Origin of the sequence: Neorhizobium petrolearium, assembly GCF_029854435.1 — a bacterium.
Taxonomy (GTDB): Bacteria; Pseudomonadota; Alphaproteobacteria; order Rhizobiales; family Rhizobiaceae; genus Neorhizobium; species Neorhizobium petrolearium.
In genome coordinates this window covers 3,779,857-3,895,199 of the sequence record NZ_CP123000.1, presented here as the reverse complement: position 1 = coordinate 3,895,199, position 115,343 = coordinate 3,779,857, and the positions used below count along the sequence as shown (strand labels likewise).

Here is a 115,343-nt window from a genome sequence, read left to right as displayed (position 1 = left end):
TGCCCTCGACGAGATCACCCGCGACCGGCTGAACGAGGAATTGCTGCGCGTCTGGCAGGAGACGGGAACGACGATCCTGTTCGTCACCCATTCCATTCCGGAAGCCGCCTTTCTCGGCCAGAACGTCCTGATGCTTCAGGCGCATCCGGGCCGGGTCAAGGAGTTCATGAAGGTGGAACTGCCCTTCCCGCGTTCGCTCGCAGCGCGCGACACGGTGGAGTTCATCAAGGTCACCGCACATCTACGTGGCCTCCTGGAGGAATGCCTATGAGCCAGGTCGTCTCATCCCGGGTCGATACGGAGCGCAAGATCGCGCTTCTCGACGCCACGGCTGGCGTGTTCGCCAGGCACATGCCGGCGATTTCCGCAGCCATGGGCCTCATCGTTCTCTGGCAGTTGGTTGTCTGGTTCTTCAAGATCCCGACCTTCATGGCACCGAGCCCGATCGATGTCGCCTACGCTTTCCAGCAGAATGCCGGAATTCTCTGGACGAACATGTTGCCGACACTGCTCGAAGCGGTGCTCGGCTTCTTCTTCGGCAATCTCGTCGCGATCCTACTGGCGATCTGGTTCGTACACAGCTCGATGGCGGAAAAGGCCTTCTATCCGATCGCGGTCTTCATCAAGGCGATCCCGATCATCGCGCTGGCGCCCATCCTCGTGTTGATCTTCGGCAACGGACTTGCGCCGAAAATCATCATCGCCGGGCTGATCTGCTTCTTCCCGACGCTCGTCAACATGGTGCAGGGCCTGAAATCCGCAAGCCCGGCCATGCTCGACCTGATGCGAGTGCTTTCGGCCAGCAACAGCGAAATCCTCTGGAAAGTGCGGCTGCCGAGTTCCATGCCGTTCCTGTTTGCGGCTCTGAAGATCGCCGCGACCAGCAGCGTCATGGGAGCGATCGTCGCCGAATGGATCGGCTCCAGCTTCGGGCTTGGGGCGGTCATCATCGAGGCCACCTATAATTTCCGCTCACCGCTGCTCTACGCGACCGTCGTGATCGCCGCGGCCCTTGCGGTCGTCCTCTTCTTCATCGTCTCGGTGATCGAGGCCCGGATGATCCGCTGGAAGCCGGCCGGCTCGCATTAAACCCGACCGTCCTCTGATCCGGTTCCCTGGGAGTTTGAACCAATGCAACAGACAATTCTTCAGGCGGCGCGCGACGTCGCAGTGGTCGACCGTTCCGATGTGGTGGTCGTCGGCGGGGGACCCGCGGGCATTTCCGCGGCGGCTTCCGCAGCCCGCAACGGCGCCAAGGTGACGCTGCTCGAACGCTACCCCTATGTCGGCGGACTTGCCGCCGGCGGCATGGTGCTGGTGCTTGACGATATGATCAACGGACTTGAGGTCACCGTGCAGGGCATCTGCATGGAGATGATCGAGCGGATGAAGAAATGGGACCTCTGCGTCACGCCGACCGGTCGCGATCGCGAACTCGACATCCGCGAGACACCGGAAGCCTGGCGACGCTGGGCGCGTTGGGGCCTCTTCGACTTCCACACCCAGTCCATGCCGCACCCGATCTGCTTTTCCGCCGCCTTCGACCCGGACGGCTTCAAGCGCGCCTCCTATGATGTGCTGACGGAAGCCGGCGTAAAGCTTCGAACCCATAGCTGGTTCTCGTCCGCGATCATGGAAGGCAAGACCATCAAGGGCGTCATTTGCCAGACCAAGTCGGGCATGGAAGCGATCCTCGGCGATATCGTCATCGACACGACCGGCGACCTCGACGTCGCGGCGTCGGCCGGCGCCTCGCATGTGGAATCAAACTTCATCCTGACGACCGTCTCCCGTTGGGGCGGCGTCGATACGGATGCCGCCGAGCGCTTCGAATTCGAGGAACCGGAAGCGTTCAAGACGATCGATCACGAGGCCAAGCGCCTGATCGGTGGTTGCTGGTCCTTCTGGTGGCTGAAGACCCCGCTGCCGGGCATTGTCTGGCTCAACTGCCCGCATATGCCGAACCTCTCCGGCCTCAAGACAGAGGACCTGACCAAGGCGGAACTCGAAGGCCGCGCCCGCATCGGACGGCTGCTCGATTTCGCTCGCGAAAAGATGCCGGGATTCGAGAAGGCCTATGTGGTGGATTTCGCGCCGCAGACAGGTGTGCGCCAGACGAGGCTGCTTGAGGGCGAATATGTCGTGACGAAGGATGACGTCATGAACCGCGTTCATTTTGCCGACACAGTCTGCCGTGGCCGTGACTATTATACGCCTTACCGGTCGATGCTGCCGCGTGAAGTCGATCAGCTCATCGTCGCCGGGCGTCACTATTCGGCAACCCCGCAGGCACAAAAATCGAGTCGCGAAATCCCGCCCTGCATGGCTATGGGCGAGGCCGCCGGCGTCGCCGCCGCCGTGGCTCTCAATGCCGGAACCACCGTTCGGAAAGCCGACATTCGCGCGATCCAGAAACAGATGCGGGCGCAGGGTGCCGATCCCGGCGACATCCCGTCCGAAAATGCAACATTCCTGGAGGCTGCGGAATGAACTCTCTCCCACTCGACGGCATCCGCGTGATCGATTTCACGCAGGTCATGCTCGGTCCCTGCTGCACGCAGACGCTGGCCGATTACGGCGCCGAGGTCATCAAGATAGAGAAGGCCAAGATCGGCGACCTGTCGCGCTGGTCGCTCGGTTCGGACCCGGATGGCCTCAACAATCCGGTCTTCTGCTCGCTAAACCGCAACAAGAAGAGCCTGGCTCTGGACCTTAAACTCAAGGAAGCGCGCGATGCCGTGCTTGCCTTGATCGCCGACGCGGACGTTGTCGTCAACAACTTCCGTCCCGGCGTCATGGAACGGATGGGCTTCGGCTACGATGATCTGAAGAAGATCAACAAGCGGCTGATCTATGCGGTCGGTACCGGCTTCGGACTAACCGGCCCCTACCAGCACAAGGGCGGACAGGATATCCTCGCCCAGGCGCTCTCGGGAGTGATGCGGCGCAAGTCCGACAGCAGCCATCCGACCTCCATCTATGCGACGCCGCTTGCCGACTACTCCGCCGGCATGCATCTCGTCCAGGGCATCCTGCTTGCACTCCTGCACAGGGAAAAGACCGGCGAAGGGCAGCAGGTGGCCGTCAGCCTCTATAATTCCATGCTGGCGATGCAGATGCAGGAAGGTGCGGCGCACATGATGCGCAAAAAGGATCTCAACTGGGGCGCCTTTCCGCTGACCGGCGTGTTCGACACCACGGATGGCGCGATCGTCATGGTCGGCGCTTTCAAGCAGAACCCGCTTCAGGACATCTGCAACGCGCTCGATATCGAGGACCTGTCCCAGCAGCCGCGGTACAGGGATTTCGACGCTCAGATGGAGCATCGACCGGAACTGCAGGCGATCTTCCGCGAGAATTTCGCGAAGAACAGCAACGCCCATTGGCTGAAGCGGCTGGAGGAGGTGGATATTCTGTGCGCCCCCGTCCGCAACCTTGCCGAGGCATTGGAGGATGAACAGACGATCATCAACAAGATGATCCTGGAGGCCGGTGAAACGGCGGCCGGTCCCATCCGCCTGATCGGCTCGCCGATCGACATGTCGGCGGCACCGGTTTCGGTTCGCATCCCGCCGCCAGGTCTCGGCCAGCACAATGACGAGATTCTCGCATCGCTTGAAGCCGAGCGTGGAGACGCGGCATGACAGTCGGATTTTCCGTCGAGAACCGGGTGGCGCGCGTTACTCTTGATCGTCCGGAGCGGATGAATGCCGTGGATGCGGCGACCGAGCAGGAGCTCGAAGCCATCTGGACCGAGATCGAAGCTCGCGACGACATCTCTTGCGTGGTGCTGACCGGCAGTGGCAGCAAGGCCTTCTGCACAGGAGCCGACCTTAAAGGCAGTGGCACGAAGACCGGCCTCGAATACTGGGCAGAAAGCCGGGTGAACGGATTCGGCGGCCTCGCCTTCCGCAGGTCGCTCGACGTGCCGGTGATCGCCCGCGTCAACGGGTATGCGCTCGGAGGCGGCTTCGAGATGGTGCTAGGCTGTGACATCGTGATCGCGGCGGATACGGCGAAATTCGGTCTGCCGGAAGCTCGTGTCGGGCGCATGCCGCTCGACGGGGGGATGGTGTTGCTGCAGCGGAAAATCGCCCATAACCAGGCTATGGCGGTGATGCTGACCGGTCGACAGTTCACCGCAGCAGAGATGCATGGGTTCGGCATCGTCAACGAGATCGCCCCGTACGAAGAACTCGACGCAGCCGTGGACCGGTGGGTGAACGAGATCGTCGCCTGCGCTCCGCTTTCCCTCAAGGCGATCAAGCAGACGGTGAACCGTACCGGCCACCTTAGTCCTGCCGACGCGCAGGGATTGCGCACCCCGGCACTCGTCCGCGCGCTCCAGAGCGAGGATGCCATGGAAGGTGTGGCGGCTTTCCGCGAGAAACGCGCTCCAGTTTGGCGAGGCCGATGAGCATGGTATGAATTTCGGGATATTGGGGGACATTCATGCACGCCAGCATCCTGAAATATTTCATCGAAGTCGCACGCTCCGGCTCCATCCGGAAGGCGTCCGAGGAGTTGCACGTGGCGACCTCGGCGGTGAGCCGGCAGATCCGCAAGCTTGAAGACGAACTCGGCACTCCATTGTTCGAGCGCTTTTCAGATGGTCTGCGCCTGACCGCCGCGGGTAAGGTGGTCCTGAAGCATGCCAAGGAAACCATGCAGCACTACGAGATCATGAAATCCGATCTCGGCGATTTGCAGGGGAAGCGCACGGGCCGGGTGCATATCGCCTGTCTCGATAGCCTCACGGTGCAGTTCCTGCCGGAATTCGTGGTGGGTTTCCATCAGAAGAACCCGGCCGTCGACTTCCGCATCCGGGCGGACAATTTCAACAACATCTTTCATTTCGTTGCCGATGGCGATTGCGATATCGGCGTTACCTTTGATCTGGCGCGACCGCACGACATCAAGCTCGTATACGGTGTACGCATGCCGCTGATGGCAATCGTTGCGCGTCACCATCCACTCGCCCGGCAAAAGAGCGTGACATTGCAGGAATGTGCGCAATTCAAGTTGCTGCTGCAGCTCGATAACGAGGTGATGAGTTCTATGATTGCCGTGGAACTTGCCGCGCTGGACCGCGTCGGGCGTACCTTCGTTGCGACGAACAACCAGATGATGCTGAAGCCGCTGATCCTGTCGGGTGCAGGCGTCGCCTTCTTCACGCCCCTTGGCCTGTTGAAGGAACTGAATGCAGGTGAAGTGGTGGCGCTCCCGATCGCCGGCTCCCGGCTGCAGAATATGGAGGTCGGCATTGTGGCACCTCGACAGAGGCAGCTCACCCACGCCACGGAGGCGGTAATAGAGGCCATGAGCACCGATCTCGAAAAATTTGCGGAACAGATCACGGAGGTTATCAGACAGTGACGGCGGAAGGGACCTACCGCGTCATCGTCGAGAGAGACCGCTGCCGCAAGCTTGTTGCGACGACGCGTGCCTATTGCGAAAGCTGGCCGATACATTCGGCTCCAACCCGGACCTGACGCTCTCGGGATCGCGAAGCGCTGCTCTTATGCAGCCTGATTGCAAAGTAGCCTACCGGATTGCCGTCTTCGACGCACTCATAACCAGTGGGTGATCCTTGGCCGTCGTACGGCTCTTGTCCCAGCCACCGGGAGAGCCGAGTGCCGCGATCCCGGGTCCGAAATAATCGCGATTGACCGGAATGAACCTCTTCTGCGCCTCCGTCGCTTCTTCGTCGTAAGCGATGGCATCCACCGGACAGATCGACAGACAGAGACCGCAGTTGATGCATTCGTCGGGGTGGATGTAAAACATCCGCCCCCCCTCATAGATGCAGTCGACGGGACAGGCTGCGGTACAGGCGCCGTCCTTCACGTCGATGCAGGGTTCGGTAATGATGTAGGCCATCGCAGTCTCGATCCTGCCGGGAATTTTCCGAAATATCTCAAACGTTTGTGTTGCCGAAAAGTGCTATCTTTCGTTTGCTCCGTTCGAATTTTGGCAACAGGCGAGGCTGTGAACCGGCCCCGACCGGTCATCTCATCTCGTATGGGAAGCCGCGACGATGCGCATGCATTGGAAGGTGCCAGTCTTGTCCCAGGCAATTTCTCATCCATGGGCGTCTATTGACAGCCGAGAGCCTCCAAGATATCAAGTTATAAACTAATATCTCAGATATGGATTTGATATGTCGGATACGGTCGAGTTCCCGTCGCTACCTCTCTCCGATCTCGTTACACCCCTTGAGTTGCCGCCAGGCGGCAACATGACCAACCGGATTCATGCTCTGCTGCGCAAGCTTATCGTTGAGGTGAAGCTTCTGCCGGGGCGCGCGCTTTCTGAAAAAGAGGTCGCGACATTCCTGAATGTCAGCAAGACACCTGTGCGGGAAGCCATTATTCGGCTTGCGGAGGAAGGGTTCGTCATCGTCGTGCCGCAGGGAGGCACATACATCGCCCCGATCGACGTGCAGCGCTACATGGAGGCCTGCTTCATCCGCTTCAAGCTGGAGGAAGGCGCCGTCATCGAGGCAACCAAGCGGCATTCTTTTGAAGACATCGCGCGTTTGAAAACCTGCCTGGTTCAGCAGCGCGCTGCCGCAAAGGACGAGCAATTCACCGATTTCTTTTTGCTGGACGAGGAATTCCACCGAACGATCTTCGCAGCGGCCCGCCTTCCCGGCGCATGGAGCGTGGTCAATCAGGCCAAGGGCGAGATGGACCGGATGCGCCATCTCAAGCGCGTATTCGCGGTTCGTCGCACTGAAAAAGTGATCGAGGAGCACGAGAAGATTGTCGCTGGCATCGAGTCTGGCGACATCGAGCAGGCGCGGGAGGCTGTTGTCTGTCATCTCGGATCGCTCGAATCCAAGATCGCCGAACTGTCCAAGAACCCGAAGATCTGGGCTTACATCGAACAGGTCAATACGCGCGTCACCAAGAAGCGGGTCGCAAGAGGCTCCAAAACGATCGCTTGACCATCCAAGGCTTTTGAGGAGGGGCCTTTTATGTCTGCAGTCCAGATCAGTGACGTCATCAAACGGTACGGCGCCTTCGAGGTCGTCCACGGTATCAGCCTGGCGATCCAGCCTGAAGAGTTCGTCGTGCTCGTCGGGCCTTCCGGGTGCGGCAAGTCCACGACGCTGCGCATGGTGGCGGGGCTGGAAGACATCTCCGAAGGCACGATCTCGATCGGTGGCCGGGAGGTCAACAAGATCGCGCCGAAGGATCGCGACGTTGCGATGGTGTTCCAGAACTATGCGCTTTACCCCCACCTCAGCGTTGCGGAGAATATTGCTTTCGGGCTGCGTGTGAGAGGAGAGCGCCGTGAGGTGATCAGCCAGGCGGTTTCGGAAGCGGCGCAGATCCTGGGCCTGACCGACTACCTTTCTCGCAAACCAGCCGATTTGTCAGGAGGCCAGCGTCAGCGCGTCGCCATGGGGCGAGCGATTGTCCGCAAGCCGAAGGTCTTTCTGTTCGATGAGCCGCTTTCCAACCTCGATGCCAAGCTGCGCACCTACATGCGTGCCGAGATCAAGCAACTCCATCGGCGGATGAAGGCAACCAGCATCTACGTGACGCACGACCAGGTGGAAGCGATGACGCTCGCCGATCGCATCGTCATCATGAATTTCGGCAACATCGAGCAGGTGGGGTCGCCGATGGAGGTCTTTCTCGAGCCGGCGAACACCTTCGTCGCGGGCTTTATCGGATCTCCGCCGATGAACCTGCTCGATGCCTACATCGCCAAGCGGGGTGGCGCGGTGAGGGCCGTGCTTGCCGGCCAGTCCGGGCAAAGTCTTGCCGTTCCCGATGCCTTCGCGTCTGCCGCAACGGATGGACAGCCGATCAAGCTTGGGATCCGCCCCGAAATCATGTCGGTCAGAACAGACAGCGCTCCCGACGTGCTCGAATGTGCGATCGAATTGGTCGAGCCGCTTGGGGCCGAAGCCCTCCTCCATGGGAAGGCAGGCGGCCAGTCGTTCATCGCAAAGGAGGAAACCCTCTATTCCAATCACCAGCTGAACTCCGTTTCCCGGCTGGGTGTCGATAGTACCCGCATTCACATCTTCGACGCTGCGACCGGTCGCACGCTAAAAACCGAAGTGTGAGGGCAGATCATGAAGCAGAAATTTCGTGACGCCCTACGCACCCACGCAGAGGATCTGCAGCGGGATTGGCAGCTCTATCTGCTGCTGGCCCCGATGATCATCTGGTTCGCGCTGTTTCTCTACAAACCCATGTACGGCCTTCTGATCGCCTTCAAGGATTTTTCGATCTTCCGCGGCATCGAGCGTAGTCCCTGGGTCGGATTTGCCCATTTCGAGGTTCTGTTCCAGAACGACATGTTCATCAGGGCATTCTGGAACACAATCACCATCAGCGGGCTCGGGCTTATATTCGCCTTCCCTGTACCGATCATTCTCGCCCTGATGTTCAATGAGGTGCAAAACGCCGTCGCCAGGCGCTGGGCGCAGACGATCGTCTATCTGCCGCACTTCATCTCAGTCGTGATCGTCGCCGGCATTGTCATCAACTTCCTGTCGCCGTCCACAGGGGTCGTCAATCTGCTTCTGACCCGCCTCGGTTTCGAACCCATCTACTTCCTGATGAAGCCTGAATGGTTCCGGCCCGTGTTCGTCAGTTCATCCGTATGGAAGGAAGCAGGCTTTGAATCGATCGTCTATCTCGCCGCGATCGCCGGTGTCAGCCCGACCCTTTATGAATCAGCGCGAGTAGATGGCGCTTCGCGTTGGCAGATGATGTGGCGCATCACCCTTCCTTGCATTCTTCCCACGATCATCATCATGCTGATCATCCGCATCGGCAATCTGGTCGAGGTCGGCTTCGAATATATCATTCTGCTTTACCGACCGCCGACCTATGAGACTTCCGACGTCGTCTCAACCTTCATTTACCGGACCGGTCTGCAGGGGACTCAATACGATCTGGCGACAGCAGCCGGGCTGTTCAATGCAGTGATTGCCTTCGTCCTCGTCTATTCGGCAAACCGCATCAGCCGAAAAGTCTCTTCAACGTCACTTTGGTGAGGGCCTGAGATGAGCAGTTTCAATCTCTATTCCCGTGGCGACAGGATATTCGGCTGGGCCAACGCCATTCTTCTCGGTCTGTTTGTCCTGTCGACGCTTTATCCTTTCATCTACATCATCTCGGCGTCACTCTCGTCCGGCGCCGCCGTCACCGCGGGCCGCGTCACGCTCTGGCCGGTGGACATGACTCTTGCGGCATACGACCGCGTCCTATCCGACCGCATGTTCTGGATCGCTTACGGCAATACATTCATCTACACCTTCGGCGGCACGCTGATGAGCCTGGCGATCATGATACCCGGCGCCTACGCGTTATCACGCAAGCGACTGCGCGGCCGCACCTTTTTCAATCTTGCGATCGCCTTTACGCTCTGGTTCAACGCCGGGATGATCCCATTCTTCCTCAATATGCGGGATCTGGGTCTTCTCGACAGCCGGTTCGGCATCATCATCGGCTTTGCGGCCAATGCCTTCAACGTGATCCTGCTGCGCAACTTCTTCGAGGCCGTGCCGAAGTCGTTCGAGGAAGCGGCCAAGATGGACGGCGCCAGCGAATTTCAGCTGCTGTGGAAGGTCTTTATCCCGCTTTCCAAGCCTGCGATCGTAACCGTGGCGCTCTTCTGCATCGTCTCACGCTGGAACGGCTACTTCTGGGCCATGGTGCTTCTGCGCGGTGAGGAGAAGATTCCGCTGCAGGTTTATCTGAAGCGCGTGATCGTCGATCTCAACTCGAACGACGAGTTCGCCTCCAGCCTGCTGACGGCGCAGTATTCGTTCGAGACGGTGACCTCAGCCATCATGGTCGCCTCCATCATTCCCGTTCTCATCATCTATCCCTACGCGCAGAGATATTTCACGAAGGGAATTTTGCTGGGCGGGGTCAAAGAGTGACGACAAAGGGAGGAACTACCGATGAGTGCATTTCATAAAGGAATATCTGTCTTGGCGCTGGCCGCGGCCATGATGACGGCATCGCCGGGCTGGTCTCAGGAGACAACCAAGATCACCGACGACCCATTGGAGCTGACGATCCATTTCCATTTCCGTGACAAATACGTCTATTCGGAAAAGTGGCCGGTCGAGCAGAAGGCGGCCGAACTCACCAACGTCCACGTCCGTAACGTTGCATCGCTGGCGACCACCAGCAGCCGCGACGCCTTCAACCTCCTCATCGCTTCCGGCAACCTTCCCGATATCGTTGGCGGAGATGCCAGCGGCGGTCTGAAGGAAGATTTTATCCGATACGGCCTGGAGGGCGCATTCATTCCGTTGGACGATCTGATCGAGGAGCATGCGCCCCACTTGAAGGCCTTCTTCGACGGTCACCCGGAGATCCGTCGTGCGATCTCCGGTCCGGACGGCAATATCTATTTCATCCCTTATGTTCCGGACGGGAAATTCTCCAGAGGCTGGTTCATCCGCCAGGATTGGCTCGACAAGCTCGGGCTGAAGCAACCCGAAACGCCGGAAGAAGTCCACGAGGTCCTGAAAGCCTTCAGGGACAAGGATCCGAACGGAAATGGCGTCAAGGATGAGGTGCCGTATTTCGCCCGGGAAGAGGTGGATGCAGTCCGCTTGATCAACCTGTGGGACGCGCGCGTGTCAGGATCGGAACGCTACGGCGATTTCGCGGTCTATGACGGTCAGCTCCGTCATCCGTGGGCCGAGGAAAACTACAAGACAGGCATTGCCCATGTCGCGCAGTGGTACAAGGAAGGCCTTATCGACAAGGAGATCTTCACGCGTGGTGCGCGCTCCAGAGAATATCTCCTTGGCAACAATCTGGGTGGCATGACGCATGACTGGTTCGCCAGCACATCGACCTACAATGATGCGTTGTCCGGCAAGATCGAGGGATTTGCGCTTCGGCCGATGCTCCCGCCAAAGACAGTGAGCGGCCAGAGGTTCGAAGATGCCCGTCGGTTGCAGGTGCAACCCGCCGGCTGGGCCATCTCCGCGACCAATGAGCATCCCGTGGAAACCATCAAATATTTCGACTTCTGGTTCTCGGAGCAGGGCCGGATTCTTTCCAACTACGGTGTCGAAGGCCTGACTTACGAAATGGTCGACGGAAAACCGCAGTTCAAGAAGGAGATCCTGGGCAACAAGGATCCCGTCAACGCGCAGCTCTGGGCGGTGGGCGCCCAGATCCCGCGGGGGTACTGGCAGACCTACGACTACGAGCGGCAATGGACCAACAAGATCGCACTCCAAGGCATCTCCATGTATGAGCAGTGCAACTGCCTGAAACAGGAATTTCTCGGCGTCTCTCTGAATACCGAAGAGAAGGCAGTCTATGACCGTTATTGGCCGAGCCTGCTCACCTACATGACCGAAATGCAGCAGACCTGGGTGCTTGGCGCTCAGGACATCAATGCCACCTGGGATGTCTACAAGAAGCGACTTGCCGAGCTTGGCTACGACAAGGTCATAGCCATGATGCAATCGGCCTATGACCGCCAATATGGTGCCGCCCGCTAAATCCTGCGTCGTTCTGGATGGCGGCGTGCATCGTCGCCATCCACCACCAGATTTTCCCACAGGAGTTCGAGCCGAATGCGTCACTCTGCGCCGGCGATTGTCAAGCAAACTCATCTCGATGAACCCCGCCCTGGTTCGTTGACCATAGATTATGTGCCAAGCGAGCAAAGACCAGCGCGGGAGAACCCGCCGCGTTTTTCCTGGTTACCCGACATCGATGATGGCGCCAGATATGTGCTTCGGATCTCGACAGATCCTGTCTTTACCGACAGCAAGACGCAGACTTACGAGAACCTGGCGTGGAATTTCTTCACGCCGAACGAGGTTCTTCCGGCGGGCCGTTATTACTGGTCCTATGCGCTCTGGGACCCGGTGTCCCGGGCATGCAGTTCGAACTGGAGCATTGTACGCAGCTTCGAAATCAATGACGCTCTACCGCGGGCGCCGCTTCCCGATCGGAAGACCCGGCATGGCGCAGCCGGCACCGGTCATCCCCGGCTCTGGCTCAATCCAGACAAGCTCAAGTCCTTTGCGTCTGCGGTTGCCGATGATCCAAATCATTGCGGTTGGTCGGATTTCCTCTCCAAGTCGGTCGAACCGTGGATCGAACGTCCCATCATCGCCGAACCTCAACCCTATCCCGACAATGTGCGCGTCGCCTCCCTTTGGCGGCAGATGTACATCGATTGCCAGGAGGTCATCTATGCTATCCGGCATCTCGCGATAGCGGGGCGGGTTCTTGGAAGAAGCGACCTGCTCGACGCTTCACGTGCCTGGCTGCTTGCTGTTGCCGCCTGGGATCCGCAAGGTCCGACCTCGCGCGCCTACAATGATGAAGCCGCCTTCCGCATCGTGGTGGCTCTCGCCTGGGGCTATGATTGGCTTTACGACCACTTGAGCGAAGAGGAGCGCTCCACAGTCCGGGCAGTTCTCCTGCGTCGGACGCGGGAGGTTGCCGATCATGTCATCGCCCATGCACGCATCCATGTCTTTCCCTATGACAGCCACGCGGTGCGGTCACTGTCAGCGGTCCTCACGCCGGCCTGCATTGCGCTTCAGGGCGAGAGCGACGAGGCGACGGAGTGGCTGGACTACACCGTCGAGTTCCTGGCGACGCTCTATTCGCCTTGGGCGGGTACGGAAGGCGGATGGGCGGAAGGCCCGCACTACTGGATGACGGGCATGGCCTATCTCATCGAGGCCGCCAATCTCATCCGATCCCATCTGGGGTTTGATCTCTATCAGCGTCCCTTCTTCCAGAACACCGGCAGCTTTCCGCTTTACACCAAAGCCCCCGGCACCCGACGCGCCGGTTTCGGCGATGATTCCACTCTCGGTGACCTGCCGGGATTGAAGGTGGGCTACAACGTCCGCCAGTTCGCCGGTGTAACCGGCAATGGCCACTATCAATGGTATTTCGAGCGCATCAAGGCTGATGCGGCCGGCACCGAGATGGCCTTTTATAACTATGGGTGGTGGGACCTGAACTTCGACGATCTGGTCTACCGCCATGACTTTCCGGAGGTTCAGGCAATTTCGCCTGAAGATCTGCCGGCGGTCGCCTGCTTCAGCGACATCGGATGGGTGGCGGTGCAGAGGCATATGGAAGATCCCGACCGGCACCTGCAATTCGTCTTCAAGTCCAGCCCCTATGGATCGCTTAGCCACAGCCACGGTGATCAGAACGCATTTCTGCTCTACGCCTATGGCGAGGATCTTGCGATCCAGTCAGGGTACTATGTCGCGTTTGGCTCCAGCATGCATCGTGACTGGCGCCGGCAGACGCGGTCGAAGAATGCGGTACTGATCGGCGGCAAGGGCCAATATGCGGACAAGGACAAGGCGCTTGCCCGTCGGGCCGCAGGCCGGATCGTCGAGACTGAAGAAAAACCTGGATATCTTCGCATCCTCGGCGATGCGACGGCGGCTTATCAGCTCGTCAATCCACTGGTTCAGAAGGTTGAGCGGGAAGTTCACTTCGTCAACGATTCCTATTTCGTCATTGTCGATCAGGTCGAATGCCTGGAGGCGCAGGAGCTTCAATGGCTGTGCCACATCATGGGCGCGCCGCAGGTGGGGCGTTCGAGTTTTCGGTATAAGGGCCAGAAGGCCGGTTTCTACGGCCAGTTCGTCTTTTCATCCGCCGGCGCGCCTCAGATCGTCGCAGTCGAGGGTTTCCCCGACATCGATCCCGCGGAACTGGAAGGACTGGAGCGGCATCATCATGTCCGCGCCACAGCCCCGGCATCGACGAGCCATAGCCTTGTGACGCTTTTGGTCCCCTACAGTTTGAAGGAACCGAAGCGGATCTTCAGCTTCATCGACGATCAAGGCTTCTCCACTGACATCTATTTCACCGACGTCGATGATCAGCGCTTCAAGCTGACCCTTCCCAAAAAATTCTAGTTCCAGGAATTCCAGCCAAAGAGGTTCATGATGAAACGTTTCGCCAACAAGACGGTCATTGTTGCCGGTGCGGGGCGCGATATCGGCCGCGCCTGTGCTTTGCGGCTCGCGCAGGAAGGTGCGAATGTCGTGCTAACGTATAATGGTGCCGAGGAAGGTGCCAGAAGCGCTGTTTCCGAAATCGAGCAATTCGGCCAGGCTGCGATCGCAGTCCGTGCGGATCTGACGCGGAAAGAAGAGGTCGAAAGCGCCATCACGACAACTGCGGACAGGTTTGGAGATATCCATGCGCTCGTGCATGTCGCGGGGGGCATGGTGGCGCGAAAAACCATGGCAGACATGGATGAGGCGTTTTGGGGTCAGGTCATGGATGTCAATCTGACTTCGCTTTTCCTGACCACCAAGGCTGTGCTTCCCAGGTTGGCAAAGGGCGGCGCGATCGTCACCTTCTCCTCGCAGGCGGGAAGAGATGGTGGTGGACCGGGCGCTATCGCCTACGCCACATCCAAGGGAGCCGTAATGACCTTCACCCGAGCGCTCGCCAAGGAGGTTGGACCGGTCGTTCGGGTCAATGCCGTCTGCCCCGGCATGATCGCCACCACCTTTCACGACACCTTTACAAAACCGGACGTGCGCGAGCGCGTCGCCGCTGCCGCCCTGATGAAACGGGAAGGGACCAGCGAGGATGTTGCCGCCCTTGTCGCCTTCCTTGCCTCGGACGATGCAGCGTACATTACCGGCGCCTGCTACGACATCAATGGTGGCGTGCTCTATTCCTGAGGCATAATATGTCCGTTTTTCTTCCGCGGGCAGGGCGTATCGCCATAGTCGGTACGTCACTTGTGCAGCAGAATCACATTGGCGATCACTCCTTCATCGGCACTTCGGCGCGCGGCTGGATGAGCTGGGCGGAGGTGCTGTCACATGGCCGGCTGGCTTGCCCTGTCCATCACGATCCTGCAATCGTCCCGGGTTGGGAACCTTCCAATCGTGCTGGTGGCAGCCGGTTCTTTGCCGGCCTCAATTTCGGTGTTTCCGGACAGAAAGCGATCGAGATCGAGCGGCGCCTGCCACGGTTGCTGGCGTCCGATTTCGATCTCATCATCGTCGACGCGGGTACCAACGATATGATGGTGGAGACAAGGCAGACGATCGCCGACACCCGGGACCGGATCGTCAAGGCCTTGCTGAACGCGGGCAAGACGGTGATCCTGCTGCCAATCCTGGCGAGGGGCACGCAGAAATGGCCGGCAGGCGGCCCGGAGCGTGCCAAGGCCCATTGGATCAATCAGCACAGCCGCGATTTTGCGGCCAGGCACGCCAATTGTCACGTCTTCGACTGGAACGACGCCTGGGTGGACCCGGAGAGCAGATTCGGCGAGCCGCGAGATGGTTACTCCAATGATGGAACGCATTTTTCCGTCCGTGGAGGTTTTGCGGTCGGAAGCCTTCTGGCCGGTTATCTTGATCATATCCTTCCCAATGCACCTGATCGCGTGTTGTCGCAGGACGACTGTTACGACGCGGCAGACAATCCGCTGGGTAATCTTGCTTCCGAACTCTCTGCCTCGACTTCGTCTGAGGCGGGAGAGACGAGCCATCGGTTGGGTGGTGAACTGTCCCATCCCGGTGCGGGCGTTTGGATCGAGGCCATATGTGACATGGAAGTACCCTCACACGGGGGCATCGTGGGTGTCTCCCTCAGGCTGCGCGATGCTGCCGAGGAGGGGCTTGAAAGCATTGCGCTTGCGCCCTTCCGGTCCGAAGACGGGTCGCCTTTTCCGTTCCCGTCACAATCCTGGCGAGGGACGCTCAGGACGCCTCCATTGAAGTTGAAGCCGGGGAACAAGGTTCCCGAACTTCATCTCGACGTGATCTTGAACACGCAAGCCGAACCGCTGCGGCTCGATGTGGCGAAAATCGAGGTCCGTCCCGTTCCCAGTCCGGTACGAGCATGACGCCGATACCTGCAAAGACCGAAGGTCCGGTCCTGATGGTGAGAAGGAGCTATTGAATGCGCATTGCCGAAATCCATCTCACGCCCGTGGCCATCCCGGACAAGCCGCTGCTGAACTGCAAGGGTGTTCACCAGCCTTATGCCCTGCGGACAATCATCGAAGTGATCTGCGATGATGGCACAACCGGCCTCGGCGAAAGTTACGGGAGCATCAAGGCGCTGGAAGGATTGCGGCGCGCCGCACCCGCGTTGAGAGGACTTGATCCGTTTCACCTTCACGAGTTGAAATCCCGTGTGGCCGCTGCCCTGCCGGAGGGGGGCGGTATCAATGCCAGGACGGCGGTCGCCGACCACAAGCTGACGGATGTGGTGACATCGGCCTTTGAAGTTCCCTGCATGGACATACAAGGCAAGATGCTTGGCAGATCTGTGGGCGACTTGCTCGGCGGTGCGGTGCGCGAAACCGTGCCATTCAGCGCGTATCTGTTCTTCAAGTTCGGCGCTCATATCGGCCAGGACAAAGACGAGTGGGGAGAGGTGCTCACACCCGATCAGATGGTCCGCGAAGCGAAGAAAATGGTCGCCGACCATGGCTTCAAGTCCCTTAAAGTCAAGGGCGGTGTTCTTCACCCGGATCTCGAAATCGAAACCATGTTCAAGCTGAGAGAGGCATTTCCTCACCATCCGCTGAGGATTGACCCGAATGGCGGCTGGACCGTCGAGACCGCTATCTATGTCGCGCGCAGGCTGGAAGGCGTTCTGGAATATCTCGAAGACCCCGTTGCCGGCATGGATGCCATGGCACAGGTCGCCGCCGCGACGTCAATTCCGCTCGCCACCAACATGGTTGTCCTGGAATTCGATCAGATTGCCGAAGCCTTTACAAAGCGGGCAGTCAAGGTCGTCCTTTCCGACCATCATTATTGGGGCGGGATGCGTGCATCCACCCATCTTGGCAAGGTCTGCGAAGTGCTGGATATGGGCATCTCCATGCATTCCAACTCGCATCTTGGCATAACGTTGGCCGCTATGGTTCACGTCGCGTCGGCCACACCCAATCTCGGCTATGACTGCGATACGCATTATCCCTGGGTCGGCGCGGATGTAGTTGAAGGGGCGCCCTTCGTGTTTCGTGACGGTGCACTGGCTGTGCCTCGCGGGCCAGGGCTGGGCGTGACCCTGGATCGCATCCGGCTGGCGGAATTGGCTGCCCTTTACGAAGTGGCAGGCGTCAGGGAGCGTGACGATACGCTTTATATGAAGCAGTTCGACCCCGGTTATGAGCGTCGCGTTCCGCGCTGGTAGAGAGCCGCCGCGCGCCCCGTTAGCCGCTTTCGCCTTCGACCAGAGCCATCGGCCAGAGCTTTCTGCGCACGGCCTGAGGATAGAGTCCGGCATAGGCGGGCATAGTGGACAGGAGGCTTTCGGCGAGCGCGATGCCGAGCTCCCTGAGCGATAGGTCGAAGCCCGTCAGGCGTGGAGACAGAAACCGCGCCTGGGGGCTTTGCCGGCCGATAACGGCGATGTCGCGCCCCGGTTTCAGACCGACCTCGTCGAGGCCGCGATAGAGCCCTGCGACAAGGGTCTCGTTGACCAGGATAATGGCCGTCGGCGGATCGCTGCTTGCTTTGATACTGCGTGCGACCGCATAACCGCCGGCCTCGTTCGGATTGGTGCGAAAGATATGTTCTTCGGAAAGCGTAAGGCCGTGCCGTGCCAGCGCTTCCCGGCAGCGTTCCACGAACACGTATCCGAGATTGAGATCACCGTGCGGCCAGACGAAGCCGATCTTGCGGTGGCCGGCCTTCACGAGACGCTCGACCGACATTTCCGCCATGCCTTCGAAATCCAGGTCAATCCATGGTTGATCCACGTCGGTGAGGCTGCGCCCCAGCGTGATGAAGGGAATCTTGTGACGCGCCAGGAACTCGAAACGCGCGTCGTGGCGCCGTGTCGCCGAGAGGATGATACCGTCGGCAAAACCCCGGGCGACCATCCGTTTCAAATAATCGTCCGGATCCTCTTCGGATGAACACAAGAGAGCGACGAGATCGAGCTTGTGGCGGGCCAGCACCGTCTGCACACCGTCGAAGACACTCATAAAGAAGATATCGCCCTGGCCGGTGATTTCCGGCCCGGTCTGCATCATGAAACCAATCACTCCGGTCGCGCCCTTGCGCAGTGCGCGGCCTGACTGGTTGGCGACATAGCCGAGCTGTTCGGCCGCCTCCAGCACGCGCCGGCGCGTTTCCTCGTTCACGTCCGGCTTGCCGTTAAGCGCGCGGGAGACCGTGCCGATCGAAATGTCGAGATGTTCTGCCAGCCGGCGAATGCCCTTCATGATCCCGTCCTATCAGACCGTAATCGTTTTCGGAAATCCTATTGACAAAGACCATAGCCTGTAAATAGGATCGTAAACGTTTACGGAGCCCGATGGAGGAGCATCGGCACCGTCGGCAAGGAGGGTATCGTGACATTGAAGGCAGTCCTATGCGGATGCGGAGCCATGGCACATGGCTGGATGCGGGCGTTGAAGACAACGCCCGGCCTGGCAGAGGCCATCACGATCGTCGGGTTGGTCGATCTCGATCGATCGGCCGCCCGTTCGCTTGCGGAGGCTTTCGACCTGACGGACGCGGTTGTCGGGACCGATCTTGATCGGGTGCTGGAAGAGACCAGGGCCGATCTTCTGTTCGATGTGGTCGTGCCGGTTGCCCGCAAGGCGGTCGTTGCCGCTGGGCTGAAACATGGTTGCCACGTCTTGAGCGAGAAGCCGATGGCGACTTCGCTGGAAGAGGCGAGGGAACTGATTGCGCTGGCCGAGACAGCCGGTCGGATACATGCGGTGGTGCAGAACCGCCGTTTCATATCCGGCATCCGCCGCATGCGCCGCTTCGTCGAGAGCGGTGCCATCGGCGAGTTGACCGGCGTTCATTGCGACTTCTTCATAGCCCCGCATTTCGGTGGGTTTCGAGAGCAGATGGAGAACGTGCTGCTGCTCGATATGGCGATCCACACCTTTGACGCCGCCCGCTTCGTCAGCGGCAAACGGCCGCTCTCGGTTTATTGCCTTGAAACCAATCCGGCCGGCTCCTGGTATGCCCACGGGGCTTCGGCGAACGCGATCTTCAAGTTTTCCGACGATGTCGCCTTTACCTATCGCGGCTCCTGGTGCGCCGAGGGCCGCCGCACGAGTTGGGAAAGTGCCTGGCGGCTGGTCGGCTCGAAAGGCATGCTGACCTGGGACGGCGAGGAGGCCTTCGAGGCGACAGTCGCCGGCACGGGAGAAGGGCTTCTGCGTGGCCACCGGGCGATCGATGTGCCGCCGCCACCGCGCGAGGAGGAAACGCACGGCCATGCAAGCGTGATCGCCGATTTCCTCAACGCGATCCGGTCCGGCCATCCGCCCGAAACGGCGGGTTTCGACAATATCAAGAGTCTGGCCATGGTGTTCGGCGCCATCGAAAGCGCGCGAACCGGCCAGCCTGTCGCCATTCAAGTGTGAGGACCAGGAACAGTGAGCAATCCGGCCAAATCCATCCGTATCGGCACCATGATCCGTGGCACCCAGGGGCACGCCGCAGAGCGCATCGCCCAGATTGCCGATATGGGTTTCGAGAGTTTCCAGCCGTTCTTCTGGCAGACGACGAACGGTCAAAACCTTGCGGAACTTGGCAAGCGCTGCCGCGAGGCCATCGGTGATCGCGACATCACCATTCCGGCGATCGGCATGTTCGGCAATCCGCTGGAAGAGACCGATGTCGACCTCCAGACGCTCCAGGGCTGGAAGGACTGTATCGACAATGCCCATCACTTCGGTGCGACTTGTATTGCAGGCTTCACTGGCCGATTGCGAGGCCGACCGATCCCCGAGAGCCTGCTGCGCTATCGTGAGATCTGGAGCGAGCTTGCGAAGCGCGCTGCGGACAAAGGCGTCAGGATCGCCTTCGAGAATTGCGCCATGGACGGCAACTGGCAGTCTGGCGACTGGAACATCGCCCACAATCCGGATGCCTGGGAGCTGATCTTCAACGAGACGCCGGACGACAATATCGGCCTCGAATGGGAGCCGTGCCACCAGATGGTCTATCTGATCGACCCCCTGCCGCAGATCCGCAAATGGGCATCGAAGATCTTTCACGTGCATGGCAAGGACGCGACGATCCGCCGGGGCGTCATTCGCGAGCACGGAATTTTCGGCAAGCATCCGTTCGTTTTCATGCGCACGCCCGGTTTCGGGGACACGAACTGGACAGACGTCATTTCCGAACTGCGGCTCGCAGGCTGGTCGGGTTCGATCGACATCGAGGGATGGCATGACCCCGTTTATCGCGACGAGCTCGAAATGACCGGTCAGGTGCACGCGCTGAATTATCTGAAGTCCTGCCGGGGCGGCGATTTCGTTACGGATCCGGTTTGATGCAGCCGCTCGCCGCGTGCGGCCTGGAGGAGGTCGCATCGGGAGCACAACCTGAAGGAGGAGAGCATGGGTATTCGCAATTTGGCTTTGGCCGGCGCGCTCGCGGTCGCCAGCATGTCGGCATTCTATACCTCGGCCCACGCCGAGGACGTGAAGATCACCGTCTGGTCGCTTGACCGCGACATTCAGCCGGCTCCGAACCTCATCAAGGATTTCAACAATCTCAAGAGTGGCATCACGGTCGAATATCGCCAGATCCAGTTCGACGATGTGGTAAGCGAGGCAATGCGTGCCTATTCGACCGGGCAGGCGCCCGACATCATCGCCGTCGATAATCCGGAACATGCACTGTTTTCGTCGCGTGGCGCATTCGTCGACCTGACCGACATGATTGCGCAGTCGAGCGTCGTCAAACCGGAGAACTACTATCCCGGTCCCTTGAAATCGGTGATGTGGAAGGACCGTTACTTCGGTATCCCGAAGGCGACGAATACAATTGCGCTCTACTACAACAAGGACATGTTCCGGGCGAAGGGACTCGATCCGGACAAGCCGCCGCAGACATGGGACGAATTGGTCGAGACCGCCCGCAAGCTGACCGATCCGGCCAAGAACGTCTATGGCATCACCTTCTCGGCGAAGGCCAACGAGGAGGGGACCTTCCAGTTCCTGCCCTGGGCGCAGATGGGCGGCGGCGGTTATGACAAGATCAATGCGCCGGGCGCAGTCAAGGCGCTGGAAATCTGGAAGACGATTATCGACGAGAAGCTTGCCTCGCGCGACACGCTCACCCGCAGCCAATGGGATTCCACCGGAACCTTCAATTCCGGCAATGCGGCGATGGCGATTTCCGGCCCATGGGAGCTGGATCGCATGGTGAAGGAGGCGAAATTCGACTGGGGCGTGGCATTGCTGCCGCTGCCCGAGCCGGGTGCCAAGCGCTCATCCGCCATGGGCGATTTCAACTGGGCGATCTTCGCCAACACCAAACACCCGAAGGAAGCCTTCAAGGTGCTGGAATATTTCGTCTCGCAGGACAACCGGATGTTCAAGGATTTCGGCCAACTGCCGGCCCGCTCTGACCTTGCTATTCCGCCCACCGGGCAGCCGCTCAAGGACGCTGGATTGAAGGTCTTTCAGGAGCAGCTGAAATATGCCCAACCCCGCGGGCCGCATCCGGCCTGGCCGAAAATCTCGAAAGCGATCCAGGATGCCATCCAAGCGGCTTTGACCGGCCAGATGAGCGCTCAGGAGGCGCTCGATCAGGCGGACCAGAAGATCAAGGCTGTGCTTGGTTGAACCATGGGAGCGGGCCCCTGACAGACGGCTCTTAACCTTTCCTCCCGGCCGGGGTCGCGACGGTTTTGCCGCGCGGCTCCGGACCGGAAGATGGATGCCTATCCGGAGGTGTCATGAGAAGATTCCTGCTTTCCATCAGCGACGGGCGCGGCTTCGACATCGGCCTCGTCTCCGTGCCGCTCGCCTTCCTGTTCGCGATGGCCGGCCTGCCGCTCATCTACAATATTGTGATGAGTTTTCAGGAAGTGGACATGTTCAGCCTCGGGACTTTCGCGCGGCCGTTCGTAGGATTCAAGAACTATGTCACGCTGTTCTCGCTGCCGGAAACCTGGCCGATCCTCGGGAATACGGCTGTTTTCGTGATCGCTTCGATTGCCGGGCAATTCACCATCGGTTTTGGATTGGCGCTTTTCTTCTGGACCGGCTTTCCCGGTTCTTCCTGGCTGCGCGGGTTGTTTCTCGTCTCCTGGGTCATGCCGGGTCTGGTCGTCGGCGCCATCTGGAACTGGATTCTCTCGGGCGATTTCGGCGTGCTGAATTACATTCTCCGAGAGTCGGGGCTCATTTCCGGCAATATCTTCTGGCGCTCCGATCCCGATTTCTCGCTCTGGGCCGTGGTCATCGCCAATATCTGGCTCGGCATCTCCTTCAACATGATCCTGCTCTCGGTTGGCCTTTCGGCCATTCCTCAGGACCTTTACGAAGCAGCCGAGCTGGATGGCGCCAATGTCATCCAGCGGTTCTATACGATCACCCTGCCGATGATGCGTTCCACGATCGGAGCGATCATCTCGCTCGGCCTGATCTTCACCTTGCAGCAGTTCGACCTTTTCGCCGCGATCACCGCCGGCGGGCCGAACAATTCCTCGAATGTGGTGCAATACTGGGCCTGGGACCTGTCCTTCCGCCAATATGATTTCGCGCAAGGGGCAACGGTCTCCGTCATCATGATCGTCTTCGTGATGATTGCGTCGGTCGTCTATGTCCGCTCGACACGGCATGAGGTGCGCGGATGAACCTTGCCTTGCGCGACAAGCTCATGCTGGCGATCGCAGTCCTGCTCGCGGCGGTCTATCTTTTCCCGCTCTATTGGATGTATGTCACGGCCATCAAGACGGGATCGGCGATGTTCGCCTCTCCGCCTGCCTTCTGGCCCAGCGATCCGCAATGGGGCATCTACGGCTCCGTCTGGGAGAGCCGCAATGTCGGTCGCTATCTCTGGAACTCGCTCGTCATCGCTTCCGGCGCGGTCTCGCTGATCGGCATACTCGGCACGGGCTGCGCCTATGTGCTTGCGCGTTACCGGAATGTCTGGGTGGATATCGGCCTGTTCCTCATCCTCATGCTTCAGGTGCTGCCGGCCTCGCTGATGATCACGCCGATCTTCGTCGGCTTCTCCCAACTCGGCCTGCTGGACTATCCGCGCACCGCCGTCATCCTGGCGATCGCGGCAAAAAGCATGCCCTTCTTCGTCGTACTGGTCAGGGCGACCTTCATGAGCGTGCCGATGGAACTGGAAGAGGCCGCACTAGTGGACGGCAATTCCCGCCTCGGCGCCTTTTTCAACATCGTGCTGCCGCTCGCCCGAAACGGCATTCTTGTCAGCGCCATTCTGATCTTCATGCAGGCCTTCGGCGAGTTCGTCTATTCGAAGTCGATGATCCAGGCGATCGAATACCAGCCGGCAAGCGTCGGGCTCAATTCCTTCATGGGACCGAACACCAACGAATGGAACAATATCATGGCCTATGCCGCGATGTACGTGACGCCCATCCTCGCCATCTTCGTTCTCTTGCAACGCCGGATCGTGTCCGGCCTGACCTCGGGAGCTCTCAAATGACCGCGAACCAGATCGAACTTTCCGGGGTGAACAAGTATTACGGCGCCTATCATGCGCTGAGGAACATCGACCTGAAGATCCGCAAGGGTTCTTTCGTGGCGCTCGTCGGTCCTTCCGGCTGCGGCAAGTCCACGCTGCTGCGTTCGCTCGCCGGGCTGGAATCGATTTCCGAGGGAGAGCTAGTCATTGCGGGCGCCCGGATGAACGGCGTTCCGCCTCGTAAGCGAGACCTTGCCATGGTCTTCCAGTCTTACGCGCTCTACCCGCACATGACGGTCGAGGAGAACCTCACCTACAGCCTGCGAATGCGCGGTGTCGGCAAGGCCGAAGCCAGGCGCAAGGCGGAGGAAGTCGCGGCCACCACGGGCCTTTCAAACCTTCTCGGTCGTTACCCGCGCGAATTGTCCGGCGGTCAGCGACAGCGCGTAGCGATGAGCCGGGCGATCATCCGCAATCCCAAGGCCTTTCTGTTCGACGAGCCACTTTCCAACCTCGATGCGGCGCTCCGCGTCCATATGCGCAAGGAAATCCGGGCGCTGCATGACCGGCTGGGTGCCACGTCCGTTTACGTCACCCATGACCAGATCGAGGCGATGACCATGGCCGACCATGTGGTGGTCATGCGCCAGGGCGTCATCGAACAGCAGGGCGCGCCGCTCGAACTCTATGACCGGCCGGCAAACCAATTCGTGGCGGGGTTTATCGGCTCGCCGGCCATGAATTTTGTGCCATGCATAGCCGGAGCGGACGGACGATCGCTGGTGCTTGATTTGGGAACTCCTCAGACAGTGATCGCGCCCAAGGCCGTCGCGGCCGGTCGGGTGCTGATCATGGGGATTCGCCCGGAGCATATCGAGCTTTCCAGCGAGGCCGACGCGACGCTCCGGCTGCCGGTTGGGGCCGTCGAAAGCACCGGTGCTGCAACCTATGTCACGACCGCGACGCTGCCGGAACTGGTCATCGTGCTGAACAGTCGCATTCAGATACGTCCGGGGGAGACGGTTCCACTCCGTCTCGACCAATCCCACCTGCACCTTTTCGATAAAGAGACGCAGCTGCGTTTGCCCTAACCTCAGATTCCAACAATCCGAGGGGAGAAGCGGCCAGCAATGCGAGCGAGATCATATACCGCTGTGCGTATCAACGGCGATATCCCAGCGCCCGGCTGATCTCGTCAGCGATGCTACGCACCATCAGGAGGAGGGTCTCGCGCCGCTCGACATAACGGATCGTCGGCATGCCGAGATTGAGGGCAGCAACGACAGCACCATGGGCGTCGAAGACGGGGGCGGCAAGGCCGGTCGAGCCGGTGATGAACTCCTGGTCGTTCAGTGCGTAGCCATCGCGCCGTATCTTGACGAGCATCTCCCGGATACGATCAACATCGGTTACCGTATATCGCGTGTAAGAGAGGAGCTGGACCCGGGCCAGATAGTGCTCCAGTGCCTCCTTCGGCGCATGGGCGAGAAGCATGCGGCCCGTGGCCGTGCAGTAAGCCGTGATTGCCGCATCCAGGTTCACATCGTAACGCACCCGGTGACGGCTTACGCATTTGGCGAGGCGGCGCATGTCGCAATGGGCGTTCATGGTTGCGAGCAATACCGTTTCACCGGATTCATCACGCAGCCGTTCCATGAACGGCCGTGCCGTCACCACCAACGGCTCTTCATGTCGGCGGAAGGGAAATCCATGCCGGCTCGCTTCGACCAGCATGTAACGCCCGGCGGCATCCTGGACAAAGTGCCCGCGGGCCGCCAGCGTCTGAACGAGGCCATGTGCGCTGCTTTTCGGAAATCCAAGATCGCGGACGATCTGTGCCAGCGGCACCGCTTCCCGCTGCGAGGCCATATATTCGAGCAGATCCAAAACCCGGCCGGCGCTTTTCACTTCGAAGTTCATGTATGTGAACAAAACCCCCGTTGATGGCTATTCGGTTGGCTCATAACAATTCTGCCCAGAAAGCGGCCACTCACATTTTCACGTGCTGTGGCGAAAGGATGAACGATCTCATGAACGCGCCAAATAAGCAAAACGATGCCTCAGAACCATGGCTGTGGCCCGATAGGGTCTGGCAGCAAAAGGTTCAGAAAGTGCGGGCGGGGCGTTCCCTGAAACCGGCGAAATGGAAGGATGGCGCGCGCATGGCGGTGGCGTTGTCTTTCGATTCCGATCACGAGACAATGGAATTGCGCAACGGGGGACTTTCCTTCGGCAGGATGAGCCAAGGCCAGTATGGCGCCCGTTCCGGCATGCCGCGCATTCTGCGCCTGCTCGAGAAATATTCCATTCCGGCCTCCTTTTTCATGCCGGCCGTCTCCGCGATGATCAACGCCGAGGAGGTGAGAACGGTGGTTTCCGCTGGGCACGAGCTCGGCATGCATAGCTGGATCCACGAATTCAATTCCCGCCTGGATGAAGCGACGGAACGGAATCTTGCACTGCGTGCCGCTGACGTGCTGGAGCGGCTCTCTGGCGCGCGTCCGGTCGGCATGCGCACCGCCTCCTGGGATTTCAGCCCCTACACGCTGAAGATCGCCCGCCAGATGGGGCTTCTCTACGATTCCTCCCTTATGGCGGACGACGAGCCTTACGAGCTTATCGAGGACGGCGAGCCGACGGGCGTCGTCGAAATTCCCGTCGAGTGGATCCGCGACGACGCCCCTTATGTAGCGATGGACCGCATGACCGGCGCTCGGCCCTATGGCGGCCCCTCAATGGTCTTCGACATCTTCAGCCGGGAACTGGAAGCCGCCTGGGATGAGGGAGGGCTGTTCCAACTCACCATGCATCCGCACCATGTCGGCCACCGCTCGCGCATCTTCATTCTCGAAGAAATCATCCGACTTGCCAAATCGAAGGGCGATGTCTGGTTCTGCACCCATGCGGAACTGGCACGCTATTGCGCCGATGAAGCCGGCCTCAAGACCGCCGAAAAAGCCGCGTGAGCAGATTTTAAATGAAGCAACAACATCTAAGAGGGTAAGGAACATGTCTGCCAGAATCGCATCCATAGCCGCAGTGCTCTTGGCGTTCACCGCCTCGACCGCGCTTGCTCAAACCAAGGACACGCTGACCATCGATCTTCCGGGCGATGCCGCGACGCTTGATCCGCATCTGCAGTGGAATACGGACAGCTATACCATCTATCGCAACATCTTCGACAACCTCCTGACCCGCGATGCCTCAGGCGAGATCGTGCCGCAGATCGCGAAATCCTGGAAATATCTCGACGACAAGACGATCGAGTTTCAGATCCGCGATGACGTCACCTTCCAGGACGGCAGCAAGCTGACCGCCGAGGATGTCGCCTTTTCGATCAACCGTATCATCGATCCAAAGCTGAAGAGCCCGCAGCTCTCGCAGTTCGACCAGATCGAAAAGGCGGAAGCTACAAGCCCGACGACCGTGAAAATGACGACCAAGTCGCCTTATCCGGCGCTGCTTGCCCAGCTCGTCAAGCTCTCGATCGTGCCAAAAGCCTATGTCGAGAAGGTCGGTGACCAGGAATTCAATCTGAAGCCGCTTGGCTCCGGCCCTTACAAGATGGTCAACTGGCAGAAGGGCATTCAGACCGAGTTGCAGGCCTATGACAATTACTGGCGCGCAAAGCCCCCGTTCGAGAACGTGGTCTTCCGCGCCGTTCCGGATGTCTCGACGCGCATCGCGGACCTGAAGACCGGCAAGGCGGACCTCATCCGCGATGTGCCCCCGGATCAGACGGCGAGTGTCGACGGAGATTCGAACTCTCAGGTCCTTTCGGTTCCCACCGAGCGTGTCGGCTATATGTTCATCAATGCCGAGGCCGGCCCGACGAAAGATGTTCGTGTCCGCCAGGCGATCGCCTACGCGATCGACCGTGATGCGCTGATCCAGTCGCTGCTCGAAGGTTACGGTGCGCTGGTCAATATCGTCGGGGCCAAGCCGGTGTTCGGTTACACCGACAAGGTTCAGGGTTACTCTTACGATCCGGAAAAGGCGAAGGAACTGATCAAGGCTGCCGGCGCCGAAGGCGCCAAGGTCGAGTTCCTGACATCGCCTGCTTACAATCGCGCCATGGTCGAAGCGATCCAGCAGATGGTCAACGAGGTCGGCCTCAATGTGGAAATCTCGTCCAGCGACCAGGCGACCTTCCTCAAGCGCCGCCAGGGCGATCCCGCCAATGCGGGCGGCCTTGCGCTCGGAGCCTGGTCCTGCGCCTGCCAGGATGCGGACGGTATCATCTTCCCGCTCTTCCGAAGCGGCAGCATCTGGGCAAAGTACAAGAACGAGACGTATGATGCCCTGGTCGATAAAGCCCGTACGATCCTTGATGAGGACGAGCGGCTGAAGCTCTACGAGCAGGCTTACGAGATCCTCCGTGAGGATGTTCCGGGCATGGGGCTTTATCAGGCGTACGCGCTCTACGGCGCAAGCAAGAAGCTGAAATGGCAGCCGACGGCCAATGAGTCCATGTTTGTCATGGACATGGGCTGGCAGCAGTAAAAAACGGATATCGGGATCATGTTGAGATACGCCGTCGAGCGTTTGGTACAGGCAATCATTGCGATCTTCGGCGTTCTCACCATCGTGTTTGTCATCATGCATCTTTCGGGCGATCCAACCCTGCTGCTCGTGCCGCAGGACGCATCGGCCGAAATGATCGCCGAACTGCGCCATCAGCTCGGCTTCGACCGGCCGATCTGGGTGCAGTATCTCGAATATCTTGGAGATCTCGCCCATCTCGATTTCGGCATTTCCGTCGTGCAGCGTGTGCCGGCGATCGACATCGTCGCCTCGCGCATACCCTACACCGTGATGCTGGCGACCGGCGCTATGGTCGTGGCGATCGGCATCGGCATTCCGGCCGGCATCCTGATGGCAACGAAGCGCGGCGGCTGGCTCGAACGCCTGCTGACCGCCATCGTCGTTACTGGCCAGAGCGTGCCGACGTTCCTTTCCGGCATCGTGCTGATCTTCATTTTTGGCGTGACGCTCCGCTGGCTGCCGACTTCGGGCTCTGGCGACTTCGCTTCGCTGATCATGCCGTCGCTGGCGCTCGGCGCAATCTCGATGTCGACCTTCGCCCGCATGACGCGGATTTCCATCATCGATGAACTCGGCAAGGATTATGTGCGGGCGGGACGGGCCCGCGGCCTTTCGCTTGGCTCGGTGGTTGTTCGCCACGTGTTGCGCAACGCATCGATACCGGTGATCACTATCGCCGCGCTGGAAATCGGCAACCTGCTCGCCGGCGCGGTCATCATCGAGACGGTCTTTGCCTGGCCAGGCATTGGTCAACTCGCGATCCAGTCCATCCAGGCGCGCGACTTCCTTGTCGTCCAGGTCATCGTGCTTCTGATTTCTTTTGTCTATGTGCTGACCAGCGTGCTTGCGGATTTCGTCTACGCGCTTGTCGATCCGCGCATCCGTCTGGTCCGGTGAGGAGGATTTCATGAGCACCGCCGTTCTCGTCCTTCGCCAGCGCCTTCGCCGGGTTCCCATCTCGGTCGTCATCGTCTCGATCATCTTCCTGGTGATCGTGCTGCTCGCAATTCTCGCGCCCTGGGTTGCACCCGCCGACCCCGCCAAGCAGAATCTGCTTGCCCGCCTGAAGCCGCCGGGTTTCGAACTGCGTGGCGTGACCTACTGGCTCGGCACCGACGATCTTGGCCGCGACCTGCTCTCGCGCACCATTTATGGTGGGGGTGTGTCGCTCTCCGTCGCCGTGCTTTCCGTCGTCGTTTCGACGCTCGTCGGGGTGACGCTCGGCATGGTCGCCGGCTGGTTCCGTGGTAAGATCGAGATCGTCATCATGCGCCTGGTCGACATCATGATGTCGATCCCGGCTATCCTGCTTGCGGTGCTGACCGTCGCGGTCCTCGGTCCCGGTTTCCTGAAGCTCGTCCTGGTGCTCGGGCTGACCCGCTGGCCGCGCTACACCCGCGTCGCCTATGCCCAGACACTTCAGATCGCCAACCTGCCGTTCATCAAGGCATCCGAACTCGCCGGCGCCGGTGCTGCTCGCATCCTCTTCCACCACATCCTGCCCAACATTGCCGGCCCGGTGCTGATCGTCGCGACCGCCGAATTCGGCCTGATGATCCTGATGGAAGCCGGCCTTTCTTTCCTCGGCCTCGGTATCCAGCCGCCGGCCTCGAGCTGGGGTTCGATCATGAGCGTCGGCCGCCAGTATCTCGAAAGAGCCTGGTGGATCGTCGCCTTCCCGGGCGTATGTCTCTTCCTGCTTGTCTTTTCCGTCAATGTGCTGGGCGACTGGTTGCGTGACCAGATCGATCCACGTTCCCGTTCGCGCTGAGGTTTCTCAAATGGAATTTGAAAACAAGACCATGGTCATCACCGGCGCCGCCGGCATTTTCGGCCGCTGGATTGCCGCCCATTTCGCAAGGGAAGGCGCGAGGCTCTGCCTCAGCGACATCCGCATGGACGCGCTGGAAAGGATGGTGGCGGAACTCGGCCTCGACCGTTCGAAGGTGCTTCTGCATGCGACCGAACTGACCAGTGACGCATCCATGCTGGAATTGGTCGATCTCGTGCGACGTGAATGGCAAGCGCCGGACATTCTTGTCAACAACGCCGGCATCTATACCCGCTTCAGCCTGCTCGACATGGAATTCTCCGACTGGGATCGCGTTTTCGGCGTCAACCTGCGCGCGCCTTTCGTGCTGTCGCGCGAGATGGCCAAGCTGATGATTTCGGAAGGCAAAAAGGGCTCGATTATCAACATCTCGTCTGGCGCGGCGCGTAAGATGAATCAGAATTCCGTGCCTTATTGCACCTCCAAGACGGCGATCGAGCGGCTGTCGAAAGGTTTCGCTATGGAGCTCGCCGAATACGGTATCCGCGTCAACGTCGTCGAACCGGGCTTCGCGCCGGGCAGCGAAGTGAGCGAGCTTTCCGATGAATACGTCACAAACATGCTGAAGAACATCCCACTCGGTCGCTCCAGCGGGCCTGAGGATGCGCCGGGTGCGATCGCCTATCTCTGCTCTGACAAGGCCTCTTTCATTACCGGTGCCGTGCTCTCCGTCGACGGCGGCAATTCGATCGGCAATTACAAGCGCCCCGAGCGCTACACCGCGAAGGCTTGAGATTGATGAATGCCGCCGCAAACCCGCTGCTTGCCGTCGACCGGCTCACCATTGATATCGGTGGCGCCAAGGTTGTCGACGACGTGTCGTTCACCGTCGCGCCTGGCAAGGTCATGGCGCTGGTAGGCGAGTCGGGCTGCGGCAAGTCTTTGACTTCCCATGCCATGCTCGGCCTGCTGCCATCGGCGGCGCGGCGTACCGGTGGCCGGATCATGCTCGAAAATACCGATCTTGCCGCCTTGTCCGAACGGCAGTTCCGCAAGGCGCGCGGCAAGGATATCTCGATCATCTTCCAGGAACCGAGCGCCTCGCTCGATCCGCTGACGACGGTGGGTGAGCAGATCGCCGAGGCCTATCGCGTCCATCACGGCGTCTCGAAGACCGAGGCTTTCGTGAAGGCGCGGCAGATGCTGGTGGATGTCGGCATCCCCGATCCCGACCGGCGTCTGCACCAATATCCCTTCGAGCTCTCCGGCGGCATGTGCCAGCGCATCATGATCTCGATCGCACTGATCAACGGCCCGCGCCTGCTGGTCGCCGACGAGCCGACGACAGCGCTCGACGTGACGATCCAGGCGCAGATTCTCGATCTGATGAAGAAGCTGGTCGCCGAACGCGGCACGGCAATTGTGCTGATCACGCACGACATGGGCGTGGTCGCCGACATCGCCGATGAAGTTGCGGTCATGTATGCCGGCCGCATCGCCGAGATTGCGCCGGTGCATGCCCTTTTTCGCGCGCCGAAACACCCGTATACGGCCCTGCTTCTGGCCAGCGTGCCGAAACTCGACGACGCGCCGAAGGCGGACCTTGCGACCATCGAGGGAATGGTGCCGAGCCCAAGTGAATTCGGCATCGGCTGTCGTTTTGCCGATCGCTGTCCGCTCTCTACCGACAAGTGTCGCTTGGAACAACCATCGCTGATCGATTGCAACGATGGGCATCGTTCCGCCTGCTGGCATATCGACCGAATGGCCGAAATCCGCGAGGTGGCGGCATGAGCGAGACGAAGAACGTTCTCGAAATCCGCGACGTCGCGGTGCATTTTTGCGGCCGCGGTGGGCTGCTTGGCCAGTCCGGGCCGGTCGTGAAGGCCGTCAATGGCGTGGATCTAGACATTCCTCGCGGCGAGACGGTGGCACTGGTCGGCGAATCCGGCTGCGGTAAGTCCACGCTTTCCAACACGATCGTCGGTCTGCAGGCGCCGGCGTCCGGCAGCGTGAGGATCAGCGGCGAGGAAGTGGTCGGAGCCGACAAGAGAAAGCTCAATGACATTCGCCGCAAGGTGCAGATGATCTTCCAGGATCCGGCGTTGTCGCTCGATCCGCGTTCGACGGTGGGGGCGACGATAGCCGAGCCCCTGATCGTGCGTGGTATCGCCAAGGGTAAGGTACTGAAAGCACGCGTCGCGACGCTTCTGCAGCAGGTGGGCCTCCGACCGGAACACGCGGACCGTTATCCGCACCAGTTCTCGGGCGGCCAGCGTCAGCGGATCGTCATTGCCCGGGCGCTCGCACTCGAACCAGACCTCGTCATCTGCGACGAGCCCGTCTCCGCGCTCGACGTTTCGGTGCGTGCGCAGATCCTCAATCTGCTTGTAGCGTTGCAGAAGCGCACCGGTGTTTCCTACCTTTTCGTTTCACACGATCTCGGCGTGGTTCGCCACATCTGCGACCGCGTCGTGGTGATGTATCTCGGCCGCTTCGTGGAGATGGCGGACCGGGATACATTCTTTTCCAATCCAAAGCACCCTTACACGAAGGCGCTGATGTCGGCCGTTCCGGAAGCCGATCCCGTCGTCCAGCGGTCCAAGGAGCGGCTGATCCTCGGCGGCGAACTGCCAAGCCCCGCCAACATTCCCGCCGGCTGCGCCTTCCATACGCGCTGCCCGCTGGCGACCGAAATCTGCTCGAAGGAGCGACCTGAGTTGACACCGCGCCCGGACGGTGCTCGCGTCGCCTGCCATCACGCCTAACCGCCACTGCCCATAGGGAATGCCATGACCGATGCCCCGACGAACGAAACGCTCCGACTGGCCGGCCTCAGTGCCGAGGCGGAGATACGCATCGACGGCTGGGGCATCCCGCATCTCAAGGCGGCAAACGAGAACGACCTGTTCTTCGTGCAGGGTTTCAACGCTGCACGCGACCGGCTCTGGCAGCTCGATCTGTGGCGCAAGCGCGGGCTCGGGCTGCTTGCCGCGGATTTCGGCCCCGGTTACCTGGCGCAGGACCATGCGGCCCGGCACTTCCTCTACCGCGGCGACATGGCACCGGAATGGACCTCCTATGCGCCGGATACGGAGACGATCTGCAACGCGTTCGTTGCCGGCATCAATGCCTATACCGCGCTTTGTGAGGCCGAACCCGCCCGCCTGCCGCCGGAATTCGCTGTCTTCGGCACTAGGCCGGCCTACTGGCAACCCTCAGATGTTGTGCGCATCCGCAGCCACGCACTGACCCGCAACGGCCTTTCGGAAATCCTGCGCGCCAACATCATGGCGCTTGCCGATGCCGAAACCGATCTTCTCCGCTACGAGATCGATCCGCCGGTTGAGTTGAAGCCTGCCGAGGGCATTGTGCTCGCCGACATTCCACTCGAAGCGACCCGCCTCTTCAAGCTCGCCACCGCGCCGGTAACCTTCGACAAGGTTCGGCTTGCCGCGACCCTCGACGACGTCTGGAAATGGACCGAGGTAACCGATCTCGGCGACGTCATCCAACGCGTCACGGAAGAGGGCTCCAACAACTGGGCCGTTCACGGTTCGCGCACGGACACCGGCCGGCCGATCCTGGCGAGCGATCCGCACCGGGCGCATGCTGTGCCGTCGCTGCGTTATCTCGTGCATCTCCAAGCGCCCGGCCTCAATGCCATCGGCACCGGCGAGCCGACCGCGCCCGGCATTTCGCTTGGCCACAACGAGAAGGTCGCCTTCGGACTCACAATCTTCGGCGCCGACCAGGAAGACGTTTATGTCTACGAGACAAAGGACGGCGATCCGGATTCCTACCGTTATGGCAGCGGTTGGGAGAAGATCAACCGAATCGAGGAGCGCTTCGGGGTCAAGGGCTTCTCCGACCAAGCGTTGACATTGTCCTTCACCCGCCACGGACCGCTCCTGTACGAGAACCCGAAGAAGAAACTGGCGATCGCCATGCGTTCCGTGTGGCTGTCGCCGGGCTCGGCCGCCTATCTCGGCAGCCTGGCCTACATGCGCAGTACATCAGTGAAGGCGTTCTCCGAAACGCTCGGCCACTGGGGTACGCCATCGGTCAACCATGTCAGCGCCGACGTGGACGGCAATATCGGATGGTTCACGGCCGGTTTCACACCGGTACGACATAACTGGCAAGGCCTGCTGCCGGTGCCGGGCCACGGATCCCATGAGTGGGACGGTTTCCTGCCGGCCGACCAGTTGCCACGGAGATATAATCCCGCCGAAGGCTTCGTCGCTTCCGCCAATGAAATGAACCTTCCCTCCGACCGCGACCCGAACGCTCCTTCGATCGGCCATGAATGGGCGGAGATCAGTCGCGCCCAGCGCATCAAGTCCGTGCTCGCCGCCGATCTGAAACATACGTTGAAAGGCTCGATGGCGCTGCAGACGGATACGTATTCCCGTCCCGCCGCAACGATCTGCAGCCTGCTGGAAAAGGTTGCCGTCCGGCATCCACTCGATGGCACGCAGCGAATGGCGCTCGCTCTCGTCAAGGGCTGGGATCACCGGCTGGAAGCGACGAGCGCTCCGGCCGCACTTTTCGAAGTGTGGTGGATGAAACATCTCCGTCCAGCGCTGTTGTCGAAATTCGCACCGAACCAGACCGTGCGCCAACTGCTTTTGCCGGGCGATGTCGACCGCATGCTCTCTCTGCTGACCGAGCCCGGCAGGCATTGGGACGAAGCCGAACGCGACGCCATGCTGCTTTCGACACTCTCGGCGGGCTTTGACGATTGCGAAAAGCGGCTCGGTTCCAGCCCTGCCGCCTGGCAATGGGGTGATCTGCACAAGGCGACTTTCGAGCACGCCACCAGCCGCATCACGACTGGAGGCATCGCAAATTGGAACGTTGGCCCGCTGCCGCTAGGTGGCAGCCGTTCGACACCCATGAATGCGGGTTACCGGATGAGCGATTTCGGCGTCACTGCGGGTGCTTCCGTGCGGCTCGTGATGGATGTCGGCGATTGGGACAACAGCGTGTGTATCAATGCGCCCGGGCAGTCCGGAGATCCTCGTTCACCGCATTATGGCGATCTCGCCGAAATCTGGTCAAAGGGTGGCTATGTGCCGCTGGTCTACAGTGAAGCTCGCATCGCTCGGGAGATTGTCCGACGCATCACCCTTCTGCCTGGCTGAGTGCGATGCAGGGATTTCAAAACCGTTGACAATCCGGACATCCAGGGCGGAAAATATTTCGCTCTGCGCGATAAGGCGTAGGGACGGAATGAAAGTCGCCTCGATCATGCAGCTTACGGTTTTTTCCGACTACGGGATGCGGTTGATGATGATGGCGGCCGCTCATCAGGACAGGCTCATCACGATCGAGGAAGCCGCCAGGGTTTACGGCATCTCCCGCGCCCACCTGATGAAAGTGGCCCAATTGCTGGTCAAGAAGGGGTTTCTCAAGGCTGTACGCGGCCGCACCGGCGGCCTCATGCTCGGGCAGCCGCCCGAAGCCATCCGCATTGGCGATATCGTACGGGCCACAGAACCGGATTTCGCGGTCGTTGAATGCTTTAAACCCGACAACAGGTGCCGGATTACCCGCTCCTGCCGCCTGCAGGGAATCCTGGGAGAGGCGGTTATGGCATTTATAGATGTTCTGGATCGCCATACGTTGCAGGATCTCATGCTCAACCCCGAAGATTTCGGCACCCCGAACGCTGCCTGAACTGACAGGGAAGCCGGCGAGCCAAAATTTCAATCGCAAAAAGATGCATCCCTTATAGTTGATTTAGCTCAAAGAGTATTTTCCCGAGTCCCCTAAAGCTCTGCTCGTAATTCACAGAAGACCGAGCAGATGCCACAGAGATCACGTTTTTCGCTGCGCCCTTCGATCCTGTTTGCCTGGTTTGCGGCCTTCTTCGTTGCATTCATGATTGCAACGCAAGGCCATGCTGCCGGGCAGCTCTCTACTTTTCTCGACAAGGTCCAGCCGGGAGATCTTTTTCAGGGCGCAGATCGTTTCGGACCGATTGCCGGAGACCCGCCGATCGTTCCGGTTCTCCGTGGCGACGAGCTGCTTGGCTACGCCTATCTCAATTCCGATTTCACCAGTTCCGTCGGTTATTCCGGCAAGCCCATCCGCATCGTTGTCGGCATTGATCCGAAGGGCGTCATACGGGGCTTCAAGCTGGTCGATCACAAGGAACCCATCGTTCTTATCGGCATACCGGAGAAGAAAGTGGTCGCATCGATGAATGCGATCATCGGAAAGGATATGGGACGCGTTGCGGCGGGAGCGGAACGACCGCCGCAGGTCGATATCGTCAGCGGTGCGACCGTCACCGTCCTTGTCATGGGCGACAGCGTGGTGCGGTCCGCAGTCCAGCTCATCCGCAGCAATCGGCTGAATGCAGGTAGCGGCGAGACGGTTGCGACGGTGACCGAAATCAGAAAGGTCGATCCATCCAGGACTGCCGTGAGTGACTGGCAGACGCTCATCGGCGACGGCTCGATCCGCAGCCTTCGGCTGACAGTCGGGGAAGTGTCGGATGCGTTTCGACAGGCGGGCCAGCCGATCGCCGCGGAGAAGGCTGAAACCCAGAATCCCGAAGACAGATTCATCGATCTTTTCATGGCGCCTGTCAGCGTCCCGGCGATCGGCAGAACGCTTCTGGGAGAGGAGGGTTACCAGCGTCTGACAGCCAGGCTTAAGCCCGGACAGTCCGCCCTCATCGTGGCTGGTGATGGAGCCTATTCCTTCAAGGGCTCGGGCTATGTTCGCGGCGGCATTTTCGATCGGGTCGAACTGCTGCAGAACGGCCAGGGCCTCCGCTTCCGTGATCGCGACCATACGAGGCTGCCGGCATTTACCGCACCTGACGCGCCACACCTTCGCGAGATCGCTCTGTTCATTGTGCCAAGCGAGTTTGCATTCGATGTCACGGAGCCCTGGGAGTTGCAACTGCTCGTGCAACGCAGTGCTGGCGGTCGTGAGAAGGCTATCCTTCCCTATAACCTCGGCTATTCTCTCCCCCCTGCCTTCATGACGGTCGAGAGCCGCCCGGCTGTACCACCGGTGCCTGTCGCGACTGACGAAAAAGCAATCACGGCCGCGTCAACTGATCCGCTGCAGGAGGGCCAGCCCCTGTGGATCAGCATCTGGCAGATGAACCGCATGTCGATCGGCATCACGGTCGTAGCCGTGCTCGTGCTGACTGCGATCTTCTTTTTTCAGGATTGGCTGGTCCGCCGTCCCAAACTTTTCGCCTGGGTCCGCAACGGCTATCTCATCTTCACGCTGGTCTGGCTCGGCTGGTATGCCAATGCCCAGCTATCGGTCGTCAATGTCCTGACATTCGCCAATGCCCTCGTCGCCGGCTTCAACTGGGAATTCTTCCTCGCGGCACCGCTCATCTTCATCTTGTGGGCGTCGGTGGCAGCTGCACTGCTTTTCTGGGGACGCGGGCCGTTTTGCGGCTGGCTGTGCCCGTTCGGCGCGCTTCAGGAACTGACCAACAAACTGGCCCAACGGCTGAAGGTGCCGCAGCTCAAGCTGCCCTGGGGGCTGCACGAGAGGCTCTGGCCGGTCAAATACATTATCTTTCTCGGACTGTTCGGCCTTTCCTTCTATTCGATGGCGCTCGCTGAGACAGTCGCAGAGGTCGAGCCTTTCAAGACGGCGATCATCCTGAAATTCGCCCGCCAGTGGCCCTTCGTCCTCTTCGCCGTGACATTGCTCGTCGCCGGCCTTTTCATCGAGCGTTTTTACTGCCGCTACCTCTGCCCGCTCGGCGCAGCTCTCGCCATACCCGGTCGCATCCGCATGTTCGAATGGCTGAAACGCTGGCCGGAATGCGGCTCGCCCTGTCATCGCTGCGCCAAGGAATGTCCCGTGCAGGCCATTCATCCGGAAGGGCAGATCAACGTCAACGAGTGCATCTACTGCATGCACTGCCAGGAACTCTACCAGGACGACCAGCGCTGTCCGCACATGATCGAGGTGCGGAAAAAGCGCGAGAAATTCCTGCGGCTGTCTTCCCCCGCTTCCCGCGGCGAAACGCCACCCAAAACCCAGGTCACCTACAAGGGTGCACCAATCACCAGCTCTGACGCCGTATCGGATCAGCCGGCGTGAAGGACCAACCAAGGAGAGACGAACAATGTCTGACGAACACAACCCACCGCGCCTGAACAGGCGGCAGATACTGGGGACGACCGCCATGGCCGCAGTCGCAGGCGCGACCGGGGTCGGTGGTGCGCTCACGCTTTCCGGCGCGGCTGCGACGCCGGCGCTCGCGCAGAAGGTGGGCGACCAGCCATACGAGGTGAAGCCGGGCGAGCTGGACGAATACTACGTATTCTTCTCCAGCGGGCAAACGGGCGAAGTCCGTATCGTCGGCCTGCCCTCCATGCGCGAGCTGATGCGCGTTCCGGTTTTCAACCGGTGCAGCGCGACTGGCTGGGGCCAGACCAATGAAAGCCGCAAGATCCTGACCGAAGGTCTGCTCCCGGAAAGCGTCGAGTTCCTGGAGGATAAAGGTGGCATCTATCTCAACGGCGACCTCCATCATCCCCACCCGTCCTTCACGGAAGGCTCCTATGACGGGCGTTATCTCTTCGCCAACGACAAGGCGAATACCCGCGTTGCGCGCATTCGCCTCGATGTCATGAAGTGCGACAAGATCATCCAGCTTCCCAATCAGCACACCGTCCATGGGCTGCGTGTCCAGAAATATCCGAAGACCGGCTATGTCTTTGCCAACGGAGAGGATCGTGCGCCTATCCCGAACGACGGCAAGATCCTCGACGATACCAAGCAGTACCATGCGATCTTCACCGCTATCGACGGCGAGACCATGAAAATCGCCTGGCAGGTCATGGTGGATGGCAACCTCGACAACGTCGATGCCGACTACCAGGGCAAATATTGCTTCGCCACCTGCTACAACTCCGAGGAAGGCGTCAACCTCGAACAGATGATGTCAAAGGAGCAGGACTGGGTCGTCGTGTTCGACCTGAAGCGGATCGAGGAAGCCGTTGCCAAGGGTGACTACAAGGAAATGAACGGCGTGCCTGTCGTCGACGGCCGCCATGGCTCTCGCTTCACGCGCTATATTCCGGTCTCCAACAGTCCGCACGGCATCAACACGGCACCGGATGGCATTCATGTGGTCGCCAACGGCAAGCTGTCGCCGACCGTGACGGTCTTCGACGTTCGCAAGTTCGATGACCTCTTCGCCGACAAGATCAAGCCGCGCGATACCGTCGTCGCCGAACCGGAACTGGGCCTCGGCCCGTTGCACACGGCCTATGATGGCAAGGGCAATGCCTATACGACGCTCTTTCTCGACAGCCAGATATGCAAATGGAACATCGAGGATGCCAAACGTGCCTTTAAGGGCGAGAAGGTCGATCCGATTCGCCAGAAGCTCGACGTCCAGTATCAGCCAGGCCACAACCACACCTCCATGGGCCAGACCAAGGATGCCGATGGCAAGTGGCTGATCTCGCTTAACAAGTTCTCCAAGGATCGCTACCTCAACGTCGGTCCGCTGAAGCCGGAAAACGACCAGCTGATCGACATTTCCGGTGATCAAATGGTGCTCGTGCATGACAATCCGACATTCGCGGAACCGCATGACGCCACGATTGTCCACGCTTCGAAGATCAACCCCATCAGCATCTGGAAGCGCGACGACCCCTTCTTTGCCGACGCCGTCAAGCAGGCGAAAGCCGACGGTATCGATCTGCTCGTCGATTCCGAGGTCATCCGGGATGGCAACAAGGTGCGTGTCTACATGACCTCCGCCGCCCCCGCCTTCGGCCTGGAAAGCTTCACGGTCAAGGAAGGGGACGAGGTCACGGTCTACGTCACGAATATCGACGAGATCGAGGACCTGACCCACGGCTTTGCCCTCGTCAACTATGGCATCAACATGGAAATCGGGCCGCAGGCGACTTCCTCGGTGACGTTCAAGGCCAGCAAGCCGGGCGTCTACTGGTACTATTGCTCGTGGTTCTGCCATGCCATGCACATGGAGATGAAGGGCCGCATGTTGGTCGAGCCCAAGACGGCATGATGCGGCGGAGATCAACAATTGCGACAATCGGGATGGCGGCCTTCTGGGCCGCCCTTCCAGCCGTGGCGCTTGCGGAAAATCACATCGTCGGGCCGGGCGAGGGAGTGTCGTTGCAGGCGGTCATCGATGCAGTTGCCCCAGGCGATCTCATCGCCTTGGAACCGGGTATCTATCCAGCGCCTATCGTTATCGACAAGCCCCTTACGATCTCCGGCAAAAAGGGAGCAAGCGTTGTCGGCAACGGCAGGGGCAGTGTGATCACGATCAATGCGGCGGGCGTCACTATACGCAATCTCGCTATCAGCGGCTCCGGCCACGATCTGACAGCACTCGATTCGGGAGTGCTGGCGACGGAGGCGGCGACCGGCGCAGTGATCGAGGGCAATGTGATGACCGGCAATCTTTTCGGCATCTATCTGCACGGCGCGGCCAATTCCGTCGCGCAACGGAATACGATTGTCGGACTGCAGGGCGAGCGCCTCAGCGAGGCCGGCAACGGCGTTTCCGTCTGGAACGCGCCCGGCGCGCAGGTGCTGGACAACGTGATCAGCTACGGACGGGACGGCATCGCCACCATGGCGAGCAAGCGCAATGTCTTCAGCCGCAACCGCTTCAGCGATCTGCGCTTCGGCATCCATTACATGTACACGAACGACAGCGAGATCAGCGACAATATCTCCACCGGCAATTCCGTCGGTTACGCGATCATGTTTTCCAACCGCCTGAAAATCACCGGCAATGTCTCGGACGGCGACCGCGACCACGGTCTGCTGCTCAACTATGCCAACAGCTCGGTCATCACCGGCAATTCCGTCTTCGGCCGCCTGCAGCCGGCGAGCCGCTGGTTGCTCGGGGGAAACCGGAACGCCGATCCCGACATGCCCAAGACCGAAGACACGACATCGATGGACCGGAATCCCGTGGGATTACGACCAGGCCCGGAAAAATGCGTGTTTATCTACAACGCCAACAAGAACCGCTTCACCGACAACCTCTTCGAGGGATGTGCGATCGGCATTCATTTCACTGCGGGCTCCGAAGCGAATGCTATCAGCGGGAACGCCTTCATCAACAATCGCAACCAGGTCAAATATGTCGGTACGCGCTATATGGACTGGTCGAAGGACGGGCGGGGCAACTACTGGAGCGACAATCCGGCCTTCGATCTCGATGGCGACGGTATTGCGGACAATCCCTACCGGCCAAACGACCTGATCGACAAGGTTCTGTGGACGGCGCCGCAGGCCAAGCTTTTGACGACCAGCCCTGCAGTTCAGGTCATCCGCTGGGCACAAGCGCAATTCCCTGCCTTGCTGCCGGGCGGCGTGGTCGACAGCCATCCTCTGATGAGGCCGATCATCGGAAAGAGACAAATCCAATGACAGCAACGGTCGAACTCACGGGCGCCTCCAAGCGCTATGGCAAAATCGAGGCCACGAAGGATATGTCCTTCGCGCTGAAGGCCGGAGAGACCATTGCCCTGGTCGGGCATAACGGTGCGGGCAAGACCACGCTGATCAAGCTGATGCTTGGCCTGATCCGCCCGACCACGGGCTCTGTCAAGGTTCTAGGCGAAGACCCGGCGACAGGCGACTTCGCGGTCCGCCAACGGCTAGGCTATCTGCCGGAGAGCGTTTCCTTCCATATGACGCTGACAGGACGCGAGACGCTTGCCTTTTATGCCAGGTTGAAGCGCGTGGCGGTTTCCCACATGGATATGCTCTTTGAACGTGTTGGGCTGGCGCCCGAAGCCGCAAACCGACCGGTGCGCACCTATTCGAAAGGCATGCGTCAGCGACTAGGTCTCGCCCAGGCGCTCCTCGGCGAGCCGCGCATCCTGCTGCTCGACGAGCCGACCAGCGGGCTGGACCCGGCGCTGCGGCGGAATTTCTACGACCTGATAACCGAGTTGCGCGGTGGCGGGACGACGGTGCTCCTCTCATCGCATGCCCTGACCGAGCTCGAAGATCGGGCAGACCGCGTCATCATCGTCAATCGTGGCGCCAAGATCGCGGACGGAACCCTGGATGAATTGCGCAAGCTCGCGCGTCTGCCGACCCGCATCAGCGTCCGGCTTGCGAACGGAGGAGGCAGCCTTGAAGGGGCAAGCTGGAGCAGAACGGCCGAAGGACGTCTCGAAGCCAATGTCGCGCCGGAGGACAAGATCGCGCTGCTGCGCGAAGTCACGGGCGATCCCTCCATGCTGGCTGATTTGGCTATCACCGAGCCTACGCTCGACGATCTCTACGCACATTTCCTGAACGGGCAGAAGACGCAATGACCAACATCCTCATCGTCGCCCGCAAGGAAATCCAGGAGGGCCTTCGCAATCGCTGGGTCCTGGCCACCACGCTACTCCTGGCGGCCCTCGCGCTTACGCTTTCGTTCCTCGGAAGTGCGCCGACCGGTAATGTCGGTGTCAACCGGCTGGATGTCGTCATCGTCAGCCTGTCGAGCCTCACCATCTTTCTCATCCCGCTGATTGCGCTCCTGATCTCACATGATGCGATCGTCGGCGAAGCGGAGCGCGGGACCATGCTGCTGTTGCTGAGTTATCCACTCGGCCGGAGCGAGGTGATGCTCGGCAAGTTTCTCGGACATGTGTCCATTCTCGCTTTCGCGACGCTCTTCGGTTACGGCGCATCCGCGCTGGGACTTGCTCTGACCAGTACGGGGATCGACATCGAAAGCTGGGAATCCTTCGCCTCGATGGTGGCATCCTCGGTACTGCTGGGCGCGGTCTTTATCGCCATCGGTTATCTGGTCAGCACGCAGGCAAGCGAACGCAGCACGGCGGGCGGGATCGCCATCGGCATCTGGCTGTTTTTCGTCCTGATCTATGACATGGCCCTGCTCGGCGCGCTAGTCGCCGGGCAAGGTCAGGCCTTGCCCTCGGGGCTCCTCGACCTGCTTCTGGTCGCCAATCCGACTGACGCCTATCGCCTGCTCAATCTTAGCTCCGGAGGCGCGAGCGCTCTTTCGGGCATGGGAGGGATTGTAGGCCATACCCGGCTTTCCACGCCTGTTCTGGTCGGTGCTCTGGGGCTGTGGACCGTCCTCCCGCTCGCCGTCGCCAACTTTATCTTCGCCAGGAGGGAAGTATGAGATTGATCCTAGCCGCAGCGGCAGTCGCTGCATCTTTCCTTCTTGTCGGCTGCAAGGAGGAAAGCACCATTGTCCCGCCTCCGTTTGCCCTGACGGAAGAGGCGATGGGCCGTTATTGCGGCATGAACGTGCTCGAACATCCAGGCCCAAAAGGGCAGATCATCCTGCAGCAAATACCTGAGGCGATCTGGTTCTCGTCCGCACGCGATGCTCTCGCCTTCACCATGTTGCCGGAAGAACCGAAGGACATCGCCGCGATCTATGTGTCCGACATGGGCAAGGCACCGAACTGGGATCAGCCGGGAGCGGAAAACTGGGTCGACGCGCGCAGGGCATTCTTCGTCATCAACAGTTCTGCGCGCGGCGGAATGGGTGTCGATGAGGCCGTGCCCTTCTCCAATGAGAACGATGCGCACGCGTTCGCCTCGAAGAATGGTGGGCGCGTGGTTGGTTTCGCCGAAGTGCCGAAGGCCTATATCCTCGGAGCCGGCGCGGAACTACCCGCAGCGGATTCCTCCCAAACAAACGACAACGGTGGGGGCCATGATCATGGCTGAGACTTTCACACGCCGCCGTGCAATCTGTATTCTTGCCGCTGCTGCGGGGCTTCCGCTCATCCCATCTGCCGGACTTGCGGCGCAGACGATGGAACCTGTCGGCTGGAAAGGCCAAGCCCTTGGAGCTCCGGCGACGCTGATTCTGAACCACGACGATCCCGTGCTGGCCAGGCAGTTGGTCAATCGCGTCATTGCCGAAGTCTCCCGGCTGGAAGCGATATTCAGCCTGTACAGAAGCGATTCCGTTCTGGCGGAGCTGAACAGGTTCGGCGCAATCGCTGCCCCCCCTTCAGACATGATTATGTTGCTGGAAAGGTCCCGCGCCATTTGGGAAGCAAGCGACGGTGCCTTCGATCCGACGATACAACCGCTCTGGGCCCTCTATGCGAAGCATTTCTCCAGGGCTGATGCCGATCCTGCCGGACCGAAAAACGACGAACTCCGGACTGCCCTTTCTCGTGTCGGTTTTGATGGCGTTCGCTTCAACCGGGATCGCGTCGCTTTCGCTCGATCACACATGGCCCTCAGCTTCAATGGCATTGCGCAGGGTTACATTACCGACGGCATCGTTCAGATGCTTCGCGATGCCGGGGTCACGAGCAGCCTTGTCAGCATGGGGGAAAATCGTGCCATCGGCGCCGCGTCCGATGGTCGACCCTGGCGTATCGGCCTCGCTGAAATGGAAGCCGGTGAAACCCCGAATACGGTCATCGATATCATCGACAAGGCGGTTTCCACTTCGAGTTCATCAGGATTCCATTTCGACCGTTCGGGCCGCTTCGGACATATCCTGGACCCAATCCGTGGCTGCGTTCCGGAGCGTTACCGGCGCATGAGCGTGATTGCTCCGGATGCGACGACGGCCGATGCGCTCTCCACCGCATTTAGCCTGATGGAACCGGCAAGAATTCGGCATTTCCTTGAAGCGCGCCCGGATATCGCCGTAGATATGGTCGCAGCCTCCGGCGAGCATGTTCGTATCGGCTAACTCGAAATCAGTATGGCAAATCCGAACCGTCGTTGGCGATGGCGTTCATGGCCGAGCTTCGTGCAGATACCCCTCAAACCATTTGATGTTACGAACCATTTAGTACAAAATCCCTGACCTCTAGCGAGGAGCAATCGGCGGCGGCCGATGCCCTCATGAAACGTTCTGCGGAACTGGAGGAAGGGAGGAGTACATGAAGACCTCGATAGCGACCGTATCGATCAGCGGGGAGCTGCCTGAAAAGCTTGAGGCCATTGCAAAAGCCGGCTTCGATGGCGTGGAAATCTTCGAAAACGATTTCCTGGCCTTCGACGGCAGTCCGGTGGATGTCGGCAGGATGGCGCGCGACTACGGCCTTGAGATTACACTATTCCAGCCCTTTCGCGACTTCGAGTGCATGCCGCCTTCCCACCGGCAACGAACCTTCGACCGTGCCGAGCGCAAGTTCGATGTCATGCAGCAGCTTGGCACCGACCTGCTGCTTGTTTGCTCGAATGTCTCGCCAGTCTCGCTCGGCGGGATCGACCGGGCGGCGGCGGATTTCCACGAGCTCGGCGAGCGGGCTGCTAGGCGCGGCCTGAAAGTCGGCTACGAAGCGCTCGCCTGGGGGCGCCATATCAACGACCATCGCGACGCCTGGGAGGTCGTGCGGCGCGCCGATCATCCGAACATCGGCCTCATCCTCGACAGTTTCCATACGCTGTCGCGCAAGATCGACATCAATTCCATCCGTTCCATCCCGAAGGACAAGATTTTCATTGTCCAGCTCGCCGATGCGCCGCTGATTGACATGGACTTGCTCTACTGGAGCCGGCATTTCCGCAATATGCCGGGCGAGGGGGACTTACCCGTAACGGAGTTTGCAACAGCGATCGCCGAAACCGGTTATGACGGCTACTTCTCACTGGAAATCTTCAACGACCAGTTTCGCGGCGGTTCGACCCGCTCGATCGCGGCGGACGGCCACCGTTCGCTGATCTATCTCGGCGATCAGGTGCGAAGGAGCCCGAATGTGTCTGGCCTGACCCTTCCCGCCATGCCGGATCGGGCAAAGGTGAAGGGTGTCGGCTTCGTGGAATTCTCTGCCGATGAAAAGGAGGCCGCGGATCTTGTTGCCATCCTCCATACGCTCGGCTTCCGCAAAGCGGCTGTCCACAGAACAAAGAAGGTCAGCCTGTTCAGCCAGGGCGATATCCGGCTGCTCGTCAATACGGACGAGAAAGGGTTTGCCAACGCGTCCTTCGCCGTGCACGGGACCTCCGCCTATGCGATGGCACTCCTCGTCGACGACGCCAAGGCCGCGCTCGCGCGTGCCGTGACACTCGATGCCGAACCCTTCAACCAGCCGGTCGGGCTGGGTGAGGTGGAGATACCGGCAATCCGCGGCGTCGGCGGCGGGCTGATCTATCTGATCGATAACAAAAGTGAGCTCGGGCGCTTTTCCGAAATCGATTTCCTGCCCGTTGAAGAAGGTATGGAGATTACCCCGGCCCATCTCCTGCGCATAGATCATATCGCCCAGACGGTGGCCTATGACGAAATGCTGACCTGGCTTCTGTTCTATACTTCGATCTTCGACGCCCATAAGACGCCGATGGTGGATATCATCGATCCGGCCGGCGTGGTGCGCAGCCAGGTGGTTGAGAATGCCTCAGGGGCACTGAGGGTCACGCTGAATGGTGCGGAGAACCGCCGCACTCTGGCAGGCCACTTCATTGCGGAAAAGTTCGGTTCGGGCATCCAGCACCTCGCCTTCGAGACCGACGACATCTTCGCGACCGCCGCAGCGCTCCGGAAGAACGGGTTCCGGCCGCTCTCCATCTCGCCCAACTATTATGGTGATGTCGAAGCCCGATTTGGTCTCGACCCGGAGCTGACAGAGCGGCTGAAGGCGGACAACATCCTCTATGACCGTGACGAACACGGAGAATATTTCCAGCTCTACAGCGGCACCTATGGCGAAGGCTTCTTCTTCGAGATCGTCGAACGGCGTGGCTATCGTGGCTATGGCGCCCCGAATGCCATCTTCCGTATCGCCGCGCTCAAGAAACAGATGCGGCCGGAGGGCTTGCCGAGAACTTAGCGTTTGCCTGCGTGCGCTCCATGTTCGGATCTGGCGGTCTATGTGCGGTTCGGCATATTTCTCTTCAATATTGGCTGCGACTGAACAGGATGTTTCCTATTCCGCGGCTTCGTTTGGCTTGAGGACGCCACGGCGAATCTGATCTTCCTCGATCGATTCAAAGAGGGCGCGGAAATTGCCCTCTCCGAAGCCTTCATCGCCTTTACGCTGGATGAACTCGAAGAAGATCGGGCCGATGACGGTCCTAGAGAAGATCTGCAGCAGGATCTTCGTCATACTGCCGTCGAGCACGCCTTCGCCGTCAATCAGGATGCCGTGTTTTTTCATACGGTCGATCGGCTCGTCATGGCCGTGCACGCGCTCTCTCGACATTTCGTAATAGGTGTCGGGTGGACCGGGCATGAATTTCAGCCCGTTATCGGCGAGCCTGTCGGTCGCCTCGTAGATGCTCTCCGTCCCGACCGCGATGTGTTGAATGCCTTCCCCCTTGTACTTCTTCAGATATTCTTCGATTTGGCTGGTGTCGTCCTTGGATTCGTTCAAGGGGATACGGATCTTGCCGCAGGGCGAGGTGATTGCCCGGCTCATCAGGCCGGTGATGCGACCGTCGATATTGAAGAAGTGGATCTGCTTGAAATTGAAGAGCTCGCGGTAGAAATCCCACCACTTGTCCATATTGCCGCGATAGACGTTGTGGGTCAGATGATCGAGGTAATAGAAGCCGACGCCCTCGGGTTTTGGATTGCGTTCGCCGAGCCATTCGAATTCCGCGTCGTAGGCTGAACCTTTCTCACCATAGGTCTCGACGAAATAGAGAAGCGATCCGCCGATACCAACAATGGCCGGCACATCGAGCGTCTTGTCTTTGTCCTCATAGGGTTTCGCGCCCCTGGCGACCGCATGATTGAAAGCGTGTTTGGCATCGACGACACGCCAGGCCATGCTCGGCGCGCAGGGGCCATGTTCATCGACGAAACGCATGGCATGGCTGCCCGGCTCGGCATTGATGACGTAATTGATGTCGCCCTGGCGCCAGACGGTGATGTTCTTCGTCCTGTGCCGCGCCACCGGCTTATAGCCCATGCGGGAAAACAGTTCTTCCAGCTTCTGCGGCTCCGGATGGGCGAATTCGACAAATTCAAAACCGTCGGTCCCAGCCGGATTGTCGGTGGTGATCTCGGAAACCGGTGCGTCGTGCGGGAAAGGACCCATGGTAAACTCCTCCTGTCAGTCACCTTTCATGATGATGCAGGTCACGTGCATTGTGCTTGCAATATGGGCTGTATTCCGCTCGAATGATGCATGATGTGTGCGAGATTAGTGAAGTGGGTGCACGATGGATGCTCTGGACGGATATGATCTAAAAATCTTGAGCCATCTGCAGAACGACGGACGGCTGACCAATAACGAGCTCTCCGAGCTCATCGCCTTGTCTCCCTCGCAATGTTCACGCCGGCGGGCACGGCTGGAAAGTGAAGGGTTCATTCAGACCTACCGGGCACATCTCAACCGGCAGAAGCTCGGTCTCGACCTGCTCGTGGTCATCGCCGTGACGCTGGCCACGCATAACCGCGATAATGCCAAGCGCTTCGCGCGCCTCGTCGAGGACCTGCCGGAAGTGCTGGAATGTTTCTCGCTCACCGGTGAGATGGATTATCATCTGAAGGTGGTGACACGCGATCTCGCGGGCCTGTCCCATTTCGTCAATGACGTGTTGCTGCCGCATGAAAGCGTGCAACATGTCAAGACATCAATCGTTCTCAATGTCCTGAAGGATTTCGGCGGGATTCCGATTCAAAAGCCCGCCAAGAGCTGAGGCTCAGAGGCCATCAGGTTCCGGAAGCTTCTTGCCCCTGGCGGGCTTGCGCATGACGCGTTCCACGGCCGCGAGACCCTCGTCAAGCGCCCGGACACCGCCGTCACCGAACTCTGCCTCCAGCTCTGCCTGATACCGGCGGGCGAGTTCGATCAGCTCCCGGTAAGCCTGTAGCCCGGCAGCAGTGAGTTCCAGATGCTCGAGCCGCCGGTCGGCTTCGTCCTGCGTTCGTCTTAGCCAGCGACGCTGTTCCAGCTCAAACACGGCGCGGCTTACCTTCGTCTTGTGCATGCTCGAATGGATGCCGACAGCCTTCGATGTCATGCGGCCGGAACTGCCGAGGGCTGCGAGCGTGCGCCATTCCGGCCGTGTCATGCCATACTTTGCCTTGTAATGCGCGGCGAAGCGCAGGCCGACAAATTCGGCGGCGCGATTGAGACGGTAGGGCAGAAATTGTTCGAGAGCAAAGTGGTCCATGGCGTTGATGGTTACAAAATAGATGGTTACATTTGTAACCATATCGTCATCATGGGAGGAAGCAAGCCATGCTGGACAAGATCGATCCGAAAGCCGTAAAGGCCTCTGTCAAAACGCAAGCGCTCGCCTACATGCCGGGCTTCGGCAATGATTTCGAGACCGAGAGCCTCCCGGGAGCATTGCCGCAGGGCCAGAACAGCCCGCAGCAGTGCAATTACGGCCTCTATGCCGAGCAGCTTTCCGGCTCGCCTTTCACCGCGCCGCGCGGCACCAATGAGCGTTCGTGGCTCTATCGTATTCGTCCCAGCGTGCGGCACACGGGCCGCTTCACGAAAATCGACTATCCATTCTGGAAGACTGCGCCGCATATCGGCGAGCACTCGCTGGCGCTTGGGCAGCTTCGCTGGAGCCCGCTGCCGGCTCCAAAGGAGGAATTGAATTTCCTGCAGGGTATCCGCACCATGACGACGGCGGGCGATGCGCTGACCCAGGCGGGCATGGCGGCTCATGTTTACACGTTTAATGCCGACATGGTGGACGACTATTTCTTCAATGCCGATGGCGAGATGCTGGTTGTGCCGGAGACAGGATCGATCCGCGTGTTCACCGAGCTCGGCAAAATGGACCTGGAGCCATCCGAAATCTGCATCGTCCCGCGCGGAACCATGTTCAAGGTCACCCGGCTCGGCGAGGAAGACGTCTGGCGCGGTTATATCTGCGAGAACTACGGCGCCAAATTCACGATGCCGGACCGCGGTCCGATCGGTGCCAACTGCCTCGCCAATCCGCGCGACTTCAAGACACCGGTAGCCACCTATGAAGACAAGGAAACGCCATGCCGTGTGCACGTGAAGTGGTGCGGCTCTTTTCATGTGACCGAGATCGGCCATTCACCGCTCGACGTCGTCGCATGGCACGGTAACTATGCGCCTTACAAATATGATCTGCGCACCTTCTCGCCGGTCGGTGCGATCCTGTTTGACCATCCCGATCCGTCGATTTTCACTGTGCTGACGGCACCGTCGGGCGAAGAGGGAACGGCGAATGTGGATTTCGTGATCTTTCCGCCACGCTGGCTGGTGGCAGAACACACGTTCCGGCCGCCCTGGTATCATCGCAACATCATGAGCGAGTTCATGGGGCTGATCTACGGCCGCTATGACGCCAAGGAAGAGGGATTCGTGCCGGGAGGCATGAGCCTGCACAACATGATGCTGCCGCACGGCCCCGATTTCACGGGTTTCGAGAAAGCGTCGAATGGCGAACTGAAACCGGTCAAGCTCGAGAACACCATGGCCTTCATGTTCGAGACGCGGTTCCCGCAGCAGATCACCAGGTTCGCCGCGGAGCTCGAAACGCTGCAGGACAATTATATCGATTGCTGGACCGGCCTCGAACGCAGGTTTGACGGCACGCCAGGCATCAAGTGAAATAATACGAGGGCACGTCTACTCAATTAAACAGTCTGGGCGTTGTTTTCTTCGGCAGGCGCCACACATTCTGACATGTTGCCTTGAGGAGCAGGGCGAATAAGAGGGGGACATATGAAGCTTGCGACGTTGAAGGATTCCACGCGCGACGGTCGGCTGGTCGTGGTGTCGAAAGACCTGACCCGGTGCTCGGAGGTAGGGCACATCGCCCGGTCGCTGCAGGCGGCACTGGACGACTGGGCGCATGCGGGGCCGCGGCTTGCCCGTGTCGCGGAAGGGATTGAAACCGGTTCGCAGCCGACCCTCCGTTTTCATGAGCACGACGCCACGTCGCCGTTACCGCGTGCTTATCAATGGGCAGATGGTTCCGCTTACGTCAACCATGTCGAGCTTGTCCGCAGGGCGCGTAACGCGGAGATGCCGGAGAGTTTCTGGACCGATCCGCTGATGTATCAGGGTGGTTCCGATGCCTTCCTCGGCCCGCGCGATCCGATCCTTCTCGGCGACGAAGCCTGGGGCTGCGACATGGAGGGTGAGGTGGCTGTCATCGTTGACGACGTGCCGATGGGCGCGTCGGCGGATGAGGCCCGCGATGCAATTCGGCTCGTTATGCTGGTCAACGACGTATCGTTAAGGGGACTGATCCCGGCTGAACTTGCCAAGGGTTTCGGCTTCTTCCAGTCAAAACCCTCTTCGGCGTTTTCACCGGTCGCCGTCTCTCCGGATGAGCTTGGCGATGCCTGGGATGGCGGCAAACTGCATCTGCCGTTGCGTGTCGATCTGAACGGCAAGCCGTTCGGCCGGGCCAATGCCGGTATCGACATGACCTTCGATTTCCCGCAACTCATCGCCCATGCGGCTAAGACCAGGCCCCTTGCTGCCGGCACGATTATCGGTTCCGGTACGGTTTCCAACAAGCTTGACGGCGGGCCGGGCAAGCCGGTGGCCGACGGCGGCACGGGTTATTCCTGCATCGCCGAAATCCGCACGATCGAGACTATCAATCTCGGCGTGCCGAAGACGCCCTTCCTGCATTTCGGGGATACTGTGCGGATCGAGATGAAGGACGAGAAGGGGCATTCCATCTTTGGCGCGATCGAGCAGGCCGTGACGAAATACGAGAAGACGGGATGAGCGACACGGTGCTCTACGATTACTGGCGCTCTTCTGCCAGTTATCGGCTGCGGATCGCGCTCAACATGCTCGCCGAGACATTCCGCTCCGTTCCGGTCGATCTGCTTGCCAAAGCACACAGGTCGCAGGAGCATCTGCAGCGCAATCCGCAGGGCCTTGTCCCAGTGCTGGAGATTGACGGCCACATCTTTACCCAATCGCTGGCCATAATCGAATATCTCGACGAGACGCGCGGCGGGGCCTTCCTGCCAGGCGATCCCGTCGGTCGGCAGAGGGTGAGGGCACTCTCCTACATCATCGCAATCGAAATCCATCCGGTCTGCAATCTCAACGTCACCGGCCATGTCCTGTCGTTGACCGGTGGCGGTGATGAAGCACGGATCGCCTGGATGCAAAAATTCATTGGAGAGGGATTGGCCGCTTTCGAAAAATCTCTGGATTTGCCTTCGACCGGCAGGTTCTGTCACGGCGACCGTCCGACCATGGCGGATATCTGTCTTGTGCCACAGGTCTATAATGCACGGCGCTGGAATGTAGATCTCACCGGATACCCGAGACTTTTGGCCATCGCTGATTGCTGCGCCGAGCTGAAATCGTTCGCAAATGCGCATCCGGACAAGGTGGCACGTTAGAAGCTGACTTTTCTCGTTCGGATCGATATCCGCCTGCTGCTTCTTGTCGGATCGGCCGGAGGGCCTCGTCGCTGGCGACAGATTCGCCGATCAGTTCCCGACAGACACCGGGTGGTGGCCGCCATATCACGGGCTCATTAGCTCATCCGCTCCCCGTAACGATGCCGCGCGGGCCCTCGATGCTGGCCTCCGCCGCGGTTCCGCGATCCACTGGTACACTACGGCAGGCCATTGACAGGACCTTCGGGTTCTGTATTCTCTTATAAAGTCTTATATATCATAATAGTGGAACATAAAAACGGGAGACCTCAATGAAACTGAAACTGGCGTTCCTGGTTGCGACTGCCTTGATCGCAGCCCCCTCGCTGTTGATGGCTCAGGAAAAGGGCGGCGTGATCAACGTCGCGACAATCGGCGAGCCGCCAACTCTTGATCCGATGGTATCGACCGCCGACCTCGTCGGCATCGTCACGCAGCATATCTTCGAGACCCTCTATACTTTCGACAAGAGCTGGAAGGTGACGCCGCTTCTCGCCGAAAGCCTCCCGGAGATCAGCGCGGACGGCAAGACCTATACGATCAAGCTGCGTACAGGCATCAAGTTCCATGACAGCAGCGACATGACGTCGGAAGATGTGGTTGCTTCGCTCAGTCGCTGGACGAAGCTTGCTTCGCGGGGCAAGCAAGTCGCCGGTTTCATCGAATCCGTCGCTGCTGCCGATGCCGCGACGGTCACTATAAAACTGAAGCAGCCCTATGCACCGCTTCTTTCTCTCCTCGCCTTCAACAATTCCGCGGCCATCATCATTCCGGCTGAAAAGCAGGATGAACCGATGAAAGAGTTCATCGGTACGGGACCCTATATGCTGAAGGAGCGCAAGGCGGACCAGTATATCCAGCTCGCCCGTTTTGATGGCTATAAGCCCCGTTCCGGCGAGAGCGACGGTTATGGCGGCGCCCGTCATCAGTATCTCGATGAAATTCGTTTCGTGCCGGTTCCGGATCCGAACACGCGCGTCGAGGCGGCTGTTTCGGGCCAGTACGACTACGTCGACTCCATTCCGGTCGAATCCTTTGACAAGATCAAGAATTCCCAGCCATCCGAGCCGATCATGCTGAAGCCGTTCGGCTTCCCGGTCTTCGTTTTCAACACCAAGGAAGGCCTCTCCTCGAACCTCGCGATCAGGAAGGCTGTCGAAAAGGCCCTGAGCATGGAAGACATGCTGGCTGCAGCTTTCGGCAGCAAGGATTTCTACAACGCGGACGGAGCCTTCTATCCGAAGAGCTTTGTCTGGAACACCGAGGTCGGGACCGAAGGCAATTACAATCTCGGCGATCCCGAGGGGGCTGCGGCGGACCTGAAGGCAGCCGGCTACAAGGGTGAACCGTTGCGGATCCTCACCAGCCGCCAATACGAGTTCCATTACAAGATGGCCCAGGTGGCGGCAGAATACCTGAAGCTCGCCGGCGTTAACGTGGACATGCAGGTGGTCGACTGGGCGACGCTGACCCAGCGTCGTGCGGACGCCAAGCTTTGGGATATCTACATCACCCACAGCCCCTTCCTGCCCGAGCCGGCCCTGATGGGCGTGCTGTCGACCAGTTCGCCCGGCTGGTGGGATACGCCTGCCCGCAAGGCCGCAGTTGATCCCTTCACGTCCGAAGCTGATCCGGCGAAGCGCGTCGAGCTCTGGGCAAATGTCCAGAAGACGATCTATGATGAACTGCCATTGTTGAAGATCGGCGATTTCAACGCCGTCTCCGCGAAATCGAAGAAGCTCGAAGGCGTCGATCCGGCTCCCTGGCCGTATTTCTGGAACGCCTCGATCACGAAGTAAGCACGAGAAATGCGGATGCCAGGCTGCAGGCCGGCATCCGCTCTCGGCCTTGTCCCGTGCGGACACAGGAACCCGTTTGCATGATACGTTACATCCTTCAGCGCCTCGCGGGCATGATCGTCGTGATGTTCCTGGTCGTCACGATCGTTTTCGTGATCGTGCGCGTGACGCCCGGAGACCCGGCCGCCGTGATGCTCGGTCCCGACGCGACGGCGCAGGACATCGCCGAGCTCAGGACCCGTCTCGGGCTCGACCAGTCGATCGGTGTTCAATACATCTACTATATAGGCCAGCTTCTGCGCGGCGATCTCGGTCAGTCGATCTTTCTCAATATGCCGGTCGGTTCGGCTCTTCTCGATCGCGCCGAGCCCACCTTTTTCCTGACAATCTTCTCGCTGGCGATCGCGAGCATCATAGCCCTGCCGATCGGCATCTATTCCGCCTACAGGCGTGGCTCCTTCGTCGATCAGGCAGCGACCACGATCGCCATGCTGGCCGCAAGCATTCCGAGTTTCTGGCTGGGCCTCATCCTGATGCAGTTCTTCGCGGTCAGGCTGAGCCTGTTTCCCGTTTCGGGATACGGGGGTCCGGGTTCCTCCTTTCTGGAACGGATGTACCATTTGACGCTGCCGGCTTTCGCGCTCGGTCTCGTCTCCTCGGCGCTCATCCTGCGCTTCACGCGTGCCTCGATGCTCGACGTGCTGGGTGACGACTATATCCGCACGGCGCGCGCCAAGGGTCTGGTCGAACGGCGCGTCGTGATGAAACACGCCCTGAAGAACGCACTGATCCCGATCCTGACCGTCGTCGGCCTGACGGCGGCGGTCCTGATTTCCGGCGCGGTCGTCACCGAAACCGTCTTCGGCCTGCCGGGCGTCGGCAATCTCGTCGTCTCGGCGGTCTTGCGCCGCGACTATCCCGTGATCCAGGGCGCACTGCTGGTGATTGCCGGCCTCTATGTCCTGATCAATTTCGCGATCGACATGCTCTATCTTCTGGTCGATCCCAGAGTACGTTACTGATGGGGGTGCGCACCTGATGGCCGATATCGCAACCACCACTCCCAAGCCGGCTGTCAGCGAGCGAGGCAAATTCCTCCGCCGGCTCCTGAGGCGCAAGACCGTCGCTGCCGGCGTGATCGTGCTGATCATCTTCGTCCTGCTTGCGATCCTGGCACCCTGGATTGCGCCTTATTCGCCCTCGAAGCTCTCGATCGTCAACCGGCTGAAGCCGCCGAGCGAAATCTTCTGGTTCGGCACGGATGAATTCGGGCGCGACGTCTTTTCACGCACCATCTATGCCGGGCGGTTGTCTCTGTTGGTCGGGGCTGCCGTGGTGGCGCTGTCGGCGCTGATCGGCGTGACGCTCGGCCTGCTTGCCGGCTTCTTCCAGAAGCTCGACACGCCGATCGCCCGGCTGATCGATGCGATGATGGCATTTCCGGATATCCTGCTCGCGATTGCGCTCGTTGCGGCCCTCGGTCCGTCGCTGGTCACGGTCATCGTGGCACTCGCCATCGTCTATTCACCGCGGCTTGCCCGGATCGTCCGCGCCTCGACGCTGGTGATCCGCGAACTGCCTTACGTGGAAGCGGCGAAGGCGCTCGGCATTTCGACCTTCCACATCATGACGCGGCATGTGCTTCGCAATCTCATGTCGCCGATCCTGGTGCAGGGCACGTTCCTCTTCGCCAGCGCCATGCTGGCCGAAGCCGGGCTTTCCTTCCTCGGGCTCGGCGTCAGCCCTGAAATTCCAACCTGGGGAACGATGATCGCCGCCGGCCGCCAGTATATCGGCCAGGCCGACTGGATGACCTATTTCCCCGGCTTTGCAATCATTCTTTCCGTGCTGTCGCTGCAAATGGTCGGCGACGGGCTGCGCGACATGCTCGATCCAAGACTTCGAAAGGACCTTTAGAATGACCGGTGAAAAAGCGGGCAAGCCGCTCCTCCTCACCAATGTGAAGCCGATGGCCTTTGGCGGCGATACATCCGCCGCCGTCACGGATATCCTCGTTGGCGCCGATGGCAGGATTTCGGCGATCGGCTCGTCGCTTGCGGCGCCTGTCGATGCGGAGCGTGTCGACGGCAAGGGCGCGTGGATTTCTCCCGGCTGGGTCGACCTGCACGTCCACATCTGGCACGGCGGCACGGATATATCGATCCGTCCGTCGGAATGCGGCGCCGAACGTGGTGTGACCACGCTTGTCGATGCGGGCTCGGCAGGCGAGGCCAATTTCCACGGCTTTCGCGAATACATCATCGAGCCGTCGAAGGAACGCATCAAGGCTTTCCTGAACCTCGGCTCGATCGGGCTCGTCGCCTGCAACCGCGTGCCGGAACTGCGCGACATCAAGGATATCGACCTCGACCGCATCCTCGAATGCTACGCGGAAAACAGCGAGCATATCGTCGGCATCAAGGTGCGCGCGAGCCATGTCATCACCGGGTCCTGGGGTGTTACCCCCGTCAAGCTCGGCAAGAAGATCGCCAAGATCCTCAAACTGCCGATGATGGTGCATGTGGGCGAGCCGCCAGCGCTTTATGACGAGGTTCTGGAAATCCTCGGGCCCGGCGACGTCGTCACTCACTGCTTCAACGGCAAGGCCGGTTCGAGCATCATGGAAGACGAGGACCTCTTCAACCTTGCCGAACGCTGCGCCTCCGAAGGCATCCGCCTCGACATCGGCCATGGCGGCGCGTCCTTCTCGTTCAAGGTGGCGGAAGCGGCCATCCAGCGCGGCTTGCTGCCGTTCTCGATCTCGACCGACCTGCATGGGCATTCGATGAATTTCCCGGTCTGGGATCTGGCAACGACCATGTCCAAGCTGCTGTCGGTCGGCATGCCGTTCGACAAGGTCGTTGAAGCGGTCACCCATCACCCGGCTTCGGTCATCAAGCTCTCGATGGAAAAGCGGCTGTCGGTCGGCGAACGCGCCGATTTCACCATTTTCGATCTCATCGATGCCGATCTCGAAGCGACCGATTCCAACGGCGACGTCTCGCGCCTGCAGAAACTGTTCGAGCCGCGCTACGCGGTCATCGGATCGGAAGCCACCGTCGCCAGCCGCTATATCCCGCGGGCCCGCAAGCTCGTCCGCCACAGCCACGGTTATTCGTGGCGGTGAGCCGACATTCCTGGAATTGCATGACAGGAGTTTACGTGAATACGTCTCCAGCAAAGGCCACTCCGGTGGCAGAAACGCCTTATGGGCGGTTGGCGGCACTCGGCATCAAACTGCCGCCGCCGCCGCCGCCGATTGCCAATTTCGTGACGCATGTACGCGAAGGCAATATTCTCTACCTTTCCGGTCAGGGGCCGCGGGAGATGGACGGTTATCTCCATGCCGGAAAGGTCGGCGGCGATGTCGATGTGGAGCAGGCCTATCAACACGCGCGACTGACGGGCATCAATCTGCTTGCCGTGATGCAGGACGCGCTCGGCGACCTTTCGCAGGTGAAGCGGGTCGTGAAACTGCTCGGCATGGTCAATGCCGTTCCGGATTTCGAGGATCATCCGCGGGTCATCAACGGATGCTCGGACCTCTTCATCGAGGTCTTCGGCGAGGCGGGCCAGCATGCTCGCTCGGCCGTCGGCTTTGGTTCTCTTCCCGGCAATATCACCGTCGAGATCGAAGCGATCGTTGCTCTGCGCGATTGAGGGGAGGACAGAACTCAGTGGTTGCGCCAGCCCATCAGCTTTTCGATCTTCTCGGCGGAGGCGCGCACCTGTTCCGTATAGTGGTTTTCGTCGGAAAAGACCTTTTGTTCCGGAAGTACGATGGAAATGGTGGCGACGCACTGGCCCTCGCGATCTACGACGGGCGAAGCAATGCAGGCAACGGCATAGTCCGATTCCGCAACCTGAATGGACAGGCGCTCCTGAAACGCCTTGCCTGCCGAGTCGGACAGGGTGCGGGCATTAATCTCGGCGCGACCGGTCGGAGAGGTTCGGGCGCAACGCTTGAAGAGTTCGATCCGCTCCTCGTCCGGCAGGTGGCCGACAAGCAGCCGGCCGGAGGCAGTCCAGTTGAGCGGTACACGCGTGCCGACGCGCGAAGCGACCTGGAAATGGCTCGGGCCGTCCGCCATGGCGAGCACCAGCATATAGTCGCCGTCGCGGCCGCAGAGCTGCACGGTTTCACCCGCCTGCCTGCAGAGGTCGTGCATCTCGTGGGTGGCGACGCTCATGAAATCCAGCGACCGGGCATAGGCAAGACCGTAGTGGTAAAGCCGAGCGCCGAGCCAGATCGACCCGTCGGGATTGCGGGCCAGCATGTTCTTTTCGACCAGGTCATCGATGATCACGTAGACGGTGGAAAGCGGTGCCTTGACCGCCTTGGCGATCGCATAGGCGCCCGCCGGCGCACCGGTTTCGTAGAGATAATCGATCACCTGCAGCGCACGGTCGATGCCGCTCACGCGCGAGCGGCGCGCGCCCTTGGCTTCCGTTTCCCGGGTGGAAGCGGCGTCTTCGGAGAGTGCTGCAGATGAAGTCCTGGTGTCCAATTCAATGTTCCTTGCGGCCCCTCGTGTGATTTCGAGAGGCTATTACATTACTATGGCATAACTGTCGATGGCAATCCGCAGCCGGCCATCACTTTGGAGAGATGAGAATGTCCGATGATATCCGCACCCAGATCGGCCTCCGCCCGGTCATCAATGTATCCGGCACGATGACCAGCCTCGGGGCCTCGATCGTCGTTCCGGAGGCGATCGAAGCCATGGCGGCGATCCTGCCGCAGTTCGTGGAGATCAACGACCTGCAGCGCAAGGCAAGCGCCGTCATCGCACGGCTGACGGGGGGCGAAGCGGGGTTCGTGACGGCCTCCTGCTCTTCCGGTATCAGCCTCGCAGTCGCCGGAGCCATGACCGGCAACAACCTGCTGGCGATCGAGAAACTGCCGGACGCGGCGCCGGAGAAAAACGAGGTCATCGTCCAGATGGGCCATGTGGTGAGCTACGGTGCGCCGGTGGACCAGGCGATCCGGCTTGCCGGCGGCAAGGTGGTGCTGATCGGCCAGGCGACCTCGACGCATCGCTACCACATGGAAAATGCGATCACCGACAAGACGGCGGCCGCCGTCTATGTGGTCTCGCATCACGTCGTCGACTATGGGCTGCTGAACCTCATCGAGTTCGTCGAGATCGCTCATGCGAAGGGCGTTCCGGTCATCGTCGATGCGGCCTCCGAATACGACCTGAAGCTCTTCCTGGCGCAGGGTGCGGATATCGTGCTCTATTCCGGCCACAAGTTCCTCGGCGGCCCGACCTCGGGCATCGTCGCCGGTAAAAAGGAGCTGGTGCGCAGCGCCTTCCTGCAGAACATGGGCATCGGCCGCGGCATGAAAGTCGGCAAGGAGAGCGTCTACGGCGTCATGGCGGCTCTGGAAGCCTGGGAGAAACGGGATCATGCGGGTATCCGCGAGCGCGAAACGGGCTATCTGAACCTCTGGAAAAAGACACTCGACGGGCGTCCGGGCGTGACTGCACTGATCGAGCCCGACCCGACCAACAATCCGCTCGACCGCATGCGGGTGATCATCTCACCGCCGGAAGCGCATATCACCGCTTGGGATCTTGCAAGCGCGCTTGGACGCGGCGAACCGCCGATCATCGTCCGCGACCACGAGGTGGAACATCACTATTTCTACCTCGATCCGTGCAATCTGCATCCGGGCCAGGAAACGATCGTTGCGAACAGGCTTGCGGAAGAACTCGACAAGGCACGCGCCTCCAACGAGATCATCGCCACGCCCATCGAGGAACGCAGCCGGCACCGGTTTGATGGAATGCTGCGCTGGCCGGACTGAGCCGAACAAGACCACAGGAAGGGAACGATCATGGCCACCTCGCAAGCGCAAGCCGTCCAGTCCGATCAACCGGTTCTGTCAGTCCAGAACCTGACCACGTCGTTCAACGTGGACGGCGAATGGAAGCCGGTGGTCCGCAACGTTTCCTTCTCCGTTGCGCCGGGCGAGACGGTGGCGATCGTCGGTGAGAGCGGCTCGGGAAAGAGCGTCACTTCGCTCTCCATCATGCGCCTCCTGCAGGAAGGGACGAGCCGTATCGAGGGCAAGATCATGCTCGGCGGGCGCGACCTGCTGTCGCTTCCTGAACACGAGATGCGCAAGGTGCGCGGCAATGACGTCTCGATGATCTTCCAGGAGCCGATGACGAGCCTCAACCCGCTCTTCACCATCGGCGATCAGATTTCCGAGGCGCTGCTCTGCCACAAGGACATGTCGGCGGCAGAGGCGAAAGCCGAAACCATCCGGCTTCTGGAAAAGGTGCGCATCCCGTCGGCTGCCTCGCGTTTTGATGAGTATCCGCATCGTTTCTCCGGCGGCATGCGCCAGCGCGTGATGATCGCCATGGCTCTGGCGTCCAGGCCGAAGCTCCTGATCGCCGACGAGCCAACCACCGCGCTCGACGTGACGATCCAGGGCCAGATCCTCGACCTCATCAAGATGCTGCAGGATGAGGAGGGCACGTCCGTCCTGTTCATCACCCATGACATGGGCGTGGTTGCCGAAATTGCTGACCGAACAGTCGTCATGTATCGCGGCGAGCAGGTCGAGACGGGCGCGACCGCGGACATCTTTCATCGCGGCAAGCATCCCTATACCCGCGCGCTGCTCTCCGCCGTGCCGGTGTTGGGTTCGATGGAAAAGTACCAGCGGCCGCTGCGTTTCCCGGTCGTCAATGCCGCAACCGGAGAGTCCGATGTGCCGGTCGAAGTGCCGGATACAGTCGCGAAGGGCAAGCCGATCCTTGAGGTAAAGGGGTTGACCAAGCGTTTCGATATTCATTCCGGCCTGTTTGGGCGGTTGAGCGGCCGCGTGCATGCCGTGGAGAACGTTTCTTTCGATCTCTTCGCCGGCGAGACGCTATCTCTGGTGGGCGAATCCGGCTGCGGCAAATCGACAACCGGCCGAGCAATCATGCGGCTCATCGAGCCGGACGCAGGTTCGGTCACCGTCGAGTGCCGTGACCTGCTCGCGCTCGACAGACGGGAAATGCGCGAGATGCGCAAATCCGTGCAGATGATCTTCCAGGACCCGTTCGCCTCGCTCAATCCGCGCATGACCGTTGGCCAGGCCATCGCCGAACCCTATCTCGAACACCAGATGGGGACTTCGAAGGAAGCCAAAGAGGTCGTCGCTGACATGCTCGGCAAGGTGGGGCTGACACCGGACATGGCAAGCCGCTACCCGCACGAATTTTCGGGTGGCCAGCGGCAGCGCATCTGCATCGCCCGTGCGTTGGCGCTTCAACCGAAGGTGATTGTCGCCGACGAAAGTGTTTCGGCGCTCGATGTGTCGATCAAGGCGCAGGTCATCAACCTGATGCTCGACCTGCAGCAGAGCCTCAACCTCGCCTTCCTGTTCATCTCCCACGACATGGCGGTCGTGGAACGCGTGAGCCACCGCGTTGCAGTCATGTATCTCGGTGAAATCGTCGAAATCGGCCCACGCGTCTCCGTTTTCGGCAATCCGCAGCACGATTATACGAAGAAGCTCATGGCCGCTGTTCCCGTGCCGGATCCCGACCGCCGGCGAGAGAAACGCATGGGCGCCAGCGATGAGTTGAAGAGCCCAATCCGGCCGGTCGATTACCTGACGAAGACGCGCGAATATCGCGCCGTGTCACCAGGCCACCTCGTTGCGGTCTGACGCGGCAGACGGTTCATCTTCTCAGGATGCTTTCGCTGGTCCCTGTAAAGCAGGTGTCCCCGAAAGCATCGCACTATTTGGGTCAGTCTGGCGAGGCCGCCCCCATCGTCGAGCGGCGTTTGATAAGTTCACCGGAAATCCTGCGGATGGTCGGTAGCTTGCCGGGCACGCATGAGCCGTCTTCGAGCATGGTTACCGTGACATCGACAAGCGTGTCGATCGGCTGGCGGAATGTCGTCAGGCTGTAATGTGGCCAGCCTGCCATGGCGATGTCGTCGAAGCCGGCAACAGCGATATCCTCCGGCACGCGTACGCCATTTTCCTGAAGCGCGTCGATACCGCCGACCGCGAGAATATCGTTGGCAAAAAAGATCGCGTCAGTGTCTCCACGGGCCAGAATATCGAGCGCCGCGTTTCGCCCTGCATAATAGCTGTACTCGCCGCCATCGATCAGCGCAGACAGCGTCATGCCGTGCTCGGCGATGCGGGTGATAAAGGCGCTCTGACGCTCGCGGTTGGTGGTGGTGTGCGAAAGGCCCGCCACATAAGCGATACGGCGGCGCCCGATCTCGTGGAAATGATCGGCGATCGTCCTCGCGCCCTCGATATTGTCGCAGATCACGCAACTCAGTTCCGCATCTTCCGCGACGCGGTTGATCAGGATTGCCGCCCGATCCTCCGTCGCCCAACGCAGAGTCGGGCCGGACAGGATCGTCGCGGAAATGATAATGACCGCATCGACGTTGTAGCGTCTCAGCGCCGAAAGCTGCTCCTCCAGGTCGGCGCCCTTGGTGATGTTGAACATCAGACTCTGCAAGCCGACGCGTTGCAGCCCGCGTGAAAGTCTCTCGATAAGCGCCGGATAGAAAGGGTTCTGCATGTCCGAGATGACGATGCCGACGATGTTCGTCCGGCTCTTCGAGAGCATGCTGGCGATGGCATTGGGATGATAACCGACGTCTTCGGCATGGCGCAGGATTTTCGCCCGGAGTTGCGGTGCAATGCTCGCCCCGGGTGTGAAGGCGCGCGAAATGGCCGACTGGCTGACGCCGATCATCCGAGCGAGCTCGCGTGCCGTCATCGGCTTGCGCCGCACCTTTTCGCTGGTCGTATTATTCAATGCCGCACTCCCTGGCACCGTTGCAACCGCTGCGAGATTCTCCCTATCGCTTAATCAGCCTTCCTTCAATACGACGAATTGGAGCAGAAGCCAATCTTGCATACGTATGCAATGCGCGCTACTTTTGCGACGGCGGGGGAAGGAGACCTGTCGGCAAGCTGATTGGTGGAGGTGCGGATGCCCACGGCATTGCACGGCCTGCGGGTCGTCGATTTCTCGGATAGCCTGGCAGGACAGTATTGTGCACGCCTGCTAGCGGATTTCGGGGCGGACGTCACGCTGATCGAGCCTGTGGAAGGCTCTCCCATTCGCCGCATGCAGCCATTTTCGGTGACTGAGCCCAATCTGTCCTTGCATTTCTGGCACCTCAACGCCGGCAAGTGTTCCATCGTCGTCGACCGGGCGAATGCAGTACGGCTTGACACGATGCTGGCTGCGGCGGACGTTGCGATTTTGCCGGAGGATTTCGATCCGCAGCGCGTGGAGCGGCTGAATCCCGGCTGTATCGTAGCATCGGTCAGTGCCTTCGGGCGGGATGGACCGCTGGAGGATTGGCGCGGGCCGGAGATCGTCCTTCAGGCGCTGTCCGGCATGATGAACAACAACGGCGCCTATGGACGCGAACCGCTCTATGGTGTCGGAAACCGCGCCTCTTACGCGGCAGGGTTGGCGACCTGCATCGGCATTCTCGTCGCCTTGCACGAGCGCCATTCCAGCAATCTCGGTCAGGTCGTCTCGGTGGATGCGGCGGAGACTGCTGCAGCCATGTGCTTCCCTTATGTGATGCGGCACATCTACAACGGCTCCATCCACACGCGGCGGGATCAGACGATCCCCGCGGGCCAGGTGAAATGTCGCGACGGCTGGGTCTGCATCTGGATCTACAATCATCGCTGGCATGCGGTCTGCACGGCGCTCGACCTGCCGCATCTGGAAAACGATCCGCGCTTTGCCGAACCGGCTGTGCGCCGGGCGAATTGGGAAACCCTTTACGAGATCATTCAGGAAAAGGTTACGGATCAGTGCGCCGAGGAACTGGTGGAGCGGCTCCAGAAGGCGCAGGTCATCGCCGCGAAGGCTTACCAGCCGTCCGAGCAGTTGCAGAACGGCCATCTCAACGATCGGAATTACTGGGAAAAGGCAGACGGACGGCTGATCCTCGGCACGCCTTACCGGATGAGCGTTACGCCGCGTAAAGTCACATCCGGCGCACCGGCTCTCGGCGAGGCGAACGGTGAAATCGCCTGGACGCCCCCGGAACGGGTACCAGGTCGGCAATCGTCCCCGAGGCTGCCGCTTGAAGGCCTGAGGGTCATCGAGATCACGACGGCCTGGGCCGGTCCCATGGCTGGTCGGGTGCTTGCCTATTTCGGCGCGCAGTCGATCCATGTGGAATCGCCGAACCGCGTGAATTCCTGGCGGCTCAACAAGGAGAAACCCACTCCGATCAACTTTCCCGATGGTGAAGCGGGTTCCCGCCCCTTCGACCGCTCCTTCCTCTTCAACTCGCAGAACGTCAACAAGCTCTCGTGCATCCTGAACCTGAAGACGGAGGAGGGGCGCAAGACGCTTCGCCGTCTCGTGGCTGTCGCCGATGTATTGATCTGCAATTTCCGGCCGGGCACGCTCGCCAAGCTCGGACTCGACTATGAGAGCCTGGCCGCGATCAAATCCGATATCATTGTCGCGGAATTGCCGGCCTTCGGAGGCAGAGGACCGATGTCGCGCTATGCGGCGCTCGGGCCAACGATGGAAATGGCGACCGGCATGTCGGCAATGATGGGCTATCCTGGCTGCCAGCCGGAAAACAGCGGCCCTTCCTATCTCGATCCGATCGGCGGCTTCAACGCCGCCGCCGCGATCCTGATGGCGCTTTATCATCGCGACCGGACAGGTGAGGGCCAGTATGTCGAGGTGCCGCAGGTGGAGGCGGCCATGCAGTTCATCGGCGCTGAGCTTCTACTTGCTGCTGAAACCGGAGACGACCCGCCGGCGGATGGGAACCGGGTTCTGCACATGGCGCCGCATGACGCCTTCCCTGCGCGAGGCGAGGATCAATGGGTGGTCATTGCCGCGGAGGACCACAAACAGTGGGTCGCCCTTTGCGCGGCCATGGGTCGGCCCGAGCTTGCCTCCGATCCGCGCTTCTCCGATCTTGCCGCTCGCAAGCGTAACGAGGCGGAGTTGACCTCCATCATCTGCGAATGGACAGCGACCCGGGACAAGCATGCGGTCGCAAGGCTCCTGCAATATGCCGGCGTGGCGGCCGCTCCTGTCGCAAACGCAGCCGATGTGGCGGCGAGCACCTATCTTGCCTATCGCGGGTTCTTCACCGAACTCGATCATCCCGATGCAGGGCGACATCGCCATCCCGGCCTGCCCATTCATTTGAGCCGTACGCCCGGAAGCCAGCGCCGCGCCGCGCCACAATTCGGTGGCCATAATCAGCATGTGCTTCGGCACATATTGGCCTTTTCAGCCTCCGACATCGATCGCATTTCGAAGAGCGATGCGATGGCGGCCGTGCCTTTTCCGGACGGTTGAAGCATGAATTCATCTCCCGTCTTTCCACGAGAACTGGCCGTTAACATCCGGCTCGACGACGATCCGCGCTACAAAGGGTCGATCCATGACGACGCGGTGGCAAGATCACGCGGCTACAAGGCAGCACTGGTTCCGGGCGCCTTCGTTTACGGCCATATCAGCCGCCTCGCGCTTCACGCCTGGGGCAAGGATTGGACGGTCCGCGGCGGCATGGGCGTGCGCTTCCGCCGGCCGGTCCATAACGGCGACCATCTGGTGATGCGCGCAGGTCCTCTTCAAGATGAAGGCAGTATATGCCGGGCGGAAGTTTCGGTTATGAACGAGGATGGTGACGAGGTTGCTGCCGGCTGGATCGGATTGCCGGAGGACTCACCGGACCTGCCGGACATGTCAAGGCTTGCCGCTATTGCAAGGCCCGAGATTCCTCCGCCGGTTGAGGCGGGGGATCTCAGCCGGGGCATGCCTCTCACCACGGCCAATCGAATCCTGACGGATGTTGATTTCAAGGCTTCCCTGCGTGCCTTCGGTGAGGCCGATCCTTTCTACGAGCGGGAGGCGGTCGTCCATTCGGGATGCCTGATGCGGCTTGCCATGGGCGATACGAACAACAGCTTCAGATTTCCCACTCCGGTGGTCCTGACGGGGATCGAGACGCAGCATTTCGCTCAGGCGAGGCCGGGGCAGCGGCTTGCCGTCGTCGGTGCGGTCGCAGGAGCCTATCTCCGCAAAGGCAAGCATTATCTCGAAAGCGAGGAATTCATGCTTGCGGATGGAAAACTCGTCGCACGGTTTCTCCGAACCCAGATCTATGCCTTTGAGCAGGTGTCTTCCTGATCATCATCAGGCCCGCCATTCATTCCGCTTTTTTGCAGATGTCGCTTGCATACGGATGCAATTTGCGCAATGCTGTCAATATGGAGGAATGTGACGGCGACAGGCCGATCACGGTGATCGATGCGGTCGGGAGGGCCGCGCGAGACTTCAGCACAGCATGTCATGCATCGAACTGTTTGCCGGGCGTTGCCGGGACAGTGCCAAAGGACTTTTCAACCCGCGCTCATGCGCGGGCGGTTTTGCTTTTTCATTGAGGATGCGCAGTGGCTACGCCGACGACCATTAAATCCATAGAAGCTCTCCAGGTGATGTGGGAGCCGAACGAGCCGCCGGGTCGCCGCAGCGCGATCGTTCGGGTGACGACGATCGACGGGATCGTCGGATATGGCGAGGCTTCGCCGATGATGGGCGGCGAGCATTCGCTCGGTGTGGTGCGGGACTTCGCGCCATCCCTGATCGGTGCGGATGCGCTGGACCAGGCGGTGCTGTATGACAGGCTTTTGCATAGATACGTGAAGCTCGGGCCGGAAGGCGCCGTGACCGGGGCGCTTGCTGCGCTTGACATCGCGCTCTGGGACATCAAGGGAAAGTATTTCAACCAGCCGATCTTCAAACTGCTCGGTGGCGGATGGCGCACCGAGGTGCCGTTCTACGCTTCGATCGGGGGCAATGCCGGGCGCACCGTCGATGAAGTCCTGCGTGTTGTCGAGGCACGCTGGAGGAAAGAGACGCCGGCCGCCATCAAGATCCGCTGGGATGGCGACCGTACCCGGCAGGACTATGACATCCCGGGCGATATCGCAAAGGCGAAAGCGGTTCGAAAGCTCGTCGGCGACGATTTCCCGCTCGCCTTTGATGCCAACAACCAATATTCGGTCGGCGGTGCGATCCGGGTCGGGCGGGCCTTGGAGGAGCTCGGCTATATCTGGTTCGAAGAGCCGGTGCAGCACTATAACGTTCGTGCGATGGGGGAGGTCGCCCAGCGACTCGACATCACCGTTTCGGCGGCGGAGCAGACTTACACTACCCAAGCGCTCGTCGACATGATCAATGCCGGGGTCCGCATGGTGCAGCCGGATATCGTCAAGATGGGCGGCATTACCGGGCTCATGCAATGCGCCGCGATATGCCATGCGCACGGGGTCGAACTGGTGCCGCATCAGACGCAGCCGACCATCGCGCACACCGCGAATCTGCATGTGCTCGCGACCATCATGCACCTTACCAAGCCCGCCGAGTTTGCCGATCCCTCGACCCGCATGCATGTGGCTTTCGAGAATCCGCCGATACCGTCCGATGGCAAGTTTACGGTTCCGAATGGGCCGGGTCTTGGCCTGGTGGTCCGCGATGCTGAATTGAAGATGCGGCGAAGCTGATAGACTCAAACTTGTCTTTGGGAGGAGATGATGAGCTTGAACAGAAGGGAATTTCTTGAACTGGCTGCCGCGGCAACGGCATTGAGCACAATGGGCGTCCGCGCAGCCAATGCCCAGGACACCGACGTCATCCGCATCGGGATTGCCGCAGGCGGGCCGCGTACCAGTGATCCGAACTTCACGACGCAAGGGTCCGATAATTGGGCGACGGAGCAGATGTACGAACAGCTCGTCCGTCCGGAAGACGGCGATTTCGCCACCTCGCCCGACAAATATGTGCCGACGCTCGCGACCGAATGGACATCTTCCCCGGACGCCAAAACCTGGAATTTCAAGCTTCGTCAGGGCGTGCAGTTCCACAAGGGGTATGGCGAGATGACGTCCGATGACGTCGTCTTTTCCTACAAGCGTGCAATTGCCGACGGCACCAACAGAACCATCATGTCGAACGTCGCGGACGTGGTCGCCAAGGGACCTTACGAGGTCGAAATCACGCTGAAGACACCGGACGTGAACCTGCTCGGCACCACGATCTTTTCCAACAATACTGTGATCGTTTCGAAGAAGGCCTTCGACAAGATCGGCGCTGAGAAGTTCATGACGGATGCGGTCGGCACCGGTCCCTACGAGCTCACCCGCTTTGACAGCGAATGGGGCGAGGCGATGAAGCGCCATGAGGGTTATTGGGGCAACAAGGCAAAGATTGCCAATGTCGAATGCGTCTTCATCGCCGACACCACGGCCCGCACATTGGCGCTGCTCTCCGGCAACGTGGATATGATCGAGGCCGTGCGTGCACCGGGCTGGGTGGATTCGATGCTGCAGCGTGACCCCACCCTGCAGTTCGACATGACGCAGCCGGGTTCGTTCAATACCCTGCATATCAATCTCAAGCGCAAGCCTTTTGACAACCTGAAGGTCCGTCAGGCGGTCATGTATGCGATCGACCGGCATGCGGTCGCCGAGGCGCTGAAGCCGATGGGTGGCTTCATGGCCGGCCTGCAGCCGGATTTCTTCCCCGCCGGCTCCAAGACCGAGGATCTGCCGCCGGAACTGCAATACAAATACGATCCGGAAAAGGCCAAGGCCCTGTTGGCGGAAGCAGGTTTTCCGGACGGGTTCGATTTCGACAGCAATTGCAGCCAACGCGAGGACTATTCCTCGACCATGCTCATCGTACAGGAGCAGTTGCGCGCCGTCGGTCTGCGCATGAACCTCAAGATCGGCGACCACACGGCCTATCACGCAGACAATCGCAGCGACAAGAACACGCTCGCGATGCATTCTTCGAGCTATCCGCCGATCCCGACGCAGCTTTATTTCCAGCAGCTTTCGTCGAAATCGGAAGTAAAGCCGGACGGCAAGGGTGGCGGCGCCTACAGCCATTACGGCGTGGCGATGCCGGGTATCGACGATCTGCTCAACCAGGCCCTGCAGGCGACCGATTACAAGATCTATGTGGATCTCTGCAAAAAGATCGAGCTGCAGGTGCTCCGCGATCTGCCGCTGATCGGTCTGTCGACGCTGTCCTTCACCGTGGCGCGCAACAAACGCGTTGATCTCGGTTACCCCGTGAAGAGCGGCTATGCCCGCTGGCGCTTCCATCGCGCGACCAAAACGGCGTGATATAATCCTCCCAGCGCCTGCTATCCCTGTTGAGCGATCTTCGGGGATAGCCTTTTCCAGAAGGGTGCGTTCTCCTCTCGAAAAGCAACTCCGACCTCATCCGGTCGCGGGCCCACGAAGACCGGTGATGCTTGTGCCTCGCCGGTCTTCGGACATTTCCTGTTGATTTTATCAGGCCGGAACCGCTTGAGATGCCGTCGGCCGAGGGATCGGAAACGGCTTTGCAAAATGACAGGCCGTGAGCTGACCCGGCGCCACCTCGCGCAAGGGTGGCCGCTCGATGCCGCAGATATCCTGACGGATCGGACAACGGGTATGAAAACTGCACCCTGACGGGACGCGCTTGGGGCTCGGGACGTCTCCCTCCAAAATGATCCGCTTTCCCTTGCGGTCGGGATCTGGCTCCGGGGCCGCCGACAGAAGCGCCTGCGTATAAGGATGCTGAGGCATGCCGTAGATCTGCTTCTTCGGTCCGATCTCGACAATGCGGCCGAGATACATGACCGCAACCCGATCGGCGATATGGCGCACCACGGCGAGGTCATGGGCGATGAACAGGAACGAAAAGCCTTTCTGCTTCTGCAAGTCCTGCATCAGGTTGATGATCTGCGCCTGCACGGAAACGTCGAGCGCGGAAACGGGTTCGTCGGCCACGATGAAGCTCGGATCGACGGCGATGGCGCGGGCGATGCCGATGCGCTGGCGTTGGCCGCCGGAGAACTGGCGCGGATGCCTGTCCATGAAGCTTGGCGAAAGTCCGACCTGGGTCATGAGGTCGGCGACGCGTTCGCGCCGCTGGCGGCCCGAGCGGACCAAGCCAAACACGTCGAGAGGTTCGGCGATGATCTGCGCGATCGTACGGCGAGGACTGAGCGAGCCGTAAGGGTCCTGGAAGATCATCTGCAGGTGGCGGCGCATGTCTCGCATGCGCGCGGCGGGCAGGTTCGTCAGTTCGGTATTCTCGAAATAGACCTTGCCCGCGGTGGCATCGATCAACCGCAACAAGAGCCGCCCCAGCGTGGATTTGCCACAGCCGGATTCGCCCACGAGTGCCAGCGTCTCGCCGCGATTGATCTCGAAAGAGCAGCCGTCGACGGCGCGCACCTCGTCGGCCTGTTTCGCAAGGCTGAGCCGCATGCCGGAGCCGAATGTCTTGCCGAGGTCGTTGATGCGAATGATGGGATCGGTCATTGCAGGGCCGCCTCCTTCTTCTTGGCATCCGCCTGGCTGGCCGTCACCCAGCATGCCGCCCGCTGATCAGGCCCGAAAGAGAACATGGGCGGCATTTCGTTCGCGCATTTTTCGATGCGCAGCGAGCAGCGTTCATAGAAAGGACAGCCCTTTTTGACCGATCCGGCCAGCGGCACCGATCCAGGGATCTGGTAGAGGCGGTCGCGGTCGTCATCGAGCCGCGGAATCGATTGCAGAAGTCCCCGCGTATAAGGGTGCTGCGGTGTGCGGAAGATCGAGCGGATGTCTGCTTCCTCTACAACACGGCCGGCATACATGACGACGACGCGCTCGCAAACGTCCGCGATGACGCCGAGATCGTGTGAAATCAGCAGAATGGCGGTGTTCAGCGTACGGCGCAGCTTATGCATCAGGTCGAGGACCTGGGCCTGGATTGTGACGTCGAGGGCCGTTGTCGGCTCGTCCGCGATCAGCAGTTTCGGGTTGCAGGCGAGCGCCATGGCGATCATGACGCGCTGGCGCATGCCGCCCGAGAACTGATGCGGATAGGAGTCGAGCCGGCCTGCCGGGTCGGGAATGCCGACGAGGCGGAGCATCTCGATGACGCGCGCGCGCCCTTCCTCGCCCGTCATTGCCTCATGCAGTTTGATCGCCTCGCCGATCTGGTCCCCGATCGTCATGACGGGATTGAGCGAACTCATCGGCTCCTGAAAGATCATGGCGATGTCGCGGCCCCGGATATCGGGCATTTTCGAGCGCGGCAGCTCGAGCAGGTTCACGCCGTTGAACTCGATACGTCCCTGCACGATGCGCCCGGGCGGTTCGGAAATCAGCCGCAGGATAGAGAGCGAGGTGATCGACTTGCCGGAACCGGACTCACCGACGATCCCCACCGCCCCGCCGGCGGGGATCTCGAAGCTTACGCCATCGACGACCCGGATCGGATTGGCTTTCGGTCCGAACTCGACAGCGAGGTTATCTACTCTCAGAAGCGGTACCGTCATTCCGATATCTCCGGATCGAGTACGTCTCGCACCGCGTCACCCAGGAGGTTGAAGGAAAGGACAACACAGGTGATGGCGAAGCCGGCCCCGATGATCGGCCAGGGCGAACCGAAGAGATTGTTGAGGCCATCGCGGATGATGTTGCCCCAGCTCGGGTTCGGCGGCTGCGTGCCGATGCCGAGGAAGCTCAGCGACGCTTCGAGGCGGATGGCCGAGGCGACCCAGAGCGTCATCAGCACGACGATCGGGGCGGCGATATTGGGGATCACGTGGCGGAAGATGATGACCGGCGTGCGCACGCCGACTGCGATGGCCGCCTCCACATAGGGCTCCTGCTTGACCGCAAGCGTTGAGGCGCGCGCCACGCGGGCAAAGCCCGGAACGAAAGCGACGGTGATTACGGCGATGACATTCCAGAAGCCTCCGCCCAGCACCGCCGCGATCATGATGGCGAGCAGCAATTCGGGGAAGGCGAGGAGGAGGTCGATCAGGCGGGAAATGATGCGGTCTATGACTCCGCCGAAATACCCGGCAACCACGCCAAGCACCGTACCGCAGATCGCCGCCAGCACCGGCGAGATGAGGCCGAAGATCAGTGAGTTCCGCGAGCCGTAGATCATCCTCGACAGGACGTCGCGCCCGAACTGGTCGGTGCCGAGCCAATTGTCGGCGGAAGGCAGCCGGTTGATCTTGAGGATGCTCTGGGCCAGCGGGTCATAAGGTGCGAGAAGCGGCGCGAAAACCGCGACGAACACGAAGACCACGACGACCGCAAACGCGAACATCGTCGATGTGCGCGAGAAGAGCTCGTAGCCAAGCCGGCTCAGCGCCCTCGGTTCCGGTGCTAGGGAAGGGGACGGCAGTTCGGAATGTTCTGTACTGACGGCCATTACTGCACCCGAATTCTGGGATCGACGACGATATAGACGAGGTCCATCATGAGGTTGATGAGCACGACGAACATCGCGAAAATCACGACGCCGCCCTGGATGACTGCATAATCGCGTTCCGAGATGGCGCTGATGAGCAGCTTGCCGATGCCCGGGCGATTGAACACCAGTTCGATTGCCACCGATCCCGACAAAGTGGCGAGCGTGCTGAGGCCGATCCCGGTGGTGAGCGGCAGCAGGGCATTGCGCAGCCCGTGCCGGTAGATGACCCTTGGTTCCCTTGCACCCTTGGCCCGCGCCGTGCGGATGTAATCCTTGCCGAAGACTTCCAGCAGGGACGTTCGCGTGAGCCGTCCGATGAAGGCCGCCTTGACCAATGCCAGCGTGACGGCCGGCAGGAAGACGTGATGCATCCGGTCGAGAAAACCCTCCCCGCCGCCATTGATGGGAAAAAGCCCGAGGTTCAGCGAGAAGGTGATGAGAAGCAGGGCTCCCAGGTAAAAATCCGGCACTGCATAGCCGAGCAGTGAGAAGCCGCGCACCGCACTGTCGGCGGCCTTGTTACGATGGGTCGCCGCCAGCACGCCGAGCGGAATACCAAAACCGACGCCCAGTATCATGGCGACGATAGTCAATTCGATCGTGTAGGGCAGGTTATAGCCGATCAGTCGCAGCACCGATTGATTGTTCATTAGCGACGTGCCGAAATCGAGCGTCAGCATGCCCCAGATGAAGTCGATGTATTGCTGCCAGAGAGGCGCGTTCAGGCCCATCCGCTCGCGGAAAATTTCGAGCTGTTCCGGCGTCGCCATATCTCCTAGCGCTGCGATCGCCGGATCGCCCGGCAGAATGCGCATGGCGATGAAGACGAGGGTCAGAACCAGCAGGACTGTGGGAACGGCATCCGCCAATCTCAACAGAAGATATCGCGCCATGGTGTTTTCCTCCTCCCTGGTCGCGGTGTCCGTTTTGCCTCCTCGCAGCACGGGCAGGCTATACTTGCGCAATCACCTGCCTACTGCCAGCCTCTCTCCTGCAAGGACGTCAAATAAGGCTCGTTGGCGAGGTTCGGCTGCAATCCCGGCGATAAGAAATTTCGTCCGTCGCGCTCAAAGCTGACGAAATACTGCAGGTGATACTTCGAGCGTGTGTAGTCGCCCGGGATGGTCGCGACGAAGCTATCCTCCCGTCGCCTCATCGGCAGAGATATCCAGCGCTCGGCCTGATTGACGTGCCGGCAGTGGAGGAGGGGCTCACCATCGGTCTCTCCGGCGAAGCGGACCACGAAATCCTCGCCCGGCTTGAAGGTCGGGGCACCATGCACGGAGGACGCGCTTGATGAGACGGGTTGGCGTGCTTCCAGCGCCGCGATCGTGGCTGCCACCGCTGGTTCGGCCCTGACGCTTTCATAAAAGCCGCCGCCACGGAGCGATTCCAGATCGGCCAGTTCCGCACGCATTTCCGGCAGTCGCGAATGCCACGAGCCACGCAGCCAGGATTGTGGGCCATAGGTGAGGTCATCCATGTAGAGATCACGGGAAATGTCGGCGATCTTCTCCCATGCCATCAGCGAGCGGTTTGCATGGTCGATGACACGATCCATCAGCGTCGTGACCTTGGTTGCGACGAAGAGCTCGGCCCAGCATGCCGCCCGGAAGCGTTCAGCGAAGAAGCGTGCCAGCCCGGCGCAGATCTGGATGTCGACGATCATCCGCTGCACGGCTATGTTGCCGAAGCTTTTGGTGCCGGTCGCCTTGAGGACTGCGCTCTCGCAGCCATGCGCCATCTCGTCCAGCCAGTCGGCGACATCGAGCGGGGTATAGCGGTGCGATGCCTTTCCGTTGAGCAGCAGTTCAATGTATTCACGCGCATTGGCAAAGAGGGCAGGATCGAAGGTCGGAGCGTTACCGAAGCGGACCGGTCCCTCCATATCGGAACCATAGGCTCTCCGTCCCGAGCCGTCGATCAGGGCGAGGTTGGTGTAGACCTCCGGCCAATAGTGGTTGTTGGATGCGGACGGGCCATGCGCCAGTGTGACCAGCGGCAGGACCCGGCTTGCCCAGGACAGCCCCTTTTCGCATGCCTCTGCTGTATCGCCGCAGGTCTTGGTGAGATAGCGCATCCAGCTTTCGCGTGGCGCATCCGGGTTATAAAGCAACCGCCCCCAGACGCGGTACTGATAGTCGTATTTCTGCCAGTCGTAACGGGTGGCAAGGCCCTGTTTCTGGTAGTTGAAGCGCCCGCCCGGAATGCCGGTTCCCATACGCCCCTTGAAGCCCAAAGGTTCACACCATTCGACTCCGTCGGAGCCGGCAAACATGGAACTGCGCCCGTAGCCTGCGGCAAACTCGGGATCTCCCCAGAGAAGCACACGCTGCGTGCCTGGCCAGATGCGGTAGATGACCTTATAGTCCTTGTCCGCGGTCAAGAGATCGCCATAGGAATACCGCAGGAACTTTCGCGAGCCCTCGCTCAACTGCTCTCGCTCGCTCCGGGCGACTTCCGGCGGATATTCCTTGTCGCGAATGGCCGACTGGTGATAGGGCGGGCCCATGTGCTCAGCCAGATATTTCGGCGAGGCCGCGATCGGCATGCCGCTGGCGCGGGCGATTCCGATCATCCTGTGGTCGAGGCCCTTGCCGTGCATGTCGATTTCGATCGGACGGCCGGCAGCGGCAACGCCGGCGAAAGCTTCTTCCCAGAAGCCGTATTCGCCCTCGGCGATGCCGCCCTCCACATGGACCCGGAAGGTAAGCCCGGTAATTTCGGGCACTTCCTTCAGGAGCGTCGTGATAGCCTCGCGACAATAGGGGGCGAGATTGTCTTTGGTTATGCCCGTGACGGTGTAATTGGCGCGCGGCACGTCATCGAAGTCGTATCGCTGGGTCCAGAGCGCAAGCTGGAATTCGAGCCCTCGCTTGGCAGCTTCCCGGCCGATGAACTTCAGCATTTCCAGATTCAGCTCGCGCTCGTCGTCCGGCAGTTCCTCGACCCTCACGTCATGGGCGGGGAGGTTAAGCAGATAAGGATAGGGGAAATAGAAATAGACGTCGGTAATCCATGGATTGTGGTAGGGGTAGTTGTAACCAAAACCGAGCGCGAGTGAAAAACGATTGAAGCGGTTGGCTGCAAGCATCGACAGGTATTCGCGCCATTGCTGACGGTCGTAGAACCAGATCTTGTCTTCCTGCTCACTGCAGAACAGCCGGCTCATGCTTCGCACGCGGGCAGATGGTTGCTCGACAAGCGGGAAAGTGCCTTCGAATAAATCCTGGCCTGGAGCGAAACGCACCCGATCGGCTAGTTCCGTCAGCGCGAAGACCAATCCGCGCGTATCGGAACCCCAGGCGGTGATGATGTCGCCCTGCCGGACGAGCACGAAGCTTTCCGGCGCTTCAGGGAGTTCCACAGGCAGTTCTCGAGTGTCGGGCAGGCCGGCTCCGAAGACATTGATAACGATACCGGACTGCGCCGTATCGGCGATCCTGGCCTCCACGTTCCGGCGCGCAAGCGCGTTTTGCAGTTCGGCCGCGGCCCAGCGAACCGGCGGGGCGGTATCCGTCCTCGGGAGAACAATGGTGACCGAAGCCGATGCAGTCATAACGTCATTCCTCTAAAAACAGGCTCGAATTCACCGCTTTCTCGGAGCGCTCTTGGGTGAGGCGTCGAGGCTCGCCGTCTTTCGGCGGATGAATTCATGAAATCGGGCATGGCGCAGCCAGCCGGGACTGTGCCCGGCGGGCCTGTTTCGTTTGGCGATCGGCTTTGCCGGTCAGCTGATCTTCGCCTTGGTCAGCCGCCAGTGGGCGTAGCCCGACTTGAGTTCGTAGCCGAGATCGACATTGGCAGCCCGGACGACCAGATAGCCGTTGTCGCTGATCGGCAGGAGCGGCATGTCGGTCAGGAACTTGACCTCGATGTCCTGGACCAGCTTGACGCGTTTCTCCAGATCAGGCTCCTCCATCGCCTTCTTCAGCATGTCGTCGATGCCGGGGATGGCGACGCCATAGTGGCTGAAATTGGGACCGCCGGAACCATCTGATTTGACTTCGGCAGCGGCACTCAATTGCTCGATGATCGCCTGCGTAGGGACAGGCGGATAGGCCGCCGAGCGCTGGAAGATCGTGTTGGTGCCTTTCTGCTGATCGGCGTGGAAGGCGGTGTGGTCCTTGATGTTCAGCTTCATGTCGATCCCGCCGGCGCGAAGCTGTTCCTGGACGATCAGCATTACCGAGGAATAATCCTCGCGCTGCGAGGTGTCGGCGTTGAACGAGAACCCGTTCGGATGACCGGCCTCGGTCAGCAGTGCCTTCGCCTTCTCCGGATCGTAGTCATAACGAACCTCTGCAGGGATGGTCTCCGTTGTGAACCCTCCCAGATAGGCAGGCGGATTCAGGCCATAGGTCCGCTGACTGACCGGAGCCATGGCGTTGGCGATCTCGTCGCGATTGATCAGATGGGCGATTGCCCGCCGGACACGGATGTCGTCGAAGGGCTTCACTGTCAGGTTGAACGAGATGGTGAAGAAGCTTCCCGGGGAGGCGACGTCGAAATGCAGGTTCGCATTTCGTTGCTGAATCGAGGGCACCCAGCCCGGCGCACGAACGCCTTCGATCATGTGAACGTCACCCGAAAGCAGCGCCAGCGTCCTAGCCGTGGTATCCGCGATATAGCGGACCTGGAGATTGGGGGTGACGGGCGCCCCGCCGAAATAGTCCTTGTTGGCGGTGAGCTTCACGCCCTGCGAGGGATCGCTTTCGACACTCGCGAGCTGGTAAGGTCCGGTGCCGATCGGGTCCTTTTCGAAGGCGGCTGCCCCTTTTTCCTCAAGTGCCTTGCGTGAAATGATGCTGGACGAATAGTGGCTGAGCGGCCCCATGATGAACAGCGGATCGGGCTGGTTCAGCGTGAATATGACCGTGTTGAGACCGTCCACTTTCACGTCGGCGATATTGTCAAACAGGACGCGATTGCCGCCCAGAGCCTTGTCGTTGCGCAGGCGATCGAAGGTGTATTTCACGTCGTCCGACGTGAGGTCGCCATAGCCTTTGTGGAACTTCACGCCCTGGCGAAGCTGGAACGTCCATGTCTTCGCATCCGGTGTCATCGACCAGCTGGTTGCAAGGCTCGGCTGAACTTCGGCGACACTACCCGGAAAATGCCCGAGCGGCACTTCCACAAGCTTGTCGAAGATATGGATGATGGCCCATTCGTCGGCACCCTGGATCGATTTGGCCGGATCGATAGTGCGGACGCCGCGGGCGGCAAAGGCCAGCCGCAACGTATCTGTTGCTCCCTGTGCGAGAGCGTTCGGACCAAGGCTGGTCGCGATGCCTGCGCCGGCAATGGTTGCGGCCGTGCGGCTCATGAACATGCGTCGAGATATTGCCATGCCACTCCTCCCCTGGGCTGTACCGGCTCCGTGTCGCCTCCACGGCACAAGACGGTTGACGAACAACTCGCGCTGATGGTAGCGCTACCATAAACAGATCGTCAAGCGCTGGAAGTCGATTTTTTGAATTGGGGAGGCGAACGCTGTGGTTGGACGAGGGCGTAAATGGATTACCTGCGGCAACGTGGATATCATCGTGGCGTGCTGCAGACGCACGCGGCGGCGCCTTCCCGCCGTGATGCGAACAGGTGGCCATTTCATGGAGCCTTGAATGTCTAAACGCCGTACGGACGGTAGACCCACGATAGCCGATGTTGCCCAGCGTGCCGGGGTAGGGGCGATTACCGTATCCCGCGCTTTGCGGGACCCTTCCCTGGTGTCGGACATGCTGCGCGAGAAGATCGATACTGCCGTCCGCGAACTCGGGTATGTTCCCAATCTCGCTGCCCGGACCCTGGCATCCACCCGCAGCGACGTGGTGGGCGTCCTCGTGCCCTCGCTGACGCAGCATATTTTCGCCGATGTCTTGCGCGGCATCTATGACGGGATCGGCCAGACCAGGCTGCATATCCAGGTCGGCAACACGCGCTATGATCTCGACGAGGAGGATCGGCTGCTTGCCGAACTTTTGCGACACAAGCCGGCCGGCCTGATCGTTTCAGGGATCGACCAGAGCGCTGCCGGCCGCCGGATGCTGGAAAAGGCGAATTGCCCGGTCATCCAGATCATGGATCTCTCCGACAATCCGGTGAACAAGATCATCGGCTTTTCCCATCACGACGCCGGCAAGGCGATGACGCAACATCTGATCGAAGCCGGATATCGCCGCATCGGATTCCTGAGCGGCTGGATGAACAGCCGTTCCAAGGGGCGGTTGTCGGGATATGTCGAAGCTTTGGAGGAGGCGGGGCTATATGATCCGCAACTGGTCAACCCTGCCGGTGATCTCGAAGCACTGGCCTTGCGCGGCAGTTGGGACAGGCATCAGTATTCAACGCCCGCCATGGGGCGGCAGCTGCTCGCGGATCTCTGGAAAGCGGCGCCGGATATGGATGCCGTCTTCTGCAACAATGACGTTCTGGCGCTGGGCGCTCTCTTCGAATGCCAGGCCCGGGGCGTGGCAGTCCCCCGCGAATTCGGCATAGCAGGATTCAATGATGAGGATTTCATGGAGGCGGCTTCTCCCTCCCTGTCGAGTGTCCGGACCCATCGTTGGAAGGTCGGACATGACGCCGTTATCGCCTTGCGTCGGCAGTTGGACGGCGAGCCGGACGATGAACGGATTGTCGATGTCGGCTTCGACGTCATGAAGCGTGCGAGCACCGATCGCACGGGAAAGTCCGCGCAACCAAGGGATGCTGCGGCTGAATGAGGAAGTCGGCAAACTGAGGGAGGAAAGAATGGCTGAAGAACCCTGGTACAGGACAACGAAGCGTTGGGGGCAGACCAATCTGGTGGAGATCGACCCGGACCGCTACGATGCCGCCTGGTGGCGCGCGCATTGGCGCAAGACACGTATCCAGGGGGTCATCGTCAATTCCGGTGGGATCGTTGCCTACTATCCTTCCCGCTTTCCGTTGCATCACAGGGCTCATACACTGGGCGAGCGTGATCTCTATGGAGAAATCGTCAAGGAGGCCCGGGAGGAGGGGCTTAAGGTTATCGCCCGGATGGACTCCAATCGGGTTGCCGAGGATTTCTATCGTGCTCATCCGGATTGGATCTGCGTTGACGCGACCGGCAAACCCTATCGGCAGGCGGACAAGTACATTACCTGCGTCAACTCTCCCTATTATTCGGAATATCTGCCGGAGATCATGCGTGAGCTCATCGAGCGCAGTCATCCAGACGGGTTTGCCGACAACAGCTGGGCAGGTATTCCGCGCAAGAAGATCTGTTATTGCCGGCACTGTGCCGATCAATTCCGGGGATATTCCGGAGTCGATCTACCCTCCGGCCATGACTGGTCCGACGAGCGTTACCGACGCTGGATCCGCTGGAGCTACAAGCGCCGGACAGACCTCTGGGAATTCAACAATTCCGTTACCATGCAGGCAGGCGGCGAGCATTGCCGTTGGATGGGCATGATCAGCGGAGACGTGCTCAACAATGGTAACCGGTTCATCGACCTCAAATCCATACTGGAGCGCACCGAAATCGTCATGCTCGATCATCAGCGCCGCAATGCCGTCGACGGCTTTGCCGACAATACGGAAGCAGGCAAGCGGCTGCACGAAGTGGGGGGATGGCAGAAGCTCATTCCGGAAAGCATGCCGCAATACCAGCTTGGCAGCCCCGCCTTCCGGCTTGCGAGCATGCCTGCGGCCGAAGTGCGGTTATGGTCCTCCTCGGGGTTTGCCGGAGGCATCCAGCCGTGGTGGCACCATATCGGCTCGTCGCATGAGGATCGTCGCCAGTACAACAGCGCGGAGCCGATCTTTTCCTGGCATGAAGCCAATGAAGACATTCTGGTCGACCGCAAGCCATTGGCCGATGTCGGTGTCGTCTGGTCGCAGGACAACCACGATTTCCACGGCCAGGACAAGGCCAACGATCGCACGATGACCCCCTATAGGGGGGCGATCCGTGCTCTCGACCGCGCCGGGATCTCTTATCTGCCCGTTCATGCCGACGACATCAGCCGTGTCGTAGGCCGTTTCGGCGTTCTCATTCTGCCCAATCTCGGTGTCATGTCTGATGCGCAGGCCGAGGCGGTGAAAATATTCGCAAAGTCCGGCGGATCGGTCGTAGCGACATCCGAGACCAGTCTTTACGGGCCGTTCGGTGACCCGCGCGAGGATTTCGCGCTAAACGACCTTTTTGGTGTCCACTGCCAGGGCAAATCGCATGGCGGGCAGGAATTTGCCAACCCGGACATCGAGGTGAGCGATCGCCACACCTATATTCGGCTTGTTCCAGAACTGCGCGCCGGCCTCTACGGCCCAAGAGACGCGACCGCTCCCTTGGCCACTGGCCGGCGTCATGCGCTGCTTGCCGGTCTTGAAGGGACGGACACCGTTCCGTTCGGCGGGTTTCTGCCGGTCGTGGAGGTGGATGACGACGTTGCGGTCCTTGCAACATTTATCCACGAATTTCCGATCTACCCGCCGGAAACCGCATGGATGCGGCGGCCGCATTCGGACCTGCCGGTCATCACCGCCCGCGAAACCACATCGGGAGGAAAGCTCATCTGGCTTGTCGGCGATCTCGACCGGTGCTTTGCCCGCGACGAGCATCCGGAGCATGCGCTAATCATCGCCAATGCCGTTCGGTGGGCCCTTGGTGAAAAGCTCCTGGTGTCGCTCGAAGGCACGCATGGCCTCATCACTCCGACGCTCTATGAGCAGGACGGCCGATATATCCTGCATCTCAACAACCGGCTGGTTACCGCCAAAACGCCCGGACGACAGAGCGACCTCGTTCCGATCGGTCCGGTCACAATCCGGCTGCGCGTTCCCTCCAGGGAAGTTCCCTCCAGGGAAGTTTCCTGCCAAGTGCAATTGCGTGTCAGCTCGTGTGACGTTGCGGCCAAACTTGAGGGAACAGAACTCGTTTTCGAGGTCCCGCAAATCCTGGACCATGAAGTCGCCGTCATCGAATTCCGCTCTTGACGGAAGGTCCCCCTGCCAGGTTCAAAACGAGAGGTCGAGTACACGACCTTCGAACAGGCGGTCGCGCGAGCCTTCAAGGTGCTTGCGCATCAGGTCGCGCGCATCCTCGGCACGTCCGTCGGCGATGGCACGGAAGATTTCCTGGTGTTCCTCGTAGACCTGCTGCAGGCCGGGGCGTGGTCCCATCAGCGACAGGCCGTGGAGGTGCATGCCGACGGCGATGTGCGCTTTCAGCGCTTCCATGGAGGCCGTGTAGAAATGGTTGTTGGCCGCCTCGGTGACCGCTCTGTGGAAGTTGAAATCCGCCTCCACTCGATGAAGCTGGTGGCTCGTTGCTTCACGCAGTTCTTCGAGTGCCGCGGCGATCTTGTCGATCGCCGCCTTGTCGCGTCGCTGTGCGGCGAAGAAGGCGGCCGCCGGCTCGATCGTCAGGCGGAATTCGTAGCAGCGCTGGATATCGGCGATCGATTTGACCGGCGAATAGGCGAGATGCGCGGCTCCCGACGCCTGGGCGCTGACGAAGGTTCCGGCACCCTGGCGCGAGTAGATGAGCCCCTGATCGCGAAGGCGGCTCAAGGCATCGCGGACGACCGGCCGGGATACGCCGAGCATGGCTGCCAGTTCGTGCTCGCCGGGCAAACGTGAGTCCGGTGCATAATTGCCGGTGCGGATGCGTTCCAGAAGCTGGTCGAAGACGCGGTCAACGAGTTTCACGGAGCGGCCGCGTTCCGATTTCACGCTCGCCGTTACTCGCGTTTCTCTTTGTGCACTCTCAGTCAGTCGATCTGCCATTCTTGCCCATCATCCGGCCTGCCGCGTTTCGGGCGCCGTTTCAATCGCTTGTATCAGAGATTCCCGCGTACCGAAGCCCCCGGACTTTACCGCAACCCGGATGTGCCGGCCATTTTTCAGCAGGATTTCGCACCAGGGAATACCCGGCTCGATCTCACCCTTCGGAAACAGCACGCCGGCTTCCAGAGCCCGCAGCAGCGCGTAGGCCGTGTCGCCGCCGCCGGTGACCACCGTGTCGGGCATCAAGGCTTCGATCGCGGCTTGGATCGTTTCCGCAAATCGGCTTGCGACGGTCGCGCTGTCCTCGACGATTTCGCCGGAACAGCGAATAAGCACCGGCAATCCGGTTTCAAGTGGAGCTACAAGGGCACCCGCGGGTGCATCGATCACCGTGTGGAGCTGCCGGCATTCCTCCAGAGCCGTCATCTGCGCCGTGGTGATCGGATCGCGGGAGCCGATTGCAAACAAGGTTGCCGCGGAGGTGCGGAAAGGTGTGGAGTTCGTGTCCGGTTTACGAAGCCTCCGCGCGAGCGCCAGGCCAAGGCCCCGCGTTCCGACTGCCACCGTGTCGCTCCAGTCATGGCTTGCGAGAACGCGGTCAAGGTCACCGTCGGTCTCGGCATCGGCGATGACGAGGTCCGCGCCGGGGCCGGCAAAGAGGGGCAATATCGGGATAGGTTTGTCGACGCCGCGACCGACGACCGCTCCACCACGGGTGAAACGTTGCTGGTCGGGAATGGCGGGCGCGACGACAAGCTTGCGATAACCTGAGGCTTTTGCAACTGCTTCGCTTTCGACGGCGACATTTCCTTTCAGGCGTGAATCGATCTTCTTGAAGAGGAAGGCGGGTTCGGCAACTGCGATTGCCGCTGCCGCAAGCCCGATACGCGCTTCCGCTTCCTCCGGAGGCAAGGCACGGGAGGCGGTGTTGACCACCAGCACGTCCGGCTTGCTTCGCAAAGCGGTCGGAATGTCCTCTATGTCGGTTGCCACCGCGACGACGAGTCCCGCCGCCGCGAAGGGCGTGCCCGTATCGAGCGTGCCCGTCAGATCGTCGGCGATGATCGCGACTTGAATAGCCATCAGCTCAAGCCCGAATTGACCGCATGGCAGGCCACGAGATGACCGGGCCGTGCCGCCTTCCATTCCGGCACGACCTTGGAGCAGACCTCCATGGCGATCGGGCAGCGGGTGTGGAAACGGCAGCCGGAGGGCGGATTGAGCGGGCTCGGCACATCGCCCTGCAGGATCTGGCGCTTGCGATTTCGTTCGCGCTCCGGATCGGTTTCGGGCACGGCGGAGAGCAGCGCCCTGGTATAGGGATGTAGTGGCGTCTGAAACAGCGCATCGCGTGGTGCGAGTTCTGCCAATCGGCCAAGATACATGACCCCGACACGGGTCGAAATGTGCTGAACCACCGCAAGATCATGGGCGATGAAGAGATAGGTCAGGCGGTATTTCTCCTGCAGGTCGAGCAGCAGGTTGATGATCTGCGCCTGGATCGATACGTCGAGCGCCGAGATCGCCTCGTCGCAGACGATGAATTTCGGCTGACAGGCAAGCGCCCTCGCAATCACCACGCGCTGGCGCTGACCACCGGAAAGCTCGTGCGGATAACGGGATGCGAAACGGGCGGGCAGGCCGACATCGGAGAGCAATGTGGCGATGCGCTCCTTGAGCTCCGCCTTTGTCGCAAGTTTGTGGAAGAGGATCGGTTCTCCGACCGCTTCGCCGACCGTCATGCGCGGATTGAGCGTCGAATAGGGGTCCTGGAAAACGATCTGCAAATCGCGGCGGAAGGGCCGCATATGCTTCTCGTCGAGCCGTGTCAGGTCCTGGCCCTTGTAGATGACCTTGCCGCCGCTGGCGCGGTGCAGGTTGAGGATGGTGAATCCGGTCGTCGACTTGCCGCAACCGGATTCGCCGACGAGGCTCAGCGTCTCGCCTTCCTCGATGTCGAGGCTGACGTCGTCCAATGCGTAGACGGTCGCCGCCTTCTCGCCGAAGGCGCCGAGCCGCACGTGGAAGTGCTTCACCAGATTTTCGATCCTGAGCAGGGGTTCGGCACTCATCATGCAGCCTTCAATGCTTTGTTGACGGCAAAACAGGCGGCGCGATGGCTGCCGCCGGAGGAGATCGGTTCAAGCTTCGGCACGTCCCGCCGACAGATGTCCATGGCAAGCGGGCAGCGCGGCGCAAACGGGCAGCCGGCAGGGCGGCGGCCGGGTTCAGGCGGCGTGCCGCCGATCGAACTCAGCCGCGCGGCCGGAGCATCGGAAAGCGTCGGGATCGAGGCGAGCAGGCCGCGGGTATAGGGATGGCTCGGATTGGCGTAAAGCTCGTCGACCGGTGCGTCCTCAACCACCGTTCCGGCATAAAGCACCACGACGCGATCGGCCAAACCGGCGATCAGCGCAAGGTCATGGGTGATCCAGACGACCGACATGCCGAGTTTGTTGCGCAAATCTTTCACCAGATCGACGATCTGTGCCTGGATCGTCACGTCGAGCGCGGTGGTCGGCTCGTCGGCAATCAGCAGCTTCGGCTCGCAGGCAAGCCCGATCGCGATCATCACACGCTGGCGCATGCCGCCGGAAAGCTCGTGCGGATAGGCGTCCAGCCGTTCCTCCGGCCCCGGAATGCCGACAAGGCGCAAGAGCTCCACGGCCCGTTTGCGGGCATCCGTCTTCGCCATCTTGCGGTGATAGATCAGCGGCTCGCACAGCTGGTCGCCGATCCGCATCACGGGGTTGAGGGAAGTCATGGGGTCCTGGAAGACGAAACCGATATCGCCGCCGCGCACCTTGCGCAGTTCCCGGGTCGGCATCGTCTGCAGGTCGCGGCCGTCGAAACGCGCCGTTCCCTTGCTGACACGGATCTTGTTCGGCAGGAGCCGCATCAGGCTCAGCATGGTCAGGCTCTTGCCGCAGCCGGATTCGCCGACGATGCCGAGCGTCTCTCCTCTGCCGACATGCAAATCGATCCCGTCGACGACGACGGCGGGGCCACGACGGCCGTCGATTTCGACGGTCAGGCCTTTGACATCGAGAAGAGGGGGTTCTGAATTCCGAGCGGTCACTTCGTACCTCGCGGGTTGAGAGCGTCGTTCAGGCCATCGCCGAGGAAGGAGAAGGCGACGGAGGCGAGGCCGAGCACGGCGGCAGGGGCGGCAAGCAGGTGCGGATAGTGCTGCCAGACGCGCAGGCCGTCGGAGATCATGTTGCCCCAGCTCGGTGTCGGCGGGTTCACGCCGACACCCAGGAAGGAGAAGGCGCTTTCGAGCACCATGGCCGTGCCGAGGCCGGCGCTGACCGAGACGATCAGCGGACCGAGCGCGTTCGGCACCACGTAGCGCGTCATGATGATGCGGTTCGACAGGCCGAGCGCCATGGCGGCGGTAATATAGGGGCGGCTGCGGATCGACAGCACCTGGGCGCGGACAAGACGCGCATAGGGAGGCCACGAGATCAGCGCCATAGACCCGAAGACGAGGAGGAAATCGATCCAGATCGTCTCACGGTAGAAGGGATTGAGGGTCGCCATGTATCGCGCTTCCATCCAGCGGGCGATCGGCGTTTTCAGGGAGGCATTGATGACGACGACCAGAAGCAGGTTCGGCACGGACATGGTCATGTCGGTCAGCCACATGATGAGGCGGTCATAGGGATCGCCGAAGAAGCCGGCGATTGCGCCGAGGGTCGTACCGATGGCGAGAGCGATCACCGTGACCACGACCGCGACGAGGAAGGCAGTGCGGGTGCCGTAGACGACACGGCTGAAGACATCGCGGCCGAGGTCATCCGTACCGAAAAGATGGGCGAGCGACGGCGCCTGGTTGCGGGCCGCGAGGTCCTGGCTCAGGAAATCGTAAGGCGTCAGATACGGGCCGAAGATAGCGGCAAAGGCGAGCAGCAGGACGATGCCGAGGCCGAGGATCGCCAGCTTGTTGCGTTTCAGCCGGTGCCAGGCATCCCGCCACAGGCTGACCGGCGGCTCCTCGTCGGCCATCGCCGGATTGGTCTGAACGAGCGTCATCGTCAGCTCCTCCTCCTGGAAGCGTTGGCGCGTGGGTCGAGCAGCGGATAGAGGATGTCGACCAGAAGGTTGGAGATCATCACCAGGAAGGAGCCGATCAGGGTGATCGCCAGGATCACCGGATAATCCGAATTGATCAGCGCCTGCACGGTGAGGCGGCCGAGACCGGGCAGGCCGAAGACCAGTTCCACGAAGATCGCGCCGTTGACGATGGTGATCATGATCAGGCCGAGCTGGGTGACGACGGGGGTCAGTACCGGCCGCAGGATGTGGCGCAGCGCCACCATTATCTCCGGTACGCCCTTGGCGCGGGCAGTGCGGACGAAATCCTCCGACAGAACCTCGATGACGGCGGCCCGTGTCTGGCGCACGATCAGCGCAATCGGCTGGAAGGAGAGGACGATAAGCGGCAGGAGGATGCGCACGTCGAAGATACCGCCCCAGCCATAAGGCACCCTGACGCCGGGCAGGAGAACGATCAGCGCCACCATCAGGAGCGGACCGGCGACATAGGCCGGGATCGCCCAGAGGAAGAGGGCCGAACCCAGAATGGTGTAGTCGATACGGGTGTTCTGGTTCAGCGCTGCGATCATGCCGAGCGGAATGGCGACCAGCGCCGTGAGGATGACGGAACAGAGAGCGAGCTGGAAGGAGACCGGGGCAGCCGCTTTCACCAGCGCCCAGACCGAGCGGCCGGAACTCAGCGAATTGCCGAATTTGCCCTGGGCGAGATTCCAGACATAGTAGGCGAACTGTTCGATGAACGGCTTGTTGAGGCCGGCGCTTTCGCGGATCGCCTCGATGCGTTGCGGGTTATAGGCCACATCGCCCGGTGCACGCAGAAAAATCAGCTTGATCGGATCGCCCGCGCCGTAAAAAACCAGCGCATAGACCGCCAGCATGACGAGCAGGACCGACGGGATCCAGATCGCAAATCGTGTCGCAACATAACGCAGCATCGCCGAAAATCCTCCCGCATGGGGCCGGAAACCGGTGGCGATGGCGGTTTCCTGACGCTTTCATGCCGTTTCTTCCGCGAGCGCACAGCCGCTGCGAAACATTCGGAGCCTCCCGCACCGGCGGAAGGCAATGCGCGGAAACTGGCGCTCCGCGCATCGCACTCTTGCGGGCCTTGCAGTCGGCCCGCGTTCCGATCGATTGCCGCCTTAACCGATCGAAATCTCCCAAGGCCGCGCCACCTGCCAATCCAGGTTCTTGTCGATGCCCTTGACCTCGCTGGTCGCCCAGCGCGACATGGCCTGAGCATACCAGGGAATGAAGACCCAGTCCTCGCGGAAGGCCTTCTGGGCCTCCTGTGCAAGTTCCACGCGTTTCGGGTCGTCGGCCGCCTTGGTCGAGGCCTCGGCAAGCGCTGCATCGACCTTCTGGTTTTTGTAACCGCCGAGTTTGTTCTGTGCATTGGAAGAGGCCGAGGCGATCGAGCCCTGCAGGTAGGAGACTGCATCCGGCACGCGGGTGCCGACGTCGTCGCGGAAGATCTGCACCGCGTTCTGGTCGGGGCCGGCATAGGCATCCTGCTGCGGCTTCATATCCACCGCCGTAATGCCGAGGTTCTGACGCCACTGTTCGGCGATGAATTGCGCCGCGGCCTCGATCGCCGGGCCGGAAATACCGACAAAGAGGAGCTTCGGAAGCCGTTCCGGACCGCCGTATTTCGATTCGGCCAGCAGCTTCTTTGCTGCTGCCGGATCGTAGGGAAAGGGTTCGAAACCGGAATTTTCTGCGCCCGGCACGGAATTAAGGACCTGATCGGTCTTCTCGTGCGGTCCGTCCGGATAGGAGGCTTTCATCAGGCCGTCGCGGTCGACGGCCATGATCAGTGCCTGCCGAACCTTCGGGTCATCCATCGGCGCACGGGACGTGTTGAACCAGAAATGCTGACTGGTGGGGATGATCGGACCGGAGGAGAATTCGGGACCGAGATCCTGCACGATCGTGGAGGTGATGAGCTCCGTATGGGCATTGAACTCGCCCGACTTGATCAGCGAGGTCGCGGTGATATTGTCTTCGATTGAGGTGATTTCGATGCGAGCGAGCTTCGGCTTCGGTCCAAAGAAATTCTCGTTCGGTTCGAAGGTGAGCTTACCGGCATCAAGGTCGATCTCTGTCAGCTTGAACGGGCCGGAATAGACCGCGTCGTTGTCCGGCATGTACCAGTCCTGGATCTCCTCTCCATCATCGCCGCGCGACTGAGACGCCTTGGTGATCGGTGCAATGTGATTGGCAACGCGCATGAAGAAGATCGGATCAGCTTCCGAAAGCGTGACGACGATCGTGCCTTCATCTGGCGTCGCGATGCCGGCGAGTTCTGTGGCATTGCCGCCGCTCACATCCGCATAGCCGGCAACCTTCGACAGAACCTGGTCGGCGCGCTGGTTCTTGGTGTTCGGCATGGCCGAGACGTTCCAGGAGCCTTTGACGTCCGCCGAGGTGATCTTGCTGCCGTCCGAAAAGGTCGCCTTGGGATCGATCTTGAAGGTCCAGACCTTGCCGCCTTCCGACGGCGACCAGCTGGCGAAGACATAGGGGTGGATCTCGCCCTTCTCATCGAAATACATGGGCGAGGCCCACCAGATCGAGTTCCAGCGATAAGGAACGCCGCCGCCGCGAAGAGGCGACCAATCCTGGTTGAAAGCGGGATTGGCGACTTTGAGTATCTGGCCTTCCTGCGCGAGCACGATGTGCGCGTTGCCGCCGAAAACCGATGCGGCGATCGTCGCGCCAATGCCGAGTTTCAGCGCCTCACGCCGCGAAAACTGCGCGGCTGCTGCAGAATCGTCTTCCCTCTTGGTCATCCCTACCTCCCATGTGGAAAAATGCGTACCGTTCCTCCTGGCCGCAAGATGCGCTAGATTTGCGCGATATTGTAAATATGTCAATATTGTTTCTTGGGTTTTCTGTGCTTCGTGGAAGTCTTCAAAAAATATTTTGTGAATTCAATGTGTTACAATAATCGTCTCTGGCCTCGTGGCGTTTGTTTGTTGACAACTATCGATTTTTAACGTCAAAAAAGCGGCATCCATATGCTCTATGAGCGATGGTTCAATCGGCCAATTCCAGAGCGGGTTGGAATCGGGAGGCTACATGTCAAATAATCATGTCATCAAAGGCGTCTTCTGCGCGGCGGCAACGCCGATGAATGCGGATTATTCGCCCGATCTTGGCTTGTTTGTCGCTCATTGCAAGCGCTTGCTTTCCGATGGTTGTCACGGCATCGCGCTGCTTGGTACGACCGGGGAGGCGAATTCGTTCTCGATTGCCGAGCGGCGGACGATTCTCGAAGCGGCTCTTGCCGCTGGCATTGCGCCGGGGGAGTTGATGCCGGGCACGGGGCTGGTCTCGGTTCCGGATACCGTGGAACTGACCAGGCACGCCTTGTCTCTTGGCGTGACAAAGGTCGTCATGCTTCCGCCTTTTTATTACAAGGGTGTGAGCGATGATGGTCTGTTCGCCGCCTATTCGCAAATCATTGAAAAGATCGGCGATGCCCGTCTTCAGATCGTGCTCTATCATATCCCGCAGGTCTCCGGCGTGCCGCTGTCGCTGCCGCTGATCCAGCGCCTTGTTGCTGCTTTCCCGAAGACGGTTGTGGGTATCAAGGATTCGGCCGGCGAACTTGCCAATATGCAGGCGATCACGGCGGCCTTGCCGGATTTCTCGGTATTGGCGGGCGCCGATCCGCTGATGCTGCCGCTCCTGAAATCCGGCGGCGCAGGCTGCATTACGGCGACTTCCAACATTGTGGCAGATTCTCTGAGGGTCATCTTCGACAATGTCGCCAATCCGGCCATGGCCGCCGAAGTCGAAGCGGCGCAGGCGCGCATCAACGCCTACCGCGCGCTCTCCAATTCTTATGTGCAGATTCCGACGATCAAGGCGATGGTGGAACTGAAGACGGGCGAGGCTGGCTGGCGTCGCGTGCGTCCACCTTTGATGGCGCTTTCGGAGACGGAATTTGCCGATCTTTCCGCAAGCTATCTCAGCTTGCCATAAGCGATTGATCTTATGACGTTTACAGCTCTCAACCCCGCTGATGTGCCGGCCCTGATGACCGGCGAAATTCCCCCGAATGCCGGGAGCGCCGGTCGCTCCGATGCCTACCTTCCATCGCCTTGCATGCAAAATCATGCTGCAAACCTCGCCTTCCTGGCGGATGGAACACTCACGTGCGTCTGGTTCGGGGGCACGATGGAAGGCATGGGTGATATTTCGGTCTACATGTCCCGTCTTGCGCCGGGAGCAAAAACATGGTCGCAAGCGGAGAAGCTCAGCGACGATCCCGCCAAATCCGAGCAGAACCCGCTGATCTTCACTGCGCCTGATGGCAAGGTGTGGCTGCTCTATACCTCGCAAACATCCGGCAATCAGGACGGCGCAGTTGTCAAGAAGTGTGACTCTGCTGATGGTGGTCGTACGTTCGGGACGCCCGAGATTCTCTGCGACATTCCCGGCACGTTCATTCGCCAGCCGATCATCGTGAATAATCACGGCGTATGGCTTCTGCCGATCTTCCGCTGCCTGACGGAAATCGGTCGCCGCTGGACGGGCGATATGGATCGGGCCGCCGTGCTGGTCTCCCAGGATGCCGGCAAAAGCTGGCAGATGGTCGAGGTGCCGGACAGTATCGGCGCCGTGCATATGAACATCGTACCGCTTCAGGGCGGGGAGATGGTGGCCTTTTATCGCAACCGTTTTGCGACAAAGATTCTGCGCAGCCGCTCCGGCGATGGCGGTCTGACCTGGAGTGCGCCGGAGGCAACCGAGCTTCCCAACAACAATTCGTCCATTCAGGCAACGCGCCTGAAAGATGGTGGGATTGCAATGGTTTACAATCACTCCGATGCGATTATGTCGGATGCCCGCAGGCATTCGCTTTACGATGAAATCGAAGGTTCCGAGAGTAGTGGAGCGGCGGCAGGGGTTGAAGCTGTGTCCCGTCCGGGCGGTGCTGTCTGGGGCGTGCCACGTGCGCCGCTCAGCCTTGCGATCTCGCGTGATGGCGGCGCGACATTTCCGACACGCTTCGACCTCGACACGGGCGACGGTTACTGTCTCAGCAATAATTCGACCGACATGCTGAATCGGGAGTTTTCCTACCCGTCAATCGTCGAAGAGACGGATGGGACCCTGCATGTCGCCTACACCTACTTCCGACGGGCCATCAAATATGTGCGGCTGGACAGGTCTTTTTTGGAGACTTGACAATTCAGAGCATTGGCGCCGCAGGTCCTGGAGTGTGGCCTTCTCGCCCGGTTCAGGGCGGGGTGTTCGGTCTTTCAAGTTCATATTGCTTATTAAAAGTCTGCTGAGGACGCCGGCAAAGTGGGAAAAGCCTACTCGTCGCTTGCCAAGTTTGCTCAATGGATATAACAACTTTACATCTATAGGCGCGAGGCGCTCCGCCCGCATGGGAAGAGGTGAAGCGGATGAACACTCTGAGCATGCCGATCTCCATGATCCGGCCGCCGGTGATCGAATTCGGTGTGGGGACGGCGGAACGCCTTGGCGTCTGGGCCGCCCAGCGGAAATATCGCCGTATTCTGGTGATCTCGGATGCGTTCAACGCGTCGCGAACGAAAGTGCTCGGTCTTGCAGGTGAGGTTACGGTGTTCGGCGAGGTGCGTGCCGAGCCGGATATCGAGGACCTGACGCGCGTATTGGCAGCAGCCGATCAGGCAAATGCCGAACTCATCGTTGGCTTCGGCGGGGGAAGCGCCATGGACCTTGCCAAGCTTGCGGCTGTTCTCTCCGGCTCCAGTCAGGCGCTTGCCGATGTGGTTGGCGCCGGCAAGGTCGCCATGCCGCGCCGCGCCGCACTTGCGCAAGTGCCGACGACCTCGGGTACGGGGAGCGAAGCCGGTATCCGCGCACTGGTCACCGATCCGGCTACCCAAAGCAAGCTCGCAGTCGAAAGCATCCATATGCTTGCCGATATCGCGGTCATCGATCCGGCACTCACCTTCACCGTGCCGCCCAAGGTTACCGCCGCCACCGGCATCGATGCCATGGCCCATTGCGTCGAGGCCTTCACCAACCGGAAATCCCATCCGGCGATCGATCTTTATGCAATCGAGGGCGTACGGCTCGTCGGGCGTTATCTGGCTCGGGCCGTCGCCGAGGGTAATGACGCGGAAGCGCGCGCCGGGCTGTCGCTCGCCTCTCTTTATGGGGGCTTCTGCCTCGGCCCGGTCAACACGGCGGCGGGCCATGCACTTGCTTATCCGCTCGGTACGCGCTGGCATATGGCGCATGGTGCGGCGAATGCGCTGATCTTTCCGCATGTACTCGCATTCAATACGCCGGCCGTGCCGGAAAAGACGGCAATGATCCTCGAGGCGCTTGGCCTCAGGCACTCGAACACCATCGGTTCAGTCTTTGAGGCAGCGCATGCCTTCTGCGCCTCGCTTGATATCGAGATGAGGCTCTCCAAAATCGGCGTGCCGGATACGGATCTCGGTATCATGGCCGATGATGCCTTTTCTATCCGCCGTCTTCTCGACAACAATCCGCGCGACATGTCTCGCGCTGATATTCTGGCGATCTACGAAGCTGCATATTAAGACGGGCTTTAGGAGAAGGGCATCCGATCATGAGCAAGGACACGCGTATCGCGATCACGCTGGGCGATCCGGCGGGCGTGGGGCCTGAGGTCATCGTCAAGGCGCTGACGGCTTTGCCGGAGGTTGAACGTGCGAATTTCACGGTGGTTGGCAATATCGAAGCATTGGAGCGCGCCAACAAGTCCTGCGGCACCTCGCTTGCTTTTTCCACTACACCCAGGGCAGGAGCGATCGCGGTCGATGAGGTGGAGATCGATGGTGTGATGCCCGATATTGGCAAGGTAAGCCTTGTCGCAGGTGATGCCTCGGTGCGCTATATCCGTCGGGCAGTGGAGCTTGCGCTTGCGGGGGACGTGGATTGTATCGTCACCGCACCGATCAACAAGGAAGCGATGAACCTCGCCGGCCATCATTACGACGGCCATACAGGCCTGCTGGCACATCTGACCGGCTCGAAAAGCTCGTTCATGCTGCTCGCCTCCGAACGGCTCAACACGATCCATGTCTCCACTCATATCTCGCTGCGCGGCGCGATCGAGCGGGCGAAGACGGAGCGGGTGCTGGCGACGATCGAGGCGGGACATCAGCACTTCCTGCGGATCGGCAGAAAGGCGCGTATTGCGGTGGCCGGTCTCAATCCACACTGCGGCGAGAACGGCCTTTTCGGCACCGAGGATACGGAATTCCTGGCGCCCGCCGTCCAACAGGCCTGCGCAAAGGGCATTGATGTGGTCGGGCCGATTTCGGCGGATACGGTCTTCGCCCGGGCGTATAACGGCGCCTTCGATCTCGTCGTGGCGCAATATCACGACCAGGGTCACATCCCGATCAAGCTTGTGGCGTTCGACAGCGCCGTCAACGTCTCGCTCGGCCTGCCGATCGACCGTGTTTCGGTGGATCACGGCACGGCATTCGATATCGCCGGCACCGGAAAGGCGAACCACGTCAACATGCTGTCTGCCATTTCCTATGCGCGGCTGATCGCAACCAGCAGAACCAACGCTTTGTAACTGCCGTTCCGACGGAGCGAACCTTAGCGCCAGCCAAGAGCCGGGGCAACGTGGGTCAGGATGGCTTCCATGACATGCGCGTTGTAGTCGACGCCGAGCTGGTTGGGGACAGTCAAAAGCAGCGTGTCAGCCTCCGCGATCGCCTCATCCTTCGCCAGTTGCTCGATAAGGACATCCGGCTCGGCGGCGTAACTGCGGCCGAAGATCGCCCGGGTCTTTTCGTCGATGAAGCCGATCTTGTCGTCGTTATCGTTTCCATACCCGAAGTAGGCACGGTCGCGGTCATCGACCAGCGCAAAGATGCTGCGGCTGACCGATACCCGCGGCTCGCGCGCGTGACCAGCGGCCTTCCATGCCTCGCGGAAGGCTCGAATCTGGTCGGCCTGCTGAACGTGGAATGGAAGTCCGCTCTCGTCATCCTTGAGTGTGGAACTCTGCAGGTTCATGCCAAGCTTGGCCGCCCAGGCAGCGGTGGCATTCGAACTCGCTCCCCACCAGATGCGATCCCGCAGACCTTCCGAATGCGGCTCGATGCGCAGGAGGCCGGGAGGATTGGGAAACATCGGCCGCGGATTGGGTTGAGCAAAACCTTCGCCTTGCAGCACTTCGAGCAAAACCTCTGCATGGCGGCGGGCCATGTCGGCTTCGGTCTGGCCCTCGGGCGGGACGTAACCGAAATAGCGCCATCCGTCGATCACCTGCTCAGGCGATCCACGGCTGATGCCAAGCTGCAGGCGCCCACCGGCGATGATGTCGGCCGCGCCTGCGTCCTCGGCCATGTATAGCGGGTTCTCGTAACGCATATCGATGACTGCCGTGCCGATCTCGATGCGGCTGGTCTTCGCACCGATTGCCGCCAGCAACGGGAATGGCGAGCCGAGCTGGCGGGCGAAATGATGTACACGGAAATATGCCCCGTCAGCTCCCAGGTCCTCGGCCGCGACGGCGAGGTCTATGGACTGCAGAAGCGCGTCGGATGCCGACCGCGTCTGCGATTGGGGCGAGGGCGACCAATGCCCGAACGATAGGAAGCCGATCTTTTTCATGATCCCGTCGCGTAAAAGGTTTTGCCAGTGCAGCTTGCGCTTCTTGGCACAATTCCGGCTCGGGATATAGGTGCGACGCAGCTACAGAGCGTTCACACTTTACGGGCCAGCCTCCAATCCAATTCTTGAGCGCTCATTTCGGGCCTTTACTGCCGTCCAACTGCCTTTCGCAGGATAGCCTCCGGTGAAGGAGGTGTGTCGTTGGAAGACCACGTGACAAATTGGTCGGGCCGCACAAGAATGTAGCGAGCATCATATTTCTCTCGCCCATCAGCCCGGTTGTCGGAGATGATTTCGAGCGGCAGATACAGCATTTCCGCGGCTTTCGAGAAGGCCGCCATGCTCTTGGCGTCTCCATCGAAAGCAAGCAGCGTGAACCCCGACCCAAGAACTTCAAAGGCATTGCGCCCGTCCGACAGTATTTGTGGCGAAAGATGGTGGCCGGGACGGGCGGTGAATTCATGCCCGCCGATGGCGCCAGTCTTTCCACCAGGGGGACCGAAGATAACCGGCGAGCCGCAGTAGTTCGGCTCGAAGGCATTTACCTCCGCTCTCGCTCCTGACCCTCGTGCCGCCCATTCCGCTTCGAAGGCAGCCTTGTCGCGCGCCGGATCATATTTCTCCAGGAAGTCCCGGTCGCTGTGGATCGCCTTCTCGATAAAGTCGCCGGCAGTAGAGGCAAAGACCGGCCGACGCTCTTCGTCATAGCTTTCGAGGAGGTCCGGGCCGCCCCAGCCCTGAAGAACCGCTGCAAGCTTCCAGCCGAGATTGCGGGCATCTTCGAAGCCGGTGTTGATGCCGTAACCGCCATAGGGAGGATGGCTGTGAGCGGCATCGCCGGCGATATAAACCCGCCCGCGACCATAGCTGTCGGCATTGGCGAAACGCAGATCCCAGAAGCCTATGTAATCAAAGGCGATGTCGAATTCTGCGCCGGCCGCCCTGTGCAGATAGGAGGCGAAATCGAAATTGTCCTTCGTCGTGCCCGCCGGGACCGGCGCGTGGAAGAACCAGCTATTGCCGAGATCGACGCGGCCAAAGAACTGCCAATAGCCCTTCAATTCCGGATGAAGCACATTGTAGAAGGATTTGCCGGGGAATCGTTTTAACAGCTCATGAAGGCCGGTGGAGCGAAAGACCAGGAGAACCATCAGCCGATCATGGTCCGAGAGTGTCTGGGTAATGCCGGCTTTTTCCCGCACCATCGAGCGGCTGCCGTCGCAGCCGACGACGTAATCGGCATGGAGCACGCAGCGCTCGGCCCCATCGCGCCGAGCCATAGCAACCGAAGCACCTTCCGGATCTTCCGCTATATCCTCAGCGTTCCATCCGTAGAAACACTCAACGTCACGTAATGCTTTCACGCGCTCGCGCAGCACCTCCTCGGTCCGGTATTGCGGCAGCCGCTCATTGTCGGTGAAGTAATAGGGCCGCACGAGTTCGCGCTGCAGCCAGTCATAGTGATAGTCGCCGAGGAGCGTGCCATATGCAGTCAGCCCACCGATACCGTATTCCTTCGGCACCGTCCGGGCCGCTCTCAGCGGTTGTTCTGCGCCCCAGAAGTAGAAATGCTCCATTGTCCGCTGGGTGAGGTTTTGTCCCTTGGGCACTTGCTGCGGTGAGGGATAACGCTCGACGATGATTGTGTGAACTCCTCGCTGGCCCAATTCGATCGCAAGTCCCGTTCCAACCGGACCACCGCCGACAATAATTACCTGCGCTTGTCTTTCCTGCATCTCGCTTTGTCCTCCCGCTTCCGAAGATGCGAGGCTGAAGCAATCAAGTCAATGCAAAGTCTCTCTATATGAGATTATGATTTTCATTGCTGTGGCGATGCGATGCCAGCATCTGGCTTATGTCCTTTCCCACGGATCTGACGTTTCGGCCGATCTCATCGATGGTCGAGCCATCGACAAGGCTGCCGGAAATGGTGACGCAAACGCTGGCAATGGGGCTGCGACCGACATCGAAGACCGGTGCGGCGATGCCAACCACACCTGGCGTGACCTCGCCATAGGCGACAGCAAAGCCCGCCTTCTTCACGCGTTTCAGGCTCTCGTATACTTCTTCGATGGTGCTGCCGAGACCAATGGACTTCATATCGTCGAAATTGCGCTCGACGATCTGCAGAAGGCGCCGGCGAGGCAGGAACGAAATAATCGAGCGGGCAATCGCGCCCTTGGTCAGCGGCATCGGGCGGCCACGCGGGTAGCTGCTGATAGGGTTCTTGACGGAGCTGCGGGAGTCGACGCAGAGGATCTTATCGCCATACCAGCGCAAGAGAAGGGCGGTGCAGTTGTATCGTTGAGTGAGATTCTGGAGGTGTTGAGCGCCAGAGAGGATGAGGGTGTCCGACTTTCTCAGAAGATAGTCCAGCTCGACGATTTTCGGTCCCAGCGTAAAGCCAGTATTCGGCATGGAGGTCAAAAGCCCCGCCGCCTTCAGGATCTTCAGATAACGGTAGAGCGTGGGGCGGGCGTAACCCAGGACCTCCATCATTTCTTCCGGCGTCCATTCCAGTCTGTCTTCGGAGAAAAGCCCCAGCACAGCCTGCAGGCGTTCGAGACTGTTGACCGATTTTTCCGTCAAGATGCTGCCTGTTCCATGAGTTTTTTGCCACCGACGTAGGCATATGCCATGGCGGCGATCCCAGCGACAAGTCCCGCCGCATCGGTATAGACGGCGCCTGTAAAGGCGTCGGTGGGAATGAGTGCCAGAACTCCGGCAATAGCAAAGACGATGCGCATGATGATCGAGAGGCGGGCCGTGAAATAACCGGCGAGCGCGGAGGAAACCAGCCAGACGCCGAAGGCCGCAGTGACCAGGGCCCAGATAACCGAGGTTGTATCGCCGATCATGAGCAGGCTCGGCGAATACGCGAACATGAAAGGAATGACGAAAGCGATCCAGCCGAACTTGCAGGACGCGATGCCGGTCTTGATCGGATCGGCCTTTGCAATGCTTGCGGCCGCGAAGGCAGCAAGCGCGATCGGCGGCGTGATCATCGACATCATGCCGAAATAGAGCACGAAGAGATGAGCCGCCATTGGAGGCAGCCCGACTTCGACGAGGGCCGGCGCTACCAGGGAGGCGAGGAGCACATAAACGGCGAGCGTCGGCAGACCCATGCCAAGGATGATGCAGACAATCGCCGACATGACGAGCAGCACGATCGCGCTGCCGCCACCGAGTTGAACCAGAGCATAAGTGAGATTGAAGCTGAGGCCTGTCATATTCATCACGCCGATGACGATACCAGCCGCGGCTGAGATGACGATAATCTCGACGACCGCCTCGCCGGCCTCGATGATCGTCGCAGACAACGCTCGGACCGATGCTCGTACACGGTCGTAACCGAAGATCGCTCCCGTCACCACCACCGAGCCGCAGGCAAGAAAGGCAGCCTTTTCCGGTTGCCAGTTCATCCAAAAGAGAGCGTAGATCAGCAACGCGAAGGCAATCAGGAAATGCAGTCCGCCGAGGATCGCCCAGCCGTTTGGGATATCCTCCTCCGGTGCGCTCTTGATGCCGAGCTTGGCAGCGTCGAGGTCGGCCTGAATGAACAAGGCGCCATAGTAAAGCAAGGCGGGTATGAGTGCCGCCAGTGCTACGTCGGCATAAGATACCTGCAGGAACTCTGCCATCAGGAAGGCCGCGGCGCCCATTACGGGGGGCATTAACTGTCCGCCGGTCGAGGCGACGGCCTCGATCGCGCCGGCCTTGTGGGCGGGATATTTATCCCGCTTGATCATCGGGATGGTAACGACGCCGGTCGCGACCACGTTGGCGACCGCAGAGCCGGAAATCGATCCGAACAGGGCGGAGGCGGCAACCGCGATCTTCATCGAGCCGCCGCGATATCGACCCATGGAAAAAAGTGCGGCATCGGTGAAGAACCTTGCGCCCCCGGTTGCGCCGAGCAAAGCTCCAAAGAAAATGAATGCCACGACGATCGTGGCGCCGACCGATATCGACAGGCCGAAGATGCCGTTGACGTCATAGGCCATGTAGCCGGCGAGCTTTTGCCAGTCCTGTGGCCGGCCGGCGAGACGGCCGGGAACGAAATTGCCAAACATGGCGTAGAGCAGGAACGCGACGATGATGATCACAAGCATCCAGCCGGTCGAGCGGCGAAGGCCTTCCAGCAGAAGTAAGAGCAGGATGATCCCCGGCAGCCATGCCTCGATCGGACGCATGAATATCTGGTTTACAACGGCTGGATAATTCCAGGCGATATAGGCGGAAGCCGCGGCGCTGAGGACGGCACCGATCGCGTCATACCACGGCATCGCGCCGGAGCGCTTGTCGCGGCCAGGCGTATAGATCATGAAGGTAAGTGGCAGAGTGAGGGCAAGCACGACGGCCAGGAACTGCTGGGGATAATAGGATACCCCCAGCATTCGCGGCACGTCCAATGACCAGAGCATGGCACTCAACGTGATGGCCGCGGCAAGCACCGCAGCGACCGGCTTCCAGAGACCTGCGGGAACGCCAAAAGCGGGCTCCCTCATGCGTTCGACGGCCATCACGCATCAACCCTTCCAGAGATCAGCTTCCTTGTAGAACTTGATAGCGCCGGGGTGGTACTCACCCGGAGCCGTCTCACCGACCATCGCTTTCGGGTCAAATTCGGCAAATGGCGGGAAGGCCGCTTGCATGGAAGCTTTGCTATCGTAGAGGACTTTTGTCATCTTGTAGACAATGTCCTCGCTGACGGCTGCATTGGTGAACACGAGCTGCGGATAGGCAATGAAAGTGCCGGGTTCCAGGACGCCGGGGTTGGCAGGACCGGGTTCCATCTTGACGACATATCCGGACTTCCAGTGTTGTCGGATCGCGGCCTTTGCTTCCTCCGTATCCGGAATGGTCAGTGCCCGGATGCCGCCAACGGCCGCGTCCGCTTCGCGCACCTTTCCGGCACCATGCGCGAAGATAAAACCGACACTCTGGCCGGCGATGAAGGCATCTGCGCCCGCGACGACGCTGGGCACTTGCACCGGTTGCATATCCTTTCGCGACAGGCCGACAGTGGCATAGATGGCATCGAGCTGCGGCAGGATGGTTTGTTGCGCCGTATAGCCGTCCACCATCGGCTTACCCTTGAGATCGGCGGTCGTTTTTATGTCGCTGCTTGCCTTGACGAAGATCGCTTCCCTGATCGGCATGATCAGGCCGACGACCCGCAGGTTCTCGTTGACGCTGCCCTGGAACCAAGCTTCGCCCTTCAGGGCGTTGTTGAATTCCTCAAGGTTACCGACGCCGAATTCGACCTCGTTCTGATTGACGAGAGGCATATATTGGTTGGGGCTCGTTGCCGGTTGGATCGTCGTGTTGAGGCCGGCATCGTTGGCGGCTTTTGCGACAGCCGTGCCGATATTGTGGAAGATCGAACCGGGGTTCGACGTGGCAATGCCGACGGTTTGCGCCGAGGCATGGCCAGAAAGGATCAGCCCGGCCGTAAAGACGGCCGAGAGCATCAGCTTCTTCATTGATTGTTCCTCCTCCGCTTGTTCTCCTCCATCGGCCAAGCATACCGATGTAAAATCTCAATAAGAGAGATTACGGATCAATCTTGTCTCGCGACTGGTGTTTTTACAAGCCCTTTTCTCGGATGGCATAATATTCGACACTCGCCTTTGTCCGTCGATGGAGCGCCGGCCTGGATCTTCTCTCACCGCGCATAGAGGCGATCCAGGCGCACCACTCTGCCCACCAGCGTCAGGGCAATGACCGTGAAGAGGATCAGCACGGCGGAAATCGCGTGCGCGGTCGGTTCCAGGCTGAAGGTCGATTCCGCATAGATGCGGACCGGCAGCGTCGTCAGGCGGGCTGTGGTCAGGAAGCTCGTCACCGTGACTTCGCCGAAACTGAGGAGGAAGCCGACGATTCCGGCCGCGAACAAGCCCGGCGCAAGACCCGGCATGATGACCAGCACGAAACGCCGGATCGGGTTTGCTCCGAGGCTTGAGGCTGCTTCTTCCTGAGCGCGGTCGAGGCCCATGACTGAGGTGGTCAGCAGCGTGATGGCGAAGGGCAGGATGACAATGACATGAATGGCGACCAAGCCGAGGAAGGGCGGTATCATCAGATAAAGCTGGAGAAGCCGCAGCATGCCGACGCCGATCGCCACATGCGGTAGTGAGAGCGGCAGGAGCCAGAAGGCGAGCAGGACGGACCGGCCCTTGAAGGGAAACCGTGCCAGGGCGAATGAGGCCGGCAAGGCAAGGGCGATCGCCACCAGCATGGAGGTGACCGCAAGCTTCACCGAGACCCAGAACGCATCCGCATAGGTGCCGGCGAAAAAGACCTGTTCATACCATTTGAGCGTGAAGCCCCGGAAGCCTGCGGCCGTCGCCTGCGGCACGTCGTTGAAGCTCTGGATGCAGACGAGCACGAGCGGCAGCAGGAGAAGCAGAAGTGCCGCGACCAGCAGAAGCTTCGAGACGATCGGCCCGAGGATATCGACCACCGGCACGAGCCAGCGCGGGATGCTCAGAGGCCGGCTGGGCCTGGCCTTCAGCCAGGGCATCAGGCGGTTGAGCGCAACGGTGCACAGAGCCGCGAAAGCCAGGCTCGTGATGGTCATGATGACGGCCAGCGCCGAAGCAAGCGGGGCGTTGAGATTCTTTATCGCCTCCTGGAGCACGAGCATGCCCGTCGTCCAGACTTTCTTGCCGCCGAGCAGGGTGGCGGACACATAGGCCGTCGATGCCATCAGGAAGACGATGATCGCCCCTGAGCGCAGCCCCGGCAACGAAAGCGGCAGGTCGACAGTGAGGAACCGCACCGCGGGAGACGCGCCGAGGCTTTCGGCCGCCTCATGGACGCGGGGCGACGTGTTCTGCAGGTTGTCGTAAAGTGCCAGAACCATGAACGGCAGGAAGACCTGCGCCAGCGCGACGGCGACGGCGCCATGGGTGAACAGCATGTTCCTTGCCGGCGGAATGTCCAAGAGCCCGGTCACGGTGTTGATCAGGCCTTCGGGCGCAAGCAGCAGGATGATGCCGAGCGATCGCACGACGACGTTGGTTAACAACGGGATGAGGATGACCGAGAATGCGAGTGCGCGATATTTGACCGGCATGCGCGCCAGCCAGTGGGCGAGCGGATAACCGAGCAGCGCGGTCAACACGGTCACGCCGATGCCGAGAAGCACGGTTTCGGAGACGACGCCGTAATAGAAGCCGTCGGAAACGATATCGCTGTATTGCGCAAGCGACGGCGCCATGAAAATGGGGCCGAACGGGTCCGGATACTCGTGCAGGGACAGCACGAGTACCACGAACATCGGTGCTGCGAAGGAAAGCAGCAGCCACAGGGTGACCGGCGCAGCAAGCGCCGGTCCTATCCATCGGTTCATCCGGCGATCTCCCGGTCGTAGCGCGCCTGCCATTTCGCGCGGCTGGCGTTGATGACGTCCCAGTCGAAGTCGACAAGCTTGCTCACCTGCTCATCGCCGAGAATGAGCTTCGGTTTAAGATCGTCCGGCACGGTGACGTTGTTGACGGTCGGCGAATAGTAGATCTCGCGTGCATAGGCCAGCATGCAGGGCTCCGAAAGGTGGAGGTTGATCCACTCCTCGGCGAGTTTCTGGTTCTTGGTGCCCTCGGTAATGCAGGCGACGTTCATCGCGAGAGCCTGTCCCTCAATCGGAGATGCAATTTCAATATTCGGGTTGCGGCTTTCCACATAGGAGCGGGTGAAGCTGCCGAATTCCACCGACAGATCGCAAAGTCCCTGGTCGAACATTTCAAAGAGTTGCGCCTGGCTGGCCTGGATGGCGGCGAAGGGCTTGAGTTCCTTGACCTTGTCGACGACGAGATCAAAGTCCTTCTCGGTGCCGCCCCAAGCGCGGGCGGTCATCATCAGGGCCGAAATGCCTTCGGCACCGAGCCCGTCCGGCCAGGCGATGCGGCCCTTCCATTCAGGGTTCCACATGTCCTTCCAGGACGTGATCGGCTTCGAGGCCTTGCGCTTGTCGTAAACGATGGTGCAGGGATTGAAGGCGACGCCGTAGCCGCCCTTGCGCGCGCTCGGGTAAAGCGCCTCGAAGTTCTTGACGGCAGGAGTCGGGGCCTGGGTTACGCCGTCCTTCACGGCCTGGCGGCTTTCGTAGATATTGAGGTAGATGACATCGAAGCTCGGGCGGCCGCGCTCGGCATAGGCGCGGGCGCGGCGATCGCCGGTGCCTCCGAGAACGTAGCTCACCTTGCAGCCGTATTTCTCGACCAGCGGCTTTTCGACATGTTCCTTGACGATTTTCTCCTGGGCGCCGCCCCAGATGCCGACGACCAGTTCGTCGCCTTTCTTGGGTTCCTGCGCTGCTGCGGGTCGGATGATGTGGAACGGTGCGGCAAGACCGGCACCGAGAGCGAGCTTGTTGAATGCACGACGCGAGAGAGTCATCTGAAGTTCCCCTTGTTCGTTTAGATGAATGTGGCGCCACCTGGCTGGGTTTGGATGTTGCACGACGTGCCGATGGGCGGAGGCGGCATATCCGACGACACGATCAGCCGGATCGTGCCGCATGCGGATTGAATGTCGGCTTCGTAGGTGTCGCCTAAGAAAGCCGAATTGACGAGCGTGCCGGAGACATTGAGCGGTCCGGGCTCGCTGGAAATCCTGAGACGCGAGGCGCGCAGCACGAGCCTGGTGGCACCCTCCGGTGCACCGTCGCAGGCGAGCCCCGGCGCGTGGAACCGGCCGTTTTCCGTTCGTCCTTCGATCACCGTGCGGGCGCCGAGGAAAGAAGCGGTGAAAGCGGATTTCGGCCGGTCGCAGAGGCCGACCGGCGATCCGATTTCCATCAGCAGCCCCTTGCTCATCACCGCCACGCGGTCGGACATGGCGAGCGCCTCCTGCTGGTCGTGGGTGACGAAGACCGTGGTGATGCCGAGGCGCTGCTGAAGGGAGCGGATTTCGCTGCGCATATCGGCGCGCAGGTGGGCGTCGAGGTTGGAAAGCGGCTCGTCGAGAAGCAGAACGTCCGGCTCGATCACCAGGGCGCGGGCAAGCGCCACGCGCTGCTGCTGGCCGCCCGAAAGCTGGCCGGGATAGCGATCCTGATAGGCGCCGAGGCCGACCGTTTCGAGAGCGGCGGCGGCCTTCTCGCGGCATTCCGCCTTGCCGACATGGCGCATGCGCAATCCGAAGCCGACATTGTCGAGCGCCGTGAGGTGCGGAAAGAGCGCATAGGACTGGAAGACCACGCCGATATTGCGGGTATGCACGGGGCGGCGGCTGATATCCTCGCCGCCGAGGATGATGCGTCCGCCCGACGGCTGGATGAAGCCGGCGATCATCCTGAGCGTCGTCGTCTTGCCGCAGCCCGAGGGGCCGAGCAGCGAGAGCAGCTCTCCCCTGGCGACCTCGATCGTCAGGCCGTTGACCGCGACGGATTCGCCGTAGGTCGCAGTGACATTGTCGAGTGTGAGATAGTGCTTATGCGACGTCATCGGACACCCTGGGCATGATGAGGCGGGAGCCAGCAGCCCCGCCGTGGTGAATGGAAATCGGAATGGGCCTGCATGCGATGGCTGGCGCCGGGGCAAAGGCGCCGTTGCCGGGGTGGATTTCGAAGGCTGGCGCCGCCGCGCCCTGCAAGGACAGCCGCAGCCTGAACCCGACCGGAACCGACAGGCATATGGATCGCAGGGAAATGCGCGCGAGAGCACGATGGGCATCGTCGATCCGGGCATAGCCGGTGGAGATGACTTTCGCTGCGCCATCAGGGCCGACCAGCGACAGCGTCGCGCAGACATCGCAGCCCAGGGATCGGGAGGCTATCTCGATCTCGGCCGCAGCCTTGCCGATGAAGGTCGTCGCGGCGTCGAACGGAAGGGTCGTGTAGACCGCCACATCGGCGCGGTTGTCGAAGGCGCTGCGGTCGGCAAAGCCGGCCGGTGTGCCGAGATGGCCTCCGACAAGCGGCGTCGGGCGGAAGGGATCGTGGACGAAGGTGTCGCCGGCCGGCGACGACGGCCCGGTATCGAGGCGACCGTCGCTGATCATCGCGGCGGCAAGCCCTGACGACGCCAGGAAAAAGGCCGTATCCGCCGTGGGCGGAAGCGAGGGAAGCGTCCGCCAGCGTCGAAGCCCCATATCGAACAGCCGAGCCGTCGCCGGCCGATCTCCTTTACCCTTCAGGTAGAAGTCGAAGAATGCAATCTGGGCGCGGTCGACCGGGAACTCCGCCTCCGGCCCCATGTCGGTGCCGCCGCTCATCCTGTTCCAGGGCGCATGCGTCCATGGCCCGATGACGAGATGAGAGGTTTGAAGGTTCTTCCGGCGGAAAGCGGCATCCGCCGCCCAGGTGCCTTCCAGAAAGAAATCGGCCCAGCCGCCCGTATGGAAAGCGGGGATGTCGAGCGGGTTATCCCTGAGGAGGACGCCCGGAGAAATCTTGCTCCAGTATGTTTCGTCGTCCTCGATCCATTTCCCGAGATGCGAAAGGTCAGGCCGGGCGATCAGCAGATCGCGGAGCGCAAGGTCGTCTGCCGCGCCGTCGATCGTGGAATAGGTCTCGCCATCGTCGTTGCGGGCTGCCTTGAGCTTGGCCATCTGCGCCGCCCAACTCACATTCAATCCGAGCCGGAACGCACTACCCTCGTAGGCCCAGTCGTCGCGCGGCATCCAGGATGCCATTGCCGGGGCGATCGCATCGGGCCGGCGGCCCTTGCCGGCAAGCGCAAGATATTGCGTCATGGCCTGGTAGCTGAAGCCGTAAAGGCCGAGCTTGCCGCTGCAGCCCGGAAGAGATGCCGCCCAATCGAGGGACTGCGCGCCATCTTCCATTTCGTTGACGAAGGCTTCGAAATCCCCGCCGGAATCGCCGCAACCGCGGACATCCTGAATGACGACGATATAACCATGCGACGCATACCAGCACGGATGCGCCAGCACGACCGTCGAGGCGATGGCGCGCCCATAGGGCTGGCGCATCAGGAGCACGGGATAGAGGCCTTCATTCGCGGGCCGGTAGATATCTGCAACAAGCACGATACCGTCGCGCAGCACGAGTTCGGCCCTTTCAGGCCCGATCACGTCATGAGGCGTCCGGTGGTGCATCACGTCGTCAGCCCCTGTACGTCGTCTTGTCGGTGATGCGGTCGAGTGGGAATTCGAGAACTTCCCTGACCAGCTTCAGGAGATTGCGGGCGCTGCGCTCCACATGCTCGCGGCCGCGTTCGGCATCGGCGGCTGCTGCGTTGCCGCAGGCGCCGGACGGCTGGATGTCCTGGGTCTGCCATCCATAACCGATCCGCCCCTCCGGCATCAGCAGACCGCCCGCCTTTTCCAGTTCGACGGATACGGGCACAAAATCATCGGCGAACTGCATGTCGATCAGTTCGGGATGGAGATGCAGCATGACGCTGGTTTCCGCCTCGCCGCCGTGAATACCGTGTTTCAGCTCGTGTTCGCTGTAGAGGTCGGAGAAATCGGCACCGGCGCTTGCCCAGGCGCTGACGGCGAACATGCGGAGCTTCACCCGCAATTCTCGGCAGACGATCTCCATGACCTGTGGCTGGCCGCCATGCGAATTGACGAAGATGATCTTGCGGCAGCCGGCCCGGTTGACGCTCTCGCCGAGCTCGAACCACATTTTGGCGAGCGTATCGTAGTTGAAGGTCAGCGTGCCCGGATAGGCCGTATGCTCGACCGACTTGCCGACCGGCATCATCGGCAGCACCAGCGCCGGCAGGTCGTCTTCCATCAGTTCCACGGTCCTTGCGATCGTGCCGGCATTGATCGCCGCATCCACGCGCACCGGCAGGTGCGGACCATGCTGCTCGACGGCGGCGACGGGCAGGATGGCGACGAATTTCTCCATGTCGAATTCGAAAAAATCCCTGGTCGTATGATCCCACCACCAATGCGACTTCAGCTTCATGGATATGTCCTCGATTTCGTTTCAAACCGCCGCGGCGCGCGCGGCGAGTTCGGCCTTGGCGATCTTGCCGGTGGGGGTCATGGGAAGCTCGGCAAGCGAGACCACGGTCATGACGGAGAGGTCGTAGGGCAGAGCGTCGGCGATCTTCGCTTTGATCTCCTCGCCATCCAGCGGCAGGGTGGCCTGCACGAAGGCGACCGGACGGGTTGCGATCGCCGCATCGGGCACGCCGACGACGGCGGCCTGTTCGACACCGGGCACCGTCGAAAGCGCCTCCTCCACGTCGCGCGGATACCAGGTCTTGCCGTCGACATGCAGGAGTTCGGAGCGGCGCCCCAGCATGGTCACGAAACCCTGGCGGTCCATCGAGCCGATATCACCGGTCCAGAGCCAGCCGTCTCTCAGCGTCTCCGCCGTCTTTTCCGGCTTGCCCCAGTAGCCCCACATGAAGCCGCCGCGCAGTGCGATCTCGCCCACCGCCCCGTTCGGCACTTCGGTGCCGTCGGCATTGAGAATGCGGACTTCCTTGTCGGGAAGGGGCATGCCGGCGCGGCGCGTCTCGATGTCTTTCCTGTCGAGCTTCGGAAAACCGAGGGCGACGAAGCCGCCGAGTTCGGACTGTCCGTAACTTTCAACCAGCGGCAGCTTGAGCTTTTCGTGCCAGCCGGCCTTGAGGAGGGGTGGAACAGGCCCGCCGCCCGACATGCTCATGCGCAGCTTCGACGGTGCATGGCCGCGGGCGGCGGCCTCGTTGAAGACATCGGTGAGGATCGGCGGATTGGCGATCAGCATGGTCGCGCCGCGCGCTTCCAGTGCATCGAAGCCCGTCGACGGCGTCCACTTGCCCATGACGTTGATGGCGGCGCCGTGGGAGAGCTGCGGCAACAGGTTGCCGACGAGCTGATAGGAGCTCGACAGCGCGCTCGGACCGAAGGAGACGTCGTCGGCGGTGATCTGCAGGCGTTCTGCGATGCAGCGCGTCGCCCTGACCGTCGGTTCGTGCTTGAGGCAGGCGCCCTTCGGTCTGCCGGTCGTGCCGGAGGTATAGGAGAGATGGGCAATCGCATCCTCATTGCCGGGGTCGGCGGGCACGGGAAGCGCTGCGGCCATCAGGGCGGGCAGGGAATGGGCGCCTTCCTGCGGGCCGTCCATGCAAACCAGCGCCCGGATGCTCGCAATGCCGGCGGCGGCGGTCCGGACCGGCTCCTGCATGTCATGGGTGTAGACGACAACGGTCGGCTCATGATCGGCGAAATAATAGGCAAGTTCACCAGCGAACTTGACGTTTACGAGGGCGCAGATCGCTCCAAGACGCCAGCAGCCGAGCATGGTGACGAGATAGTCCATGCCGTTATGGGCAAAGATCGTCACCCGGTCTCCCGGCCGGACGCCGAGGTCGTGGAGGGCGCCCGCGGCGCGCTCCATGGCGCCGACGGCCTCCGCATAGGTCAGGCTCCTATTCCTGTCCACCCAATGGAAACAGGCGTGGTCCGGATCACGGTTCGCACCGTCCAAAAGCAGAGTGTGCATCAACATTCGCATTTCCCGGTCGTTATGCTCAATTATTCAGCATGCATTATGCGTGCCTCAAGCATGGGCAAAATTGCTCGCGGGGTGAATGTCTCGCTCGTCAATACTAGGTATAGACGGAGGCTTATATATCTGGGGTTCAAGAGGCTGCTAGGAGTTCGGATGTCGTTGGTACGGCATGGAGGGTCTGGTCGAAGCGGCGGGCCACGGAGCGCACCACGCTGCGGAGCCATTGATTGGCGCCGCTGGCATGGGCCCGTTCATGCCAGAGCAGATAAAGGTTCATCTGATCGAATTCGCGGGGTGCCTCGACGAGCTGAAGCTGATTGGCCGGAGCATGCTCGACAATATACTCCGCATAGGGCCGGGCGGTGGTGAAAACGAGGTCGGTTTCGGCGAGAATGGCCGGGATGAGGGCGTATTCCGGAACGGACATGGCGATCCTGCGCTTCAGGCCAAGCTGGGACAGCCGCCCGTCGATCGGACTGTAGAAGGCGCTCGATCCCGGCGTCGGCGACACGTGATCGGCATCGAGATAGGTTTCGAGGGAAAGCCTGCCGCGCCGGGCGAGCGGATTGGATTTCTGTACCACGCAGGCGATGTCGCAATGCAGAAGCGTGGTCGACTTCAAGCTTTGTTGGGGCGCCGGCCAGTTGCCGATCACGAGATCCACTCGCCCCGATCCGAGCTCATCGATCAGATCCACCTTTTCGGAGGGAGCGAAGAAATCGACGGATATGCCGGGCGCCTTCTGCCGGATGCTGCTCGCGAGCGGCGGAATGAGGAAGGCGCCGAAACAATTCACGGCAGCAACGCGCATGCGGCTCTGGACTGCGCCCGGATCGAATTGGTTGGTCCGGTTGATGGTGTTCTTGAGGCTTTCCAGCATCGCGCCGAGCGAAGCGACGATTTCCTCGCCGCGCTCGGTGAGAACAAGTTTCTGGCCGCTGCGCACCAGCAGCGGATCGGAGAAGATCTCGCGTGCCTTCTTCAGTGATGCGCTCACGCTCGGCTGGCTGAGGCCGAGCAGGACTGCCACTTTCGAGACGTTCCTCTCGGTGAGCAGGAGATAGGTGGTGTGCAGCAATCGGATGTCGATCGAAGGGTTGATATTCGCATACACGGCCGTATCCTCTCGCAAGCTGGCATCTAACCGATGCAAGCGACGTGCCACGCGCGTTCAGAGGCTGCCGGTGTTCGACGCCGATGATGGCTCTTTCTTCCAGACCGTCATATATTGTTGCGGCGGATCAGCCTGGGCACGTACCAGACCAAGAGTGCGGCCACGACAATCAGCAGGAGAGAGACGATCATCTGATAGATGGGGTAGCCGATGTCATTTTCCGAGACGAAGAAGGCAACGATGACACCCGCTGCCGACAGTATTGCCTGAGCGACGATCCTGACCATCCGCGCATCCTTTCCGGTTCCGTATTGGAATTCGTACAACCGTGGCGGTGAGCCGTTTGAAGGTCTCCGCTCTGAAATTCCCTTAAGACCTCCAGAGTTGATCAAGAGGTGGATGCCAATATGCCTGTTGGAATCGCGGGCGAGTTGACATGAGTCAAAATCCATCGCCCTCTCGTTGGACCTTATGATTTCGAGGCGTCAGTTCAGCTCAATAGAAGGTTGAGTGGAATGGCGTGATCGCGGCCCCCATGGCCGAGGCGTCGGTTCCTATCTCCGAAATAATGAGTTTTGGGCTAGGGCGATGTACACCGTAACGCGGTCGATCATAAATGCGCGTTCGCTCAATCAACATCTGCGCAAGATCGGGCGGGACCTGGCCGCCGAACACGATTGCCTGTGGATCGACAACGGCCCGGATGGCGTTGATGAGACGATTGTATGCGGGTGTGATCTCTTCCACCCATTCGGCAACGCCGGGCCAGTCCGGGTCGAAATGTTTGCGCATATAGCTGATCGAGGGCACGTCGACGCCGTTGCGGTTCAGCCGTTCGATCAGATATTGCAGGGCCGGCCGGCGTTTCGATTCCTCTATGTCGAATATCCCGGAGAATTCCCCGGCGTTGCCGTTGCCGCCGAGCAGCAGTTCGCCATCGCTGATCAGCCCGCCGCCGAATCCGTAGTTGAAGCTCAGATAGGCAAAGTGCTTGATGTAGCGCCCGACGCCAAACATCGATTCGGCGATTGCTCCGGTATTGGCGCCGTTGTGGACCCAGACCGGCCTGCTGAAAAAGTCGGAAAGGAGAGGTCCGAGCTCGATCAGCGACCATTCATGCAGGGGCAGCGGCGCGTTGTAGCGCGTACCGCCGACATGGTAGCCGGAAATGGCAAAGCCGATGCCGAAAAAGCTTTCCGATGTCAGACTGTTCTGCCGCTGCAATTCAACCATCTGTTCGCGAACGAGATCGAGCGACCGGGCCATGGTGTGTTCGCGCAGCGTCACGCTGCTTTCGCCGAGGATGTTGCCTGCCAGGTCCATCAGGCAGATGCCGATGATGTCGGTGTTGACCGAGATACCGCAGGAATAGGCATGGCGGCCGTCAAGCCTCAGTGTCGGGCTCGGCTGGCCGCGGCCAAGGCCGGGCTTCGGCGAACCAAGGGCAACGACGCCGCGCTCCGCCAGCTGGTCGATGATCCGGTAGACCGATTGCTGCGTGAGGTCGGTATGGCTGGTGATTTCGGATCGGGAAAGGCCCGGGTGGCGCCAGATCAGCTTCAAGAGGTTGCGCTCGTTCGGCGATACGACGCCGCCTTCGCTGGCGCGCAGAAATTGGGGGGCGATCGACGCTTCCGGAGAATAGCTCATTGTCATACCCCCTAGACCGACAAGCATTACCATAAAGGTGTAATAATTGCCGCTTCGCGTATTGCTTGCTCACTTCCCGATTCCTGCATAGCTGCGCCCTTCTTCGAGGGCAAGGGTTTCCGGCCGTCATCCTATTGTTACACTTTAAGTGTAGTAAGGCTACGTTCAGGGCCGGCAAGGCCAATCCCAAAACAGGCGAGGGCAATTATGAAGATTTCCGTTCTGGTGGCAGCGACCGCCCTGGCGACGTGCGCGGGTGCAGCACATGCCGCCGATATCGAATTCTGGTATGGCAATACGGGCAATGTCGAGACCGCGATCAAGGCCCAGTGCGATGCCTTCAACGCCGCGCAATCCGAACATCGCGTCACCTGCGTCGGCCAGGGCAGTTACGAAGTCGGCATGCAAAAGGCGATCGCCGCCTATCGCGCCAAGAACCACCCGGTGCTGATCCAGTTCTTCGATGCCGGCACGCTCGATCTGCTGCTGTCCGGCGCCGTGGTGCCGGTGCAGGACGTGCTTCCCGATGTCAACTGGAACAACTACATCGCCGGCGCCCGCTCCTATTACGAAACGTCGAACGGCAAGCTTTATTCACAGCCCTACAATTCCTCGACGCTGCTCTTCTACACCAACAAGACCGAATTGGAAAAAGCCGGCATCAGCAAGACCCCGGTGACCTGGGAAGAGATCATTGAAGCGGCCCGCAAGCTGAAGGCCGCCGGCCATGCCTGCCCGTTCGTTACGGACGGCGATACCTGGCGCGTGCTGGAGCAGTTTTCGGCGCGCCACGGCCTGCCGATCGCCTCGAAACATAATGGATACGACGGCCTTGATGCCGAATATGTTTTCAACACCACCTTCGCAGCCAAGCATCTCGCCAATCTTGTCGAATGGCGCAAGGAAGGGTTGGTGAAGCTCAATGCCGACACCAAGGCCGGCAACTACACCGCCGCTTTCAACGCCGGCGAATGTGCCATGATGGAGGGCTCCTCCGGCTCCTATGCTGCTTCCGCGAAGGCTTTCGAAGGCAAATACGAGATCACCGTCGGCATGGCGCCGATGTACCAGGGTTATGAGCGCCACAACACGTTCGTCGGCGGCGCGTCGATCTATATCATGAAGGGTCATGACAAGGCGGAAATCGAAGGCGCCAAGGCTTTCCTCGATTTCCTGCGCCGCCCCCAACAGCAGATGTTCTTCACCGCCGCGACGGGCTACGTCCCCGTCACCAACGACGTGCTGGACGTCATCGCCGAAAGCGGTGAAGCGGACTCTCCCAAATATGCGACGGCTGCGATCGGCATCGAATCGATGAACCAGCCGCGCACGCCGGACACCCGCGGCATCCGCCTCGGCTTCTACGTGCAGTTCCGCGAAGTCTTCATGGAGGAAACCCAGAAGGCGTTCGCCGGACAGCAGACCATGCAAGTGGCGCTCGACAGCGCCAAGAAGCGTGGCGACGAACTGCTGCGCCGTTTCGAGCAGACCTACAAGGGTGCGAAGCTCCCCTGATCCTGGCGCGGCCGGTACGGGTAACAGCCCCGTGCCGGCCTCATTTGTAGGTTTCATGCATGTCTTCGGATTCCACTCTCTTCAGCAATCGCTGGCTGCCGGTCCTGCTGGTGGCGCCGATGATGCTGCTGATCGTCCTCTTCTTCTACGTGCCGATCTTCCAGGCCTTCTACTGGTCCTTCTTTCTGGAACGACCTTTCGGCGGCGGCTCGGAATTCGTCGGGCTCGACAATTTCGCCCGGGTGCTTGCCGATCCAGAATTCTGGAAGGCGGGCTGGCGCACCATCATCTTCATGGTGACCGCGTCCTCGCTCGCGGTTCTGGTGCCGCTGATCCTTGCAGTGGCCGCCGATCGGAAGATCCGCCTGTCGCTGCCGGCCCGCAACGTGCTGGTCTGGCCGAAAGGCGTGGCGGGGGCTTCGATCGGCGTCGTCTTCGCCTTCATCTTCAATCCGTTCGTCGGCATCCTGGCGCCGCTCAACAGCATCTTTCCGGGCATATGGGCGCCTGGCATCAATGGTACCGACGCTTTCATCACGCTGATCGCTGCACATGTCTGGGGTGGCATCCCGTTCAATTTCGTGATCCTGCTTGCAGGCCTGCAGTCGATCCCGCGAACCATGCACCAAGCGGCCGCGATGGACGGGGCAGGACCATGGCGGCGCATCTTCGACGTGCAACTGCCGCTGATCATGCCGCAGCTTTTCCTGACGCTGGTGCTGGAATTCACCGAGAGCGTCACCTCGGCCTTCGCCTTGATCGACACCATTACCAACGGCGGTCCGGGCGGCGCGACGACGTTACTCGTCTACAAGATCTATATGGACGGGTTCAGCGGGTATGACCTCTCCGGCGCCTCGACCCAGACCGCAATCCTGATGGTCTTCGTCATCATCCTTACCGCCGCCCAGTTCATCTTCCTTGGCCGGCGCGTCGACTACGAGCGGTGAGCCATGGTCGAAAACGCACGTTCCCTCAACATTATCGCGAGCCTCATCCTGGTCGTCGGGATGATCTACATCCTTGGGCCGCTCTACCTGACGCTCTCAACGGCTTCGCAATCCTACGAATTCATGCTGCGCAACGGGCTCGCCTGGTATCCGGGCGACCAGCTTCTCGCCAACATGGCGAGCATCTTCACGGAGACGCGCATCCCGATCCAGATGCTGAACAGCATGGTGGTCGCGTTCAGCAATGCGGCTGCGACCTGCGTCCTGTCGTTCCTGTCGGCCTATGCGATCGTCTATTTCCGCATCCGCTGGGCGGGCGTCGTCTTCGCCCTCATTCTCGCGACGATCATGCTGCCGCTCGATATCCGCGTCATCACCACGTATCAGGTCGCTTCGAACATTTTTTCTCCGCTCAACGCCGTGCTCGACGCAACCGGTCTCAACGGCCTGATCGCACGGATATTCGGCACTCCCGTCCAACTGGAACTAAGCGTGCTCAACACACATTTCGGCCTGGTCGCGCCGCTTGTGGCGCATGGCACCGGCACGTTCCTGTTCCGGCAGTTCTTCCTGACACTGCCAAAGGACCTGTTCAAGGCCGCCCGCATGGACGGAGCCGGCCCCACCCGGTTTCTGTTCGATATCCTTCTGCCACTGTCGCGCACCAGCTTTGCCGCTCTTTTCGTGCTGACCTTCCTCAGCGGCTGGACGCAATATCTCTGGCCGCTGGTCGGCGCCTCGACGCCCGATATGCAGACCGCCGTCGTGGGGCTGGCACGGCTGGTTCCGGATTCGGAGGGGCAGGTGCCCGATTTTCCGATGATCATGGCCGGGGCCGTGATCGTTTCCATCATCCCCCTTGCGATGATCGCACTCCTGCAGCGCTACCTCGTGCAGGGCCTCGTTCTTTCGGAGAAATGACGTGAACGCTATCGACACGGCCATTCGCGCGGCTGCGGCCGATATCAAGCTTATCGGCGTCACAAAGGCCTACGATGCCCAGACGGTCGTCATCCCGCCGATGGATGTCGAGCTCAGGGCCGGAGAGTTCACGGTCGTGCTCGGTCCTTCCGGCTGCGGCAAGTCCACGCTTCTGCAGATGATCGCCGGGCTCGAACGGGTGAGCGACGGCAAAATCATGGTCGGGGGCCGGGAAGTGCAGGACCTCGAACCGAAGCGCCGCGGCTGCGCCATGGTGTTCCAGAACTATGCGCTCTATCCGCATATGACCGTGTTCGAGAACATGGCCTACAGCCTCAAGGTCGCCGGTGTGCGGAAGGCCGAGCGTGCCGCGCGGGTCGCGGCGGTTGCGAGAATGCTGGCCCTTTCCGACTATCTCACCCGCAAGCCGGGGCAGCTTTCCGGCGGCCAGCGCCAGCGCGTCGCGATCGGCCGTGCCATCGTGCGTGAACCGAACGTTCTTCTGTTCGACGAGCCGCTTTCCAATCTCGATGCGCAGCTTCGGCACGACATGCGTGTGGAGCTTTCGGAACTCCACCGGCGCATCGGCGCGACCTCCATCTTCGTCACTCACGACCAGGTGGAGGCGATGACGCTTGCCGACCGTATTCTCATCCTCAACAAGGGTCGGATCGAGCAGTTCGATACGCCCAAGGCGATCTATCACCATCCGGCTTCTGTCTTCGTCGCCAAATTCATCGGCGCGCCGCCGATGAACATCCTGCCGGTGACTGGCGATGGTTCCGTGCTGCGGCTTGCCGATGGGCAAATCGTCGCCGAAGCTCGGTTGACCGGAAGCTATCAGCTCGGCATCCGCCCCGAGGACATCGTTGTGGGGATCAAGGCAGACGGCCATGCCGTTCGCGCAGTCCTCCGATTCCGCGAGGACCTTGGTTCCCACTCGGTCCTGGCGGCCGATCTGGCCGGATCGGTGATCCGAATCGCCACGCCTTTCGGCGCCGATCTGATTAACCAGTCCGAACTTTTCCTGAACCTGCCTGCTGCCCGGCTGCATCTCTTCGATGCCGAAACAGGCCGAGCAATATGCGGCGCATTTGCTGCTCAATGAAAGAAAGCCTCATGACCTATAAAGACTTTATCGCCTCGCCGGCGCGCGCCTGTGCTGTTGTCGCTCATCGTGGTGCCTGGCACGGCGCTCCCGAAAACAGCCTGGCCGCCATC

At 60.5% G+C, this 115,343-nt stretch carries 98 protein-coding genes (2 of these 98 only partly in view); 64 read left to right on the top strand and 34 right to left on the bottom strand.

Features of this window, described 5'->3' with window-relative positions; translation table 11 throughout:
* The 6 genes in view from QEO92_RS19030 to QEO92_RS19005 are tightly spaced (at most 42 nt apart) and all read left to right on the top strand, a layout consistent with a single transcriptional unit that may run on beyond the window.
* Positions 1–271 carry the end of an ABC transporter ATP-binding protein gene (locus QEO92_RS19030; protein ID WP_227704076.1) on the top strand. It extends 545 nt beyond the left edge of the window, so only the last 271 of its 816 coding nucleotides appear in the window; its start codon lies off the left edge, out of view; it ends in the stop codon at positions 269–271.
* Complete coding sequence (locus tag QEO92_RS19025; protein ID WP_037153108.1) at positions 268–1,089, top strand: ABC transporter permease; 822 nt, start codon at positions 268–270, stop codon at positions 1,087–1,089. Before QEO92_RS19030 ends, QEO92_RS19025 begins: the two co-directional genes overlap by 4 nt.
* A gap of 42 nt (positions 1,090–1,131) precedes the next feature.
* Complete coding sequence (locus tag QEO92_RS19020; RefSeq protein WP_227704075.1) at positions 1,132–2,490, top strand: FAD-dependent oxidoreductase; 1,359 nt, start codon at positions 1,132–1,134, stop codon at positions 2,488–2,490.
* The gene (locus tag QEO92_RS19015; protein WP_227704074.1) at positions 2,487–3,644 is read left to right on the top strand and encodes a CaiB/BaiF CoA transferase family protein; all 1,158 of its coding nucleotides are present in this window, start codon (positions 2,487–2,489) and stop codon (positions 3,642–3,644) included. The genes QEO92_RS19020 and QEO92_RS19015 overlap by 4 nt, the downstream gene beginning before the upstream one ends.
* On the top strand, positions 3,641–4,417 hold the full coding sequence (locus QEO92_RS19010; RefSeq protein WP_227704073.1) for an enoyl-CoA hydratase-related protein: 777 nt from the start codon (positions 3,641–3,643) through the stop codon (positions 4,415–4,417). Before QEO92_RS19015 ends, QEO92_RS19010 begins: the two co-directional genes overlap by 4 nt.
* Before the next feature lie 35 nt (positions 4,418–4,452).
* A complete protein-coding gene (locus tag QEO92_RS19005; protein ID WP_227704072.1) occupies positions 4,453–5,376 on the top strand; it encodes a LysR family transcriptional regulator in 924 nt (307 codons plus the stop codon).
* A gap of 168 nt (positions 5,377–5,544) precedes the next feature.
* Here QEO92_RS19005 and fdxA read toward each other — a convergent pair whose 3' ends face one another.
* A complete protein-coding gene (gene fdxA, locus QEO92_RS19000) occupies positions 5,545–5,880 on the bottom strand; it encodes a ferredoxin (RefSeq protein WP_037153094.1) in 336 nt (111 codons plus the stop codon).
* A gap of 280 nt (positions 5,881–6,160) precedes the next feature.
* On the opposite strand from fdxA, the gene QEO92_RS18995 reads away from it, so the two are divergent.
* The 9 genes from QEO92_RS18995 to QEO92_RS18955 all read left to right on the top strand — a co-directional run bounded on the left by QEO92_RS18995 (position 6,161) and on the right by QEO92_RS18955 (position 17,171).
* Positions 6,161–6,949: a GntR family transcriptional regulator gene (locus QEO92_RS18995; protein ID WP_227704071.1), complete on the top strand. Its 789-nt coding sequence runs from the start codon at positions 6,161–6,163 to the stop codon at positions 6,947–6,949.
* 30 nt (positions 6,950–6,979) lie between these two features.
* A complete protein-coding gene (locus QEO92_RS18990) occupies positions 6,980–8,083 on the top strand; it encodes an ABC transporter ATP-binding protein (RefSeq protein WP_227704070.1) in 1,104 nt (367 codons plus the stop codon).
* 9 nt (positions 8,084–8,092) lie between these two features.
* Positions 8,093–9,022 carry an ABC transporter permease gene (locus QEO92_RS18985; RefSeq protein WP_227704069.1) on the top strand — a complete coding sequence of 310 codons (930 nt, stop codon included), beginning with the start codon at positions 8,093–8,095 and terminating at the stop codon, positions 9,020–9,022.
* A 9-nt stretch (positions 9,023–9,031) separates the two neighbouring features.
* Positions 9,032–9,913, top strand: coding sequence for a carbohydrate ABC transporter permease (locus QEO92_RS18980; protein WP_037153085.1), 882 nt, complete (start codon positions 9,032–9,034; stop codon positions 9,911–9,913).
* A 69-nt stretch (positions 9,914–9,982) separates the two neighbouring features.
* The gene (locus QEO92_RS18975) at positions 9,983–11,503 is read left to right on the top strand and encodes an extracellular solute-binding protein (RefSeq protein ID WP_407722132.1); all 1,521 of its coding nucleotides are present in this window, start codon (positions 9,983–9,985) and stop codon (positions 11,501–11,503) included.
* Positions 11,504–11,578: 75 nt separating this feature from the next.
* Positions 11,579–13,909 carry an alginate lyase gene (locus QEO92_RS18970; RefSeq protein WP_227704067.1) on the top strand — a complete coding sequence of 777 codons (2,331 nt, stop codon included), beginning with the start codon at positions 11,579–11,581 and terminating at the stop codon, positions 13,907–13,909.
* Between the two features lie 30 nt (positions 13,910–13,939).
* A complete protein-coding gene (locus QEO92_RS18965; RefSeq protein WP_227704066.1) occupies positions 13,940–14,689 on the top strand; it encodes an SDR family NAD(P)-dependent oxidoreductase in 750 nt (249 codons plus the stop codon).
* 8 nt (positions 14,690–14,697) lie between these two features.
* On the top strand, positions 14,698–15,867 hold the full coding sequence (locus QEO92_RS18960) for an SGNH/GDSL hydrolase family protein (RefSeq protein ID WP_037153077.1): 1,170 nt from the start codon (positions 14,698–14,700) through the stop codon (positions 15,865–15,867).
* A gap of 56 nt (positions 15,868–15,923) precedes the next feature.
* A complete protein-coding gene (locus QEO92_RS18955; RefSeq protein ID WP_037153074.1) occupies positions 15,924–17,171 on the top strand; it encodes a glucarate dehydratase family protein in 1,248 nt (415 codons plus the stop codon).
* Between the two features lie 19 nt (positions 17,172–17,190).
* On the opposite strand, the gene QEO92_RS18950 is transcribed toward QEO92_RS18955, so the two are convergent.
* Complete coding sequence (locus tag QEO92_RS18950) at positions 17,191–18,207, bottom strand: LacI family DNA-binding transcriptional regulator (RefSeq protein ID WP_227704065.1); 1,017 nt, start codon at positions 18,205–18,207, stop codon at positions 17,191–17,193.
* A gap of 129 nt (positions 18,208–18,336) precedes the next feature.
* On the opposite strand from QEO92_RS18950, the gene QEO92_RS18945 reads away from it, so the two are divergent.
* The 6 genes from QEO92_RS18945 to QEO92_RS18920 all read left to right on the top strand — a co-directional run bounded on the left by QEO92_RS18945 (position 18,337) and on the right by QEO92_RS18920 (position 24,495).
* A complete protein-coding gene (locus tag QEO92_RS18945; protein WP_037153067.1) occupies positions 18,337–19,371 on the top strand; it encodes a Gfo/Idh/MocA family protein in 1,035 nt (344 codons plus the stop codon).
* Positions 19,372–19,383: 12 nt separating this feature from the next.
* Positions 19,384–20,286, top strand: a complete 903-nt coding sequence (locus QEO92_RS18940) for a sugar phosphate isomerase/epimerase family protein (RefSeq protein ID WP_227704064.1) — start codon at positions 19,384–19,386, stop codon at positions 20,284–20,286.
* 66 nt (positions 20,287–20,352) lie between these two features.
* On the top strand, positions 20,353–21,585 hold the full coding sequence (locus QEO92_RS18935; protein ID WP_227704063.1) for an ABC transporter substrate-binding protein: 1,233 nt from the start codon (positions 20,353–20,355) through the stop codon (positions 21,583–21,585).
* 113 nt (positions 21,586–21,698) lie between these two features.
* A complete protein-coding gene (locus tag QEO92_RS18930) occupies positions 21,699–22,601 on the top strand; it encodes a carbohydrate ABC transporter permease (RefSeq protein ID WP_227704062.1) in 903 nt (300 codons plus the stop codon).
* Positions 22,598–23,425: a carbohydrate ABC transporter permease gene (locus QEO92_RS18925; protein ID WP_227704061.1), complete on the top strand. Its 828-nt coding sequence runs from the start codon at positions 22,598–22,600 to the stop codon at positions 23,423–23,425. The genes QEO92_RS18930 and QEO92_RS18925 overlap by 4 nt, the downstream gene beginning before the upstream one ends.
* Positions 23,422–24,495: an ABC transporter ATP-binding protein gene (locus tag QEO92_RS18920; protein WP_227704060.1), complete on the top strand. Its 1,074-nt coding sequence runs from the start codon at positions 23,422–23,424 to the stop codon at positions 24,493–24,495. The genes QEO92_RS18925 and QEO92_RS18920 overlap by 4 nt, the downstream gene beginning before the upstream one ends.
* Positions 24,496–24,565: 70 nt before the next feature.
* On the opposite strand, the gene QEO92_RS18915 is transcribed toward QEO92_RS18920, so the two are convergent.
* The gene (locus tag QEO92_RS18915) at positions 24,566–25,324 is read right to left on the bottom strand and encodes an IclR family transcriptional regulator (protein ID WP_227704059.1); all 759 of its coding nucleotides are present in this window, start codon (positions 25,322–25,324) and stop codon (positions 24,566–24,568) included.
* Positions 25,325–25,434: 110 nt separating this feature from the next.
* Between QEO92_RS18915 and QEO92_RS18910 the strand changes: the two genes are divergently transcribed.
* The 17 genes from QEO92_RS18910 (at position 25,435) to QEO92_RS18830 (ending at position 46,489) form a co-directional block, all read left to right on the top strand.
* The gene (locus tag QEO92_RS18910; RefSeq protein WP_037153752.1) at positions 25,435–26,370 is read left to right on the top strand and encodes a polysaccharide deacetylase family protein; all 936 of its coding nucleotides are present in this window, start codon (positions 25,435–25,437) and stop codon (positions 26,368–26,370) included.
* Positions 26,371–26,413: 43 nt separating this feature from the next.
* Positions 26,414–27,907, top strand: a complete 1,494-nt coding sequence (locus tag QEO92_RS18905) for an ABC transporter substrate-binding protein (protein WP_037153048.1) — start codon at positions 26,414–26,416, stop codon at positions 27,905–27,907.
* A gap of 18 nt (positions 27,908–27,925) precedes the next feature.
* Positions 27,926–28,846 carry an ABC transporter permease gene (locus QEO92_RS18900; protein ID WP_037153046.1) on the top strand — a complete coding sequence of 307 codons (921 nt, stop codon included), beginning with the start codon at positions 27,926–27,928 and terminating at the stop codon, positions 28,844–28,846.
* Positions 28,847–28,856: 10 nt separating this feature from the next.
* Positions 28,857–29,720 (top strand): ABC transporter permease, encoded by an 864-nt coding sequence (locus QEO92_RS18895; protein WP_037153043.1) that lies wholly within the window; start codon positions 28,857–28,859, stop codon positions 29,718–29,720.
* Between the two features lie 10 nt (positions 29,721–29,730).
* Positions 29,731–30,513, top strand: coding sequence for an SDR family NAD(P)-dependent oxidoreductase (locus QEO92_RS18890; RefSeq protein WP_227704058.1), 783 nt, complete (start codon positions 29,731–29,733; stop codon positions 30,511–30,513).
* A 5-nt stretch (positions 30,514–30,518) separates the two neighbouring features.
* On the top strand, positions 30,519–31,514 hold the full coding sequence (locus tag QEO92_RS18885; RefSeq protein ID WP_227704057.1) for an ABC transporter ATP-binding protein: 996 nt from the start codon (positions 30,519–30,521) through the stop codon (positions 31,512–31,514).
* Positions 31,511–32,488, top strand: a complete 978-nt coding sequence (locus QEO92_RS18880; RefSeq protein WP_227704056.1) for an ABC transporter ATP-binding protein — start codon at positions 31,511–31,513, stop codon at positions 32,486–32,488. The genes QEO92_RS18885 and QEO92_RS18880 overlap by 4 nt, the downstream gene beginning before the upstream one ends.
* Before the next feature lie 24 nt (positions 32,489–32,512).
* Positions 32,513–34,867, top strand: a complete 2,355-nt coding sequence (locus QEO92_RS18875) for a penicillin acylase family protein (RefSeq protein WP_227704055.1) — start codon at positions 32,513–32,515, stop codon at positions 34,865–34,867.
* Between the two features lie 106 nt (positions 34,868–34,973).
* Entirely contained in the window at positions 34,974–35,402 is a 429-nt protein-coding gene (locus tag QEO92_RS18870; protein WP_037153749.1) for an RrF2 family transcriptional regulator, read from the top strand.
* 204 nt (positions 35,403–35,606) lie between these two features.
* Entirely contained in the window at positions 35,607–37,811 is a 2,205-nt protein-coding gene (locus QEO92_RS18865) for a 4Fe-4S binding protein (RefSeq protein WP_407722129.1), read from the top strand.
* 25 nt (positions 37,812–37,836) lie between these two features.
* On the top strand, positions 37,837–39,756 hold the full coding sequence (gene nosZ / locus QEO92_RS18860) for a TAT-dependent nitrous-oxide reductase (protein WP_037153028.1): 1,920 nt from the start codon (positions 37,837–37,839) through the stop codon (positions 39,754–39,756).
* 32 nt (positions 39,757–39,788) lie between these two features.
* Positions 39,789–41,138, top strand: coding sequence for a nitrous oxide reductase family maturation protein NosD (locus QEO92_RS18855; protein ID WP_037153027.1), 1,350 nt, complete (start codon positions 39,789–39,791; stop codon positions 41,136–41,138).
* The gene (locus tag QEO92_RS18850; protein WP_227704053.1) at positions 41,135–42,037 is read left to right on the top strand and encodes an ABC transporter ATP-binding protein; all 903 of its coding nucleotides are present in this window, start codon (positions 41,135–41,137) and stop codon (positions 42,035–42,037) included. Before QEO92_RS18855 ends, QEO92_RS18850 begins: the two co-directional genes overlap by 4 nt.
* A complete protein-coding gene (locus QEO92_RS18845; RefSeq protein WP_227704052.1) occupies positions 42,034–42,861 on the top strand; it encodes an ABC transporter permease in 828 nt (275 codons plus the stop codon). The genes QEO92_RS18850 and QEO92_RS18845 overlap by 4 nt, the downstream gene beginning before the upstream one ends.
* Positions 42,858–43,418 carry a nitrous oxide reductase accessory protein NosL gene (locus tag QEO92_RS18840; RefSeq protein ID WP_037153017.1) on the top strand — a complete coding sequence of 187 codons (561 nt, stop codon included), beginning with the start codon at positions 42,858–42,860 and terminating at the stop codon, positions 43,416–43,418. Before QEO92_RS18845 ends, QEO92_RS18840 begins: the two co-directional genes overlap by 4 nt.
* Positions 43,411–44,406 (top strand): FAD:protein FMN transferase, encoded by a 996-nt coding sequence (locus tag QEO92_RS18835; protein ID WP_037153742.1) that lies wholly within the window; start codon positions 43,411–43,413, stop codon positions 44,404–44,406. Before QEO92_RS18840 ends, QEO92_RS18835 begins: the two co-directional genes overlap by 8 nt.
* 193 nt (positions 44,407–44,599) lie before the next feature.
* The gene (locus tag QEO92_RS18830) at positions 44,600–46,489 is read left to right on the top strand and encodes a bifunctional sugar phosphate isomerase/epimerase/4-hydroxyphenylpyruvate dioxygenase family protein (RefSeq protein ID WP_227704051.1); all 1,890 of its coding nucleotides are present in this window, start codon (positions 44,600–44,602) and stop codon (positions 46,487–46,489) included.
* A 96-nt stretch (positions 46,490–46,585) separates the two neighbouring features.
* Here the strand turns inward: QEO92_RS18830 and hppD are convergent, their stop codons facing one another.
* Positions 46,586–47,701 (bottom strand): 4-hydroxyphenylpyruvate dioxygenase, encoded by a 1,116-nt coding sequence (hppD, locus tag QEO92_RS18825; RefSeq protein WP_227704050.1) that lies wholly within the window; start codon positions 47,699–47,701, stop codon positions 46,586–46,588.
* Positions 47,702–47,825: 124 nt separating this feature from the next.
* On the opposite strand from hppD, the gene QEO92_RS18820 reads away from it, so the two are divergent.
* Entirely contained in the window at positions 47,826–48,305 is a 480-nt protein-coding gene (locus tag QEO92_RS18820; protein ID WP_037153008.1) for an Lrp/AsnC family transcriptional regulator, read from the top strand.
* A gap of 3 nt (positions 48,306–48,308) precedes the next feature.
* On the opposite strand, the gene QEO92_RS18815 is transcribed toward QEO92_RS18820, so the two are convergent.
* Positions 48,309–48,824, bottom strand: a complete 516-nt coding sequence (locus tag QEO92_RS18815) for a MarR family winged helix-turn-helix transcriptional regulator (protein WP_227704049.1) — start codon at positions 48,822–48,824, stop codon at positions 48,309–48,311.
* Between the two features lie 26 nt (positions 48,825–48,850).
* Between QEO92_RS18815 and hmgA the strand changes: the two genes are divergently transcribed.
* The 8 genes from hmgA to QEO92_RS18775 all read left to right on the top strand — a co-directional run bounded on the left by hmgA (position 48,851) and on the right by QEO92_RS18775 (position 57,476).
* Positions 48,851–50,212, top strand: coding sequence for a homogentisate 1,2-dioxygenase (gene hmgA / locus QEO92_RS18810; RefSeq protein ID WP_227704048.1), 1,362 nt, complete (start codon positions 48,851–48,853; stop codon positions 50,210–50,212).
* A 114-nt stretch (positions 50,213–50,326) separates the two neighbouring features.
* Positions 50,327–51,346 (top strand): fumarylacetoacetate hydrolase family protein, encoded by a 1,020-nt coding sequence (locus tag QEO92_RS18805; RefSeq protein WP_037153003.1) that lies wholly within the window; start codon positions 50,327–50,329, stop codon positions 51,344–51,346.
* Complete coding sequence (maiA, locus tag QEO92_RS18800; protein WP_227704047.1) at positions 51,343–51,978, top strand: maleylacetoacetate isomerase; 636 nt, start codon at positions 51,343–51,345, stop codon at positions 51,976–51,978. Before QEO92_RS18805 ends, maiA begins: the two co-directional genes overlap by 4 nt.
* Before the next feature lie 311 nt (positions 51,979–52,289).
* Positions 52,290–53,816: an ABC transporter substrate-binding protein gene (locus QEO92_RS18795; RefSeq protein WP_227704046.1), complete on the top strand. Its 1,527-nt coding sequence runs from the start codon at positions 52,290–52,292 to the stop codon at positions 53,814–53,816.
* A gap of 80 nt (positions 53,817–53,896) precedes the next feature.
* Positions 53,897–54,838 (top strand): ABC transporter permease, encoded by a 942-nt coding sequence (locus QEO92_RS18790; protein ID WP_227704045.1) that lies wholly within the window; start codon positions 53,897–53,899, stop codon positions 54,836–54,838.
* Between the two features lie 16 nt (positions 54,839–54,854).
* Positions 54,855–55,733: an ABC transporter permease gene (locus QEO92_RS18785; protein ID WP_227704044.1), complete on the top strand. Its 879-nt coding sequence runs from the start codon at positions 54,855–54,857 to the stop codon at positions 55,731–55,733.
* Between the two features lies 1 nt (position 55,734).
* Positions 55,735–56,943 (top strand): amidohydrolase/deacetylase family metallohydrolase, encoded by a 1,209-nt coding sequence (locus QEO92_RS18780; RefSeq protein WP_227704043.1) that lies wholly within the window; start codon positions 55,735–55,737, stop codon positions 56,941–56,943.
* A 20-nt stretch (positions 56,944–56,963) separates the two neighbouring features.
* On the top strand, positions 56,964–57,476 hold the full coding sequence (locus QEO92_RS18775; protein ID WP_227704042.1) for a RidA family protein: 513 nt from the start codon (positions 56,964–56,966) through the stop codon (positions 57,474–57,476).
* A gap of 14 nt (positions 57,477–57,490) precedes the next feature.
* Here QEO92_RS18775 and QEO92_RS18770 read toward each other — a convergent pair whose 3' ends face one another.
* On the bottom strand, positions 57,491–58,330 hold the full coding sequence (locus QEO92_RS18770) for an IclR family transcriptional regulator (RefSeq protein WP_227705216.1): 840 nt from the start codon (positions 58,328–58,330) through the stop codon (positions 57,491–57,493).
* A gap of 101 nt (positions 58,331–58,431) precedes the next feature.
* Between QEO92_RS18770 and QEO92_RS18765 the strand changes: the two genes are divergently transcribed.
* Entirely contained in the window at positions 58,432–59,628 is a 1,197-nt protein-coding gene (locus QEO92_RS18765; RefSeq protein ID WP_227704041.1) for an aminotransferase class V-fold PLP-dependent enzyme, read from the top strand.
* Positions 59,629–59,658: 30 nt separating this feature from the next.
* A complete protein-coding gene (locus QEO92_RS18760; protein ID WP_227704040.1) occupies positions 59,659–61,491 on the top strand; it encodes an ABC transporter ATP-binding protein in 1,833 nt (610 codons plus the stop codon).
* An 82-nt stretch (positions 61,492–61,573) separates the two neighbouring features.
* Here QEO92_RS18760 and QEO92_RS18755 read toward each other — a convergent pair whose 3' ends face one another.
* Positions 61,574–62,611 (bottom strand): LacI family DNA-binding transcriptional regulator, encoded by a 1,038-nt coding sequence (locus QEO92_RS18755; protein ID WP_227704039.1) that lies wholly within the window; start codon positions 62,609–62,611, stop codon positions 61,574–61,576.
* Positions 62,612–62,788: 177 nt separating this feature from the next.
* On the opposite strand from QEO92_RS18755, the gene QEO92_RS18750 reads away from it, so the two are divergent.
* The 4 genes from QEO92_RS18750 to QEO92_RS18735 all read left to right on the top strand — a co-directional run bounded on the left by QEO92_RS18750 (position 62,789) and on the right by QEO92_RS18735 (position 68,991).
* The gene (locus QEO92_RS18750) at positions 62,789–65,155 is read left to right on the top strand and encodes a CaiB/BaiF CoA transferase family protein (RefSeq protein ID WP_227704038.1); all 2,367 of its coding nucleotides are present in this window, start codon (positions 62,789–62,791) and stop codon (positions 65,153–65,155) included.
* A gap of 3 nt (positions 65,156–65,158) precedes the next feature.
* On the top strand, positions 65,159–65,989 hold the full coding sequence (locus QEO92_RS18745) for a MaoC family dehydratase (protein ID WP_227704037.1): 831 nt from the start codon (positions 65,159–65,161) through the stop codon (positions 65,987–65,989).
* A 263-nt stretch (positions 65,990–66,252) separates the two neighbouring features.
* A complete protein-coding gene (locus QEO92_RS18740; protein WP_227704036.1) occupies positions 66,253–67,365 on the top strand; it encodes a mandelate racemase/muconate lactonizing enzyme family protein in 1,113 nt (370 codons plus the stop codon).
* 36 nt (positions 67,366–67,401) lie between these two features.
* Entirely contained in the window at positions 67,402–68,991 is a 1,590-nt protein-coding gene (locus tag QEO92_RS18735) for an ABC transporter substrate-binding protein (protein ID WP_280107462.1), read from the top strand.
* 171 nt (positions 68,992–69,162) lie between these two features.
* On the opposite strand, the gene QEO92_RS18730 is transcribed toward QEO92_RS18735, so the two are convergent.
* The 6 genes from QEO92_RS18730 to QEO92_RS18705 form a co-directional block, all read right to left on the bottom strand.
* Entirely contained in the window at positions 69,163–70,182 is a 1,020-nt protein-coding gene (locus QEO92_RS18730) for an ABC transporter ATP-binding protein (protein ID WP_227704034.1), read from the bottom strand.
* Positions 70,179–71,186, bottom strand: coding sequence for an ABC transporter ATP-binding protein (locus tag QEO92_RS18725; RefSeq protein WP_227704033.1), 1,008 nt, complete (start codon positions 71,184–71,186; stop codon positions 70,179–70,181). The genes QEO92_RS18730 and QEO92_RS18725 overlap by 4 nt, the downstream gene beginning before the upstream one ends.
* The gene (locus tag QEO92_RS18720) at positions 71,183–72,076 is read right to left on the bottom strand and encodes an ABC transporter permease (RefSeq protein ID WP_227704032.1); all 894 of its coding nucleotides are present in this window, start codon (positions 72,074–72,076) and stop codon (positions 71,183–71,185) included. Before QEO92_RS18720 ends, QEO92_RS18725 begins: the two co-directional genes overlap by 4 nt.
* Entirely contained in the window at positions 72,076–73,011 is a 936-nt protein-coding gene (locus tag QEO92_RS18715; protein WP_037152971.1) for an ABC transporter permease, read from the bottom strand. The genes QEO92_RS18720 and QEO92_RS18715 overlap by 1 nt, the downstream gene beginning before the upstream one ends.
* A gap of 80 nt (positions 73,012–73,091) precedes the next feature.
* A complete protein-coding gene (locus tag QEO92_RS18710) occupies positions 73,092–75,677 on the bottom strand; it encodes a hypothetical protein (RefSeq protein WP_227704031.1) in 2,586 nt (861 codons plus the stop codon).
* 171 nt (positions 75,678–75,848) lie between these two features.
* A complete protein-coding gene (locus tag QEO92_RS18705) occupies positions 75,849–77,468 on the bottom strand; it encodes an ABC transporter substrate-binding protein (protein WP_227704030.1) in 1,620 nt (539 codons plus the stop codon).
* Positions 77,469–77,739: 271 nt separating this feature from the next.
* Between QEO92_RS18705 and QEO92_RS18700 the strand changes: the two genes are divergently transcribed.
* Both QEO92_RS18700 and QEO92_RS18695 read left to right on the top strand, forming a co-directional pair.
* Positions 77,740–78,840, top strand: coding sequence for a LacI family DNA-binding transcriptional regulator (locus QEO92_RS18700; RefSeq protein ID WP_227704029.1), 1,101 nt, complete (start codon positions 77,740–77,742; stop codon positions 78,838–78,840).
* 28 nt (positions 78,841–78,868) lie between these two features.
* On the top strand, positions 78,869–81,079 hold the full coding sequence (locus QEO92_RS18695; RefSeq protein WP_227704028.1) for an alpha-amylase family protein: 2,211 nt from the start codon (positions 78,869–78,871) through the stop codon (positions 81,077–81,079).
* Between the two features lie 21 nt (positions 81,080–81,100).
* Here the strand turns inward: QEO92_RS18695 and QEO92_RS18690 are convergent, their stop codons facing one another.
* From QEO92_RS18690 to QEO92_RS18660, 7 genes are all read right to left on the bottom strand, one after another.
* A complete protein-coding gene (locus tag QEO92_RS18690; RefSeq protein ID WP_037152964.1) occupies positions 81,101–81,871 on the bottom strand; it encodes a FadR/GntR family transcriptional regulator in 771 nt (256 codons plus the stop codon).
* 9 nt (positions 81,872–81,880) lie between these two features.
* Positions 81,881–82,954 carry a four-carbon acid sugar kinase family protein gene (locus QEO92_RS18685; RefSeq protein ID WP_227704027.1) on the bottom strand — a complete coding sequence of 358 codons (1,074 nt, stop codon included), beginning with the start codon at positions 82,952–82,954 and terminating at the stop codon, positions 81,881–81,883.
* On the bottom strand, positions 82,954–83,943 hold the full coding sequence (locus tag QEO92_RS18680; RefSeq protein WP_227704026.1) for an ABC transporter ATP-binding protein: 990 nt from the start codon (positions 83,941–83,943) through the stop codon (positions 82,954–82,956). Before QEO92_RS18680 ends, QEO92_RS18685 begins: the two co-directional genes overlap by 1 nt.
* Positions 83,943–84,950 (bottom strand): ABC transporter ATP-binding protein, encoded by a 1,008-nt coding sequence (locus QEO92_RS18675; RefSeq protein ID WP_227704025.1) that lies wholly within the window; start codon positions 84,948–84,950, stop codon positions 83,943–83,945. Before QEO92_RS18675 ends, QEO92_RS18680 begins: the two co-directional genes overlap by 1 nt.
* Entirely contained in the window at positions 84,947–85,906 is a 960-nt protein-coding gene (locus QEO92_RS18670; protein ID WP_037152957.1) for an ABC transporter permease, read from the bottom strand. The genes QEO92_RS18675 and QEO92_RS18670 overlap by 4 nt, the downstream gene beginning before the upstream one ends.
* 2 nt (positions 85,907–85,908) lie before the next feature.
* Positions 85,909–86,865, bottom strand: coding sequence for an ABC transporter permease (locus tag QEO92_RS18665; RefSeq protein ID WP_227704024.1), 957 nt, complete (start codon positions 86,863–86,865; stop codon positions 85,909–85,911).
* 207 nt (positions 86,866–87,072) lie between these two features.
* Positions 87,073–88,722, bottom strand: coding sequence for an ABC transporter substrate-binding protein (locus QEO92_RS18660; protein ID WP_227704023.1), 1,650 nt, complete (start codon positions 88,720–88,722; stop codon positions 87,073–87,075).
* Between the two features lie 289 nt (positions 88,723–89,011).
* Between QEO92_RS18660 and QEO92_RS18655 the strand changes: the two genes are divergently transcribed.
* The 4 genes from QEO92_RS18655 to pdxA all read left to right on the top strand — a co-directional run bounded on the left by QEO92_RS18655 (position 89,012) and on the right by pdxA (position 93,497).
* The gene (locus tag QEO92_RS18655) at positions 89,012–89,920 is read left to right on the top strand and encodes a dihydrodipicolinate synthase family protein (RefSeq protein ID WP_227704022.1); all 909 of its coding nucleotides are present in this window, start codon (positions 89,012–89,014) and stop codon (positions 89,918–89,920) included.
* Between the two features lie 12 nt (positions 89,921–89,932).
* Positions 89,933–91,129, top strand: coding sequence for a sialidase family protein (locus QEO92_RS18650; protein ID WP_227704021.1), 1,197 nt, complete (start codon positions 89,933–89,935; stop codon positions 91,127–91,129).
* Positions 91,130–91,353: 224 nt separating this feature from the next.
* A complete protein-coding gene (locus QEO92_RS18645) occupies positions 91,354–92,487 on the top strand; it encodes an iron-containing alcohol dehydrogenase (protein ID WP_227704020.1) in 1,134 nt (377 codons plus the stop codon).
* Between the two features lie 29 nt (positions 92,488–92,516).
* A complete protein-coding gene (gene pdxA / locus QEO92_RS18640) occupies positions 92,517–93,497 on the top strand; it encodes a 4-hydroxythreonine-4-phosphate dehydrogenase PdxA (protein ID WP_227704019.1) in 981 nt (326 codons plus the stop codon).
* 23 nt (positions 93,498–93,520) lie between these two features.
* Here the strand turns inward: pdxA and QEO92_RS18635 are convergent, their stop codons facing one another.
* From QEO92_RS18635 to QEO92_RS18570, 14 genes are all read right to left on the bottom strand, one after another.
* Positions 93,521–94,543 (bottom strand): LLM class flavin-dependent oxidoreductase, encoded by a 1,023-nt coding sequence (locus QEO92_RS18635; protein WP_227704018.1) that lies wholly within the window; start codon positions 94,541–94,543, stop codon positions 93,521–93,523.
* A gap of 146 nt (positions 94,544–94,689) precedes the next feature.
* Positions 94,690–96,279 (bottom strand): FAD-dependent monooxygenase, encoded by a 1,590-nt coding sequence (locus QEO92_RS18630; protein ID WP_227704017.1) that lies wholly within the window; start codon positions 96,277–96,279, stop codon positions 94,690–94,692.
* Between the two features lie 64 nt (positions 96,280–96,343).
* A complete protein-coding gene (locus QEO92_RS18625; RefSeq protein ID WP_037152931.1) occupies positions 96,344–97,132 on the bottom strand; it encodes an IclR family transcriptional regulator in 789 nt (262 codons plus the stop codon).
* Positions 97,129–99,069: a TRAP transporter permease gene (locus tag QEO92_RS18620; RefSeq protein WP_227704016.1), complete on the bottom strand. Its 1,941-nt coding sequence runs from the start codon at positions 99,067–99,069 to the stop codon at positions 97,129–97,131. Before QEO92_RS18620 ends, QEO92_RS18625 begins: the two co-directional genes overlap by 4 nt.
* Before the next feature lie 6 nt (positions 99,070–99,075).
* Positions 99,076–100,032, bottom strand: a complete 957-nt coding sequence (locus tag QEO92_RS18615) for a TAXI family TRAP transporter solute-binding subunit (protein WP_227704015.1) — start codon at positions 100,030–100,032, stop codon at positions 99,076–99,078.
* Between the two features lie 182 nt (positions 100,033–100,214).
* Positions 100,215–101,903 carry an ABC transporter permease subunit gene (locus tag QEO92_RS18610; protein ID WP_227704014.1) on the bottom strand — a complete coding sequence of 563 codons (1,689 nt, stop codon included), beginning with the start codon at positions 101,901–101,903 and terminating at the stop codon, positions 100,215–100,217.
* Positions 101,900–102,949: an ABC transporter substrate-binding protein gene (locus QEO92_RS18605; protein ID WP_037152922.1), complete on the bottom strand. Its 1,050-nt coding sequence runs from the start codon at positions 102,947–102,949 to the stop codon at positions 101,900–101,902. The genes QEO92_RS18610 and QEO92_RS18605 overlap by 4 nt, the downstream gene beginning before the upstream one ends.
* A gap of 20 nt (positions 102,950–102,969) precedes the next feature.
* Positions 102,970–103,998, bottom strand: coding sequence for an ABC transporter ATP-binding protein (locus tag QEO92_RS18600; RefSeq protein ID WP_037152919.1), 1,029 nt, complete (start codon positions 103,996–103,998; stop codon positions 102,970–102,972).
* The gene (locus QEO92_RS18595) at positions 103,985–105,610 is read right to left on the bottom strand and encodes a CocE/NonD family hydrolase (RefSeq protein WP_227705215.1); all 1,626 of its coding nucleotides are present in this window, start codon (positions 105,608–105,610) and stop codon (positions 103,985–103,987) included. The genes QEO92_RS18600 and QEO92_RS18595 overlap by 14 nt, the downstream gene beginning before the upstream one ends.
* Before the next feature lie 7 nt (positions 105,611–105,617).
* The gene (locus tag QEO92_RS18590) at positions 105,618–106,433 is read right to left on the bottom strand and encodes a creatininase family protein (protein ID WP_227704013.1); all 816 of its coding nucleotides are present in this window, start codon (positions 106,431–106,433) and stop codon (positions 105,618–105,620) included.
* A gap of 21 nt (positions 106,434–106,454) precedes the next feature.
* A complete protein-coding gene (locus QEO92_RS18585; protein WP_227704012.1) occupies positions 106,455–107,969 on the bottom strand; it encodes a class I adenylate-forming enzyme family protein in 1,515 nt (504 codons plus the stop codon).
* Positions 107,970–108,102: 133 nt separating this feature from the next.
* Entirely contained in the window at positions 108,103–109,086 is a 984-nt protein-coding gene (locus tag QEO92_RS18580; protein WP_210050053.1) for a LysR family transcriptional regulator, read from the bottom strand.
* A 107-nt stretch (positions 109,087–109,193) separates the two neighbouring features.
* Positions 109,194–109,373: a hypothetical protein gene (locus tag QEO92_RS18575; protein WP_227704011.1), complete on the bottom strand. Its 180-nt coding sequence runs from the start codon at positions 109,371–109,373 to the stop codon at positions 109,194–109,196.
* 208 nt (positions 109,374–109,581) lie between these two features.
* Complete coding sequence (locus tag QEO92_RS18570) at positions 109,582–110,736, bottom strand: ROK family transcriptional regulator (RefSeq protein WP_210050050.1); 1,155 nt, start codon at positions 110,734–110,736, stop codon at positions 109,582–109,584.
* Positions 110,737–110,943: 207 nt separating this feature from the next.
* On the opposite strand from QEO92_RS18570, the gene QEO92_RS18565 reads away from it, so the two are divergent.
* The 5 genes in view from QEO92_RS18565 to QEO92_RS18545 are tightly spaced (at most 59 nt apart) and all read left to right on the top strand, a layout consistent with a single transcriptional unit that may run on beyond the window.
* Entirely contained in the window at positions 110,944–112,251 is a 1,308-nt protein-coding gene (locus QEO92_RS18565; protein WP_227704010.1) for an extracellular solute-binding protein, read from the top strand.
* Positions 112,252–112,310: 59 nt separating this feature from the next.
* Positions 112,311–113,201, top strand: coding sequence for a carbohydrate ABC transporter permease (locus QEO92_RS18560; protein WP_227704009.1), 891 nt, complete (start codon positions 112,311–112,313; stop codon positions 113,199–113,201).
* A 3-nt stretch (positions 113,202–113,204) separates the two neighbouring features.
* Positions 113,205–114,122 (top strand): ABC transporter permease subunit, encoded by a 918-nt coding sequence (locus QEO92_RS18555; RefSeq protein WP_227704008.1) that lies wholly within the window; start codon positions 113,205–113,207, stop codon positions 114,120–114,122.
* A 1-nt stretch (position 114,123) separates the two neighbouring features.
* Positions 114,124–115,230, top strand: a complete 1,107-nt coding sequence (locus QEO92_RS18550) for an ABC transporter ATP-binding protein (protein ID WP_227704007.1) — start codon at positions 114,124–114,126, stop codon at positions 115,228–115,230.
* 11 nt (positions 115,231–115,241) lie between these two features.
* Positions 115,242–115,343, top strand: the start of a protein-coding gene (locus QEO92_RS18545) for a glycerophosphodiester phosphodiesterase family protein (RefSeq protein ID WP_227704006.1). 738 nt of this gene lie beyond the right edge of the window; only the first 102 of its 840 coding nucleotides appear in the window; its start codon is at positions 115,242–115,244; its stop codon lies beyond the right edge, outside the window.

Bases quoted from the DNA above. Each gene is read 5' to 3' on its own strand.
- QEO92_RS19025 (WP_037153108.1), top strand. From the start codon at position 268: ATGAGCCAGGTCGTCTCATCCCGGGTCGATACGGAGCGCAAGATCGCG.
- QEO92_RS19020 (WP_227704075.1), top strand. From the start codon at position 1,132: ATGCAACAGACAATTCTTCAGGCGGCGCGCGACGTCGCAGTGGTCGAC.
- QEO92_RS19015 (WP_227704074.1), top strand. From the start codon at position 2,487: ATGAACTCTCTCCCACTCGACGGCATCCGCGTGATCGATTTCACGCAG.
- QEO92_RS19010 (WP_227704073.1), top strand. From the start codon at position 3,641: ATGACAGTCGGATTTTCCGTCGAGAACCGGGTGGCGCGCGTTACTCTT.
- QEO92_RS19005 (WP_227704072.1), top strand. From the start codon at position 4,453: ATGCACGCCAGCATCCTGAAATATTTCATCGAAGTCGCACGCTCCGGC.
- fdxA (WP_037153094.1), bottom strand. From the start codon at position 5,880: ATGGCCTACATCATTACCGAACCCTGCATCGACGTGAAGGACGGCGCC.
- QEO92_RS18995 (WP_227704071.1), top strand. From the start codon at position 6,161: ATGTCGGATACGGTCGAGTTCCCGTCGCTACCTCTCTCCGATCTCGTT.
- QEO92_RS18990 (WP_227704070.1), top strand. From the start codon at position 6,980: ATGTCTGCAGTCCAGATCAGTGACGTCATCAAACGGTACGGCGCCTTC.
- QEO92_RS18985 (WP_227704069.1), top strand. From the start codon at position 8,093: ATGAAGCAGAAATTTCGTGACGCCCTACGCACCCACGCAGAGGATCTG.
- QEO92_RS18980 (WP_037153085.1), top strand. From the start codon at position 9,032: ATGAGCAGTTTCAATCTCTATTCCCGTGGCGACAGGATATTCGGCTGG.
- QEO92_RS18975 (WP_407722132.1), top strand. From the start codon at position 9,983: ATGATGACGGCATCGCCGGGCTGGTCTCAGGAGACAACCAAGATCACC.
- QEO92_RS18970 (WP_227704067.1), top strand. From the start codon at position 11,579: ATGCGTCACTCTGCGCCGGCGATTGTCAAGCAAACTCATCTCGATGAA.
- QEO92_RS18965 (WP_227704066.1), top strand. From the start codon at position 13,940: ATGAAACGTTTCGCCAACAAGACGGTCATTGTTGCCGGTGCGGGGCGC.
- QEO92_RS18960 (WP_037153077.1), top strand. From the start codon at position 14,698: ATGTCCGTTTTTCTTCCGCGGGCAGGGCGTATCGCCATAGTCGGTACG.
- QEO92_RS18955 (WP_037153074.1), top strand. From the start codon at position 15,924: ATGCGCATTGCCGAAATCCATCTCACGCCCGTGGCCATCCCGGACAAG.
- QEO92_RS18950 (WP_227704065.1), bottom strand. From the start codon at position 18,207: ATGAAGGGCATTCGCCGGCTGGCAGAACATCTCGACATTTCGATCGGC.
- QEO92_RS18935 (WP_227704063.1), top strand. From the start codon at position 20,353: ATGGGTATTCGCAATTTGGCTTTGGCCGGCGCGCTCGCGGTCGCCAGC.
- QEO92_RS18930 (WP_227704062.1), top strand. From the start codon at position 21,699: ATGAGAAGATTCCTGCTTTCCATCAGCGACGGGCGCGGCTTCGACATC.
- QEO92_RS18925 (WP_227704061.1), top strand. From the start codon at position 22,598: ATGAACCTTGCCTTGCGCGACAAGCTCATGCTGGCGATCGCAGTCCTG.
- QEO92_RS18920 (WP_227704060.1), top strand. From the start codon at position 23,422: ATGACCGCGAACCAGATCGAACTTTCCGGGGTGAACAAGTATTACGGC.
- QEO92_RS18915 (WP_227704059.1), bottom strand. From the start codon at position 25,324: ATGAACTTCGAAGTGAAAAGCGCCGGCCGGGTTTTGGATCTGCTCGAA.
- QEO92_RS18910 (WP_037153752.1), top strand. From the start codon at position 25,435: ATGAACGCGCCAAATAAGCAAAACGATGCCTCAGAACCATGGCTGTGG.
- QEO92_RS18905 (WP_037153048.1), top strand. From the start codon at position 26,414: ATGTCTGCCAGAATCGCATCCATAGCCGCAGTGCTCTTGGCGTTCACC.
- QEO92_RS18900 (WP_037153046.1), top strand. From the start codon at position 27,926: ATGTTGAGATACGCCGTCGAGCGTTTGGTACAGGCAATCATTGCGATC.
- QEO92_RS18895 (WP_037153043.1), top strand. From the start codon at position 28,857: ATGAGCACCGCCGTTCTCGTCCTTCGCCAGCGCCTTCGCCGGGTTCCC.
- QEO92_RS18890 (WP_227704058.1), top strand. From the start codon at position 29,731: ATGGAATTTGAAAACAAGACCATGGTCATCACCGGCGCCGCCGGCATT.
- QEO92_RS18885 (WP_227704057.1), top strand. From the start codon at position 30,519: ATGAATGCCGCCGCAAACCCGCTGCTTGCCGTCGACCGGCTCACCATT.
- QEO92_RS18880 (WP_227704056.1), top strand. From the start codon at position 31,511: ATGAGCGAGACGAAGAACGTTCTCGAAATCCGCGACGTCGCGGTGCAT.
- QEO92_RS18875 (WP_227704055.1), top strand. From the start codon at position 32,513: ATGACCGATGCCCCGACGAACGAAACGCTCCGACTGGCCGGCCTCAGT.
- QEO92_RS18870 (WP_037153749.1), top strand. From the start codon at position 34,974: ATGCAGCTTACGGTTTTTTCCGACTACGGGATGCGGTTGATGATGATG.
- QEO92_RS18865 (WP_407722129.1), top strand. From the start codon at position 35,607: ATGATTGCAACGCAAGGCCATGCTGCCGGGCAGCTCTCTACTTTTCTC.
- nosZ (WP_037153028.1), top strand. From the start codon at position 37,837: ATGTCTGACGAACACAACCCACCGCGCCTGAACAGGCGGCAGATACTG.
- QEO92_RS18855 (WP_037153027.1), top strand. From the start codon at position 39,789: ATGGCGGCCTTCTGGGCCGCCCTTCCAGCCGTGGCGCTTGCGGAAAAT.
- QEO92_RS18850 (WP_227704053.1), top strand. From the start codon at position 41,135: ATGACAGCAACGGTCGAACTCACGGGCGCCTCCAAGCGCTATGGCAAA.
- QEO92_RS18845 (WP_227704052.1), top strand. From the start codon at position 42,034: ATGACCAACATCCTCATCGTCGCCCGCAAGGAAATCCAGGAGGGCCTT.
- QEO92_RS18840 (WP_037153017.1), top strand. From the start codon at position 42,858: ATGAGATTGATCCTAGCCGCAGCGGCAGTCGCTGCATCTTTCCTTCTT.
- QEO92_RS18835 (WP_037153742.1), top strand. From the start codon at position 43,411: ATGGCTGAGACTTTCACACGCCGCCGTGCAATCTGTATTCTTGCCGCT.
- QEO92_RS18830 (WP_227704051.1), top strand. From the start codon at position 44,600: ATGAAGACCTCGATAGCGACCGTATCGATCAGCGGGGAGCTGCCTGAA.
- hppD (WP_227704050.1), bottom strand. From the start codon at position 47,701: ATGGGTCCTTTCCCGCACGACGCACCGGTTTCCGAGATCACCACCGAC.
- QEO92_RS18820 (WP_037153008.1), top strand. From the start codon at position 47,826: ATGGATGCTCTGGACGGATATGATCTAAAAATCTTGAGCCATCTGCAG.
- QEO92_RS18815 (WP_227704049.1), bottom strand. From the start codon at position 48,824: ATGGTTACAAATGTAACCATCTATTTTGTAACCATCAACGCCATGGAC.
- hmgA (WP_227704048.1), top strand. From the start codon at position 48,851: ATGCTGGACAAGATCGATCCGAAAGCCGTAAAGGCCTCTGTCAAAACG.
- QEO92_RS18805 (WP_037153003.1), top strand. From the start codon at position 50,327: ATGAAGCTTGCGACGTTGAAGGATTCCACGCGCGACGGTCGGCTGGTC.
- maiA (WP_227704047.1), top strand. From the start codon at position 51,343: ATGAGCGACACGGTGCTCTACGATTACTGGCGCTCTTCTGCCAGTTAT.
- QEO92_RS18795 (WP_227704046.1), top strand. From the start codon at position 52,290: ATGAAACTGAAACTGGCGTTCCTGGTTGCGACTGCCTTGATCGCAGCC.
- QEO92_RS18790 (WP_227704045.1), top strand. From the start codon at position 53,897: ATGATACGTTACATCCTTCAGCGCCTCGCGGGCATGATCGTCGTGATG.
- QEO92_RS18785 (WP_227704044.1), top strand. From the start codon at position 54,855: ATGGCCGATATCGCAACCACCACTCCCAAGCCGGCTGTCAGCGAGCGA.
- QEO92_RS18780 (WP_227704043.1), top strand. From the start codon at position 55,735: ATGACCGGTGAAAAAGCGGGCAAGCCGCTCCTCCTCACCAATGTGAAG.
- QEO92_RS18775 (WP_227704042.1), top strand. From the start codon at position 56,964: ATGACAGGAGTTTACGTGAATACGTCTCCAGCAAAGGCCACTCCGGTG.
- QEO92_RS18765 (WP_227704041.1), top strand. From the start codon at position 58,432: ATGTCCGATGATATCCGCACCCAGATCGGCCTCCGCCCGGTCATCAAT.
- QEO92_RS18760 (WP_227704040.1), top strand. From the start codon at position 59,659: ATGGCCACCTCGCAAGCGCAAGCCGTCCAGTCCGATCAACCGGTTCTG.
- QEO92_RS18750 (WP_227704038.1), top strand. From the start codon at position 62,789: ATGCCCACGGCATTGCACGGCCTGCGGGTCGTCGATTTCTCGGATAGC.
- QEO92_RS18745 (WP_227704037.1), top strand. From the start codon at position 65,159: ATGAATTCATCTCCCGTCTTTCCACGAGAACTGGCCGTTAACATCCGG.
- QEO92_RS18730 (WP_227704034.1), bottom strand. From the start codon at position 70,182: ATGACCGATCCCATCATTCGCATCAACGACCTCGGCAAGACATTCGGC.
- QEO92_RS18725 (WP_227704033.1), bottom strand. From the start codon at position 71,186: ATGACGGTACCGCTTCTGAGAGTAGATAACCTCGCTGTCGAGTTCGGA.
- QEO92_RS18720 (WP_227704032.1), bottom strand. From the start codon at position 72,076: ATGGCCGTCAGTACAGAACATTCCGAACTGCCGTCCCCTTCCCTAGCA.
- QEO92_RS18715 (WP_037152971.1), bottom strand. From the start codon at position 73,011: ATGGCGCGATATCTTCTGTTGAGATTGGCGGATGCCGTTCCCACAGTC.
- QEO92_RS18710 (WP_227704031.1), bottom strand. From the start codon at position 75,677: ATGACTGCATCGGCTTCGGTCACCATTGTTCTCCCGAGGACGGATACC.
- QEO92_RS18705 (WP_227704030.1), bottom strand. From the start codon at position 77,468: ATGGCAATATCTCGACGCATGTTCATGAGCCGCACGGCCGCAACCATT.
- QEO92_RS18700 (WP_227704029.1), top strand. From the start codon at position 77,740: ATGTCTAAACGCCGTACGGACGGTAGACCCACGATAGCCGATGTTGCC.
- QEO92_RS18695 (WP_227704028.1), top strand. From the start codon at position 78,869: ATGGCTGAAGAACCCTGGTACAGGACAACGAAGCGTTGGGGGCAGACC.
- QEO92_RS18690 (WP_037152964.1), bottom strand. From the start codon at position 81,871: ATGGCAGATCGACTGACTGAGAGTGCACAAAGAGAAACGCGAGTAACG.
- QEO92_RS18685 (WP_227704027.1), bottom strand. From the start codon at position 82,954: ATGGCTATTCAAGTCGCGATCATCGCCGACGATCTGACGGGCACGCTC.
- QEO92_RS18680 (WP_227704026.1), bottom strand. From the start codon at position 83,943: ATGAGTGCCGAACCCCTGCTCAGGATCGAAAATCTGGTGAAGCACTTC.
- QEO92_RS18670 (WP_037152957.1), bottom strand. From the start codon at position 85,906: ATGACGCTCGTTCAGACCAATCCGGCGATGGCCGACGAGGAGCCGCCG.
- QEO92_RS18665 (WP_227704024.1), bottom strand. From the start codon at position 86,865: ATGCTGCGTTATGTTGCGACACGATTTGCGATCTGGATCCCGTCGGTC.
- QEO92_RS18660 (WP_227704023.1), bottom strand. From the start codon at position 88,722: ATGACCAAGAGGGAAGACGATTCTGCAGCAGCCGCGCAGTTTTCGCGG.
- QEO92_RS18655 (WP_227704022.1), top strand. From the start codon at position 89,012: ATGTCAAATAATCATGTCATCAAAGGCGTCTTCTGCGCGGCGGCAACG.
- QEO92_RS18650 (WP_227704021.1), top strand. From the start codon at position 89,933: ATGACGTTTACAGCTCTCAACCCCGCTGATGTGCCGGCCCTGATGACC.
- QEO92_RS18645 (WP_227704020.1), top strand. From the start codon at position 91,354: ATGAACACTCTGAGCATGCCGATCTCCATGATCCGGCCGCCGGTGATC.
- pdxA (WP_227704019.1), top strand. From the start codon at position 92,517: ATGAGCAAGGACACGCGTATCGCGATCACGCTGGGCGATCCGGCGGGC.
- QEO92_RS18635 (WP_227704018.1), bottom strand. From the start codon at position 94,543: ATGAAAAAGATCGGCTTCCTATCGTTCGGGCATTGGTCGCCCTCGCCC.
- QEO92_RS18630 (WP_227704017.1), bottom strand. From the start codon at position 96,279: ATGCAGGAAAGACAAGCGCAGGTAATTATTGTCGGCGGTGGTCCGGTT.
- QEO92_RS18620 (WP_227704016.1), bottom strand. From the start codon at position 99,069: ATGGCCGTCGAACGCATGAGGGAGCCCGCTTTTGGCGTTCCCGCAGGT.
- QEO92_RS18615 (WP_227704015.1), bottom strand. From the start codon at position 100,032: ATGAAGAAGCTGATGCTCTCGGCCGTCTTTACGGCCGGGCTGATCCTT.
- QEO92_RS18610 (WP_227704014.1), bottom strand. From the start codon at position 101,903: ATGAACCGATGGATAGGACCGGCGCTTGCTGCGCCGGTCACCCTGTGG.
- QEO92_RS18605 (WP_037152922.1), bottom strand. From the start codon at position 102,949: ATGACTCTCTCGCGTCGTGCATTCAACAAGCTCGCTCTCGGTGCCGGT.
- QEO92_RS18600 (WP_037152919.1), bottom strand. From the start codon at position 103,998: ATGACGTCGCATAAGCACTATCTCACACTCGACAATGTCACTGCGACC.
- QEO92_RS18595 (WP_227705215.1), bottom strand. From the start codon at position 105,610: ATGCACCACCGGACGCCTCATGACGTGATCGGGCCTGAAAGGGCCGAA.
- QEO92_RS18590 (WP_227704013.1), bottom strand. From the start codon at position 106,433: ATGAAGCTGAAGTCGCATTGGTGGTGGGATCATACGACCAGGGATTTT.
- QEO92_RS18585 (WP_227704012.1), bottom strand. From the start codon at position 107,969: ATGTTGATGCACACTCTGCTTTTGGACGGTGCGAACCGTGATCCGGAC.
- QEO92_RS18575 (WP_227704011.1), bottom strand. From the start codon at position 109,373: ATGGTCAGGATCGTCGCTCAGGCAATACTGTCGGCAGCGGGTGTCATC.
- QEO92_RS18570 (WP_210050050.1), bottom strand. From the start codon at position 110,736: ATGAGCTATTCTCCGGAAGCGTCGATCGCCCCCCAATTTCTGCGCGCC.
- QEO92_RS18565 (WP_227704010.1), top strand. From the start codon at position 110,944: ATGAAGATTTCCGTTCTGGTGGCAGCGACCGCCCTGGCGACGTGCGCG.
- QEO92_RS18560 (WP_227704009.1), top strand. From the start codon at position 112,311: ATGTCTTCGGATTCCACTCTCTTCAGCAATCGCTGGCTGCCGGTCCTG.
- QEO92_RS18555 (WP_227704008.1), top strand. From the start codon at position 113,205: ATGGTCGAAAACGCACGTTCCCTCAACATTATCGCGAGCCTCATCCTG.